General features: G+C 43.2%; 119 protein-coding genes, 1 other RNA gene, 8 pseudogenes and 2 riboswitches (2 of these 130 running past the window's edge). Of the genes and pseudogenes, 116 read left to right on the top strand and 12 right to left on the bottom strand.

Annotated elements, in window-relative coordinates; genetic code table 11:
* From AU387_RS19510 to aroD, 15 genes and pseudogenes are all read left to right on the top strand, one after another.
* Positions 1 to 618: the 3' portion of a segregation/condensation protein A gene (locus AU387_RS19510; protein ID WP_024121908.1), read on the top strand. The gene continues 138 nt to the left of window position 1, outside the view; only the last 618 of its 756 coding nucleotides appear in the window; the start codon falls outside the window, past its left edge; its stop codon occupies positions 616 to 618.
* Positions 608 to 1,201, top strand: coding sequence for an SMC-Scp complex subunit ScpB (gene scpB, locus AU387_RS19505; protein WP_044154877.1), 594 nt, complete (start codon positions 608 to 610; stop codon positions 1,199 to 1,201). Before AU387_RS19510 ends, scpB begins: the two co-directional genes overlap by 11 nt.
* Positions 1,202 to 1,258: 57 nt before the next feature.
* The gene (locus AU387_RS19500; RefSeq protein WP_059336642.1) at positions 1,259 to 1,798 is read left to right on the top strand and encodes a YpuI family protein; all 540 of its coding nucleotides are present in this window, start codon (positions 1,259 to 1,261) and stop codon (positions 1,796 to 1,798) included.
* Between the two features lie 120 nt (positions 1,799 to 1,918).
* A pseudogene (locus AU387_RS19495) lies at positions 1,919 to 3,066 on the top strand (D-alanyl-D-alanine carboxypeptidase family protein).
* Complete coding sequence (spmA, locus tag AU387_RS19490) at positions 3,054 to 3,644, top strand: spore maturation protein SpmA (protein ID WP_059336641.1); 591 nt, start codon at positions 3,054 to 3,056, stop codon at positions 3,642 to 3,644. The pseudogene AU387_RS19495 and the gene spmA overlap by 13 nt, the downstream one beginning before the upstream one ends.
* Before the next feature lie 4 nt (positions 3,645 to 3,648).
* Positions 3,649 to 4,185 (top strand): spore maturation protein SpmB, encoded by a 537-nt coding sequence (gene spmB / locus AU387_RS19485; RefSeq protein WP_044154903.1) that lies wholly within the window; start codon positions 3,649 to 3,651, stop codon positions 4,183 to 4,185.
* A 91-nt stretch (positions 4,186 to 4,276) separates the two neighbouring features.
* Positions 4,277 to 5,011 carry a 23S rRNA pseudouridine(2605) synthase RluB gene (gene rluB / locus AU387_RS19480; RefSeq protein ID WP_044154911.1) on the top strand — a complete coding sequence of 245 codons (735 nt, stop codon included), beginning with the start codon at positions 4,277 to 4,279 and terminating at the stop codon, positions 5,009 to 5,011.
* 93 nt (positions 5,012 to 5,104) lie between these two features.
* Positions 5,105 to 5,644, top strand: a complete 540-nt coding sequence (resA, locus tag AU387_RS19475; protein WP_044154915.1) for a thiol-disulfide oxidoreductase ResA — start codon at positions 5,105 to 5,107, stop codon at positions 5,642 to 5,644.
* Positions 5,641 to 7,269: a cytochrome c biogenesis protein ResB gene (gene resB, locus AU387_RS19470; protein ID WP_059336640.1), complete on the top strand. Its 1,629-nt coding sequence runs from the start codon at positions 5,641 to 5,643 to the stop codon at positions 7,267 to 7,269. Before resA ends, resB begins: the two co-directional genes overlap by 4 nt.
* Before the next feature lie 19 nt (positions 7,270 to 7,288).
* Positions 7,289 to 8,464 carry a c-type cytochrome biogenesis protein CcsB gene (ccsB, locus tag AU387_RS19465; RefSeq protein WP_059336639.1) on the top strand — a complete coding sequence of 392 codons (1,176 nt, stop codon included), beginning with the start codon at positions 7,289 to 7,291 and terminating at the stop codon, positions 8,462 to 8,464.
* 82 nt (positions 8,465 to 8,546) lie between these two features.
* A complete protein-coding gene (gene resD, locus AU387_RS19460) occupies positions 8,547 to 9,269 on the top strand; it encodes a DNA-binding response regulator ResD (RefSeq protein WP_010334777.1) in 723 nt (240 codons plus the stop codon).
* Positions 9,266 to 11,032, top strand: a complete 1,767-nt coding sequence (gene resE / locus AU387_RS19455; RefSeq protein WP_059293678.1) for a sensor histidine kinase ResE — start codon at positions 9,266 to 9,268, stop codon at positions 11,030 to 11,032. Before resD ends, resE begins: the two co-directional genes overlap by 4 nt.
* Positions 11,033 to 11,235: 203 nt before the next feature.
* A complete protein-coding gene (gene sigX / locus AU387_RS19450; protein WP_059336638.1) occupies positions 11,236 to 11,820 on the top strand; it encodes an RNA polymerase sigma factor SigX in 585 nt (194 codons plus the stop codon).
* Positions 11,756 to 12,865 carry a hypothetical protein gene (locus tag AU387_RS19445; protein ID WP_059336637.1) on the top strand — a complete coding sequence of 370 codons (1,110 nt, stop codon included), beginning with the start codon at positions 11,756 to 11,758 and terminating at the stop codon, positions 12,863 to 12,865. Before sigX ends, AU387_RS19445 begins: the two co-directional genes overlap by 65 nt.
* 112 nt (positions 12,866 to 12,977) lie before the next feature.
* Entirely contained in the window at positions 12,978 to 13,739 is a 762-nt protein-coding gene (gene aroD, locus AU387_RS19440) for a type I 3-dehydroquinate dehydratase (protein WP_059336636.1), read from the top strand.
* Between the two features lie 58 nt (positions 13,740 to 13,797).
* Here the strand turns inward: aroD and serA are convergent, their stop codons facing one another.
* Entirely contained in the window at positions 13,798 to 15,375 is a 1,578-nt protein-coding gene (gene serA, locus AU387_RS19435; protein ID WP_059336635.1) for a phosphoglycerate dehydrogenase, read from the bottom strand.
* Positions 15,376 to 15,581: 206 nt separating this feature from the next.
* Positions 15,582 to 15,716: riboswitch (FMN riboswitch) on the top strand.
* A gap of 156 nt (positions 15,717 to 15,872) precedes the next feature.
* Here serA and fmnP point away from each other — a divergent pair.
* Positions 15,873 to 16,445, top strand: coding sequence for a riboflavin transporter FmnP (fmnP, locus tag AU387_RS19430; protein WP_024121894.1), 573 nt, complete (start codon positions 15,873 to 15,875; stop codon positions 16,443 to 16,445).
* Positions 16,446 to 16,484: 39 nt separating this feature from the next.
* Here the strand turns inward: fmnP and AU387_RS19425 are convergent, their stop codons facing one another.
* The gene (locus AU387_RS19425) at positions 16,485 to 16,733 is read right to left on the bottom strand and encodes a ferredoxin (protein WP_003225461.1); all 249 of its coding nucleotides are present in this window, start codon (positions 16,731 to 16,733) and stop codon (positions 16,485 to 16,487) included.
* 265 nt (positions 16,734 to 16,998) lie between these two features.
* Between AU387_RS19425 and AU387_RS19420 the strand changes: the two genes are divergently transcribed.
* The 17 genes and pseudogenes from AU387_RS19420 (at position 16,999) to fni (ending at position 32,875) form a co-directional block, all read left to right on the top strand.
* Positions 16,999 to 18,057, top strand: a complete 1,059-nt coding sequence (locus AU387_RS19420) for a YpbB family protein (RefSeq protein ID WP_059336634.1) — start codon at positions 16,999 to 17,001, stop codon at positions 18,055 to 18,057.
* Positions 18,050 to 19,540, top strand: a complete 1,491-nt coding sequence (locus AU387_RS19415) for a RecQ family ATP-dependent DNA helicase (RefSeq protein ID WP_044154973.1) — start codon at positions 18,050 to 18,052, stop codon at positions 19,538 to 19,540. Before AU387_RS19420 ends, AU387_RS19415 begins: the two co-directional genes overlap by 8 nt.
* A gap of 14 nt (positions 19,541 to 19,554) precedes the next feature.
* Positions 19,555 to 20,137 (top strand): annotated as a pseudogene (locus AU387_RS19410) (CPBP family intramembrane glutamic endopeptidase).
* Positions 20,121 to 20,860: pseudogene (locus AU387_RS19405) on the top strand (LysM peptidoglycan-binding domain-containing protein). The pseudogenes AU387_RS19410 and AU387_RS19405 overlap by 17 nt, the downstream one beginning before the upstream one ends.
* 64 nt (positions 20,861 to 20,924) lie before the next feature.
* Positions 20,925 to 21,368 carry a YpbF family protein gene (locus tag AU387_RS19400; RefSeq protein ID WP_044154976.1) on the top strand — a complete coding sequence of 148 codons (444 nt, stop codon included), beginning with the start codon at positions 20,925 to 20,927 and terminating at the stop codon, positions 21,366 to 21,368.
* Positions 21,369 to 21,453: 85 nt separating this feature from the next.
* Positions 21,454 to 22,233 (top strand): metallophosphoesterase, encoded by a 780-nt coding sequence (locus AU387_RS19395; RefSeq protein ID WP_059336633.1) that lies wholly within the window; start codon positions 21,454 to 21,456, stop codon positions 22,231 to 22,233.
* 151 nt (positions 22,234 to 22,384) lie between these two features.
* A complete protein-coding gene (locus AU387_RS19390; protein WP_010334765.1) occupies positions 22,385 to 22,969 on the top strand; it encodes a genetic competence negative regulator in 585 nt (194 codons plus the stop codon).
* A gap of 155 nt (positions 22,970 to 23,124) precedes the next feature.
* A pseudogene (gene gudB / locus AU387_RS19385) lies at positions 23,125 to 24,399 on the top strand (NAD-specific glutamate dehydrogenase).
* 108 nt (positions 24,400 to 24,507) lie between these two features.
* Positions 24,508 to 25,482 carry a YpdA family putative bacillithiol disulfide reductase gene (locus AU387_RS19380; RefSeq protein ID WP_044154980.1) on the top strand — a complete coding sequence of 325 codons (975 nt, stop codon included), beginning with the start codon at positions 24,508 to 24,510 and terminating at the stop codon, positions 25,480 to 25,482.
* A 120-nt stretch (positions 25,483 to 25,602) separates the two neighbouring features.
* A pseudogene (gene prsW, locus AU387_RS19375) lies at positions 25,603 to 26,258 on the top strand (glutamic-type intramembrane protease PrsW).
* 143 nt (positions 26,259 to 26,401) lie between these two features.
* Positions 26,402 to 27,316 carry a spore cortex-lytic enzyme gene (sleB, locus tag AU387_RS19370; protein WP_044154987.1) on the top strand — a complete coding sequence of 305 codons (915 nt, stop codon included), beginning with the start codon at positions 26,402 to 26,404 and terminating at the stop codon, positions 27,314 to 27,316.
* Positions 27,317 to 27,352: 36 nt separating this feature from the next.
* On the top strand, positions 27,353 to 28,705 hold the full coding sequence (ypeB, locus tag AU387_RS19365; RefSeq protein WP_024121883.1) for a germination protein YpeB: 1,353 nt from the start codon (positions 27,353 to 27,355) through the stop codon (positions 28,703 to 28,705).
* A 92-nt stretch (positions 28,706 to 28,797) separates the two neighbouring features.
* Positions 28,798 to 29,454, top strand: coding sequence for a cyclic di-GMP receptor DgrA (gene dgrA, locus AU387_RS19360; RefSeq protein WP_059336632.1), 657 nt, complete (start codon positions 28,798 to 28,800; stop codon positions 29,452 to 29,454).
* A gap of 44 nt (positions 29,455 to 29,498) precedes the next feature.
* The gene (locus AU387_RS20885; RefSeq protein WP_063623048.1) at positions 29,499 to 29,675 is read left to right on the top strand and encodes a YpfB family protein; all 177 of its coding nucleotides are present in this window, start codon (positions 29,499 to 29,501) and stop codon (positions 29,673 to 29,675) included.
* Between the two features lie 78 nt (positions 29,676 to 29,753).
* A complete protein-coding gene (gene cmk, locus AU387_RS19355; protein ID WP_044155003.1) occupies positions 29,754 to 30,428 on the top strand; it encodes a (d)CMP kinase in 675 nt (224 codons plus the stop codon).
* A gap of 236 nt (positions 30,429 to 30,664) precedes the next feature.
* Positions 30,665 to 31,813, top strand: coding sequence for a 30S ribosomal protein S1 (gene rpsA, locus AU387_RS19350; RefSeq protein WP_024121879.1), 1,149 nt, complete (start codon positions 30,665 to 30,667; stop codon positions 31,811 to 31,813).
* Positions 31,814 to 31,825: 12 nt separating this feature from the next.
* Positions 31,826 to 32,875, top strand: coding sequence for a type 2 isopentenyl-diphosphate Delta-isomerase (fni, locus tag AU387_RS19345; protein ID WP_059293687.1), 1,050 nt, complete (start codon positions 31,826 to 31,828; stop codon positions 32,873 to 32,875).
* A gap of 49 nt (positions 32,876 to 32,924) precedes the next feature.
* On the opposite strand, the gene AU387_RS20880 is transcribed toward fni, so the two are convergent.
* On the bottom strand, positions 32,925 to 33,056 hold the full coding sequence (locus AU387_RS20880; RefSeq protein WP_010334754.1) for a YpzI family protein: 132 nt from the start codon (positions 33,054 to 33,056) through the stop codon (positions 32,925 to 32,927).
* 77 nt (positions 33,057 to 33,133) lie between these two features.
* Between AU387_RS20880 and AU387_RS19340 the strand changes: the two genes are divergently transcribed.
* The 36 genes and pseudogenes from AU387_RS19340 (at position 33,134) to ypjB (ending at position 64,948) form a co-directional block, all read left to right on the top strand.
* Positions 33,134 to 33,736, top strand: coding sequence for a YphA family membrane protein (locus AU387_RS19340; protein ID WP_059336631.1), 603 nt, complete (start codon positions 33,134 to 33,136; stop codon positions 33,734 to 33,736).
* Positions 33,733 to 34,626: a YIEGIA family protein gene (locus tag AU387_RS19335; protein ID WP_044155014.1), complete on the top strand. Its 894-nt coding sequence runs from the start codon at positions 33,733 to 33,735 to the stop codon at positions 34,624 to 34,626. The genes AU387_RS19340 and AU387_RS19335 overlap by 4 nt, the downstream gene beginning before the upstream one ends.
* A complete protein-coding gene (locus tag AU387_RS19330; RefSeq protein WP_024121875.1) occupies positions 34,623 to 34,817 on the top strand; it encodes a capping complex subunit for YIEGIA in 195 nt (64 codons plus the stop codon). The genes AU387_RS19335 and AU387_RS19330 overlap by 4 nt, the downstream gene beginning before the upstream one ends.
* Positions 34,818 to 34,970: 153 nt before the next feature.
* Entirely contained in the window at positions 34,971 to 36,281 is a 1,311-nt protein-coding gene (gene der / locus AU387_RS19325) for a ribosome biogenesis GTPase Der (RefSeq protein WP_010334750.1), read from the top strand.
* A 16-nt stretch (positions 36,282 to 36,297) separates the two neighbouring features.
* Positions 36,298 to 37,335: an NAD(P)H-dependent glycerol-3-phosphate dehydrogenase gene (locus AU387_RS19320; protein ID WP_044155027.1), complete on the top strand. Its 1,038-nt coding sequence runs from the start codon at positions 36,298 to 36,300 to the stop codon at positions 37,333 to 37,335.
* Positions 37,336 to 37,671: 336 nt separating this feature from the next.
* Entirely contained in the window at positions 37,672 to 37,875 is a 204-nt protein-coding gene (locus tag AU387_RS19315; protein ID WP_024121873.1) for a DUF2768 domain-containing protein, read from the top strand.
* A gap of 21 nt (positions 37,876 to 37,896) precedes the next feature.
* The gene (locus AU387_RS19310; protein WP_059293690.1) at positions 37,897 to 38,631 is read left to right on the top strand and encodes a hypothetical protein; all 735 of its coding nucleotides are present in this window, start codon (positions 37,897 to 37,899) and stop codon (positions 38,629 to 38,631) included.
* A 182-nt stretch (positions 38,632 to 38,813) separates the two neighbouring features.
* Positions 38,814 to 40,292, top strand: a complete 1,479-nt coding sequence (gene spoIVA / locus AU387_RS19305) for a stage IV sporulation protein A (protein WP_010334746.1) — start codon at positions 38,814 to 38,816, stop codon at positions 40,290 to 40,292.
* Positions 40,293 to 40,664: 372 nt separating this feature from the next.
* Positions 40,665 to 40,943 carry a non-specific DNA-binding protein Hbs gene (gene hbs / locus AU387_RS19300; RefSeq protein ID WP_003153447.1) on the top strand — a complete coding sequence of 93 codons (279 nt, stop codon included), beginning with the start codon at positions 40,665 to 40,667 and terminating at the stop codon, positions 40,941 to 40,943.
* A 175-nt stretch (positions 40,944 to 41,118) separates the two neighbouring features.
* Positions 41,119 to 41,691, top strand: a complete 573-nt coding sequence (folE, locus tag AU387_RS19295) for a GTP cyclohydrolase I FolE (RefSeq protein WP_010334745.1) — start codon at positions 41,119 to 41,121, stop codon at positions 41,689 to 41,691.
* A gap of 21 nt (positions 41,692 to 41,712) precedes the next feature.
* Positions 41,713 to 41,940: a trp RNA-binding attenuation protein MtrB gene (gene mtrB, locus AU387_RS19290; protein ID WP_024121871.1), complete on the top strand. Its 228-nt coding sequence runs from the start codon at positions 41,713 to 41,715 to the stop codon at positions 41,938 to 41,940.
* Between the two features lie 164 nt (positions 41,941 to 42,104).
* Positions 42,105 to 42,860, top strand: coding sequence for a heptaprenyl diphosphate synthase component 1 (hepS, locus tag AU387_RS19285; RefSeq protein ID WP_024121870.1), 756 nt, complete (start codon positions 42,105 to 42,107; stop codon positions 42,858 to 42,860).
* A 5-nt stretch (positions 42,861 to 42,865) separates the two neighbouring features.
* Positions 42,866 to 43,567 carry a demethylmenaquinone methyltransferase gene (gene menG / locus AU387_RS19280; RefSeq protein WP_044155066.1) on the top strand — a complete coding sequence of 234 codons (702 nt, stop codon included), beginning with the start codon at positions 42,866 to 42,868 and terminating at the stop codon, positions 43,565 to 43,567.
* A 25-nt stretch (positions 43,568 to 43,592) separates the two neighbouring features.
* Positions 43,593 to 44,555 carry a heptaprenyl diphosphate synthase component II gene (gene hepT / locus AU387_RS19275; RefSeq protein ID WP_059336687.1) on the top strand — a complete coding sequence of 321 codons (963 nt, stop codon included), beginning with the start codon at positions 43,593 to 43,595 and terminating at the stop codon, positions 44,553 to 44,555.
* A 115-nt stretch (positions 44,556 to 44,670) separates the two neighbouring features.
* Positions 44,671 to 45,120 carry a nucleoside-diphosphate kinase gene (ndk, locus tag AU387_RS19270; protein WP_082687965.1) on the top strand — a complete coding sequence of 150 codons (450 nt, stop codon included), beginning with the start codon at positions 44,671 to 44,673 and terminating at the stop codon, positions 45,118 to 45,120.
* Positions 45,121 to 45,352: 232 nt separating this feature from the next.
* Entirely contained in the window at positions 45,353 to 46,123 is a 771-nt protein-coding gene (cheR, locus tag AU387_RS19265) for a protein-glutamate O-methyltransferase CheR (protein ID WP_059293691.1), read from the top strand.
* Positions 46,124 to 46,197: 74 nt separating this feature from the next.
* Complete coding sequence (gene aroC, locus AU387_RS19260) at positions 46,198 to 47,370, top strand: chorismate synthase (RefSeq protein ID WP_024121865.1); 1,173 nt, start codon at positions 46,198 to 46,200, stop codon at positions 47,368 to 47,370.
* Complete coding sequence (gene aroB, locus AU387_RS19255) at positions 47,370 to 48,458, top strand: 3-dehydroquinate synthase (RefSeq protein WP_059336629.1); 1,089 nt, start codon at positions 47,370 to 47,372, stop codon at positions 48,456 to 48,458. Before aroC ends, aroB begins: the two co-directional genes overlap by 1 nt.
* On the top strand, positions 48,455 to 48,838 hold the full coding sequence (gene aroH / locus AU387_RS19250; RefSeq protein ID WP_044155077.1) for a chorismate mutase: 384 nt from the start codon (positions 48,455 to 48,457) through the stop codon (positions 48,836 to 48,838). Before aroB ends, aroH begins: the two co-directional genes overlap by 4 nt.
* Before the next feature lie 217 nt (positions 48,839 to 49,055).
* Positions 49,056 to 50,603, top strand: coding sequence for an anthranilate synthase component I (trpE, locus tag AU387_RS19245; protein ID WP_059336628.1), 1,548 nt, complete (start codon positions 49,056 to 49,058; stop codon positions 50,601 to 50,603).
* Positions 50,575 to 51,591, top strand: coding sequence for an anthranilate phosphoribosyltransferase (gene trpD / locus AU387_RS19240; RefSeq protein ID WP_059336627.1), 1,017 nt, complete (start codon positions 50,575 to 50,577; stop codon positions 51,589 to 51,591). The genes trpE and trpD overlap by 29 nt, the downstream gene beginning before the upstream one ends.
* The gene (gene trpC / locus AU387_RS19235) at positions 51,584 to 52,336 is read left to right on the top strand and encodes an indole-3-glycerol phosphate synthase TrpC (RefSeq protein ID WP_059336626.1); all 753 of its coding nucleotides are present in this window, start codon (positions 51,584 to 51,586) and stop codon (positions 52,334 to 52,336) included. The genes trpD and trpC overlap by 8 nt, the downstream gene beginning before the upstream one ends.
* A 4-nt stretch (positions 52,337 to 52,340) precedes the next feature.
* Complete coding sequence (locus AU387_RS19230) at positions 52,341 to 52,994, top strand: phosphoribosylanthranilate isomerase (protein ID WP_059336625.1); 654 nt, start codon at positions 52,341 to 52,343, stop codon at positions 52,992 to 52,994.
* On the top strand, positions 52,975 to 54,177 hold the full coding sequence (trpB, locus tag AU387_RS19225) for a tryptophan synthase subunit beta (protein WP_059336624.1): 1,203 nt from the start codon (positions 52,975 to 52,977) through the stop codon (positions 54,175 to 54,177). The genes AU387_RS19230 and trpB overlap by 20 nt, the downstream gene beginning before the upstream one ends.
* Positions 54,170 to 54,972 (top strand): annotated as a pseudogene (gene trpA, locus AU387_RS19220) (tryptophan synthase subunit alpha). Before trpB ends, trpA begins: the two are co-directional and overlap by 8 nt.
* An 11-nt stretch (positions 54,973 to 54,983) precedes the next feature.
* Positions 54,984 to 56,066: a histidinol-phosphate transaminase gene (hisC, locus tag AU387_RS19215; RefSeq protein ID WP_059336623.1), complete on the top strand. Its 1,083-nt coding sequence runs from the start codon at positions 54,984 to 54,986 to the stop codon at positions 56,064 to 56,066.
* Between the two features lie 48 nt (positions 56,067 to 56,114).
* Positions 56,115 to 57,229 (top strand): annotated as a pseudogene (locus AU387_RS19210) (prephenate dehydrogenase).
* A gap of 10 nt (positions 57,230 to 57,239) precedes the next feature.
* The gene (gene aroA / locus AU387_RS19205) at positions 57,240 to 58,526 is read left to right on the top strand and encodes a 3-phosphoshikimate 1-carboxyvinyltransferase (protein WP_059336622.1); all 1,287 of its coding nucleotides are present in this window, start codon (positions 57,240 to 57,242) and stop codon (positions 58,524 to 58,526) included.
* Between the two features lie 348 nt (positions 58,527 to 58,874).
* Entirely contained in the window at positions 58,875 to 60,146 is a 1,272-nt protein-coding gene (locus AU387_RS19200; RefSeq protein ID WP_059336621.1) for a tetratricopeptide repeat protein, read from the top strand.
* A gap of 69 nt (positions 60,147 to 60,215) precedes the next feature.
* Positions 60,216 to 60,755, top strand: a complete 540-nt coding sequence (locus tag AU387_RS19195; protein WP_003225551.1) for a ReoY family proteolytic degradation factor — start codon at positions 60,216 to 60,218, stop codon at positions 60,753 to 60,755.
* Positions 60,756 to 60,813: 58 nt separating this feature from the next.
* On the top strand, positions 60,814 to 61,257 hold the full coding sequence (locus AU387_RS19190; protein ID WP_044155117.1) for a YpiF family protein: 444 nt from the start codon (positions 60,814 to 60,816) through the stop codon (positions 61,255 to 61,257).
* Between the two features lie 144 nt (positions 61,258 to 61,401).
* Entirely contained in the window at positions 61,402 to 61,905 is a 504-nt protein-coding gene (locus AU387_RS19185) for a Rieske (2Fe-2S) protein (protein WP_010334725.1), read from the top strand.
* Between the two features lies 1 nt (position 61,906).
* The gene (gene qcrB, locus AU387_RS19180) at positions 61,907 to 62,581 is read left to right on the top strand and encodes a menaquinol-cytochrome c reductase cytochrome b subunit (RefSeq protein WP_003225560.1); all 675 of its coding nucleotides are present in this window, start codon (positions 61,907 to 61,909) and stop codon (positions 62,579 to 62,581) included.
* A gap of 32 nt (positions 62,582 to 62,613) precedes the next feature.
* Positions 62,614 to 63,381, top strand: a complete 768-nt coding sequence (locus AU387_RS19175; protein WP_010334724.1) for a menaquinol-cytochrome c reductase cytochrome b/c subunit — start codon at positions 62,614 to 62,616, stop codon at positions 63,379 to 63,381.
* 110 nt (positions 63,382 to 63,491) lie between these two features.
* Positions 63,492 to 64,085, top strand: coding sequence for a lipoprotein heptaprenylglyceryl N-acetyltransferase LhaT (gene lhaT / locus AU387_RS19170; RefSeq protein WP_044155135.1), 594 nt, complete (start codon positions 63,492 to 63,494; stop codon positions 64,083 to 64,085).
* 68 nt (positions 64,086 to 64,153) lie between these two features.
* Positions 64,154 to 64,948, top strand: coding sequence for a sporulation protein YpjB (ypjB, locus tag AU387_RS19165; RefSeq protein WP_044155141.1), 795 nt, complete (start codon positions 64,154 to 64,156; stop codon positions 64,946 to 64,948).
* Between the two features lie 43 nt (positions 64,949 to 64,991).
* Here ypjB and AU387_RS19160 read toward each other — a convergent pair whose 3' ends face one another.
* Entirely contained in the window at positions 64,992 to 65,864 is an 873-nt protein-coding gene (locus AU387_RS19160; protein ID WP_044155146.1) for a YitT family protein, read from the bottom strand.
* A 139-nt stretch (positions 65,865 to 66,003) separates the two neighbouring features.
* On the opposite strand from AU387_RS19160, the gene AU387_RS19155 reads away from it, so the two are divergent.
* The 18 genes and pseudogenes from AU387_RS19155 (at position 66,004) to AU387_RS19075 (ending at position 82,232) form a co-directional block, all read left to right on the top strand.
* Positions 66,004 to 66,339: a nucleotide pyrophosphohydrolase gene (locus AU387_RS19155; RefSeq protein ID WP_004398044.1), complete on the top strand. Its 336-nt coding sequence runs from the start codon at positions 66,004 to 66,006 to the stop codon at positions 66,337 to 66,339.
* A gap of 11 nt (positions 66,340 to 66,350) precedes the next feature.
* Positions 66,351 to 67,154, top strand: a complete 804-nt coding sequence (gene dapB, locus AU387_RS19150; protein WP_059336620.1) for a 4-hydroxy-tetrahydrodipicolinate reductase — start codon at positions 66,351 to 66,353, stop codon at positions 67,152 to 67,154.
* A 15-nt stretch (positions 67,155 to 67,169) separates the two neighbouring features.
* Entirely contained in the window at positions 67,170 to 67,583 is a 414-nt protein-coding gene (gene mgsA / locus AU387_RS19145; protein WP_044155160.1) for a methylglyoxal synthase, read from the top strand.
* Positions 67,576 to 68,285 (top strand): annotated as a pseudogene (gene bshB1 / locus AU387_RS19140) (bacillithiol biosynthesis deacetylase BshB1). Before mgsA ends, bshB1 begins: the two are co-directional and overlap by 8 nt.
* The gene (bshA, locus tag AU387_RS19135) at positions 68,282 to 69,415 is read left to right on the top strand and encodes an N-acetyl-alpha-D-glucosaminyl L-malate synthase BshA (protein WP_024121846.1); all 1,134 of its coding nucleotides are present in this window, start codon (positions 68,282 to 68,284) and stop codon (positions 69,413 to 69,415) included. Before bshB1 ends, bshA begins: the two are co-directional and overlap by 4 nt.
* 4 nt (positions 69,416 to 69,419) lie before the next feature.
* Entirely contained in the window at positions 69,420 to 70,613 is a 1,194-nt protein-coding gene (locus tag AU387_RS19130) for a CCA tRNA nucleotidyltransferase (protein WP_059336619.1), read from the top strand.
* Complete coding sequence (locus tag AU387_RS19125; RefSeq protein WP_059293705.1) at positions 70,598 to 71,581, top strand: biotin--[acetyl-CoA-carboxylase] ligase; 984 nt, start codon at positions 70,598 to 70,600, stop codon at positions 71,579 to 71,581. Before AU387_RS19130 ends, AU387_RS19125 begins: the two co-directional genes overlap by 16 nt.
* A gap of 241 nt (positions 71,582 to 71,822) precedes the next feature.
* Positions 71,823 to 72,656 (top strand): 3-methyl-2-oxobutanoate hydroxymethyltransferase, encoded by an 834-nt coding sequence (gene panB / locus AU387_RS19120; protein WP_059293706.1) that lies wholly within the window; start codon positions 71,823 to 71,825, stop codon positions 72,654 to 72,656.
* A 1-nt stretch (position 72,657) separates the two neighbouring features.
* The gene (gene panC, locus AU387_RS19115) at positions 72,658 to 73,518 is read left to right on the top strand and encodes a pantoate--beta-alanine ligase (RefSeq protein WP_059336618.1); all 861 of its coding nucleotides are present in this window, start codon (positions 72,658 to 72,660) and stop codon (positions 73,516 to 73,518) included.
* Positions 73,519 to 73,520: 2 nt separating this feature from the next.
* Positions 73,521 to 73,904: an aspartate 1-decarboxylase gene (gene panD, locus AU387_RS19110; protein WP_044156733.1), complete on the top strand. Its 384-nt coding sequence runs from the start codon at positions 73,521 to 73,523 to the stop codon at positions 73,902 to 73,904.
* Between the two features lie 125 nt (positions 73,905 to 74,029).
* The gene (dinG, locus tag AU387_RS19105; RefSeq protein ID WP_059336617.1) at positions 74,030 to 76,825 is read left to right on the top strand and encodes an ATP-dependent DNA helicase DinG; all 2,796 of its coding nucleotides are present in this window, start codon (positions 74,030 to 74,032) and stop codon (positions 76,823 to 76,825) included.
* 142 nt (positions 76,826 to 76,967) lie between these two features.
* Entirely contained in the window at positions 76,968 to 77,138 is a 171-nt protein-coding gene (locus AU387_RS20875; protein ID WP_003225588.1) for a YpmA family protein, read from the top strand.
* A gap of 8 nt (positions 77,139 to 77,146) precedes the next feature.
* A complete protein-coding gene (gene tseB / locus AU387_RS19100) occupies positions 77,147 to 77,632 on the top strand; it encodes a cell wall elongation/penicillin-binding protein regulator TseB (RefSeq protein ID WP_044155205.1) in 486 nt (161 codons plus the stop codon).
* A 22-nt stretch (positions 77,633 to 77,654) separates the two neighbouring features.
* The gene (aspB, locus tag AU387_RS19095; protein ID WP_044155214.1) at positions 77,655 to 78,836 is read left to right on the top strand and encodes an aspartate transaminase AspB; all 1,182 of its coding nucleotides are present in this window, start codon (positions 77,655 to 77,657) and stop codon (positions 78,834 to 78,836) included.
* 140 nt (positions 78,837 to 78,976) lie between these two features.
* On the top strand, positions 78,977 to 80,269 hold the full coding sequence (gene asnS, locus AU387_RS19090) for an asparagine--tRNA ligase (protein ID WP_044155223.1): 1,293 nt from the start codon (positions 78,977 to 78,979) through the stop codon (positions 80,267 to 80,269).
* 95 nt (positions 80,270 to 80,364) lie between these two features.
* Positions 80,365 to 81,063: a DNA replication protein DnaD gene (dnaD, locus tag AU387_RS19085; RefSeq protein WP_044155229.1), complete on the top strand. Its 699-nt coding sequence runs from the start codon at positions 80,365 to 80,367 to the stop codon at positions 81,061 to 81,063.
* An 18-nt stretch (positions 81,064 to 81,081) separates the two neighbouring features.
* Positions 81,082 to 81,741 carry an endonuclease III gene (gene nth, locus AU387_RS19080; RefSeq protein ID WP_059336616.1) on the top strand — a complete coding sequence of 220 codons (660 nt, stop codon included), beginning with the start codon at positions 81,082 to 81,084 and terminating at the stop codon, positions 81,739 to 81,741.
* Entirely contained in the window at positions 81,738 to 82,232 is a 495-nt protein-coding gene (locus AU387_RS19075) for a YpoC family protein (protein ID WP_059336615.1), read from the top strand. The genes nth and AU387_RS19075 overlap by 4 nt, the downstream gene beginning before the upstream one ends.
* A 73-nt stretch (positions 82,233 to 82,305) precedes the next feature.
* On the opposite strand, the gene AU387_RS19070 is transcribed toward AU387_RS19075, so the two are convergent.
* Positions 82,306 to 85,053 (bottom strand): PBP1A family penicillin-binding protein, encoded by a 2,748-nt coding sequence (locus AU387_RS19070; RefSeq protein ID WP_059336614.1) that lies wholly within the window; start codon positions 85,051 to 85,053, stop codon positions 82,306 to 82,308.
* A gap of 21 nt (positions 85,054 to 85,074) precedes the next feature.
* Positions 85,075 to 85,695 (bottom strand): Holliday junction resolvase RecU, encoded by a 621-nt coding sequence (recU, locus tag AU387_RS19065; RefSeq protein WP_044155259.1) that lies wholly within the window; start codon positions 85,693 to 85,695, stop codon positions 85,075 to 85,077.
* 40 nt (positions 85,696 to 85,735) lie between these two features.
* On the opposite strand from recU, the gene AU387_RS19060 reads away from it, so the two are divergent.
* Positions 85,736 to 86,698: a DUF2515 domain-containing protein gene (locus AU387_RS19060; protein WP_059336613.1), complete on the top strand. Its 963-nt coding sequence runs from the start codon at positions 85,736 to 85,738 to the stop codon at positions 86,696 to 86,698.
* A gap of 25 nt (positions 86,699 to 86,723) precedes the next feature.
* Here the strand turns inward: AU387_RS19060 and sspM are convergent, their stop codons facing one another.
* Positions 86,724 to 86,828: an acid-soluble spore protein SspM gene (sspM, locus tag AU387_RS19055; protein WP_010334703.1), complete on the bottom strand. Its 105-nt coding sequence runs from the start codon at positions 86,826 to 86,828 to the stop codon at positions 86,724 to 86,726.
* A gap of 197 nt (positions 86,829 to 87,025) precedes the next feature.
* Here sspM and AU387_RS19050 point away from each other — a divergent pair, with 197 nt between their 5' ends.
* Both AU387_RS19050 and AU387_RS19045 read left to right on the top strand, forming a co-directional pair.
* Entirely contained in the window at positions 87,026 to 87,271 is a 246-nt protein-coding gene (locus AU387_RS19050) for a DUF5446 family protein (protein WP_044155280.1), read from the top strand.
* Between the two features lie 45 nt (positions 87,272 to 87,316).
* Positions 87,317 to 87,688 (top strand): YppE family protein, encoded by a 372-nt coding sequence (locus tag AU387_RS19045; RefSeq protein WP_059336612.1) that lies wholly within the window; start codon positions 87,317 to 87,319, stop codon positions 87,686 to 87,688.
* Between the two features lie 34 nt (positions 87,689 to 87,722).
* Here the strand turns inward: AU387_RS19045 and AU387_RS19040 are convergent, their stop codons facing one another.
* On the bottom strand, positions 87,723 to 87,911 hold the full coding sequence (locus AU387_RS19040; protein WP_044155293.1) for a YppF family protein: 189 nt from the start codon (positions 87,909 to 87,911) through the stop codon (positions 87,723 to 87,725).
* Positions 87,912 to 88,098: 187 nt separating this feature from the next.
* Between AU387_RS19040 and AU387_RS19035 the strand changes: the two genes are divergently transcribed.
* Complete coding sequence (locus AU387_RS19035) at positions 88,099 to 88,473, top strand: YppG family protein (protein ID WP_044155301.1); 375 nt, start codon at positions 88,099 to 88,101, stop codon at positions 88,471 to 88,473.
* Between the two features lie 21 nt (positions 88,474 to 88,494).
* On the opposite strand, the gene AU387_RS19030 is transcribed toward AU387_RS19035, so the two are convergent.
* Positions 88,495 to 88,914, bottom strand: a complete 420-nt coding sequence (locus tag AU387_RS19030; RefSeq protein ID WP_044155307.1) for an Hsp20/alpha crystallin family protein — start codon at positions 88,912 to 88,914, stop codon at positions 88,495 to 88,497.
* A 136-nt stretch (positions 88,915 to 89,050) separates the two neighbouring features.
* Here AU387_RS19030 and AU387_RS19025 point away from each other — a divergent pair, with 136 nt between their 5' ends.
* The 9 genes from AU387_RS19025 to AU387_RS18995 all read left to right on the top strand — a co-directional run bounded on the left by AU387_RS19025 (position 89,051) and on the right by AU387_RS18995 (position 96,424).
* Entirely contained in the window at positions 89,051 to 89,557 is a 507-nt protein-coding gene (locus tag AU387_RS19025; protein ID WP_044155315.1) for a PTS sugar transporter subunit IIA, read from the top strand.
* 104 nt (positions 89,558 to 89,661) lie between these two features.
* On the top strand, positions 89,662 to 91,911 hold the full coding sequence (gene mrfA, locus AU387_RS19020) for an ATP-dependent helicase MrfA (RefSeq protein ID WP_059336611.1): 2,250 nt from the start codon (positions 89,662 to 89,664) through the stop codon (positions 91,909 to 91,911).
* Positions 91,912 to 91,927: 16 nt separating this feature from the next.
* Positions 91,928 to 93,169: a ribonuclease H-like domain-containing protein gene (locus AU387_RS19015; protein WP_059336610.1), complete on the top strand. Its 1,242-nt coding sequence runs from the start codon at positions 91,928 to 91,930 to the stop codon at positions 93,167 to 93,169.
* A gap of 100 nt (positions 93,170 to 93,269) precedes the next feature.
* Positions 93,270 to 93,398 carry a hypothetical protein gene (locus AU387_RS21680; protein ID WP_003230707.1) on the top strand — a complete coding sequence of 43 codons (129 nt, stop codon included), beginning with the start codon at positions 93,270 to 93,272 and terminating at the stop codon, positions 93,396 to 93,398.
* Between the two features lie 84 nt (positions 93,399 to 93,482).
* Entirely contained in the window at positions 93,483 to 93,710 is a 228-nt protein-coding gene (cotD, locus tag AU387_RS21425) for a spore coat protein CotD (protein ID WP_081638329.1), read from the top strand.
* A gap of 89 nt (positions 93,711 to 93,799) precedes the next feature.
* Positions 93,800 to 94,345: an SLOG family protein gene (locus tag AU387_RS19010; protein WP_024121823.1), complete on the top strand. Its 546-nt coding sequence runs from the start codon at positions 93,800 to 93,802 to the stop codon at positions 94,343 to 94,345.
* Between the two features lie 78 nt (positions 94,346 to 94,423).
* On the top strand, positions 94,424 to 94,720 hold the full coding sequence (gene gpsB, locus AU387_RS19005; RefSeq protein ID WP_010334692.1) for a cell division regulator GpsB: 297 nt from the start codon (positions 94,424 to 94,426) through the stop codon (positions 94,718 to 94,720).
* Between the two features lie 66 nt (positions 94,721 to 94,786).
* Positions 94,787 to 95,168: RNase P RNA component class B (rnpB, locus tag AU387_RS19000), an RNA gene on the top strand.
* Positions 95,169 to 95,266: 98 nt separating this feature from the next.
* On the top strand, positions 95,267 to 96,424 hold the full coding sequence (locus AU387_RS18995) for a THUMP domain-containing class I SAM-dependent RNA methyltransferase (protein WP_059336609.1): 1,158 nt from the start codon (positions 95,267 to 95,269) through the stop codon (positions 96,422 to 96,424).
* 52 nt (positions 96,425 to 96,476) lie between these two features.
* Here AU387_RS18995 and AU387_RS21420 read toward each other — a convergent pair whose 3' ends face one another.
* Complete coding sequence (locus AU387_RS21420) at positions 96,477 to 96,629, bottom strand: YpzG family protein (RefSeq protein ID WP_003153548.1); 153 nt, start codon at positions 96,627 to 96,629, stop codon at positions 96,477 to 96,479.
* A gap of 161 nt (positions 96,630 to 96,790) precedes the next feature.
* Here AU387_RS21420 and AU387_RS18990 point away from each other — a divergent pair, with 161 nt between their 5' ends.
* Positions 96,791 to 96,982, top strand: coding sequence for a hypothetical protein (locus AU387_RS18990; protein ID WP_059293836.1), 192 nt, complete (start codon positions 96,791 to 96,793; stop codon positions 96,980 to 96,982).
* Between the two features lie 102 nt (positions 96,983 to 97,084).
* Positions 97,085 to 99,010 (top strand): ATP-dependent DNA helicase, encoded by a 1,926-nt coding sequence (locus AU387_RS18985; RefSeq protein WP_059336608.1) that lies wholly within the window; start codon positions 97,085 to 97,087, stop codon positions 99,008 to 99,010.
* Between the two features lie 45 nt (positions 99,011 to 99,055).
* On the opposite strand, the gene kduD is transcribed toward AU387_RS18985, so the two are convergent.
* Positions 99,056 to 99,820 (bottom strand): 2-dehydro-3-deoxy-D-gluconate 5-dehydrogenase KduD, encoded by a 765-nt coding sequence (gene kduD, locus AU387_RS18980; protein ID WP_059336607.1) that lies wholly within the window; start codon positions 99,818 to 99,820, stop codon positions 99,056 to 99,058.
* Between the two features lies 1 nt (position 99,821).
* On the bottom strand, positions 99,822 to 100,649 hold the full coding sequence (kduI, locus tag AU387_RS18975) for a 5-dehydro-4-deoxy-D-glucuronate isomerase (protein ID WP_024121818.1): 828 nt from the start codon (positions 100,647 to 100,649) through the stop codon (positions 99,822 to 99,824).
* A gap of 223 nt (positions 100,650 to 100,872) precedes the next feature.
* On the opposite strand from kduI, the gene AU387_RS18970 reads away from it, so the two are divergent.
* The 14 genes from AU387_RS18970 to AU387_RS18915 all read left to right on the top strand — a co-directional run.
* On the top strand, positions 100,873 to 101,892 hold the full coding sequence (locus AU387_RS18970) for a LacI family DNA-binding transcriptional regulator (protein ID WP_044155381.1): 1,020 nt from the start codon (positions 100,873 to 100,875) through the stop codon (positions 101,890 to 101,892).
* 34 nt (positions 101,893 to 101,926) lie between these two features.
* The gene (gene kdgK, locus AU387_RS18965) at positions 101,927 to 102,901 is read left to right on the top strand and encodes a 2-dehydro-3-deoxygluconokinase (RefSeq protein WP_059336606.1); all 975 of its coding nucleotides are present in this window, start codon (positions 101,927 to 101,929) and stop codon (positions 102,899 to 102,901) included.
* Between the two features lies 1 nt (position 102,902).
* Positions 102,903 to 103,493: a bifunctional 4-hydroxy-2-oxoglutarate aldolase/2-dehydro-3-deoxy-phosphogluconate aldolase gene (gene eda / locus AU387_RS18960; protein ID WP_059336605.1), complete on the top strand. Its 591-nt coding sequence runs from the start codon at positions 102,903 to 102,905 to the stop codon at positions 103,491 to 103,493.
* Between the two features lie 49 nt (positions 103,494 to 103,542).
* Positions 103,543 to 104,535: a 2-keto-3-deoxygluconate transporter gene (gene kdgT / locus AU387_RS18955; RefSeq protein ID WP_044155406.1), complete on the top strand. Its 993-nt coding sequence runs from the start codon at positions 103,543 to 103,545 to the stop codon at positions 104,533 to 104,535.
* A gap of 112 nt (positions 104,536 to 104,647) precedes the next feature.
* Positions 104,648 to 106,153, top strand: coding sequence for a carboxypeptidase M32 (locus AU387_RS18950; protein ID WP_059336604.1), 1,506 nt, complete (start codon positions 104,648 to 104,650; stop codon positions 106,151 to 106,153).
* A gap of 144 nt (positions 106,154 to 106,297) precedes the next feature.
* Positions 106,298 to 106,397: riboswitch (purine riboswitch) on the top strand.
* A gap of 91 nt (positions 106,398 to 106,488) precedes the next feature.
* Positions 106,489 to 107,073 (top strand): xanthine phosphoribosyltransferase, encoded by a 585-nt coding sequence (xpt, locus tag AU387_RS18945; RefSeq protein WP_059336603.1) that lies wholly within the window; start codon positions 106,489 to 106,491, stop codon positions 107,071 to 107,073.
* Positions 107,070 to 108,386 (top strand): xanthine permease PbuX, encoded by a 1,317-nt coding sequence (gene pbuX, locus AU387_RS18940; protein WP_059336602.1) that lies wholly within the window; start codon positions 107,070 to 107,072, stop codon positions 108,384 to 108,386. Before xpt ends, pbuX begins: the two co-directional genes overlap by 4 nt.
* A 72-nt stretch (positions 108,387 to 108,458) precedes the next feature.
* Positions 108,459 to 109,556 (top strand): type III polyketide synthase, encoded by a 1,098-nt coding sequence (locus AU387_RS18935; protein WP_059336601.1) that lies wholly within the window; start codon positions 108,459 to 108,461, stop codon positions 109,554 to 109,556.
* A 3-nt stretch (positions 109,557 to 109,559) separates the two neighbouring features.
* On the top strand, positions 109,560 to 110,066 hold the full coding sequence (locus AU387_RS18930; protein ID WP_059336600.1) for an isoprenylcysteine carboxyl methyltransferase family protein: 507 nt from the start codon (positions 109,560 to 109,562) through the stop codon (positions 110,064 to 110,066).
* Positions 110,067 to 110,136: 70 nt separating this feature from the next.
* Positions 110,137 to 110,226: a Fur-regulated basic protein FbpC gene (gene fbpC, locus AU387_RS21415; RefSeq protein ID WP_100069434.1), complete on the top strand. Its 90-nt coding sequence runs from the start codon at positions 110,137 to 110,139 to the stop codon at positions 110,224 to 110,226.
* A 178-nt stretch (positions 110,227 to 110,404) separates the two neighbouring features.
* The gene (dynA, locus tag AU387_RS18925) at positions 110,405 to 113,986 is read left to right on the top strand and encodes a dynamin GTPase (protein ID WP_059336599.1); all 3,582 of its coding nucleotides are present in this window, start codon (positions 110,405 to 110,407) and stop codon (positions 113,984 to 113,986) included.
* A 64-nt stretch (positions 113,987 to 114,050) separates the two neighbouring features.
* The gene (locus AU387_RS18920) at positions 114,051 to 114,308 is read left to right on the top strand and encodes a YpbS family protein (RefSeq protein ID WP_044155446.1); all 258 of its coding nucleotides are present in this window, start codon (positions 114,051 to 114,053) and stop codon (positions 114,306 to 114,308) included.
* Positions 114,309 to 114,382: 74 nt separating this feature from the next.
* Positions 114,383 to 114,529 carry a hypothetical protein gene (locus AU387_RS20865; RefSeq protein WP_003230761.1) on the top strand — a complete coding sequence of 49 codons (147 nt, stop codon included), beginning with the start codon at positions 114,383 to 114,385 and terminating at the stop codon, positions 114,527 to 114,529.
* Positions 114,530 to 114,627: 98 nt separating this feature from the next.
* Positions 114,628 to 115,343: the 5' portion of a 5'-3' exonuclease gene (locus AU387_RS18915; RefSeq protein ID WP_059336598.1), read on the top strand. It continues 172 nt past the right edge of the window; the window shows 716 of its 888 coding nt (coding positions 1–716); its start codon is at positions 114,628 to 114,630; its stop codon lies off the right edge, out of view.

Below are 115,343 nucleotides of genomic sequence, written 5' to 3'. Positions count from 1 at the left end.
ACGATGCGTGTGCTTGAGCTTGATATCGCCAGCGAGTATTTGGTGATGGCTGCCACACTGCTCAGTATTAAAAGCAGAATGCTGCTCCCGAAGCAAGAGGAAGAGCTGTTTGAGGATGAATTGCTTGAGGAAGAAGACCCGCGGGAGGAACTGATTGAAAAGCTGATTGAGTATAGAAAATATAAAGACGCGGCGAAGGAATTAAAGGAACGGGAAGAAGAAAGACAAAAATCATTCACGAAACCGCCGAGTGACTTGAGCGAATATGCAAAAGAAGTGAAACAGTCGGAGCAAAAGCTGTCAGTCACAGTCTACGATATGATTGGCGCTTTTCAAAAAGTGCTGAAGCGAAAAAAAATAACAAGGCCGATGGAAACAACAATTACAAGACAGGAAATACCAATCGAAGACAGAATGAATGAAATCGTGCACAGCCTGAAATCAAAAGGAAAAAGAATCAATTTTATGGATCTTTTTTCATATGAGCAAAAAGAACATTTGGTTGTCACCTTCCTGGCTGTTCTAGAACTGATGAAAAATCAGCTGATTTTGATTGAGCAGGAGCAAAATTTTTCAGATATTTACATTATGGGGAGTGAATCCATTCATGGGGCTTGATATCGTGAATTGGAAAGCTATAGTGGAAGCCCTTCTATATGCGGCAGGCGATGAAGGACTGACCAAAAAACAGCTGTTAACAGTGCTTGAAATAGAAGAGCCTGAACTGAACACCATTATGGCGGATGTCGCAGACGATTACCGTCATGATACAAGAGGCATTGAACTTATTGAATATGCAGATACGTACATGCTTTCCACCAAAAAGGACTTTGCGCCGTACTTGAAAAAACTGATCGAAGTACCGTCGAAAGGCCTTTCCCAGGCATCTTTGGAGGTGCTGGCGATTGTTTCATATAAACAGCCGATTACGAGAGCGGAAATTGAAGATATCAGAGGCGTGAAATCAGAAAGAATTTTACACAGCCTTGTCGCCAAGGCGCTGCTGTGTGAAGTCGGACGAGCTGACGGTCCGGGACGGGCCATTTTATACGGCACGACGCCGACTTTTCTTGAGCAATTCGGCTTAAAAACACTGGACGAGCTTCCGCCGCTGCCTGAAAATGCGGAAGATGACGTTCTTCAAGAAGAAGCGGATTTATTCTTTGAGAACTTTAACCAAACCTTTGAAGATATAAAATAGAGATTTAATGAATCGCGCTTTTTCATCAACATAAGATATAAGGAAGAAGTAGCTATCATGAAAGAAGCAAAATGTGAGAGACAAAGACATGAGGGGAAGATACCAAACGAAATGGGACATTCGATTGTGCGAGTGCAGACTCAAAAAACAGGCGAATTCTTATCAATGGTTGTCAATACCGTTAATGATTATTTAAATCAAACCACACTGGCGTCTATGCAGGCTGAATTGCCTGTTGAAGAGACATACTGCTGCGATGTGCTGAGCACGCTGAGAAGAATGACAGTATTTTGTGAAGGAGGCGCTGAAGCATGCCGCCGTCTCCTTATGCAAGAGCCATTTCAGGAAACCAGAGCGGAAAAAACACTTTACAATGTGTATCATCAATGCATTGAAGAGTTCTTTATGCCAAAGAAAGACACCTGGTGTGAAAACAGCCGGGCGTCATATACCGGAGTCAGCGCAATTGAGTTCTACCATGCTGTTCCGCAGTCTCTGGAGCAATTATTATTGCCGCTGAGCGCAGCGTTTCTGAAGATGAGGGAAGAACTGGCTCATTACGAAGCGTCCGGATCTAGCATGGCATCAATCAGATAAGACTTACTCTCCCTTTATGGGAGAGTTTTTTTATGTTTGCAGGCCATGACACAATTGTTATTCATAACTGATGGACATGCGCATAAACTTGTACAAACCACCACAAGGACGTGAACAAACATGCGCATTTTTAAAAAAGCTGTATTAATCGTCATCATTTCTTTTCTATTTGCCAATGTAAATGTGAACACAGCACATGCAGCTATAAATGTCAGTGCGAAGAGCGCCATTGTCATTGACGGCACATCAGGAAGAGTGTTATTTGCCAAGGACGAGCATGAAAAAAGGCGGATTGCCAGTATTACAAAGATCATGACCGCTGTTCTCGCCATTGAATCCGGAAAAATGGAAGAAACCGTGACCGTTTCTGCAAATGCGGTCAGAACAGAGGGTTCGGCCATTTATTTAACCGAAGGGCAAAAAGTAAAATTAAAGGATCTTGTGTATGGCCTGATGCTGAGATCCGGGAACGATGCTGCTGTTGCGATTGCTGAGTATGTCGGGGGAAGCCTCGATGGATTTGTCTATATGATGAACCAAAAAGCAGAACAAATCGGTATGGAAAATACCCGTTTTCAAAACCCGCACGGATTGGATGACCATGAAAATCACTACTCAACAGCTTATGACATGGCTGTTTTAACGAAATACGCCATGAAGCTCAAAGACTATCAAACCATCTCCGGCACAAAAATATACAAAGCAGAAACAATGGAAAGCGTATGGAAAAACAAAAATAAATTGCTGACGATGCTGTATCCATACAGCACAGGGGGGAAAACAGGCTATACCAAGCTTGCAAAACGCACACTCGTTTCAACCGCTTCAAAGGACGGCGTTAATCTGATAGCCGTTACCATTAATGACCCCGACGATTGGGATGATCATATGAATATGTTTAACTATGTATTTGATCATTATCAAACATATTTAATCGCAAAAAAAGGAGATATTCCGAAGCTCAAAGGTACATTTTATGAGTCTAAAGCTTTCATCAAACGGGACATCACCTATTTGCTTACCGAAGAAGAAAAAGAAGATGTCAAAATCAACACTACCCTGCTCAAACCGAAAAAAGCCTGGGAAAAGGATGTCTCAAAAATTCCGGATATTGTAGGACATATGAAAGTCATGTTCAACGATGAAACCATCGCAAAAGTGCCGATCTATTACGAAAACGAACGAAATCAAAAACCGAAAAAAAGTTTTTTGAAACGTTTCAATCCATTTTTCTGAATGCGGCTGGCGGGGCAAAATGGTCAATATAATCTGGGTCAGCTTAACTGTGATCGGGCTAGTATTTGCGATGTGCAATGGAACGCTGCAGGATGTAAATGAGGCGGTGTTTAAAGGAGCCAAAGAAGCTGTCACAATCTCATTTGGACTTATGAGCGTGCTTGTTTTTTGGCTTGGTTTAATGAAAATAGCTGAACAGTCAGGACTGCTGGATATTTTCAGCCGTCTGTGCAGGCCTTTTATTTCTAAGCTGTTTCCTGACATACCGCCGGATCATCCAGCAATGGGCTACATTTTATCAAATCTCATGGCGAACTTCTTCGGCCTCGGGAACGCGGCCACACCTCTTGGCATTAAAGCAATGGAGCAAATGAAAAAGCTGAATGGAAACCATTCGGAAGCGAGCCGTTCCATGATCACTTTTTTAGCTGTTAATACTTCGTGCATTACTCTCATCCCGACAACGGTTATTGCCGTGCGAATGGCCTATTCCTCCAAAACACCGACAGATATCGTCGGACCGAGCATTTTGGCGACACTTATTTCTGGAATCGGCGCCATTATTATTGACCGGTATTTTTATTACCGCCGTAAAAAGAAGGGGAGGTAAGCCGATGGAAATTATCAACTGGCTGTCTTTAGCCATGATCCCTATTATTATTGCCGGCATTCTTCTTTATGGAACAATCAAAAAGGTGCCGACATATGAATCCTTTGTTGAAGGCGGAAAAGAAGGAATTGAGATCGCATTTTCGATTATCCCCTACTTAGTCGGGATGCTAGTTGCGATTACTGTTTTCAGATCATCAGGGGCGCTTGACTTTTTTATGGATTTTTTAAAGCCTGTCTTTTCCGCCTTCGGCATACCGGCTGAGGTGGTTCCGCTTGCGCTGATTCGTCCGATCTCCGGTACGGCTGCTCTGGGTATGACCACCGATTTAATTGCAGTGTATGGACCGGACTCCTTTATTGGCAGGCTGGCTTCGGTGATGCAGGGATCAACGGATACAACACTTTATGTGCTGACGGTGTATTTCGGAGCGGTCGGCATTAAAAAAATGGGTGATGCGTTAAAGGTGGGACTTCTTGCTGATTTAATCGGTGTAGTTGCATCTATCATCATCGTTACGTTATTATTTGGGAGCGCCTGAAAATGGCGTTTTTTTAGATAAAGCATGCGAAATCTGAAAAAGCTTGTTTGTTCAGGTTGAAAAAAGTAAGATAATACTTGAGGTGAAAGACATGGAAAGACTGCAAAAAGTAATTGCTCACGCCGGAGTTGCATCGCGCAGAAAGGCAGAAGAGCTGATTAAAGAAGGAAAAGTAAAGGTGAACGGCAAAGTAATAACAGAGCTTGGTGTTAAAGTCACCGGTTCTGATCAGATTGAAGTAAACGGCTTGAAGGTGGAACGTGAAGAGCCTGTTTATTTTCTTCTATATAAACCAAGGGGCGTGATTTCCGCAGCGGAAGATGACAAAGGGCGCAAGGTCGTGACGGACTTTTTAAGAGAAGTGCCGCAGCGCATTTATCCGGTCGGACGTCTGGATTACGATACTAGCGGTCTTTTGCTTTTAACCAATGACGGCGAGTTTGCCAACAAACTGATGCACCCTAAATATGAAATAAACAAAACATATGTAGCAAAGGTAAAAGGCATACCGTCTAAAGAGCTGATCAGAAAGCTGGAGCGCGGCATTATGCTGGAGGAAGGCAAAACAGCGCCTGCCAAAGCGAAGCTGCTTTCATTGGATAAGAAAAAACAAACAAGCATTATACAGCTGACCATCCATGAAGGACGGAACAGGCAAGTGCGCCGCATGTTTGAAGCAATCGGACATGAAGTCATTAAGCTGAAGCGGGAAGAATACGCATTTTTAAACCTGAGAGGCTTAAATACGGGAGACGCAAGAGAGCTTACGCCGCACGAAGTCAAAAGACTCAGAGCGCTAGCGGAACACGGTAAAAACGCTTTCTAAGTTTCACATAACCTTCAAAAAGTTAGAAATATGAAATGATTGTGAAATGATATAATTGAATGGATCTGCAATAGGGGAAGGGGGCAGTGGACAATGAAGAAAAAAAGGCGTTTATTCATTCGGACCGGCATCCTTCTCGTTTTAATCTGCGCGCTGGCCTATACAATATACAATGCTGTATTTGCCGACAAAGAGAGCATATCCGAAGGGTCCGAGGCACCGAATTTTGTCCTTGAAGATACGAATGGGGAACGTATTGAGCTAAGTGACTTAAAAGGAAAAGGTGTTTTTTTGAATTTCTGGGGCACCTGGTGTGAGCCGTGCAAAAAAGAATTTCCTTATATGGCGAACCAATACAAATATTTTAAAGACCAAGGCGTTGAAATTGTCGCGGTAAATGTTGGGGAGTCAAAGATAGCAGTACATAATTTTATGAAATCCTACGGAGTAAATTTTCCGGTTGTTCTGGATACAGATCGTCAGGTGCTTGATGCCTATGGCGTATCTCCGCTTCCGACAACCTTTTTAATCAATCCGGAAGGAAAAGTTGTCAAGGTGGTGACCGGCACTATGACAGAAAGCATGATCCATGACTATATGAATCTGATAAAACCCGGAGCGACTTCGGGATGAAGCAGGTAAAATGTGAATGCGGACATATCAACCCGGTCGGAACTGTTTTATGTGAATCGTGCGGCAGGGCGCTTCAGGAAACGCAGACCCCGCTTGCTGATATGAGATACGATGGAAGTGCGAGACGTTCACAAACCTATAACAAAACGTTCATTGATAAAATATGGAACTTCTTTTCTTCGGTTAAGGTCGGAATATGGCTTATCGTCATAACCCTTGCAGCATCAGCATTCGGGACGATTTTTCCTCAAGAAGCCTATTTGCCCCCCGGCGCTCAGGCTGATACATATTATAAAGAACAATACGGCACGTTCGGCCAGCTTTATTATTTACTCGGGTTCCATCATTTATATGGATCTTGGTGGTATTTGCTGCTGATTGCCTCAATCGGCATTTCTCTTGTCATCTGCAGCCTTGACCGTGTGATTCCATTGTACAGAGCATTGAAAAATCAGGGGGTCAGGAGAAGCCCTGTTTTCTTAAAAAGACAGCGGCTGTTCAGTGAAACGGAGACCGAGCTCAACCTTGAAGAAAAAGAAAAGATTGTGACTCTCTTAAAGAAAAAGCGTTATAGAATACGAGAACAAGAGGGCAGCATTCTGGCGGAAAAAGGGCGTTTTTCCCGTTGGGGTCCGTATGTCAATCACATAGGATTAATCATTTTCCTGATTGGCGCAATGCTGAGATTTGTGCCGGGCATGTACGTCGATGAAACGCTCTGGGTCAGAGAAGGCGAAACTGCGGCAATTCCAGGCACAGACGGAAGATATTATTTGAAAAACAATCAATTCAGCGTAGAGACTTATAACAGCGAGACAGAAAAAAAGGTGTTCGCTGATGCCATTGACAGAGTCGGAAGCGGAAAGGTCGCGAAAAACTTTCAAACAGATGCGGTACTCTATAAACGGGAAGGCAAAATTGTCTATGGAGAGAAGCCGAAGCTGAAAAAAATAAAAGAAGAAGATATTCGTGTCAACCAGCCGCTGCGCTTTGATTCGTTTTCTGTTTATCAGGTGGATTATAAAGAGAATCAGCTCGATCAGATGGTGTTTCAGCTGATTGACAAAAAATCAAAAAAATCCTTTGGGAGCTTAAAGATCAACCTATTGGATCCAGATTCGGTTTATGATCTTGGCAACGGTTACAAAGTTGAGGTTGCCAGCTACCTTCCTGACTTCTATTTTAATCAGGACGGAGAGCCGAGTACAAAAACAAAAATCCCTAACAATCCGGCGTTTGTCTTTAATATCATAACGCCAGATAAGCCAAAAGGCGAAAAAAGCTTTGTTGCCATTCAAGAAACAATTGAAGGGTCGGGCAGCAATAAATACAAGTTAAAATTTGACCATGTCGAAACGAAAAACATAACCGGCCTGACAGTCAGAAAAGATCTGACGCTTTGGGTGCTTGCCATCGGCGGAGCCATTTTTATGATTGGCGTCATTCAAGGAATGTACTGGCAGCACCGCAGAATCTGGCTGCATACACAGGAAGGTGCAGTCATGGTTGCCGGCCATACCAATAAAAACTGGTACGGACTGAAGCGGGATTTAGAATTTGTTTTAGCCGATACGGGGCTGACTGAACCAGCAGACCAAAAAGAATTAATGAAAACACAGAAATAGGCGAAAAGGGAGTGGTGTCATGGCGGAGCTGAGCGGAAATTTTCTTTATGCGGCCTTTCTCGTGTATTTAATCGCGGTCCCGATTTTCGGCGGGGCCATACGAGGAAGGAAAATTAAAAAAGACAGGGCAAACCGGTGGGCGACGATCGGAATTACCCTTTCGATTATCGGTTTTCTCTGCCACCTGGGCTATTTTATTACAAGGTGGGCTGCCAGCGGCCATGCGCCTGTCAGCAACATGTTTGAATTTACAACAGCCTTTGGCATGATGCTTGTGCTTGCGTTTATTATCCTTTATTTTATCTATCAATTGCCTTCATTAGGTCTGTTTACATTATCGATCGCTTTATTGCTGATTGCATACGCCAGCATGTTTCCGACGGACATTTCGCCTTTAATTCCGTCATTGCAGAGCAATTGGCTGTATATCCACGTAACCACGGCCGCGCTGGGGCAAGCTATACTCGCCATCAGTTTTGTCGCAGGTGTCATTTTTCTTTTGAAGCATGTTGACCAGACAAAACCAAGTAAAAAAACCTTTTGGCTTGAAGCTATCATGTTTATTATGGTGACGGCAGTTGCCTTTATTGTGATAACATCTGTGTTTCGTTTTGCCGGCTATGAAGCTGAGTTTAACTGGGTGGATAAGAATAAGGAAAAAAGCGTGATGGTCTATGAAATGCCCGCACTTGTAGGTCCGCATGAGGGTAAGCTTATCACCGAGGGGAAAATGCAGCCCATTGCAGAGCTTCCGGCCCTTTTCTCAGGCAGAAAGGTAAACACAGTGATTTGGTCGTTTGGAGCTGGACTCCTATTGTACGGAGCGCTTCGGCTGATCGTCAGAAAAAGAATCAGTGCCTGTTTCCATCCTCTGGTGAAAAACGTGAATCTTGATCTGGTAGATGAGGTTGGCTACAGAGCCGTTTCCATCGGTTTTCCGATTTTTACACTCGGCGCGCTGATCTTTGCAATGATTTGGGCTCAGCTCGCTTGGACGAGATTTTGGGGCTGGGACCCGAAGGAAGTATGGGCGCTGATCACGTTTTTGTTTTACGCCGCTTATTTGCATTTAAGGCTGTCAAGAGGGTGGCACGGTGAGAAATCAGCATGGCTGGCCGTAATCGGTTTTGCTATCATTATGTTCAATTTAATATTCGTAAATCTTGTGCTTGCCGGACTTCATTCTTATGCATAGTCCAGAACAAAGCGATACAGTTCTCAAACTTTCTCATGATTTGATAAAATGAAAGTAACAGAAGGAAAGCAGGGGGAAAACGATGGACCAAACCAATGAAACCAAAATATTAGTAGTTGATGACGAAGCCAGAATTCGCCGCCTTTTAAAAATGTATCTTGAACGTGAAAATTATGTGATTGAAGAAGCGGAAAATGGTGATGAGGCCATTGCCAAAGGCCTCGAAACCAATTATGACTTAATTTTGCTTGACCTAATGATGCCTGGCACAGACGGAATTGAGGTCTGCCGCCAAATTCGCGAAAAAAAAGCTACACCAATCATCATGCTGACCGCAAAAGGAGAAGAAGCAAACCGGGTGCAGGGGTTTGAATCGGGAACAGATGATTACATTGTCAAACCGTTTAGTCCGAGAGAAGTTGTGCTGCGGGTAAAAGCGCTTCTGAGAAGGGCATCTCAAAACTCTTATTTCAATGCGAATACGCCGACGAAAAACGTATTGGTGTTTTCTCATCTGTCAATCGATCATGATGCCCATCGGGTAACTGCTGACGGAACTGAAGTGAGCTTAACACCGAAAGAGTATGAGCTCCTTTACTTCTTAGCGAAAACGCCTGACAAAGTGTATGATCGGGAAAAGCTTCTCAAGGAAGTGTGGCAGTATGAATTTTTTGGCGATCTGCGTACAGTAGACACACACGTCAAACGTCTCCGGGAAAAGCTCAATAAAGTATCACCGGGAGCTGCCAAAAAAATCGTCACCGTATGGGGCGTCGGTTATAAATTCGAGGTAGGCGCTGAATGAAATTTTGGAAAAGCGTAGTAGGCAAGCTGTGGGCTACGATCCTTTCTCTTGTCCTGATCGTATTATTTATTTTAACGGTGCTTTTACTCGAGTTTATCGAAAATTATCATGTGGAAGAAGCCGAAAATGATTTAACCCAGCTTGCAAATAAAGTCGCAGTCATCTTAGAAAAACACGAGGATCAGGCGCTGGCAAGGTCGATCACCTGGGAGCTCGCTGATAACTTAACAAGCATTGCGATCATACAGGATGAGAAAAAATACTGGTATTCGCCGAACGATAAAAATCGGCTCTCATCTATCACGCTAGAGCAAATACAGCGGGACAAGGATTTACATCAGGCTCTGGACAACCATAAAAAAGTCAGTAAACGCACGGGCCTGAGTGGCAGAGACACGGATAATGAACGCCTGATTGTGGGTGTTCCGTATGAAAAAGACGGAAAAAAAGGCATGGTCTTTTTATCTCAGTCTCTGCTTGCTGTCAAAGACACAACAAAACACACGACCCGTTATATATTCCTTGCCGCAGGCATTGCGATTGTGCTGACCACATTTTTTGCTTTCTTTTTATCAAGCAGGGTCACGTATCCGCTTCGAAAAATGAGAGAGGGCGCACAGGATTTGGCAAAGGGCAAGTTTGACACGAAAATCCCGATTTTAACCCAGGATGAAATCGGTGAGCTGGCAACCGCCTTTAATCAAATGGGACGGCAGCTTAATTTTCATATCAATGCCCTCAACCAAGAAAAAGAACAGCTTTCAAACATATTAAGCAGTATGGCTGACGGAGTGATTACCATCAATATCGACGGCACGATTCTCGTGACAAACCCGCCGGCCGAACGTTTTCTGCAGGCTTGGTATTATGAGCAGAATATGAATATTAAAGAAGGCGACAATCTTCCGCCAGAAGCAAAAGAACTGTTCCAAAATGCTGTCAGCACAGAAAAAGAACAAATGATTGAAATGACGCTGCAGGGCAGATCATGGGTGCTGCTGATGTCGCCGCTGTATGCGGAATCGCATGTCAGAGGCGCGGTTGCCGTTCTTCGAGATATGACCGAAGAACGCCGCCTTGATAAATTGCGCGAAGACTTTATCGCAAATGTCAGCCATGAATTAAGAACGCCGATCTCCATGCTTCAAGGGTACAGTGAAGCCATTGTCGATGACATTGCGAGCTCCGAAGAAGACCGAAAAGAGATTGCTCAAATTATATATGACGAGTCGCTGCGAATGGGCCGCCTTGTCAACGATTTGCTTGATTTAGCGCGAATGGAATCAGGGCATACTGGATTGCATTATGAACAAATCAATCTTAATGAATTTATAGAAAAGATCATGCGCAAATTTTCCGGTGTTGCCAAAGAAAAAAATATTTCTTTGCATCAGGACATTTCTCTCACTGAAGAGGAATTTATGTTTGATGAAGATAAGATGGAGCAGGTGTTTACCAATTTAATTGATAACGCGCTGCGTCATACTCAATCAGGCGGCAGTGTCTCCATCTCCGTTCATACGGTTAAGGATGGAATAAAAATAGACGTCAAAGATTCCGGCTCCGGCATACCGGAAGAGGATCTGCCATTTATTTTTGAGCGGTTCTATAAAGCGGATAAAGCACGGACAAGAGGCAGAGCAGGAACCGGACTGGGACTTGCTATTGTTAAAAATATTGTGGAAGCTCACAACGGTACCATTACGGTGCACAGCCGGATGGACAAAGGAACGACGTTTACGTTTTATATTCCGACAAAATGATCAAGTCGAGTCTGAATTTGCCGAAGAATCTTGTTCCATAAGAAACACCCGCTGATCCAAGCGGGTGTTTTTTAAAAGGTTTTTCTTAATAAAATTTAAGGATATGTTAATATAAATTCCCTTCCAAATTCCAGTTTCTCGTAATATAGTTGTAATGTAACTTTTAAGCTATTATTACGACTAAAGAAACGGAGGGGTTTCCTATGGAAGAAACCTTTCAAGCGTTATATAAAACTTACCATCAAGATTTATATCAATTTTTATTTTATATGGTAAAGGATAAAAGCCAGGCTGAAGACCTTCTTCAGGAGGTTTATATTCGTGTATTAAATTCATATCATACGTTTGAAGGAAGAAGCAGTGAAAAAACATGGCTTTTGTCGATTGCACGCCATGTGGCGATAGACTGGTTCCGTAAGCAGCAGACGATCAGACAGCGTGTACTCGGGACATTTGATTGGGATACACAGGATGTCAGAGATCAGCAATTGCTTCCGGACGAACTCGCGGTTCAACATGAAAATGTCCGGGAAATTTATGCTGCGCTCGATCAATGTACGATCGATCAAAGAGCTGTGATTATCTTACGGTTTATTCAGGGATATTCAATACAGGAAACAGCCAATGCTCTGCGCTTCTCGGAAAGCAAAGTGAAAACGACCCAACACAGAGGGCTCAAAGTACTTCGGAAACATATGGAGCTTTTGAGGGAGGAGCTAGTGGATGATGAAGCCAGATTGGAACGAAGAACAGATAAAGGAGTTGTTAAGTCAACTGCCGGCAGTTAAAGACCATCGTTCTCCGCAAGACATATATAAGCGGCTTTCGATGGCAAAAAGCAAAAAAAAGTCCGCTGTTAGGTGGATTGGCCCCGCATGTGCCACTGCGGTTGCGGTTTATATCGCCTTCATTATTTCTCCTCATTTCTTTGATCAGGCACAGCCTCAACAAAAAGAAGCGTCCCAAGAAAACGCTATAACGAAAACTGAGACAGCAGACAGCAAAAAAGCTGCATTATCCCTGGATCAGTCATCGTTAGTTGTTCCTGAAAAGGAGCAGAACAACTATACGACTGTAGCAATTGCCGATGCCGAAACATCCACAATTATACCCGTCAGCATTAAAAAAACGAAATCAAACCAAACCATACAGGAGGTGCTGTTTGAAAGTGATCAATTGGATATCCTTGATCACGCCATCACAATTCCCTCCTTCATGGATGAAGTGGAAGTAAAGGAAAACCAAAATCATAAGGAATTACATATACAAGTCGATCAGCCCATTGAGGCTTTTTCTGTAAAAGACGACGCAATACTAAAAAATTTGCTGAAAGAATCTTTAAAATGGAGTCCCTATGAAAAAATCAAAATTTTTTCATCGGAGCAGAAAAAGGACGGCGCCAGTATTGGCTCAAATGGTACTTTTACTGAAATTCCTATTCCTAAACAGTCGAACAGAGCCTACTCCTTGTACCAAAATGAACAAGGACAAGACTTTCTCGTTCCAACAGAAAGAACATTTAATACTGTAAAAGAAGCTATTAAGGAAATGGAATCGAGCAATCAAACAAATACTGCACCTCTTATTCAAGCAGGTGCCGTCAAATCTGTAACGGAGAAACAGAATCACTTATATATCCATTTCTCAAAACACTCGAGGGTTGAGGATTCTATTGCCGGCATCTTAATGCTGGAGGGACTTCTTTTAACAGCAAAGGAGTTTGGCTTTACAGAAGTGACCTTTGCGGAAACGGGAACAAAAAAAATCGGCAGATACGATGTATCAGAAGCTATTCCGGTTCCAGCTGCTCCAAATCCGATTTCCTTAAATTAAAAGAGCCTTTTTTCAGGCTCTTTTTTCGTTGCTTTTCATATAATAGAAATTTTCAAAAAAAACTTGTCCGTGTATAATAAAACAAGGTAAAGATTGAAAGGATTTGAGACGAGTGAACGTGTTAACAATCAAAGGAGTTTCCATCGGTGAAGGGATGCCGAAAATCATCGTTCCGCTGATGGGGAAAACAGAAAAGCAAATTTTAAAAGAAGCAGAAGCTGTGAAATTACTGGATCCGGATATTGTCGAGTGGCGAGTCGATGTATTTGAAAAAGCAGACGACAGCGAAGCAGTCATAAAGATGATCTCAAAACTGCGAGAGTCTTTGAGAGACAAGCTGTTTCTATTTACATTCAGATCGCATAAAGAAGGCGGGAGCAAAGAAATGGATGTACGTTCCTACATCGCTTTGCTGGAAACGGCTATCCGCACAAAAGATATAGACTTTATCGATATTGAATTATTTTCAGGAGAGGCCAACGTTGAAGCGTTAGTATCTTTAGCAGAAGAAAATGGTGTCTACGTGATTATGTCTAATCATGACTTTCAGAAAACACCTGCAAAGGACGAGATCATTTCCCGGCTTCGTAAAATGCAGGAGTTAGGAGCGCATATTCCGAAAATAGCCGTAATGCCGAAGGATGCAGGAGATCTTTTAACCTTGCTTGATGCGACGTATACGATGAAGACAAAATATGCGGACCGACCGATGATCACAATGTCAATGGCGGGAACGGGATTAGTCAGCAGGCTGAGCGGTGAGGTATTTGGATCAGCTTGCACATTCGGCGCAGGAGAAGAGGCTTCAGCACCTGGGCAAATACCTGTATCCGAGCTGAGAAACGTGTTAGAAGTACTGCACAAACATACATAAACAGGAAATGGTTAAAAAGCAGAAAAAAACTCAAGCTGCAGAGCTTGAGTTTTTTTCATTATGGAAGATCAATAAGTTTCACAGACACGATATCAGGAACATCTGTTAGTTCTTTCACAATTTTATCTTCTAAATGTCTGTCAAAAGAAAGCATCATGATGGCTTCTCCGCCTTTTTCTTTACGGCCGACCTGCATGGTTGCAATGTTAATATCGTTATCTCCGAGAATACGTCCCACTCGGCCGATGACCCCCGTCGTATCCTGATGCTGGATGTAAACCAGGTGGCCTGTTGGATAAAAGTCGATATTAAACCCGTTGATTTCGACAATGCGTTCTCCGAAATGAGGGATATAGGTAGCTGTAACGGTAAAGGTGCTGCGGTCTCCTGTCACTTTTACGCTAATGCAATTATCGTATCCAGATTCAGAAGTGGAAATCTTTTCACTAAAGCTAATGCCGCGTTCTTTTGCGACACCGCCCGCATTTACTTCGTTAACTGTTGAGTCAACGCGTGGTTTTAAGAAGCCTGAAAGAAGGCTTTTTGTAATAAACGATGTTTCAAGTTTAGCAATTGTGCCTTCATATTGAATCGCGACATCCTGTACCGGCTCTTTCATGCATTGTGATACGAGGCTGCCGATTTTTCCTGCGATTTGGTGGTACGGCTTAATCTTAGCGAATTCATCTTTTGTCATGGCAGGCAGGTTAATGGCTGACATAACAGGAAGACCTTTTGCGAACTGCAGAACTTCTTCTGATACTTGCGCTGCAACATTCAGCTGCGCTTCTTTTGTCGATGCCCCTAGGTGAGGAGTGGCAATCACTAACAGGTGGTCAACGAGTTTATTATCAACTGGCGGTTCAACTTCAAAAACGTCAAGCGCCGCACCGGCAACATGGCCGCTTTCTAAAGCTTCAAGAAGAGCTGCCTCATCGATAATGCCGCCTCGTGCACAGTTAATTAAGCGAACACCTTTTTTCGTTTTTGCAATTGTTTCTTTGTTTAATAAGCCTTTTGTTTCTTTTGTTAATGGTGTATGCACAGTGATGATATCTGCGCTTTCCAAGACTTCTTCGAACGTACGGCTGTTTACACCGATTTTTTTCGCTCTTTCTTCTGTTAAGAAAGGATCAAAAACGTGCACGGTCATACCGAAGGCTCTCGCACGCTGTGCAATTTCGCTTCCGATTCTGCCTAATCCTACAATTCCAAGTGTTTTGCCGTAAAGTTCCGAACCGACATATGCTGTGCGGTTCCATTCTCTGGATTTTACAGAAATATTGGCCTGAGGGATGTGTCTCATTAAAGATGAGATCATCGCGAATGTGTGCTCAGCTGTGGAAATTGTGTTTCCGTTTGGCGCATTAATAACAATTACCCCGTGTTTCGTCGCTTCGTCAATGTCGATATTATCCACACCGACACCGGCTCTTCCGACGATTTTTAAAGAAGTCATTTTTTGAAAAAGGTCTTCTGTTACTTTTGTCGCGCTTCGCACCAATAGAGCATCAAAGGTATGTAATTCATCCTCTGCATCTGCTACGTTTTTTTGGACGATTTCAATAAAGTCTGATTCAATAAGTGGTTGTAAGCCGTCGTTGCTCATTTTGTCTGAGACCAATACTCGAAACATCGTAAGATTTCCTCCTAAATTGACAAACTAAATATCTGATAATTTAACATATTCTCAATAGAGTGTCAATGTGTATTGACGCAGTAAAGGATAAAAGGAAAGCGAGGAATTGACCAGTTTTAGAGACTTTTGGCGTTATATTTAATTTGAAGCAATTATCTATACAACCAACCCTTTATCGTTTATAATGGAACCAAATTCATATGATCAATCTTCGGGGCAGGGTGAAATTCCCTACCGGCGGTGATGAGCAATGGCTCTAAGCCCGCGAGCTGTTTTTGACAGCAGGATTCGGTGTGATTCCGAAGCCGACAGTATAGTCTGGATGGGAGAAGATGGAGGTTCAGCAGCGTTTTGAAAGAATGGTTTTCAAACGTTTCTTTACCAAGCCAAATTTTTAAAACCCCGCTTTTATATCATAGAGCGGTTTTTTTATTGGCTGGAAAAAGAACCTTTCCGCTTTTCGAGTAAGATGTGATCGAAAAGGAGAGAGCAAATTGAAAGTGAAAAAATTAGTCGTGATCAGCATGCTGAGCAGCATCGCATTTGTTTTGATGCTGTTAAATTTTCCGTTTCCGGGGCTTCCTGATTATTTAAAAATTGATTTCAGTGATGTCCCTGCCATTATTGCGATTCTTATATACGGACCTTTAGCGGGTATTGCCGTTGAAGCGATAAAAAACGTTCTTCAATATATCATTCAGGGGAGCATGGCTGGAGTGCCTGTAGGACAAATTGCAAATTTCATTGCCGGAACACTCTTTATTTTGCCGACTGCTTTCTTATTTAAAAAGCTGAACTCAGCAAAAGGCCTGGCAGTAAGTCTTCTGCTTGGAACTGCAGCTATGACGGTGCTGATGAGCATTCTGAATTATGTTCTGATTCTTCCGGCCTACACATGGTTTTTACACTCCCCGGCATTATCCGACAGTGCGCTGAAAACAGCGGTAGTCGCTGGTATCCTGCCATTTAACGTCATAAAAGGCATTGTCATTACGATTGTGTTCACACTAATCTTTATCAAGCTTAAACCGTGGATTGAACAGCAAAGAAGCGCGCATATTCATTAAATAAAAAAAGCTCCCGCAGGGGAGCTTTTTCGATTACTTCTATTCAAATTTAAGCGGGTCGCCCTCAAACGGCTCATCCGCCACTTTGATGGAATCAGTAGGGCATCCTTCAAATGCGTCAATCATATCTTCTTCCAGTACTTCAGGAACTTCGACAACGCCTTTGTTTTCGTCAAGCGTTACGAACGCGATGCCTTCATCATCGTAATCGTAAATGTCTGGTGCAGCCGCTCCGCAAGCGCCGCATGCAATGCATGTATCTTTGTCTACGATTGTGTACTTTGCCATGAATAAAACCTCCCAGATTGTTCTTGGTGGAACAAATGGATCAATCTTTATATTTAATCAATTTAACACCTATTCCTCTTACTTATTGTAATGATGTTGATGCCACATTTCAACAGAAAAATGATTGAGAATGCTTATCACATAAGGGGTTATCTACATAACATCCCCCCTAATAATGACTTTAAACGTCGATTTCTGTTTAAAATCTGTTAAAATAAAAAGAACAAACCAGCGATTTTTGTCAGGAAGAATGTGGGTGGATAGGTTGTCATTAAATTACTTTGATATCATGGTTCTCGATTGCCTTTCTAAAATAAACGGGGAACGGACAGGAAGTGCCGTTTTTCACTTATTCAAAGGAAAAAGATCGTCACAAACCATTCAAGATGCCGGCTTATTTCAGACTGCAAGATATTTTGGGATGGCTCCGCAATGTTCAAGAAGCGACATTTCAGCCTCACTCCGCAAGCTTGAACAGCAGTCATTTCTGGATCCGATGTCAGAAACAGATACATACAGAGTGACTATTAGAGGCGAAAGCATGTTGAGGCAGGCGCTGAGTGAACGGCCTTGGCCAGCCCATTGCCATGGCGCTTATTTTCAGCAGGCCGCAAGCGTGCTCTGGAAAAGACTTTCCCTTCTCGTACAGGTATTGTCAAATAAGCAGCACAGCAGCAGACACTATATTCCCGTCACAAAAGATTATAAGACGCTTCACTGGGTCAAGCGATACATGCACAAGCAAAAGGACCATGAAAAACTGGCAAGGGGCTTGCAGGATATGCTGGAGAATCATTTGCAAAAGCTTGACGAGAAAGCAGCTCTTATCTTTGTCTACTCATTAACTTCATATAATAGGATCGGTTATACGAGCAGGCAGCTTGCTGACAATCTGAAAGAAGACGAGTGGTACGTTTATGTCTTGTTTTGGGCTGCGGTACATTATTTTATTCATTCCTTGCCGCAATGTGAAGATTCTATATTAAAGGATCTTCTTTCTGATGTGCACCTGGAGAACGCACTGACTGAGTCTACGAGAAAAACATGGCAGATGGTCAGACAAGGAATTCCGATTCAGCGAATTGCTGAAATCAGAAAGCTGAAAACCGCCACAATTGAAGACCATATCGTCGAAATTTCTCTTCATGAGCCGGCTTTTGTAATTGATGGATATATTTCGGCTGAAGATCAGCTCCAAATTGCTGAGTTCGCCAAACGCATGCGGACAAACAAGATCAAACAAATTCGAGAAGGCCTAGAGCAGCGGTTCAGCTACTTTCAAATCAGGCTGGCATTGGCAAAGCAGGTGAAACAGTATGACTAAATTACAGCAAGCGTTATATCAGTTTTTTGGTTTTCATTCCTTCAAAAAAGGGCAAGAGGACATCATCAGAAGCGTACTCAGCGGAAAGGATACCATTGCAATGCTTCCGACAGGGGGAGGAAAGTCTCTTTGCTACCAGTTGCCCGGTTATATGCTTGACGGTATGATATTAATCGTTTCTCCTTTGCTTTCTTTAATGGAGGATCAGGTGCAGCAGCTGAAAGCGCGGGGAGAAAAACGAGCTGCCGCTTTGAATAGCATGCTCGGCAGGCAGGAAAGACATTTCGTTTTGGAGCATATTCACCGCTACAAATTTTTGTATCTGTCGCCTGAAGCTTTGCAGTCGTCATATGTCCTGGAAAAATTAAAGAGCGTTCCGATCAGTCTTTTTGTTATTGATGAAGCGCATTGTATATCGGAGTGGGGACATGATTTTAGGCCTGATTATTCAAAGCTTGGACAGCTGAGAAAAAAACTAGGACATCCGCCGGTGCTTGCTCTGACGGCTACGGCGACGAAGGATACGCTGCATGATGTTATGAATTTGCTTGATCTGCAGCATGCCGAACAGCATCTTAACTCAGTTAACCGGCCGAATATTGCACTCAAAGTTGAAAATACCGCGGATACTGCCGAAAAAATAGATAGGGTCATTCAGCTGGTTGAAAACCTGCAAGGACCGGGAATTGTCTATTGTCCGACAAGGAAATGGGCAGAGGAATTAGCGGAGGAAATTAAAAATAAAACAAGCAGCAGGGTTGATTATTACCATGGCGGCATGGATTCTGGTGACAGAATGTTAATTCAGCAGCAATTTATCAATAACCAGCTTGATGTCATTTGCTGTACAAATGCGTTCGGAATGGGTGTTGATAAATCTGATATCAAATATGTCATCCATTTTTATCTCCCGCAGACGGCTGAAGCTTTTATGCAGGAAATCGGCAGAGCAGGGCGTAACGGAAAACCGAGTGTCAGCATTTTGCTCAGAGCGCCTGGAGATTTCGAATTGCAAGAGCAGATTATCCAAATGGAGAGCCTTGCGGATGGGGAAATCGCCAATGTTATTCGCGTGCTGGAAGAAACGGAAGAACGGGACGAAAGAAAGCTGCGCGAATTATTAATGCAATATGGTATCACAGAGACGCAGTCGCGAATGATCATCCATCTCTTTATGCAGGGGAAAACATCAATTGAACTGATCAAGCGGGAAATCACGTATCGCATGGAGCTGAAACTTGATAAAATGCGTCACGTAACAGCTTTGCTTCATCGCGATGGCTGTTTAAGACAATCGCTGTTAGCCTATTTTGATGAAACCTACGATCCCGATAAGGGAAGCATGCCATGCTGTTCACATTGCGGTTTTGATCTTTCGCTGTATGAACAAAAAGAGGAGCGCGTCAAAATAGAGCCAATAGACGGCTGGAGATCGGAATTGCACCGTATATTCAGTCTGCAGACTGTAGGTGAGCCGAACTGAAACAGCAAAAGGATTTGATCCAGCATTTGTCTGACCGTGATATACTGAAGCAGCTATACATGACACAGCTTCTGATCATCATGGTGTCCGCTGCTGCCGTTTTGTTCTTTTTTTCAGGATGCAAGTGATTTTTTCAGGCTCTGGCATATTAGGGATATAAGAATCATTTGGTATGGTGTTTCTTTGGCGGTTATTGTCATTTTAGCCGACATGGCAATCATGAAATGGTGTCCGCCTCATTTATATGATGACGGCGGAATCAATAAAAAGTTATTCAGTAAAAGGCCAATCCCTCATATTATATTTTTAACGCTTCTGATTTCTTTTGCTGAAGAAATGTTATTCAGGGGAGTGCTGCAGACCCATATTGGTTTATGGGCGGCCAGTCTTGTATTTGCTGTTCTTCATTTTCGGTATTTGACAAAATGGCTGCTATTTATCATGGTGACGGCAATCAGCTTTTTGCTTGGACTGATTTATGAATGGACCGGCAATCTATTTGTTCCGGTAACGGCGCATTTTATTATTGATGCCGTGTTTGCCTGTCAGATTCGTTTTGAACATGTTAGGAGGGATACACATGACGAACATGTCTAGAGTAGAGAGAAGAAAAGCCCAGAATCTTTATGAAGACCATAAAACCGCATTGGCGGACGACCTTTTCGAAGATGATGAAGAAAGCCTTCCGACAAGACAATCTGTAAAAAATCAAAGAGAGAAGAAAAAAAGCAAGGCAAAACAAGAACGCCGTTATTTACCACTCTCGCAGTACTGTTTGTATTTGTGCCGGTTATCGTCTTTGTCACCTTATTTTATCTAATGAAAAGCCATCCGGGAAATCCCGATGATTATGAAGATGTTTTTATAAACAGCAGCCAGAGTAAATACGAGGTGGTCCAAAAACCAGAGGCCAAAAAAGAAATGGAAGAGACAGTTCTGCGCGAAGAGTCAAAAAAAAAATCTGAAGGCAAAAAGACAGAGAAACAAACAGAAGCAACAATTGATAAGAAGCAGCCAGCTGTAGCGGAAAAAGAGGACACAGCAAACAAACAGGAAGCAAAAAGCGCGGCTGCTTCCCCCTCCCCGGAAAAAACATTCCAAAAAGAGCAGGAACAGGTACAGCAGCAGTCTGAACCAGTTCAAGATACGGAGGCAAAACGTATCGTTCAGCACACCGTTCAAAAGAAAGAAACGCTGTACCGCATTTCCATGAAATATTATAAAAGCAGATCAGGAGAAGAAAAGATCCGTGCCTATAACCATTTGAACGGAAATGACGTTTATACCGGGCAAATTTTGGACATCCCTTTGACTTATTAGCGGGCATCTTTTTGATCGCAGGTTCATATATTGTAGCAATGAAAAGGGACAAGGTGTGAAGCGTATGGAATCCTTATGGAACCAGCTGGACCGATTTACGGACGCGCCGACCAAACAGATGCTACAGGCGTTGGTGAAACGAAAACAAAAATACGAAAACTATGCTGCGCAATGCCGCAGGTGGCGGTGGACCTCACTCATTTGCCTGGGCTTATTATGTCTTTTAATGATGACCAAAAGTCCGGCGCCTCAGCTCATTCTTCAAGAAATGCTCAGCCATACCTTTTATTTATTCTGGATGATGGCAACTGCTTTTGCATACTGCACTTCATATTATTTTAAGAAAAAAGAAGAAAAAGCCGAGGGTGATTTCCATAAACTGAGGTGTGAAATTATTCAGAAAAGCACTGATCTTTGGCCGCAGCCTGATAAATGGAAGGCGAGAGAATCTGTTTTTCGATTGATGAAGCACCAATATGATATTAATCTATATTTTGAAAGTAAATAAAATGGGGCGTTTTCTCAAACGATAGAAACGTCTTTTTTTTATTGTCCGTCTTATTGATAAGTTCTAAAAGAATGGAGAGTTTTTAATGAAGCGATCAATGAAAATTGCCGGTGCATTGGCTATTGCAGCAGCGGCAATGACGGCAAAAATGTATTCAGTGGCAAAAGGCAATCACCTAAAAATTCATACATTTACGTTATCCAAAATGAAGGGGAAGCCGCCTCTTACGATCTTTTTTATATCTGACATTCATAAACGTATGGTTGATCACGGTCTTTTAGAGGAAGCGCAGGGCCATCAGCCGGATCTGATTATAATCGGGGGTGATTTAGCTGAGGGCGGAGTGCCCTGCTCGAGAATTGAGGAAAACGTCAGAAGGCTTGCGGGTTTGGGAGTCCCTGTCATGTTTGTCTGGGGAAACAATGATTATGAAATCAGTCAGCGGGAACTGTATGCTATATTTAAAACGCACCGCATTATTACGCTGCGAAATGAATCGGTTCCTTTTACGTATAACGGACATAACATCACCATAGCCGGAGTGGATGACATCAGGATGGAGATGGATGATTATGAAGAAGCGATTAAAGAAATTGACGGGAACCAGGTGAACGTTCTGGTTTGCCATAACCCTGAGATCCATCAACAAATCAATGAAACTGACGGTATTGATGTCATATTCAGCGGGCATACCCATGGCGGGCAGATTCGATTTGGGAAATTTGGCCCTTATGAGCTTGGGACAACCGGTTTTGTTAAAAATGCTGTGTACCTCATCAGCAATGGGTACGGCACAACAAAAGTGCCTCTTCGTTTAGGGGCGGAGCCTGAGGCACACATCGTGACACTTGCAGCACCTGAATGACTTCCCTAAAGAGTGTGTCAATAAAAAACTGCATTGTGCTTGTCTTACTAGTGAACTCAGTGTAAACTGATAACAATTAAGAACCTATGACTCATCATCTCATATAATGTGTTATATGATTTGTGTGCAAGTAGAGGCAGGAGGGAACGTTATGCGGCTTGAGCGTCTGAATTATAATAAGATCAAAATCTTCTTGACCCTCGATGATTTAACTGATCGTGGATTAACAAAAGAAGACCTCTGGAAGGACTCATTTAAAGTCCACCAGTTATTTAAAGATATGATGAATGAAGCAAATACAGAGCTCGGCTTTGAAGCGAATGGACCGATTGCAGTGGAAGTGTATTCTCTCCAAGCACAAGGGATGGTTGTGATCGTAACAAAGAACCAAGAAGCGGATTCAGAAGAAGATGAGTATGATGATGATTACATCGAAATGCAAGTCAAGCTTGACGAAAGCGCGGACATCATATATCAATTCCATTCCTTTGAAGATATCATTCAGCTTTCTGAAAGCTTACAGCGGATCGGTATCACAGGAGGAACTGTCTACCACTATGAAGGACAGTACTTCCTGAGCCTTGAAGACTTGGGATCACAGACTGCCGAGGGTGTTGTGGCGGTCCTGGCTGAATACGGCAATCCGACAACATTAACGATTTATCGCTTACAAGAGTATGGTAAGCTCATTATGGACGGAAATGCTGTAGAGACAATCCAAACTCATTTTTCATAAGAATGGAAGAAAAACTGCTGTTTTTTACAGCGGTTTTTTTGTTAAAAAACATGGAAAAACATAACGTTTATCCTATGCATAGATCATATGAAGGTGTATACTATTCTCTGAAAGGGAGCATGTGAGAAACAGAAGATTCTAGGAGGTTAACTCAAATGGCAGCCGATCGAAACACCGGTCATACAGAAGAGGACAAACTTGATGTATTAAAATCAACCCAAACCGTAATACATAAGGCTCTGGAAAAATTGGGATATCCTGAAGAAGTATACGAACTGTTAAAAGAGCCGATGAGATTATTAACGGTAAAAATACCAGTTCGTATGGACGACGGTTCAGTCAAGATTTTTACGGGTTATCGTGCCCAGCACAATGACTCTGTCGGTCCGACAAAAGGCGGGATACGTTTTCACCCGAACGTAACTGAAAAAGAGGTGAAGGCACTTTCCATTTGGATGAGTTTAAAATGCGGTATCATTGATCTTCCATATGGCGGTGGTAAAGGCGGAATTGTTTGTGATCCAAGGGATATGTCGTTTAGAGAGTTGGAGCGTCTTAGCAGGGGTTATGTCAGAGCTATCAGCTAAATTGTCGGTCCGACGAAAGACGTGCCGGCACCGGATGTATTTACAAACTCACAAATCATGGCTTGGATGATGGATGAGTATTCAAGAATTGATGAATTTAATTCGCCTGGGTTCATTACAGGAAAACCGCTTGTGCTTGGCGGATCTCACGGGAGAGAATCAGCGACAGCAAAAGGTGTAACCATCTGCATAAAAGAAGCTGCGAAGAAAAAAGGCATCGATATTAAAGGTGCACGAGTTGTCGTTCAAGGCTTCGGAAATGCCGGAAGCTATTTGGCAAAATTTATGCATGATGCAGGGGCAAAGGTTGTCGGCATATCCGATGCATACGGCGGACTGTATGATCCTGAAGGCCTGGATATTGATTATTTACTCGACCGCCGCGACAGTTTTGGCACAGTGACAAAGCTTTTCAACGATACCATTACGAACCAAGAGCTGCTGGAACTGGATTGTGATATTTTAGTTCCTGCCGCGATTGAAAACCAAATTACAGAAGAAAATGCCCATAACATTCAGGCGAAAATCGTTGTTGAAGCAGCAAACGGCCCAACTACGCTTGAGGGAACAAAAATTCTTTCAGACCGTGACATTCTGCTTGTTCCGGATGTACTGGCAAGCGCGGGAGGCGTAACGGTTTCTTATTTTGAATGGGTTCAGAATAACCAAGGCTTCTACTGGGGCGAGGAAGAAGTAGAAGAGAAATTAGAAAAAATGATGGTAAAATCATTCAACAATATTTATGAAATGGCCAACAACCGAAGAATCGACATGAGACTTGCCGCATATATGGTAGGCGTGCGTAAAATGGCGGAGGCTTCGCGCTTTAGAGGCTGGATATAAGTTGATGATTTGCATAAAAAATAAAAATCTCCTATGATAAAATAGGAGATTTTTTTATTTGGAAATAGAAAAATGTGAATCGAATGCCAATCGCAGGAGTTGACGGAAATGATTGAAGAAAAAGCAATAATTATTGGCGGAGGTCCTTGCGGGTTATCTGCGGCCATTCACCTAAAACAAATTGGCATTGATGCCCTCGTCATTGAAAAAGGCAATGTCGTTAACAGTATTTACAATTATCCGACGCATCAAACCTTTTTCAGCTCAAGTGAAAAGCTTGAAATCGGTGACGTGGCATTTATTACCGAAAACAGAAAGCCTGTCAGAATTCAGGCTTTGTCGTACTACAGAGAAGTCGTGAAGCGGAAAAAGATCCGTGTGAATGCATTTGAAATGGTGCAAAAAGTGACAAAAGCAGAAAACAATTCATTTGTTATCGAAACGTCAAAAGAGACGTATTCAACACCATACTGCATTATTGCCACAGGCTATTATGATCATCCAAACTATATGAACGTACCTGGTGAGGATTTGCCGAAGGTATTCCATTATTTTAAGGAAGGACATCCGTATTTCGATAAAGACGTCGTCGTTATCGGCGGAAAAAATTCAAGTGTAGATGCTGCGCTTGAACTCGTCAAATCAGGAGCGCGTGTCACCGTTTTATATAGGGGCAATGAATATTCTACAAGCATTAAGCCATGGATTCTGCCAGAATTCGAATCTTTAGTAAGAAACGGTACAATCCGAATGGAATTTGGCGCTTGTGTAGAAAAAATCACTGAAGATGAAGTCGTTTTCCGCTCCGGCCAGCAGGAACTGATTACCATTAAAAACGACTTTGTATTTGCCATGACGGGTTATCATCCTGATCATCAATTTTTGAAAAAAATCGGTGTGAAAATCGATGAGGAATCAGGGCGTCCGTTTTTTAATGAAGAAACGATGGAAACCAATGTGGAGGGCGTTTTTATTGCCGGGGTCATCGCTGCCGGAAACAATGCAAATGAAATATTTATTGAAAACGGAAGATTTCACGGCGGCCACATCGCAAATGAAATCGCAAAAAGAGAAGATAAGTGAAAAGAGGAGAGCATATGAAGGATTCGTATGCTCTTTTTGTTTTTTTAAGGGCAGACAGATGTAAATTCATACACAACATGATAGGATAGACATAGGAATATAAAGGAAAGAGGTTGCCTGATGTTTGCAATCATCTCTGCAGGAATTGCTCCCGGCATCGCGCTGTTAAGTTATTTTTATTTAAAAGATCAGTATGATAATGAACCTGTACATATGGTGCTTCGGTCATTTTTTCTTGGGGTTGTTCTTGTATTTCCCACCATGTTTATCCAGTATGTGCTTGAAAAAGAGAATGTGGGAGGCGGAAGCTTTTTTGTTTCTTTTTTGTCTTCTGGCTTTTTGGAGGAATCATTAAAATGGTTTATTTTAATGATCAGTGTTTACCCGCACGCCCACTTTGATGAACATTATGACGGAATTGTATACGGCGCAAGTGTATCGCTCGGTTTTGCGACACTCGAAAATATTCTTTATTTAATCGGACATGGCGTGGAGCATGCGTTTGTCAGAGCGCTGCTGCCCGTTTCATGCCATGCCTTAATTGGCGTGATTATGGGGTTTTATCTAGGGAAAGCGCGTTTTTCCGCTGAAAAAGCACGTGCAAAATGGCTTTTCCTTTCGTTGGCCGTACCTTCACTTTTACATGGGTCGTATGACTTTATCCTGACAGCCCTCAGTAATTGGATCTATTACATGCTTCCATTTATGTTATTTTTATGGTGGTTTGGTTTGCGAAAAGCAAAAAAGCCCGTTCCGTCAATATGATGCAGATATAGAAGAGCCGCACAGCGATAGTGCGGCTTTTTGATTTGCTGAAATTTTTAAGCTGTGAGGGATAAGAAGGAAAGAGTGTATAAAAATAACCTTGTTACAGAAAATACGATTACACTCAAAAATTTGCTGTAGGAGGCTTGAAAAAATGAAGTCCAAAGGATCGATTATGGCATGTCTCATCTTATTTTCCTTTATCATTACGACGTTTATCAATACTGAAACCATTTCAGCCTTTTCTAATCAAGTCATTCAAAGAGGGGCAACAGGGGACGATGTGATCGAACTGCAGGCGCGTCTTCAATATAACGGATATTATAATGGGAAAATTGACGGGGTTTATGGATGGGGGACATACTGGGCAGTACGGAACTTTCAGGATCAATTCGGCTTAAAAGAGGTAGACGGTCTGGTCGGAGCCCAAACCAAAAAGACCTTGATATGTAAGTCTAAATATTACCGTGAATATGTCATGGAGCAGCTTCAAAAAGGAAATAAATTCACGCATTACGGAAAAATACCGCTGAAATACCAAACAAAACCGTCAAAAACAGCGACTCAAAAAGCAAGGCAGCAAGCAGAGACGCGGCAGAAACAGCCTGCTGAAAAAATAACACAGCAGCCGCAAGCGAATAAACAGCAAAACAATAACACGCCTGCAAAAACCAAAAAACAGGATGCGGTTGCAGCTAACATGCCGGGCGGTTTTTCCAATAATGATATTCGGCTGCTTTCTCAAGCGGTTTACGGGGAAGCGCGTGGGGAGCCGTACGAGGGACAGGTTGCTATTGCAGCAGTTATCTTGAACCGTTTAAACAGTCCGTTATTTCCAAATTCAATAGCAGGTGTTATTTTTGAACCGCTTGCCTTTACAGCGGTGGCTGACGGACAAATTTATATGCAGCCGAACGAAACAGCAAAAGAAGCAGTATTAGACGCCATTAATGGCTGGGACCCTTCCGAGGAAGCGCTATATTACTTTAATCCGGATACAGCTACCAGCGCGTGGATTTGGGGGCGCCCGCAGATTAAGAGAATCGGTAAACACATTTTCTGTGAGTAGCAGGACATAAGAAAGCATAAAAATGAGGTGTGATAAATGATCAGAGCTATTTTAATCGCAGTGCTCGGTATTGCAATTGTCGGTACTAGTTACTGGGGATACAAAGAGCACCAGGAAAAAGACGCTGTCCTTCTTCATGCTGAAAATAACTATCAGCGGGCGTTTCATGAGCTGACCTATCAGGTAGACCAGCTGCATGATAAAATTGGTGCAACGCTTGCCATGAACAGCAAAAAATCACTGTCCCCCGCATTGATAGATGTTTGGAGAATTACATCAGAAGCCCATAACAGTGTCAGTCAGCTGCCGCTTACATTAATGCCGTTTAACAAAACGGAAGAGCTGTTATCTAAGATCGGTGATTTCAGCTATAAAACGTCAATCAGAGATTTGGATCAAAAACCGCTCGATGAAAAAGAGTATACTTCGTTAAATAAGCTTTATCAGCAATCAGAAGATATACAAAATGAACTGCGCCACGTTCAGCACCTTGTTATGAGCAAGAACTTGCGCTGGATGGATGTAGAGATGGCGCTGGCCTCTGATGAAAAACAGAGTGATAACACGATCATCAATAGCTTTAAAACGGTTGAAAAAAATGTCGGATCCTTTGCCTCAGGAACAGATCTTGGGCCAAGTTTCACCAGCACCAAAAAAGAAGAGAAGGGTTTTGCACATCTGAAGGGAAAAGAAATTTCTGCACAGGAAGCCAAACAAATTGCCCAACGCTTTGCACCTGATGACAATTATGCAATCAAAGTGATAAAGAGCGGAAAAAAAACAAACCGTGACGTCTACAGTATCAGTATGAAAGATCCTGATCATAAAGCAGCGATATATATGGATATTACAAAAAAAGGCGGACACCCGGTTTATTTAATCCAAAACAGAGAAGTGAAAGATCAGAAAATCAGCTTGAATGACGGATCGAATCGAGCCCTTGCTTTTCTAAAGAAAAACGGATATGAAACAAAAGATCTGGAAATCGATGAAAGTGCGCAATACGATAAAATCGGTGTATTCTCATATGTTCCAATAGAAAATAATGTCCGGATGTATCCAGAAGCCATCCGTATGAAAGTTGCCTTGGATGACGGCGAGGTTGTCGGCTTTTCAGCGCGAGATTTCTTAACATCCCACAGAAAAAGAGACATACCAAAGCCGGCTATCTCTGAACAAGATGCGAAAGCAAAATTAAACAAAAGTGTAGAAGTGAGAGAAACAAGGCTTGCTGTGATCACAAATGAATTAGGACAGGAAGTATTATGCTATGAAATGCTGGGTACGATTGAAAATGATACATTCAGAATGTATATAAATGCTAATGACGGAACGGAAGAGAAAGTTGAAAAACTAAAAAATGCTGAACCTATATATAAAGACCTATAAAAACTAGGAGGAAAGGACTAAAAGTCTTTTCCTTTTTTTCATTACATGCTTTAATAAAAAGTGAGTATATTGAATGCGAAAGAGTGAAGTCAATGATAGAGATTGGGGAAACTGTACACTTAGAATACATAGAAGAAAATGATTTAAAAATAGCAAAGAGCAAAGCCGTGAGTATAGAAAACGGAGAGCTCCTGATCGCATATCCGGTTGATGTAAACACAGGAAGAACCGTGATTTTACTTCAAAATATTGAAGTAACGGTAGAGTTTTTCGGTAAAGACGAAGTGCCTTACCGCTTCTCAAGCCGCATTAAGGGAAAAGTGAAGGACAAGCTTCAAATGATCTGCCTTGAAGTGCCTCCCCGTGAAAAAATGAAGCGAATTCAGCGCCGCCAATATGTAAGAACTGACGCGGTATTGGATGTGCTGGTCGAGCCGGCAGATGAAAAAGACGGGTTTCATACACTCTCGTACAATATCAGCGCCGGCGGTATTGCTTTGATTGTGACAGATGGCTATTCTTTTCAGCACGGGGATACGCTGCGCCTGTTCATCAGCCTTCAGGATGGGGAGAAAACGAATCAAATAGAGGCTGACGCGGTTGTCAGGCGTGTTTATAATGATTCAAAATCAGGCAAACGTAAAATGACCTTGGAGTATTCGGAGATTTCAGCCAGTGATCAGCAGCTCCTTCTTCAGTATTGCATACGCCGCCAGGTAAACAAGAGAAGAAAGGGACGATTGGAATAAACATCGGCAAACACTTCCATACTATTTGTGATGGAGGTGGGCTGATGAAGACCTTTGAACGGCTGCTGCTCAAATTATTGTTCATTCAGGCAGTGATTTTACTTGGTATCCAGTTTCTTTTTCACTATCAGCATATTGAACCTTATGTCTCAAAAGTGATTCAATATGAAGGGGTGGATAAAATGGAAGTTAATGATTGGGTAGAAACCTTCAAACATTAATTATTCATGAATTTTTCACCCTTTTTCATAAAGTTCATGATACAATCCATAGAGGAGAAAAGAGCAAGGAGAGGAATTATGGAAAAGAAATTATCGATTGCGATCGACGGCCCGGCTGCTGCGGGGAAAAGCACCGTTGCCAAAATTGTGGCTGAGAAAAAATCGTACATATATATTGATACAGGAGCGATGTATCGGGCCATTACATATGTGGCTTTACAAGAAAAAGTTGATTTGACAGATGAAGCAAAATTAGCTGAGCTGTTAAAGCAAACCGATATTGAGCTGATTACAACAAAAGAAGGACAAAAGGTGCTTGTCAACGGCACAGATGTGACTGAGGACATCAGAAAAGACGAGGTCAGCAATCAAGTCTCAATTGCTGCCAAGCACAGAAGCGTCAGGGAAGAAATGGTGAAACGCCAGCAGCAGCTCGGGGAAAAAGGCGGTGTTGTCATGGACGGACGTGATATCGGAACTCATGTGCTTCCAAACGCCGAAGTGAAGATCTTTCTTTTGGCATCTGTTGAAGAGAGAGCGAAACGCCGTTATGAAGAAAACGTAAAAAAAGGCTACGATGCCAACTACGAAACATTAATTGAGGAAATTGCAAGAAGAGATAAGCTCGATTCAGAGCGCGAAGTTTCTCCGCTTCGAAAAGCAGATGACGCGCTTGAAATCGACACGACTTCTCTCTCCATTCAGGAAGTTGCTGAAAAAATCCTTGATGTAGTGGAGCAAAAGTCCCGCTGATACCGGCGGAGGCCACTTTTTTTGAATTTTTCAACAAAGAAAGAATGTTATTGCTTGACAAACCTGTCCTTTTATTAGAAGTTAATACTAATAAAACTTTTTATTGATCATTCAAAATCTTTTTTGGATGATTCTTTAATACATATTCGGCTAAAAGCGGACATGCATGATACGTGTTCAGCTTTCAAACCGTTTTTAATTAAGCTGTGTAGGTTTGGACCAAGGAGGTTATTCAAATGACAGAGGAAATGAATCAAATTGATGTTCAAGTACCAGAGGTTGGAGATGTAGTAAAAGGGATTGTGACAAAGGTAGAGGACAAGCATGTGGATGTTGAAATTATCAATGTCAAACAGTCCGGTATTATTCCAATCAGTGAATTATCAAGTCTTCATGTAGAGAAAGCATCGGATGTCGTAAAAGTAGACGACGAGCTTGACCTGAAAGTAACAAAAGTGGAAGACGATGCTTTGATTTTATCTAAACGTGCTGTTGATGCAGACCGCGCTTGGGAAGACCTTGAGAAAAAATTTGAAACAAAAGAAGTGTTTGAAGCTGAAGTGAAAGATGTCGTAAAAGGCGGTCTAGTGGTTGATATCGGCGTTCGAGGCTTTATTCCGGCATCACTTGTAGAAGCGCATTTTGTAGAAGATTTTACCGACTATAAAGGAAAAACACTGTCTCTGCTCGTAGTAGAGCTTGACCGTGATAAAAACCGCGTCATCCTTTCACACCGTGCGGTTGTTGAAAGTGAGCAGGCGAATAAAAAACAAGACCTTCTTCAGTCTCTAGAAGTCGGAAGTGTGCTCGATGGTAAAGTGCAGCGCCTGACTGACTTTGGTGCGTTTGTTGATATCGGCGGTATCGACGGGCTTGTGCACATATCACAGCTTTCCCACTCCCACGTTGAAAAGCCGTCTGATGTTGTGGAAGAGGGACAGGAAGTGAAAGTGAAAGTATTATCGGTTGACCGGGATAATGAGCGTATTTCTTTATCTATTAAAGAAACGCTGCCTGGGCCTTGGAGCCAAATTGGCGAGAAAGTCAAGCCGGGTGATGTGCTTGAAGGAAAGGTTCAGCGCCTCGTGAGCTTCGGTGCGTTTGTTGAAATTCTTCCTGGCGTAGAAGGTCTCGTTCATATTTCTCAAATTTCTAATAAACACATCGGCACGCCGCATGAAGTCCTTGAAGAAGGACAGACTGTAAAAGTGAAGGTTCTTGATGTGAATGAAAATGAAGAGCGCATTTCATTAAGCATGCGTGAGCTTGAAGAAGCTCCTAAAGCCGATCAAGAGGATTACCGCCAATATCAGGCGAAGGAAGAAACAAGCACTGGCTTCCAGCTTGGAGATCTGATCGGAGATAAGCTTAATAAACTAAAATAATTGGTGATAAACGTGACTCGAGCAGAACGGAAAAGAGAACACATCAATCATGCCCTGTCTACCGGCCAAAAGCGGGAGACGGGTCTTGATGATATTACGTTTGTTCATGTCAGTCTGCCCGATCTTGCATTAGAACAAGTAGATATTTCCACAAAAATCGGCGAACTTTCAAGCAGTTCGCCGATTTTTATCAATGCAATGACTGGCGGCGGCGGACAACTTACATATGAAATTAATAAGGCGCTTGCTAGAGCAGCTCGTATAGCTGATATTCCTCTCGCTGTCGGCTCACAAATGTCGGCGTTAAAAGACCCGTCTGAACGCTATTCGTATGAAATCGTCCGAAAGGAAAATCCGAATGGGCTGATTTTTGCCAACTTGGGCAGTGAGGCGACAGCTCGTCAGGCGAAGGAAGCTGTCGAAATGATTGAGGCGGATGCGCTGCAGATTCACCTGAATGTGATTCAGGAAATTGTCATGCCTGAAGGCGACAGAAGCTTTAGCGGCGCTCTTTCCCGTATTGAACAGATCTGCAGCGAAATCAAAGTGCCTGTCATAATAAAAGAAGTAGGCTTCGGAATGAGCAAAGAATCAGCAAGAAAGCTGTATGAAGCTGGTGCGGCAGCTGTTGATATCGGCGGTTACGGAGGAACAAATTTCTCGAAAATAGAAAATCTCCGAAGACAGCGGAAGATCACTTTTTTCAACTCATGGGGGATTTCAACAGCAGCGAGCTTGGCGGAAATCCGCTCTGAGTTTCCCGGTAAAACTACGATTGCGTCCGGCGGCCTTCAAAATGCGCTTGATGTCGCGAAGGCGATAGCTCTTGGGGCTTCCTGTACCGGAATGGCAGGGCACTTCTTAAAAGCGCTGACTGAAAAAGGCGAAGAAGGGCTGCTTGAAGAGATTCAGCTGATCCTAGAGGAATTAAAAATGATTATGACTGTGCTTGGCACCAGTACGATTTCTGATTTGCAAAAGGCTCCTCTTGTCATAAAAGGTGAGACTCATCACTGGCTGACAGAGAGAGGCATTCATACTTCCAATTACAATGTGCGTTGACAGCTGTATAAGAAAAGCCCAAAACGGTGTGAGTTTTGGGCTTTTTGTATTATGATTTACGCTTTTTAAATTTGCCGTTTTGTTCAAGGCTGGTGGCTCCGTCATAGTGAATCGATTGGTCCCGGTCTGATTCCACTCTGCCCGAAGCCTTGAGTTTTTTCTCCTGTCTGTCTTTTCCCATGATCATTCTCCTTTACGTGAAGCGGTTTGTTTAAAAAAAGTGTTTAGACTCCATACTGGGAGTATGGAGGAAGCGATATGGAACAATTTTATTATTATTGGTCAATGTGGTTTTTGTGGGTGCTGACAACCTTTATTCTTGGAAAGACGAAAAGGCGCTTTGCCGTCTCAGTATTTATTTTGACTAATATCATCTTAAGCATACATCACTTTACTTTATATTTTTCTCTGAATGCGGCGTACGTGATGTTTCTCGTTTGCGGGTGCGTCTATGCCGGATATTTAGGGATGTATAAACGATTTCGCTATATCATGGTGCACCTGACGCTTGTTTCCGGGTATGCGTTTGTTTATCTTTTTGCATTATATGATCCGGTTTGGTTCATCATAAAACCTGAGTGGACCGCTGTTGTATTATGTGTGCTTTTGACTGCTTCTGTTGAAAGGGATTTTCAGATGCAGCTTGCCTTATATGTTCTAGGAATGTGCCAAGGCGAACTGGTGTATTCTTTTGTCATTCAACAATTGGCAGGGCATACGGCTGTCGGAGGTTTTCAATGGCTTAACGCGTGCTCTGCGGGAACGATATTGCTGTTTGGCATATCAAAATATGAACAGCTCGCCAGTCAAATTGGCCAGAGAGGCAAAAGATCAAACAAAGGAGCTACTAAAATGTCATGAGTGATTACATCTATCCGATTATTGCGGGGGTCGTAGCAGGAGTCGCCACAAGGCTGTATATGCTGAAAACAGATTACCGTCAGTATCCGACCTATATTCACGGAAAAGTCATTCATATTGCACTTGGGCTTATTGCGGCAGGGTTAGGGGCAATTATTATGCCTGCGCTATTACAGGAGGAGTTTACGGCCATCACGTTTTTGACACTTGCAGCCACTCAATTCAGAGATGTCAGAAATATGGAGCGGAATACGTTGACACAAATGGATTCGTACGAACTTGTCTCAAGAGGAAGCACTTACATTGAAGGAATCGCCATTGCGTTTGAAAGCAGAAATTATATCGTAATTTTTACTGCTCTTTTGACAACATCGGCGTACGTGTTTTTCTCAATCTGGGCTGCTGTCATCACCGCTGTTGTTTGTTTTTTGTTAGCGATGAAATTTATGTCCGGCAGTGTATTGAAAGATATTGTCGATATTGAGTACATAGAGCCTCACTTCGAAGGGCCGGGTCTGTTTGTAGATAATATTTATATGATGAACATCGGACTTCCGGAGAAACAGGAGCTGATTTTAAAGCATGGCATGGGGTTTATTTTAACGCCTAAAAATTTTAATTCAGCTGCAACCATTGCCAACCTGGGTCAGCGCCAGGCCATTTTATTTGATGTCTCCAATGTGCTGGGGGTGTATCGGGACTCAGGGGAGCCGTCCCTGACGCCAATCGCGAAACGGGATCTTAATGACGGAAGAGTGGGCGTTTTTGTCCTGCCCCAAATTCATCACCCGGAAACAGCTGTTCAGATTATCAGCAATGTTCCGACTTTGGAAAACGCGATCAGAATGCCTACGGAATTTATCAAAAAACAGGATAAGGTGATAGGATGAGTGAATCGCTGACGAAAGTGATTTTGTCTGTTATCACGACAAACCGGAACCGTGCTTCAGGAGGAACGCCCATCTTTTTTTGTAATGACCAAAAAGAGATGGAGCTTTTCGCTAAAAACCTTGAGGCAATCCTTGACGGAATTGCTCATAGAATTGGGGAAGATGTTTATTTGATCGTGAAACATTTTTAAGAATAGTTGTGATCCCAGTAAAAACTGATATAATAAATGAGTTAAGCCCTTCCTCTGAAGGGTTTCTTTTCATAAAAGTGAATGAGATGATTTAAATAACCGGTTGAGAATTTATGTAAAAATGAAAGCGGCTGGATCGAAAGGAAGGGTACTATGGGTAAACCTGTCGTAGCCATTGTCGGGAGACCGAATGTAGGAAAATCCACAATCTTTAATCGGATTGCGGGTGAAAGAATTTCAATAGTAGAAGATACCCCTGGTGTGACAAGGGATCGGATATACAGCTCGGCTGAATGGCTGAATTATGATTTTAATTTGATTGATACGGGCGGTATTGATATCGGTGATGAGCCGTTTCTAACACAGATACGCGAGCAGGCCGAAATCGCCATGGATGAAGCGGATGTCATTATTTTTATGGTGAATGGCCGTGAAGGTGTGACTGCTGCTGATGAAGAAGTAGCGAAAATTTTGTACCGCACGAAAAAGCCTGTTGTTTTAGCGGTAAATAAACTGGATAACACAGAAATGAGAGCGAATATTTATGATTTTTATTCGCTGGGCTTTGGTGAACCGTATCCGGTTTCAGGAACACACGGGCTGGGACTCGGAGATTTACTGGATGCCGCAGCGGAGCATTTCAAAAATATCCCTGAAACAAAATACGATGATGAAGTCGTTCAATTTTGCCTGATCGGACGCCCGAATGTAGGAAAGTCTTCTCTGGTAAACGCGATACTTGGCGAAGATCGTGTCATTGTGAGTAATGTGGCAGGAACAACAAGAGATGCCGTTGATACAACATTTACTTATAACCAGCAGGATTTTGTCATTGTAGACACTGCCGGCATGAGAAAAAAAGGTAAAGTGTATGAAACGACTGAAAAGTACAGCGTGCTGCGGGCGCTGAAAGCCATCGACCGCTCTGAAGTTGTTGCGGTGGTGCTTGACGGCGAGGAAGGCATTATCGAACAGGACAAGCGAATCGCGGGTTATGCACATGAAGCAGGCAAGGCTGTCGTGATCGTAGTGAATAAATGGGATGCTGTTGACAAAGATGAAAGCACGATGAAAGAATTTGAACAAAATATCCGCGACCATTTTCAATTTCTTGACTATGCACCGATTCTGTTCATGTCAGCATTAACGACAAAACGGATTCATACGCTCATGCCTGCAATCATTAAAGCAAGTGAAAATCACTCACTTCGTGTCCAGACGAATGTCTTAAATGACATCATTATGGATGCGGTGGCAATGAACCCGACACCGACTCATAACGGGTCACGCTTGAAAATTTATTATGCGACTCAAGTTGCGGTGAAGCCGCCGAGTTTTGTTGTGTTTGTAAACGATCCCGAACTGATGCATTTTTCATACGAACGATTTTTAGAAAACCGAATCAGAGACGCGTTCGGTTTTGAGGGGACACCAATCAAAATATTTGCAAGAGCTAGAAAATAAAAAGGTGTGAATCAAAGTGAAAAAAGTAACAATGCTTGGAGCAGGGAGCTGGGGAACCGCGCTGGCTTTGGTTTTAACTGATAACGGAAATGAAGTATGCGTTTGGGCTCACCGTGCAGAGTTAATACATCAAATCAATGAACTGCATGAGAATAAAGACTATTTGCCAAATGTTAAGCTGCCTACAACTATGAAAGGGACAACAGATATGAAAGAAGCTGTGTCAGACGCAGATTTCATCATAGTTGCTGTTCCGACCAAAGCAATTCGGGAAGTGTTGAGACAGGCAGTGCCTTTTATGACGAAAAAAGCAGTTTTTGTTCATGTGAGTAAGGGGATAGAGCCGGATTCGCTCCTGCGTATTTCTGAAATTATGGAATTTGAGCTCCCGAGTGATGTCAGAAAGGACATTGTCGTGCTCTCCGGGCCGAGCCATGCTGAAGAAGTAGGACTCCGGCATCCGACAACCGTCACTTCCTCTTCAAAGAGCATGCAGGCTGCAGAAGAGGTGCAGGATCTGTTTATAAACCACAATTTTCGGGTGTACACAAATCCTGACATTATCGGTGTAGAAATCGGAGGCGCTTTGAAAAATATTATCGCCCTTGCTGCTGGCATCACAGACGGCTTAGGATACGGCGATAATGCCAAAGCTGCTTTGATTACGCGGGGTCTTGCTGAAATTGCGAGACTCGGCACAAAAATGGGCGGGAATCCGCTAACGTTTTCCGGATTGACAGGTGTCGGAGACCTGATTGTTACGTGCACAAGTGTTCACTCCAGAAACTGGCGTGCCGGCAATTTACTCGGAAAAGGGTACAAGCTTGAGGACGTTCTCGAAGAAATGGGAATGGTCGTTGAGGGAGTGCGCACGACAAAAGCGGCTTACCAGCTTTCAGAAAAATATCAGGTGCAAATGCCGATTACAGAAGCCCTTCATCAAGTTCTGTTTAATGGACAAAAGGTAGAAACCGCTGTTGAATCCTTAATGGCGAGAGGGAAAACCCACGAGATGGAGGACTTGGTGAATACATTTGATAACCAAGTTAAATAAAGGTGTCAACGGAATAGAAATCCGCATATTCTAATTGCACGAAAGCCCGAAACACAGAAGAATACCCATGCCTTGGGATCTCCTGAAACATTTTGCCGATTTAGGCAAGAGAGGATGCATCTGTATGCAAAGTCGCATACTATAGCATCGAAGTCCAAGAGAGTGTTTCTTAAACGTAGGTGAATATAGTCAATTTGACTGAAGCAAAGTCCCCCTCTTTGCTTCAGTTTTTTTATTTTATCAAAGGATGGAAAATCTGGTTGATCTTTTCAAGCGCTGTATATTAAAATGAAATGTAACGCTTACAAAACAAATGTCGGAGGGGGCGCGGGTCATTTGAGTCTGGCATTGATCAAAATGTGGTTTGCCCTTGGTTCCATGGGGCTGATGTTTCTGGCCGTAGCATGTATCTATTTAAGCCGTTTTAAATGCAGAAACCGTTTTCTGAAGATTGCGGTTTCATCGTTTGCTTACATGTGTGTATTGATTTCAGGAATTATTGTATTTGTGGTGGTATTCAGCGGCCCTGTTAATGAATAAAGCTGTAAAAGGAAGTGCTGTATGGGTAAACTGAAGTGCGCTATGATTTTTGTAGCAGTGATTTTCTTATCTGGATGTTTATATCCGCATGAGCGGAAAAGCAGTGTACAAGCCACTCCTTATCAGGACCAATTAAAGCTGGTTCAATCAGCCGTTGATGAATTTCAAAAGGCAAACGGAGGACTGCTTCCGATTCAAACAAAAGATATGTCAACACCGCTTTATCAAAAATATCCGATAGATTTTAACCGTTTAGCGCCGAGATATATGGCTGAACCTCCAAGCACGGCATATGAAAGCGGCGGAGACTATCAATACGTGCTTGTCGATGTAGAGAACAATCCGACTGTTAAACTGATTGATGTAAAGATGGCGGAAAAAATACGTGATATCAAATTACGCGTTCAAATGTACCGCCAAGAACATAAATATCCGCCATATCAGGATGTATTAGCGCGTGACTTGTTTACGCTTGATGGGAAAAAACTAGGGGAGGCTGATTCTCTTTCTGTCACAAGCCCAATCTCAGGAAACTCCCTGCCGCTTATGATTGACGGAGACGGAGACATTTATGCCGACTATCGGACAGAGCTCGTTTCCTGTCTCAAAAAAAGCAAAAAAACTTTTAAACCCGGCACGGAAATACAGGACATAATATGGGAAGAGACGCCTTTCGTCCCCGCATTTTCAGTGAAATATACCGTTAATGACAAACAAGAACCTGTTTTTTTAGAAAATGATATAAAAAAGGAATGAACCTTTCTCCCTTGCATACAAATAGGGAGAAAGGTTTTTTTATACTTTAATAGATTAAGGATGGAAAATTTTCTGAAGATGTCATATTGAAATAGGACAACGTCATACACATATAGTGTCCTGTGTTTGATTGAAAAAGGTTAATAAAATTGATAAGGATAGGAAGTCCGGGAGGGGATCACTTGGAAAAGGTCGATATTTTCAAGGATATCGCTGAACGAACAGGAGGCGATATATACTTAGGAGTCGTTGGTGCTGTCCGTACAGGGAAATCTACGTTTATTAAGAAATTTATGGAGCTTGTGGTGCTCCCGAATATCAGTAATGAAGCAGACCGGGCACGTGCGCAGGATGAACTGCCTCAAAGCGCAGCCGGAAAAACGATTATGACTACAGAGCCTAAATTTGTTCCGAATCAGGCGATGTCTGTTCATGTATCAGACGGACTCGATGTCAATATAAGATTAGTAGATTGTGTAGGCTACACAGTGCCGGGTGCAAAAGGATACGAGGATGAAAACGGCCCGCGGATGATTAATACACCTTGGTACGAAGAACCGATCCCGTTTCATGAGGCTGCTGAAATCGGAACGCGGAAGGTGATTCAAGAACATTCGACCATCGGAGTGGTTATTACGACAGACGGCACGATTGGTGATATCGCCAGAAGTGACTATATAGAGGCAGAAGAAAGAGTCATTGAAGAGCTGAAAGAAGTCGGAAAACCCTTTATTATGGTCATTAACTCAGTAAAACCGTATCACCCGGAGACAGAGGCGATGCGCCAGGATTTAAGCGAGAAATACGATATCCCTGTTTTGGCAATGAGCGTAGAAAGTATGCGGGAAAACGATGTACTGAATGTTCTCAGAGAGGCTCTTTATGAGTTTCCTGTGCTTGAAGTAAATGTAAATCTTCCAAGCTGGGTCATGGTGCTGAAAGAAAACCATTGGCTGCGCGAGAGCTATCAGGAATCAGTGAAGGAAACTGTTAAGGATATTAAACGGCTCCGTGATGTCGACAGGGTTGTCGGTCAATTCAGCGAGTTTGAGTTTATTGAAAGTGCCGGATTAGCCGGGATTGAGCTCGGCCAAGGGGTTGCAGAAATTGATTTGTATGCGCCCGACCATTTATATGATCAAATCCTAAAAGAAGTGGTTGGCGTTGAAATCAGGGGCAGAGACCACCTGCTTGAGCTGATGCAGGATTTTGCCCATGCGAAAACGGAATATGACCAGGTGTCCGACGCCTTAAAAATGGTCAAACAGACGGGATACGGCATTGCAGCGCCTGCTTTAACTGACATGAGTCTGGATGAGCCGGAAATTATACGGCAAGGCTCCAGATTCGGCGTAAGATTGAAAGCTGTCGCACCGTCAATCCATATGATCAAAGTGGATGTCGAAAGCGAATTTGCGCCGATTATCGGAACTGAAAAACAAAGCGAGGAACTGGTGCGTTACTTAATGCAGGACTTTGAGGATGATCCGCTTTCAATTTGGAACTCTGACATTTTTGGAAGATCGCTCAGCTCTATCGTGAGAGAAGGGATTCAGGCAAAGCTCTCACTGATGCCTGAAAACGCACGATATAAATTAAAAGAAACATTAGAAAGAATCATAAACGAAGGATCAGGCGGCTTAATCGCCATTATCCTGTAATGCGGGAAGACCTCTTTATAGAATAGGAGGTCTTTTTTCTTTGCTCTTAATATTGGAAAAGGATCAAGGAATAGGATGAAAAAAGGAAAAAAAGGAATATTTGTTCGATAAATCACGTTAAATCCTTGACGAGCAAGGGATTGACGCTTTAAAATGCTTGATATGGCTTTTTATATGTGTTACTCTACATACAGAAATTCTTCACTCTGATGGACAAACATTCCTTGGAGTGCAGTTTTTCTTAAAAGCCGTTTAATTGTCTTTCTCTTGCTTGTCTGATTTTTTTCTCAGGCAGGTTTAGAATCAGACTGAACTGTGAAGAAATGATAATAAACGAACTGAGCTTATTCCTTTTGGGAGGAGGTGAAAGGCATGAACAAAACAGAACTTATTAATGCGGTTGCGGAAGCAAGCGAATTGTCTAAAAAAGACGCTACAAAAGCAGTTGACTCTGTTTTTGATACGATCTTAGATGCACTTAAAAACGGTGATAAAATCCAACTGATCGGTTTTGGTAACTTCGAGGTGCGTGAACGTTCTGCACGTAAAGGACGCAACCCTCAAACAGGTGAAGAAATCGAAATTCCAGCAAGCAAAGTACCTGCTTTCAAACCAGGTAAAGCGCTTAAAGACGCAGTTGCCGGAAAATAATTGTGAATATAGATCGTGTATGCATCTAGATTACATACACTTTATTTCTTCACAGAAAAGCCCCTTCTTAAGGGGCTTTTCATTTTTTTAGGAGCGTGTGCATTCACTTTGCTTTTAGCGGGGCATGTGTGCTAGAATCGAAATTAAATGTATTCATTGGTGGAGGACACAGAACATGAAAGAAGTTAATAAAGAACAAATCGAACAAGCTGTTCGTCAAATTTTAGAAGCGATCGGAGAGGACCCAAACAGAGAAGGGCTTCTTGATACTCCGAAACGAGTCGCAAAGATGTATGCCGAAGTATTCTCCGGCTTGAATGAAGATCCAAAAGAACATTTCCAGACTATCTTCGGTGAAGACCATGAGGAGCTTGTTCTAGTAAAAGATATCGCGTTTCATTCTATGTGTGAGCATCACCTTGTTCCTTTTTACGGAAAAGCACATGTTGCATATATACCGCGGGGCGGAAAAGTCACAGGGCTCAGCAAATTGGCGCGTGCCGTTGAGGCAGTTGCAAAGCGTCCGCAGCTTCAGGAGCGCATCACTTCTACAATTGCAGAAAGCATCGTAGAAACGCTTGATCCGCATGGCGTAATGGTTGTTGTTGAAGCGGAGCATATGTGCATGACAATGCGGGGCGTAAGAAAGCCGGGCGCCAAAACAGTCACTTCAGCTGTCAGAGGCATTTTCAAAGATGATGCTGCTGCACGTTCAGAAGTATTGGAACATATTAAACGCCAGGACTAATAAAGATAGAGGGTGCTATAAATGAACGAAAAGCATTCAAGCGATTTTGTCGTCATTAAAGCAATTGAGGATGGAGTGAATGTGATCGGCCTGACAAGGGGAACGGACACAAAGTTTCACCATTCCGAAAAACTCGACAAGGGAGAAGTGATCATTGCTCAGTTTACAGAGCATACTTCTGCCATTAAAGTCAGAGGAGAGGCGCTCATTCAAACCGCATACGGAGAAATGAAAAGCGAAAAAAAATAAGCTGGCTGTCCCCGCTGTTTTAAAGCAAATGCTCGCAAACAGCGGGAGGATACAGCCAATTTGTTTTTTTATGCTATAATGATACCTGCGTAATCTTATGACAAAATAAAACTGATACATATGATTTAGAAATAAATGTGAATTTGGGGACAAGGGTGATATTTTTGCAAGACATCTACGGAACTTTAGCCAATCTGAACACGAAAATAAAACAAAAGCTGTCTCATCCTTATTTAGCGAAGCATATTTCTGCGCCTAAGATCGATGAGGATAAGCTTCTTCTTTTTCATGCATTATTTGAGGAAGCCGACATAAAAAACAATGACAGAGAAAATTATATTGTAACAGCGATGCTTGTACAAAGCGCCCTTGATACCCATGATGAAGTAACGACAGCCAGAGTCATAAAACGAGACGAAAACAAGAACCGCCAATTGACTGTTCTTGCAGGCGATTATTTCAGCGGACTGTACTATTCATTACTATCTGAAATGAAGGATATCTACATGATTAGAACGCTCGCTACAGCAATTAAAGAAATCAATGAACATAAAATTCGTCTGTATGACCGATCTGTAAAGGACGAACACCATTTTTTCGAAAGTGTCGGCATCGTTGAATCAGCTTTATTCCATCGGGTGTCTGAACATTTCAATCTCCCGCGCTGGAAGAAGCTATCGAGTGATTTTTTTGTATATAAGCGGCTTATGACCGGAAATGATACATTTTTAGATGTGATCGGCAGTGTTATACAGCTGGGGAAAACAAAAGAAGAGATGCTGGAAGAGTGTTTTAAGAAAGCAAAGAACAGCATTGAGTCACTTCTGCCTCTAAGCTCACCTATTCAGCAAATTTTATTAAACCGCCTGAAGACAATCAGCCAAGACCAAACTTATCATCAGAAAGTGGAAGAAGGGTAACCATTATGCAGGACTCAAAAGAACAGCGCGTACACGGAGTATTTGAAAAAATATATAAAAACTACGACCAAATGAACTCTGTCATCAGTTTTCAGCAGCACAAAAAATGGCGTGATAAAACGATGCGCATCATGGGTGTAAAAGAAGGCGCCAAAGCTCTTGATGTTTGCTGCGGAACAGCTGACTGGACGATTGCTCTTGCAAAAGCAGCCGGTAAAACCGGTGAAATAAAGGGTTTGGATTTCAGCGAAAACATGCTGAGCGTCGGCAAACAGAAAGTAAAAGACGGCGGTTACAGTCAAATCGAACTGCTGCACGGAAATGCAATGGAGCTCCCTTTTGATGATAATACATTTGATTTTGTAACAATTGGTTTCGGTCTGCGTAATGTGCCGGATTATTTGACCGTACTGAAAGAAATGAGACGTGTGGTGAAGCCTGGCGGACAAGTAGTATGCCTGGAAACCTCACAGCCTGAAATGTTTGGGTTTAGACAGGCTTATTTTATGTACTTTAAGTATATTATGCCGTTTTTCGGGAAGCTGTTTGCGAAAAGCTATAAAGAATACTCGTGGCTCCAAGAGTCAGCCAGAGAATTTCCTGGTATGAAGGAATTGGCAGGCCTGTTTGAAGAGGCGGGTCTGAAAAATGTCAAATATCATTCGTTTACTGGCGGAGTCGCAGCCACGCATATCGGATGGAAATGAAAACACAGATGTTTGGGTGAATGATATGAAATTTAAAATGGCCTACTCTTTTTTAAATGACGATATTGATGTAATTGAAAGGGAGCTTGAACAAACTGTACGCTCCGATTATCCGCTTTTGAGCGAGGCGGGTCTTCATCTATTGCAGGCAGGAGGCAAACGGATTCGGCCTGTCTTCGTTCTGCTTTCCGGCATGTTTGGCGATTACGATATCAATAAGATTAAATATGTCGCTGTCACTCTGGAAATGATTCATATGGCATCATTGGTTCATGATGATGTCATTGATGATGCGGAGCTTCGCCGGGGAAAGCCGACGATCAAAGCCAAATGGGATAACCGAATTGCGATGTATACAGGCGATTATATGCTTGCCGGATCTCTTGAAATGATGACGAGAATTAATGAACCGAAAGCGCATCGGATTTTGTCACAGACCATTGTTGAAGTGTGTCTTGGAGAGATTGAACAAATCAAAGACAAATACAACATGGAACAGAATCTCAGAACGTACCTGCGGCGCATAAAGAGAAAAACGGCGCTTCTTATCGCTGTCAGCTGTCAGCTGGGGGCTATTGCGTCCGGAGCTGAAGAGAAGATTCATAAGGCGCTCTACTGGTTTGGATATTATGTCGGCATGTCTTATCAAATCATTGATGATATTCTTGATTTTACTTCAACTGAAGAAGAACTGGGGAAACCGGTTGGAGGCGACTTGCTTCAAGGAAATGTTACATTGCCTGTCCTATATGCATTAAAAAAACCAGCTTTAAAGAATCAGCTTAAATTAATTAACAGCGAGACGACACAAGAACAGCTTGCGCCCATTATTGAAGAAATCAAAAAGACAGATGCAATTGAAGCATCGATGGCAGTGAGCGAGATGTATCTGCAAAAAGCTTTCCAAAAACTTAACACGCTTCCGAGAGGGCGTGCGCGTTCTTCTCTTGCAGCCATCGCAAAATATATCGGCAAAAGAAAATTTTAATTTTTTGTAGATATTAAGAAATTTCTCCGCCCCGGATTGATTAATTATCTGAAAGATGTTACGATTTCGGTGTGCAATGTGAAAGCCTATACATACATATGATGGGGTGGAGAATGTGATGGAAAAGACTTTTATCATGGTGAAACCGGACGGTGTCCAACGGCAGCTGGTCGGGGAAATTTTATCTAGATTCGAACGTAAGGGCTTACAATTGGCTGGCGCAAAGCTGATGAGAGTAACTGAACAAATGGCTGAGAAACACTATGCCGAACATCAAGGGAAGCCTTTCTTTGGAGAACTTGTTGAGTTTATTACTTCCGGACCAGTTTTTGCGATGGTGTGGGAAGGCGAAAATGTCGTTGAAGTGACCAGGCAGCTGATTGGAAAAACAAACCCTAAAGAAGCATTGCCAGGCACCATTCGCGGGGATTTCGGCATGTTTGTCGGAAAAAATATTATCCACGGCTCTGATTCTCTGGAAAGCGCTGAGCGTGAGATTAATATTTTCTTTAAGGATGAAGAGTTAGTATCATATCAACAACTCATGACAGGCTGGATCTATTAATCATTGCTGAAAAAGCCGAGAGAAGAGCCGGTATCTGCACTACGCCGGTTCCGGCTTTTTTGTAAAGGTTTACATTGACTTGAATATATGGCTAAACGGCAGGGGATCCACCCCTGTCTTTACCAATCATCTGAAATCAGCTGAAAAGCTGATTTTTTTATTTGAAACAATACAATTTCCTGATAAAACAAGCTATACTAGGACAAAAGACAGCGAGACTGGGAGAGAAGAGATGGATACATACAGCGTATTTACAACCAAATGGAAGCAATTAACCGGAGTTGATTTAACTTTATACAAAGAAGCGCAAATGAAGAGAAGGCTGACATCTCTTTATGAGAAAAAAGGTTTTCAAAGCTTTAAGGATTTTGCAGTCGCATTAGAAAAGGATCAGGCGCTTTTAAATGAAACATTGGACAGAATGACGATTAATGTTTCAGAATTTTATCGAAATTATAAAAGATGGGAAGTTCTTGAAACAGCTATTTTGCCTTTAATCAAACATTCAAAGCCTTTAAAAATATGGAGCGCGGCATGCTCTACAGGGGAGGAGCCTTATACGCTCGCAATGATTTTAGATCAGCAGAAAGGGCTCCCAGGCTATCAGATTTTGGCGACTGATATAGATGATAAGGCATTGGAAAAAGCCAAAAAAGGCGTGTATCAGGAGCGGTCTTTGCAAGAAGTGCCGTCTTCTGTGAAGGATCGTTATTTTACTCAAAACGCTGATAAGAGCTATGAAGTGAAACATGACATAAAGAAGAACATTAGGTTTCAAAAACATAATCTGCTTGCGGATCGCTACGAGCAAGACTTTGATTTGATCGTGTGCCGCAATGTTTTTATTTATTTTACAGAAAACGCAAAGGAAGAGCTGTACTTAAAAATGGCGCATAGCCTAAAAAAGAATGGGGTTCTCTTTGTCGGCAGCACAGAGCAGATCTTCAATCCGGAGAAATTCGGCCTTTCTCCCGCGGATACATTCTTTTATCAAAAAAGATAGACTGACTTTTTGCCGAAAAATATGTTATAGTAGTTTTACTTAAAAGCGTTAATGCGATGAAGGGAGAAGAAGTCATGAGATATTTAACAGCCGGTGAATCACACGGCCCCCAATTGACAACCATTATTGAAGGTGTGCCTGCGGGGCTTTACATAACTGAGGAAGATATCAACTTTGAGCTTGGCAGACGGCAGAAAGGCCATGGCCGCGGGCGCCGCATGCAGATCGAAAAGGACCAGGCGAAAATTATGAGCGGGGTGCGCCATGCCCGCACTCTCGGTTCACCAATCGCTCTTGTCGTAGAAAATAACGATTGGAAACACTGGACTAAAATTATGGGTGCGGCTCCGATTACTGAAGAAGAAGAAAAGGAAATGAAACGCCAAATTTCCAGACCAAGACCGGGACACGCAGATTTAAACGGTGCGATTAAATATAACCACCGCGATATGAGAAATGTGCTTGAGCGCTCTTCAGCACGTGAAACGACCGTAAGAGTGGCGGCAGGCGCTGTCGCTAAAAAGATCCTTTCTGAGCTTGGCATTAAGGTAGCGGGCCACGTATTACAGATCGGGGCAGTTAAGGCGGAAAAAACGGATTATACTTCAATTGATGACTTAAAGCGTGTGACTGAAGAGTCTCCGGTCAGATGCTACGATGAAGAAGCAGGCAAAAAAATGATGGATGCCATTGACGAAGCGAAGGCAAACGGAGATTCCATCGGCGGAATTGTGGAAGTGATTGTTGAAGGAATGCCGGTGGGCGTGGGCAGCTACGTTCATTATGACCGTAAACTGGACAGCAAGCTTGCTGCGGCAGTACTGTCTATTAATGCATTTAAAGGTGTGGAATTCGGCATCGGCTTTGAAGCGGCCGGAAGAAACGGAAGCGAGGTTCATGACGAAATCATTTGGGACGAAGAAAAAGGATATACGCGTGCTACGAACAGACTTGGCGGATTGGAAGGCGGCATGACGACAGGAATGCCAATCGTTGTCCGCGGAGTCATGAAGCCGATTCCGACATTATATAAACCGCTGAAAAGTGTGGATATTGAAACGAAAGAACCGTTTTCAGCCAGTATTGAACGTTCAGACAGCTGCGCAGTGCCAGCGGCAAGTGTAGTGGCGGAAGCTGCTGTTGCATGGGAAATTGCGAACGCTGTTGTTGAACAATTCGGCTTAGACCAAATTGACCGCATTAGAGAAAACGTGGAGAATATGAGAAAACTGTCGAGGGAATTTTAATGAGAACACTGCATGTTCAAACCGCTTCCTCTTCGTATCCTGTATTTATCGGACAAGGAATCAGAAAAAAGGCTTGTGAACTATTAACCTCGCTAAACAGGCCATTAACACGCATTATGCTTGTTACCGATGAAGAAGTGGATCGCCTGTACGGTGATGAAATGCTTCACCTGCTGGAAGAAAAATGGCCTGTGAAAAAAGTGACGGTGCCGAGCGGAGAGCAGGCGAAATCAATGGATATGTACACGAAACTGCAGAGTGAAGCGATTCGATTTCATATGGATCGCTCCTCATGCATCATCGCTTTTGGAGGCGGTGTTGTAGGAGATCTTGCTGGATTTGTGGCTGCCACTTTTATGCGCGGCATTGATTTCATTCAAATGCCTACAACGCTTTTGGCGCATGACAGCGCGGTCGGAGGAAAAGTAGCGGTGAATCATCCGCTTGGAAAAAATCTGATCGGCGCATTTTATCAGCCCAAAGCCGTGCTTTACGATACGGACTTTATCCGTTCCCTACCGGAAAAAGAGCTTCGGTCCGGGATGGCAGAAGTGATTAAGCATGCTTTTATTTATGACAGAGAATTCCTGAAAGACCTGCTGGGCATTCACTCACTGAACGATATCACCAGCGAGCAGCTGAATGACATGATTTTTAAAGGTATTTCGATTAAAGCGTCTGTCGTTCATCAGGATGAAAAGGAAGAAGGAATCAGAGCCTATCTTAACTTTGGGCATACACTCGGCCACGCAGTTGAGGCGGAGTATGGCTACGGACAGATCACCCACGGTGATGCGGTAGCACTCGGTATGCAGTTTGCTTTATATATAAGTGAACATGAAGCCGGCTGTAAAATGGACAGAAATCGATTAGTCAGCTGGCTTAAGAACCTGGGCTATCCAAGCCGCATTAAAAAAGAAACGGCAACTTCCGTACTTTTAGACCGTATGATGAATGATAAAAAAACCCGCGGCGGTATGATTCAATTCATCGTTCTCAAAGAATTAGGAAAAGTCGCCGACCATACGTTTTCAAGAGATGAACTTGAGAGCTGGCTGAACAAATGGCGAATGGAGGAGACATCATGATGATTCGTGGAATTCGCGGAGCAACTACAGTCGAAAAGGACACTGAAGAAGAAATTTTGCAAAAAACCAAACAGCTGTTAGAAAAAATGATAGAAGAAAACAAAACAAAGCCGGAAGATGTTGTTCAAATGCTTCTATCGGCGACGCCTGACCTGCACTCTGTTTTCCCGGCAAAAGCTGTCCGCGAGCTTTCTGGCTGGCAGTATGTGCCGGTGACATGTATGCAGGAAATGGATGTTACAGGCGGGCTGAAAAAATGTATAAGGGTCATGATGACTGTTCAGACTGATGTTCCTCAGAATCAAATCAGACATGTCTATTTAGAAAAAGCAGTTGTATTAAGACCCGATTTATCATTGACAAAAAATAATGAATTGTAATACGATTAGAACAGCTTAGAAATACACAAGAGTGTGTATAAAGCTTAGTGAATGAGTTGAGTTAGAGAATAGGGTAGCAGAGAATGAGTGTAGTTGAGCTGAGACATGTATGTTTATTCTACCCAAAAGAAGCCTTTCTTTTGGGTTTATTTTGTTATATCTTGATTTTCCCTCTCATGCCTTCTTCTCATTCTCCTTGCCAAAAGGAGTGAGAGCAATGAATTTCCAATCAAACATTTCTGCATTTTTAGAGGACAGTATGTCCTACCGCACCATACCGATTGTGGAGACATTCACAGTTGACACACTGACACCTATCCAAATGATCGAGCAGCTGGACAGGAAGATCACTTACCTTCTTGAAAGCAAGGATGACACATCAAATTGGTCCAGATATTCGTTCATCGGCCTTCAGCCATTTCTCACGATCAAAGAACAGCAAAATGATTTTACTGCTCAAGATGAGAATGACCGATCCCTTTACACTGGAAAAGAATTAAAAGAGGTTCTGGATTGGATGAATGCAGCATACAAAATCAAAACACCAGAGCTTGCCATTCCCTTTGTAGGCGGAGCTGTCGGGTATTTAAGCTATGATATGATCCCGATGATTGAACCTTCTGTTCCTCGCCACAGGAAGGAAACGGAATTTGAAAAGTGTATGCTGTTTGTTTGCAGCACATTAATTGCTTATGATCATGAAACAAAAAACGTCCACTTTATTCAGTATGCTAGATTGAATGGACAAGAAACTGAAGCTGAAAAAATTGCTGTGTTCAATAAAAATCACCGAGAGCTCCAAGGCCTCATTGATAAGATGATGGATCAAAAAAACATAAAAGAACTGTTTCTTTCATCTGAGTCATATAAGACACCAGGTTTCGATTCAGTATCTTCAAATTACGAAAAATCAGCGTTTATGGCAGATGTAGAAAAGATCAAAGAATATATAAAAGCAGGCGACATCTTTCAAGGTGTCCTGTCACAAAAATTTGAGATTCCGATAACAGCAGATTCCTTTGAATTGTACAGAGTGCTGCGAATCGTCAATCCTTCGCCGTATATGTATTATATAAAACTCCTGGACAGAGAGATTGTCGGCAGCTCTCCGGAACGGTTAATCCACGTTCAAGACGGGCATTTGGAAATCCATCCGATTGCCGGAACAAGAAAAAGAGGCGCAGACAAAGAGGAAGATGAAAAACTCAAAATTGAGCTGATGAAAGATGAAAAAGAAAAAGCGGAGCATTATATGCTCGTTGATCTAGCTCGAAACGATATCGGCAGAGTGGCAGAGTATGGATCGGTTGCTGTGCCGGAGTTCACAAAGATCGTCTCATTTTCACATGTTATGCACATCATTTCAGTCGTCACAGGGAGGTTGAAAGAGGGAGTTCACCCTGTCGATGCGCTAATGTCGGCTTTTCCTGCGGGAACTTTAACCGGGGCCCCAAAAATCCGCGCCATGCAGCTTTTAAATGAATTGGAGCCGACACCGAGAGAGACATACGGCGGCTGCATCGCCTACATCGGATTTGACGGGAATATCGACTCCTGTATTACGATCCGGACCATGAGCGTAAAAAACGGTGTTGCATCGATACAGGCTGGAGCAGGTATTGTTGCTGATTCTGTGCCGGAAGCCGAATATGAAGAAAGCTGCAACAAAGCGGGCGCACTGCTGAAAACCATTCATATTGCTGAAGACATGTTTCGTAGCAAGGGGGATGAAGCTGATGAACCAATTTCTGCAAACATGCGTTGACGGAAAGACACTTACTGCCGTTGAAGCGGAAGCGCTTATGAATATGATGATGACAGCAGAAATGACTCCTTCTGAAATGGGCGGTATATTGTCAATCCTGGCTCATCGGGGCGAAACTGCAGAAGAGCTGGCGGGCTTTGTGAAAGCCATGCGGACACATGCCCTTACGGTAGACGGACTTCATGATGTGGTTGACACATGCGGTACAGGCGGTGACGGCATCTCTACCTTTAATATTTCAACGGCATCGGCAATCGTTGCTTCAGCAGCAGGAGCTAAAATTGCTAAGCACGGCAATCGCTCCGTATCTTCTAAAAGCGGAAGCGCCGATGTTCTTGAAGAGCTTGGAATACCAATTCAAACCACACCTGAAGAAGTCAGAGTCAGCATTGAAACAAATAACATGGGATTTCTCTTTGCACCGCTTTATCATTCGTCCATGAAACATGTAGCGGGCACAAGAAAAGAGCTCGGATTTAGAACGATTTTTAATCTGCTCGGACCGCTCAGCAATCCTTTGCAGGCGAAGCGTCAGGTGATCGGTGTCTATTCTGCTGAAAAAGCGGGATTGATGGCAAGCGCACTGGAAATGTTCCAGCCGAAGCATGTACTATTCGCAGCAAGCCGTGACGGTTTAGATGAGCTTTCGGTTACATCACCGACCGATGTGATTGAAATAAAGGATGGAGAGCGCCGGGAATATACTGTTTCACCCGAAGACTTCGGCTTCCAAAATGGCAGACTTGAAGATATACAGGTGCAGTCACCGACAGAAAGCGCTCATCTGATTCAGAATATTTTTGAAAATAAAAGCAGCCGATCAGCTTTATATATTACAGCCTTGAATGCCGGCGCTGCGATATACACGGCGGGTATTGCCGAAACACTGAAAGAAGGAACGGAGCTTGCGTTAGAAACGATTGCAAGCGGAGGTGCCGCAGCGCAGCTCAATAGACTGAAACAGAAAGAGGGAGAGATCTATGCTTGAAAACATAATCAATCAAAAAAAAGAAGAAGTCAAAACTCTCATCCTGCCAGAAGAGCAGCCTTTTGAAAAACGGTCTTTTAAAGAGGCGCTGGATAACCCGAACCGTTTTATCGGATTGATTGCCGAAGTCAAAAAAGCGTCGCCGTCAAAAGGACTCATTAAAGAAGATTTTGTTCCGGAGCGGATTGCAAAAGACTATGAAGCTGCGCAGGCAGACGCGCTTTCTGTTTTAACTGACTTTCCGTTTTTCCAAGGGAAAAACAATTATTTATCAGACGTAAAGCGTGCTGTTTCGATTCCGGTGCTGAGAAAAGATTTTATTATTGATTCGATTCAAGTGGAGGAATCAAAGAGAATCGGAGCAGATGCCATATTGTTAATCGGAGAGGTGCTTGACCCCGTACAGCTTCACGAGTTGTATCTCGAAGCAGGGGAAAAGGAAATGGACGTGTTAGTGGAGGTTCATGATCAAACGACGCTTGAACAAATAGTGAAGGTATTCACCCCTGATATTCTCGGTATTAATAATCGAAACTTAAAAACGTTTGAAACTTCGCTCGAACAGACGAAACAGATTGCATCCCTAGTTCCGAAAGAATGCTTGCTTGTCAGTGAAAGCGGCATTGGTTCTTTAGAACATTTAACATTTGTCAAAGAACATGGAGCACGAGCTGTTCTCATCGGAGAGTCATTGATGAGACAGCATTCACAGAAAAAAGCAATCCATGCTTTGTATGGGGAGTGAGGATGTGAAAAAACCGGCATTAAAGTATTGCGGTATACGGTCTCTGCAGGATCTGCAACTTGCAGCGGATTCACAGGCAGATTATCTGGGTTTTATTTTTGCTGTCAGTAAACGAAAAGTATCTCCGGCAGATGTGAAAAAGTGGCTGAGCCAAGTTCGCACCGAAAAACAGATTGCAGGCGTTTTTGTGAATGAATCGCTGGGAACGATTGCCCGTATAGCAGGCGATTTGCAGCTTGACGTCATCCAGCTTCATGGTGATGAGACGCCAAAGGATGCTGAAGCCCTCCGTCTGCTGACAAATTGTGAAATATGGAAGGCGCTCCATCATAACAGCACAGCAATTCAGGACTTGGACCGCTTTAACGATTCTGTAGACGGTTTTGTGATTGACTCATCTGTAAAAGGGGCAAGAGGCGGGACTGGAGTGGCTTTTGCTTGGGATTGTGTGCCTGAATATCAGCAGAAAGCTGAACAAACGGGGAAACGGTGTTTCATCGCAGGCGGCGTGAATCCCGACACAATCGCAGACTTATTAAAATGGAGACCGGGCGGAGTCGATCTTGCCAGCGGAATAGAAAAAAACGGACAAAAAGATGACAAACTGATTAGGCTCTTAGAAGAAAGGATGAACCGATATGTATCCATATCCGAATGAAATAGGCAGATACGGCGATTTTGGCGGGAAATTTGTTCCGGAAACTCTTATGCAGCCGTTAGAAGAAATTGAAACAGCATTTAAGGAAATAAAGGATGATCCTGTTTTTAGGGGAGAATATCATAAGCTGTTAGCTGAATATTCCGGCAGGCCGACCGCATTAACATATGCCGATCGAGTCACAGAATATTTAGGCGGCGCCAAAATTTATTTGAAAAGAGAAGATTTAAACCATACAGGTTCTCATAAAATCAACAATGCTTTAGGCCAGGCATTGCTTGCAAAAAAAATGGGCAAAACGAAAATCATTGCAGAAACAGGTGCCGGACAGCATGGAGTAGCCGCCGCCACAGTTGCTGCTAAGTTTGGTTTTTCCTGCATTGTATTTATGGGTGAAGAGGATGTCGCCCGCCAGTCTCTGAACGTATTCCGAATGAAGCTTCTTGGAGCAGAGGTTGTGCCGGTCACAAGCGGAAACGGGACACTGAAGGATGCGACAAATGAGGCTATCCGTTATTGGGTTCAGCATTGTGAGGATCATTTTTATATGATTGGATCGGTTGTCGGACCGCACCCTTACCCGCAAATTGTCCGGGAATTTCAAAAAATGATCGGAGAGGAAGCGAAGGATCAGCTGAAAGACATTGAGGGAACACTGCCGGATAAAGTCGTTGCCTGCGTAGGCGGCGGAAGTAATGCGATAGGCATGTTTCAGGCATTTTTAGACGAAGATGTTGAACTGATCGGTGCTGAAGCGGCAGGAAAAGGAATTGACACCCCTCTTCATGCCGCTACCATTACGAAAGGAACTGTCGGTGTGATTCACGGTTCGCTCACTTACCTCATTCAAGACGAGTACGGTCAAATTATTGAGCCTTATTCAATTTCAGCAGGACTTGACTATCCGGGAATTGGTCCGGAGCACGCCTATTTGCATAAAAGCGGCCGTGTCACATACGATAGCATAACTGATGAAGAAGCAGTAAACGCGTTAAAACTATTGTCAGAAAAAGAAGGGATTTTACCAGCGATCGAATCTGCTCATGCATTAGCGAAGGCATTTAAAATCGCAAAAGAGATGGGGCGGGATCAAACTATCCTCGTCTGTTTATCAGGAAGAGGAGACAAGGATGTCAACACATTAATGAACGTATTGGAAGATGAGGTGAAAGCGCATGTTTAAAGTAGACCTGCAGCAGTCGGGAAAGTTGTTTATCCCGTTTATTACAGCGGGTGATCCGTTGCCGGAAGTATCAATCGAACTGGCTAAGTCTCTCCAAAAAGCGGGTGCCACGGCACTTGAGATTGGTGTAGCATACTCTGATCCGCTGGCAGACGGTCCGGTGATTCAGCGGGCTTCAAAACGGGCGCTTGAGAACGGGATGAATATTGTAAAAGCGATTGAATTAGGCGGAGAAATGAAAAAAATGGCGTCAATATTCCCATTATCCTCTTTACGTATTATAATCCTGTGTTACAATTGAACAAAGAATACTTTTTCGCTTTACTGCGGGAAAATCATATAGACGGCCTGCTTGTTCCGGATCTGCCTTTAGAAGAGAGCGCCAGCCTTCAAGCGGAATGCAAAACCCATGAGGTAACGTATATTTCTTTAGTTGCACCGACAAGCGAAAGCCGTTTGAAAACGATTATTGAACAAGCCGAGGGCTTCGTCTACTGTGTATCTTCGTTAGGTGTGACCGGTGTCCGAAATGAGTTCAATTCATCAGCTTATCCATTTATCCGGACAGTGAAGAACCTCAGCGCTGTGCCGGTTGCTGTTGGGTTTGGTATTTCCAGCCGCGAGCAGGTGGTCAAGATGAATGAAATCTGTGACGGTGTCGTAGTGGGAAGTGCGCTCGTCAAAAAGATAGAAGAATTAAAGGATCGGCTCATCAGCACTGAGATGAGAGATCGTGCAGTGCAGGAGTTTGAAGATTACGCGGAGACGTTTGGCGGTTTGTACAGTTTAAAATGAGGTGACTGGATTTGCGTATCAAAGAACATTTAAAACAACTGAAGCCTTATCAGCCGGGTAAACCGATTGAAGCAGTAAAAGCAGAATATGGCTTGGATAAAGTCGTGAAGCTTGCATCAAACGAAAATCCGTACGGCTGTTCGGAAGCTGCAAAAGAGGCGCTTCATCATGAAATTCAACAGCTTGCGCTTTATCCCGATGGATATAGCGCAGCTTTGCGGACAAGGCTCAGTGAGCACCTCAATGTGAGCGAAACATCACTTATTTTCGGTAATGGTTCAGATGAAATCATCCAAATTATATGCCGGGCTTTTTTAAACGACAAAACAAACACGATTGCAGCAGCACCGACTTTTCCGCAATATAAGCATAATGCGGTGATTGAAGGAGCTGAAGTTCGTGAAATTGCCCTTCGTTCTGACGGCTCTCATGATTTAGACGCGATGCTTGAAGCGATTGACGAACAGACTCAAGTCGTTTGGATTTGCAGCCCGAACAACCCGACTGGAACTTATACAACTGAAGGAGAATTGACTTCCTTTCTGGAACGTGTTCCTTCTCGTGTCCTCGTTGTTCTTGATGAAGCATATTATGAATATGTAACAGCTGAGGATTACCCGGAAAGCATACCGCTTTTGAATACGTATTCCAATCTGATGATATTGCGCACGTTTTCAAAGGCATACGGTCTGGCGGCGCTTAGAGTCGGATACGGTATTGCTGACGAAAAATTGATCCGCCAAATAGAGCCGGCAAGAGAGCCGTTTAACACCAGCCGTCTTGGCCAGGCTGCCGCGATTGCAGCCCTTGACGATCAAGAATTTATCGCTTCTTGTATCGAGAAAAATCAAGCAGGCCTTCAGCAGTATTATGATTTTGCGGAAACACACGGATTAAAGTGCTACCCTTCACAGACAAACTTTGTTTTAATAGACTTTAACCGCCCGTCTGATGAGTTGTTTCAGGCATTGCTGCAAAAAGGTTATATTGTCCGATCAGGAAATGCATTAGGGTTCCCGACTTCACTCCGGATTACGATCGGCACGAAAGAGCAAAACGAGGAAATTCTCGCAACTTTAGCTGAAATTTTATAAGAGGTGGTCAAGAATCACCTCTTTAGTCTATGAACCAGGTGATGATGAATGAATCAAATCAAAGATACAATATTGCTCGCCGGTCTCGGATTGATAGGCGGTTCTATTGCGTTAGCCATCAAAAAAAACATCCGGAAAAACGCATTATTGGGGTCGATATCTCAGATGAGCAGGTAGTGGCTGCCTTAAAATTAGGTGTGATAGACGAGAGTGCTGAATCGTTTATTGACGGCGCGAAAAAAGCTGCAACCGTTATTATTGCAACACCTGTTGCGCAAACGCTGCTTATGCTTGAAGAGTTGGCCCATTCAGAAATTAAGCATCCGCTATTGATTACTGACGTAGGAAGCACAAAGCAAAAAGTGGTTCATTACGCCGATCAAGTGCTGCCTGCCGGCTACCAATTTGTCGGAGGGCATCCGATGGCGGGCTCGCATAAATCAGGAGTTGCCGCTGCAAAGGAATTTCTGTTTGAAAATGCGTTTTATATTTTAACCCCGGGCCGTAAAACGGACAGACAAGCGGTCAATCAGTTAAAACATTTGCTGCAAGGGACGAATGCCCAATTTGTAGAAATGTCGCCTGAAGAGCATGATGGCGTAACAAGCGTGATCAGTCATTTTCCGCATATTGTTGCAGCCAGTCTTGTGCATCAGACCCATCACTCGGAAGAGCTTTATCCGCTTGTGAAGCGGTTTGCTGCCGGCGGTTTTCGGGATATTACCCGAATTGCATCAAGCAGTCCTGCAATGTGGCGTGATATTCTGTTACATAATAAAGATAAGATTTTAGATCGTTTTGATGAGTGGACTCGTGAGATTGAAACGATCCGGACATATGTAGAGCATGGAGATGCGGAAAAACTATTCAATTATTTTAAAACGGCAAAGGACTACCGTGATGGACTGCCTCTCCGCCAGAAGGGCGCAATACCGGCATTTTATGATTTATACGTAGACGTGCCAGATCATCCTGGGGTGATTTCCGAGATAACGGCTATACTTGCTGCGGAACGCATCAGTATAACGAATATCCGCATTATTGAAACGAGAGAAGATATTAACGGGATTTTAAGGATCAGTTTTCAATCCGATGATGACCGCAAACGGGCCGAACAGTGCATAGAAGCCCGCGCGGAATACGAAACTTTTTATGCTGATTGAGGTGGAAACAATGAAAAGAGAAAAGGTGCAGGCGTTAAACGGCGAAATACATGTTCCCGGTGATAAATCTATTTCTCACCGCTCTGTTATGTTTGGCGCGCTTGCGAAAGGCACAACAACTGTTAAAAATTTTCTGCCGGGAGCAGACTGTCTGAGCACCATCGATTGCTTTAGTAAGATGGGTGTTCAAATTGAGCGAAACGGCAGTGATGTAGTCATTCACGGGAAAGGGATGGATTCCCTGCGAGAACCAGAAAGTCTGTTAGACGTCGGTAATTCAGGCACAACGATTCGTCTGATGCTCGGAATCCTTGCGGGCCGTCCTTTTTACAGCGCGGTAGCTGGGGATGAAAGCATTGCGAAACGCCCAATGAAACGTGTAACAGAGCCTCTGAAACAAATGGGCGCTAAAATTGACGGCAGAGCCGGCGGAGAATTTACACCGCTGTCAGTAAGCGGCGGTACATTAAAAGGCATTGACTATGTATCACCTGTGGCCAGCGCTCAAATTAAATCGGCTGTTCTGCTTGCCGGGTTGCAGGCTGAGGGAACTACCACTGTCACCGAGCCTCATAAATCCAGAGATCATACTGAACGGATGCTGTCTGCTTTCGGAGTGAAACTGGCAGAGGACAAGACAAGTGTCTCCATAAAAGGCGGCCAGCAGCTTACGGCTGCAGATATTTTTGTTCCCGGAGATATTTCTTCAGCCGCGTTTTTCCTTGCAGCTGGCGCAATGATTCCAAACAGCAGAATTGTACTGAAAAACGTGGGGTTAAATCCGACTCGGACAGGTGTCATCGATGTGCTTCAAAACATGGGGGCAAAGCTTGAAATCAAACCATCTGTTGACGAAAGCGCAGAGCCTTATGGAGATTTGATCATTGAAACGTCATCTCTTAAAGCGGTTGAAATTAGCGGAGATATGATTCCGCGTTTGATTGATGAGATTCCTATTATTGCGCTACTTGCGACTCAGGCGGAAGGAACAACAGTCATTAAGGATGCCGCAGAGCTTAAAGTGAAAGAAACGAACCGTATCGATACAGTTGTTTCAGAGCTTCGAAAGCTCGGTGCTGAGATTGAACCGACTGAAGACGGAATGAAGGTATACGGCAAACAAACTCTCAAAGGCGGCGCGAAAGTATCAAGTCATGGAGATCATCGGATCGGGATGATGCTAGGCATAGCTTCCTGTTTAACAGAGGAGCCGATTGAGATCGGACAGACAGACGCCATTCATGTGTCATATCCAAACTTTTTTGATCATTTAAATAAGCTTTCAAACAAATCCTGAAGTTTATGCTTCAGGATTTGTTGTGTGAGCGTTTATCAGTCATAAACTGAAGGAAAAAAACATAGCCTGTCTTATAGAGGAATATAAAAACACAAAAGAGGGAGGGGGGCTTTACTTACAAGTCGGCAGGTCAAGGGCTGCTTTACTGTAATAGAGGGCTATCTTCCTTTTTTTATTTGCTATCGCAGGATCTTTTGATAAACTAATAAGACTCAGAAATTCCTTGACGTACAGTGTAAGCATCTTATTTGCCGAGGGCTATCCTCTGGATTATGATAGGATTAACCCGAACAAATAAGACTTTTATGTATGATTGATGTTGTTAGGAAAAGAAAGGATCGGTCCGATTTGAATACATTAATTCAAGAAGCCATAAAATTAGTTGAAGCAGGAGAAACAGAAAAGGGACTCAACACCCTCTCGAAGGCCGAAAAACAGCTTCATGATGAAGATAAAGCCATCGCAGCACAGCTTTATTACGAGTGGGGAAATGTAGAGAAAGCGATCTCACTGATTAGTGATTTGCATGATTTATATCCGAATGAAACAGAACTGACGAATTTTTATGCTGAACTTTTAATAGATATTGACGAAGAAGAAAAAGCATTGGCTGTGCTGGAAACGATCCCGGAATCAGACCCATCATATCCGGAAAGCCTGCTGCTCATGGCTGATCTTTATCAGATGCAGGGGCTGTTCGAAGTAAGTGAGCAAAAGCTTTTACAGGCAAAGTCTATTCTTGAAAATGAACCAATCATTGATTTTGCGTTAGGCGAGCTATACTTTACTCAAGGAGCCTATGCAAAAGCTGTTCAATATTTTAAAAGAACGGCTGGGGAGCAGAGTGAGATCGGAGGCGTTAATGTCCACCAAAGATTGGCGGAATCGCTAAGTGCATCAGGAGATTTTGAGGAGGCCATTCCATGGTATGAAAAAGCTGTAGATGAGAATCCTGACCCTAATACAATTTTCGGCTATGGATTTACAGCCTCGCAGGCGGGACTAATCAAAACGGCTATTAAACAGCTGTCCGATTTAAAGGAGCTTGATCCATCCTATTCATCACTTTATATGCCGCTTTCAAAAAGCTATGAGGCTGAAGGGATGTATGAAGAGGCATTAAAAACGGCAAAAGAGGGTATCAGGTATGATGAATATAACAAAGAGCTTTTCCTCTATGCCGCAAAGATGGCGTTAAAAATCGGGAAGTCAGAAGAAGGGAAAAAACTTCTTCAGGAAGCGCTTGCTCTTGATCCTGGCTTCGTCGAAGCACTCCATACTTTACTTGCTGTGTATCATAAGGAAGAGGATTATGAGCAAATTATTGATCTGATTCAAGAGGTGCGGGGCTACGGGGAAGAAGATCCGAAATACAATTGGTATCTGGCCAGCGCTTACACCGAATTAGAGCAGTACGAAGAAGCAAAACAATCCTTTGAAGCTGCTTTTCTTCACTATCGTGAGGACAGAGATTTCTTATACGAATACGCAACCTTTTTATTAGAAGAAGGCCTCCAACAAGAAGCGCTGCCGCTATTGAAAAAGGTACTCGAAATAGATGGAGCCAATGAAGAGCTGGAAGAAATAATCTTGCGGATCGAGGATGAATTTTCGAGATAAGCAGGAATTTTAACCGCTTATGTGGAACATATAAGTATAGATTATACGAACGATAGAGGAGGGAATTACATGCAGACCCCTGTTTCTGTCAATGAGAAAAAGGATTTTATCCGTTGGTTTTTAAACCATTATCAGCTAAAGCGCAGAGAGTGCGTATGGATCTTGAACTACTTAATGAGCCACGATTCTTTAATGGAAAAGGTTCATTTTGTAGAGCAGGCAGAATTTTGCCCGAGAGGCATTATAATGTCAACACATTGTGTTGAAGAAGTTCCGTTTCGGTTTTATAAAGAGAATGTCATGACAACCGACGCGGAAAAATCTTTTCATGATATTAGATTAAATAAACAGCAGGATTTGTTTATCCAGCTTAATTTCCGTTCAGCCTACAGTTCTCCTGAGTATGCGGCGGTGCTGGAGTCCAACCCTCACATCCCGAAAGATCTGTTTGAAAACAAAAAAGATCAGGGGCTGGCTGAACAAATCCTGGAGCACGCCATTTCTACATTCCAAAGAGAAAAATTATTAAAAGACATTGACGATGCGCTCGATCGTCACGATAAAGAAGCATTTGAACAATTATCGCGCCAATTGAATCAGCTCACATAACATGACCAGCCTTGCAGTGTAATGCAAGGCTCGTTGTCGTAAAAAGGGGAGAACGATGATGAGGTGGAAAATGCCTGATGCCAAGGACTATTTACAATCTAAAGATTACATTGATACCGCTGTCATACCATTAATTAACATAAAGATGGGGAGCCAATTAAAAATAGCAGCAGAAAGAGGCGAATTTACGCAGCTTCTAGCTGATGAATTGGAAAGGCAGTTAAAAGGACGGGTATATTTATTGCCTGCTTATACATATGTTGATAGAAATGAAAATACCGTTCAAGGGCTGAAAGATTTACAGGAGGAGGTCAAATCAGATTTTCAGCATGTTGTACTGCTGACAGCTGATGATCATTGGAGTAGCGAAGAGTCATTGGGGAAGATGATTGTTGCGCCTTCTGTTCCGTTAGAGCACTTAAATGACTCCATAAAAAGAAAAATATTAGATGAACGCACAGCTGAAATTTTGAACGTTTTGTTACAGTTATGGAACGCTTAGTAAAAACACTTACATTTCCTTATAAACAATATTTTGGCTATATTGACCTTGCTGAGAGATTCATATATTATGAGGGTGTCTAGAGTTATGAAATATTTTCTATTTTAGTCAGTTTGCAGGGTTGACCTTGAGGGGGGAGAAGAGATGGGCGGAAGACATGATATATCGAGACGTCAATTTTTAAATTATACGCTTACAGGCGTAGGGGGGTTTATGGCGGCTAGTATGCTCATGCCTATGGTTCGCTTTGCACTCGACCCGGTATTAAAATCGACAGGAAAGCAGGACATGGTTCAGGTTGTCAGCGTAGATGAGCTGACAAAAGAGCCGCAGCGCTTTGATTTCAAAATTAATCAAGTCGATGCCTGGTATGAGTCGGAAGAATCGAGATCAGCTTGGGTTTTCAAAAATGGGGATGAGATTGTAGCACTTTCACCAATTTGTAAGCATTTGGGGTGTACGGTGAACTGGAACAGCGATCCTAAAAATCCGAATAAATTTTTCTGTCCTTGCCACTACGGACTCTATGAAAAAGACGGCACCAATGTCCCGGGCACGCCGCCGCTTGCGCCTCTTGATCATTACGAGCAAGAAGTTAAAGACGGCTTCCTGTATCTTGGAAAAGCAAAGCCTAAGGGGGAAGGGTGACATGCTGAACAAAATTTATGACTGGGTAGATGAACGGCTTGATATTACACCGATGTGGAGGGATATTGCCGATCACGAAGTGCCGGAACATGTGAATCCCGCCCATCATTTCTCTGCGTTTGTGTACTGTTTTGGGGGACTGACGTTTTTTGTAACCGTTATCCAAGTGTTGTCTGGGATGTTTTTAACGATGTACTATGTACCTGATATTAAAAATGCCTGGGAATCGGTATATTATTTGCAAAATGAAGTTGCATTCGGCCAGATTGTCAGGGGAATGCACCATTGGGGCGCCAGCTTGGTCATTGTGATGATGTTTTTACATACGCTGAGGGTCTTTTTCCAAGGGGCGTATAAAAAGCCGCGGGAACTGAACTGGATAGTCGGTGTGTTAATCTTTTTTGTCATGCTTGGGCTTGGGTTTACAGGCTACTTGCTTCCTTGGGATATGAAGGCTCTGTTTGCCACAAAAGTCGGGCTGCAGATCGCTGAGGCCACTCCTTTGATCGGGACGCAAGTCAAAACACTCCTGGCAGGGCATCCGGATATTGTAGGCGCCCAAACGCTGACTAGGTTTTTTGCGATCCATGTATTCTTTCTTCCTGCCGCCTTGTTTGGATTGATGGCCGCACACTTTATTATGATCCGTAAGCAGGGGATTTCAGGACCGCTTTAAACTTGATCTGCGAATAAAAGGGAGGGGATGACATGCACCGGGGCAAAGGGATGAAATTTGTAGGAGACTCAAGGATACCGGCTGAGAAAAAGCCGAATATACCGAAGGATTACTCAGAGTATCCCGGTAAAACAGAAGCCTTCTGGCCAAATTTCCTATTGAAGGAATGGATGGTCGGAGCTGTCTTTCTGATCGGTTTTCTTGTTTTGACGATTGTACACCAGCCGCCTTTGGAGCGGATGGCGGACCCGACGGATACAGGTTATATTCCGCTGCCGGACTGGTATTTTCTTTTCTTATATCAGCTTTTGAAATACGAATACGCCGCTGGGAGCTTTACGGTGGTCGGCGCTATGATTATGCCGGGGATCGCCTTTGGCGCTCTGCTTTTGGCACCATTTCTCGACAGGGGAACGGAAAGAAGGCCTTGGAAGCGTCCCGTGGCTGTCGGGATGATGCTCTTGGCTATTTCCGCGGCTGTATTTTTGACCTGGCAGTCCGTAGCTACTCACGACTGGGCAAAGGCGGAGGAGCAGGGGAAAATCACAAAAGAAGCGGATATCGATACCAGTGCCGAAGGATATAAAATTTTTCAGGAGCAGGGCTGTATTTCATGTCACGGGGATAATCTTCAAGGCGGAGCGGCCGGGCCTTCATTGGTAGACACCGGACTGAAGCCGGAAGAAATCAAAAAGATCGCTGTTGAAGGAAAAGGCCAAATGCCGGCAGGCGTGTTCAAAGGAAATGATAAGCAGCTTGAAGAACTTGCGAAATTCATTTCCGAAACAACGGCAAAATAACGTATTGTGAATTGCGAAACGGAAGGATATACTTTTATTATCAAAAGCTGACCAGGCGTCAGCTTTTTTATATGGACACATTATTTTTACAGACTGAGAGTTGATTTGATGTGAAATGGTTTCAATATGTATTAGGACAGCGAACGATGCTTATTCTTGTCTTAGCGATCAATTTTCTGGGAACGGTTTACGGATACTATTGGTACTTGCCTCAGCTTTTGGAGACGCCGGCCCGTTTCCTCATCTTTGTCCCGGACAGCCCGACAGCAACGTTTTTCTTTTTGTTTGTGCTGCTGGCCTTTCTCATGAAGCGGAATGCTCCGCTTTTTGAAGCGCTTGCGTTAGTGACGCTCGTGAAATATGGCTTGTGGGCGGTCGGAATGAATCTTCTCGTATTAGCTGTAACGGGTGATTTGCCATGGGAAGGCTATATGCTGATTGCCTCGCATTTTGCAATGGCTGTCCAGGGGGTGCTGTACAGCCCGTATTTTCGATTTTCATTATGGCATCTTGTTATCGCTGCGGTCTGGACGCTTCATAATGATGTCATTGATTACCTGTTTGGAATGATGCCGCAATACTCCATGCTTTCTGAATATATGACTGACATAGGATACGGAACGTTTTGGCTGAGCATCTTTTCAATCGGACTTGCCTTCTATCTCGTCACTTCGAAAAAGCAAACAAAGCTTCAACTGACGTAAAGACAATCTTGGTCTATCCTTGTCCCTTCCTTCATATCCTGTAAGGAGAGAGAGTGGGAGGGACCTGCATGAAACGAAAGCTGACGATCTGTTTGTTGATTGCTCTTATTTTTTATAATGGGAATGCCAAGGCTGAAGAGCGGGGAAGCCTCAAGGAATTGAATGATTTATCCGATACGGTTTTTCAAATGACCCGCCAGTCGAAATATGAAGAGGCGCTGCAAGTCTTATCTTATTTTGAAAAAACATTAAAATCCGCTGAAAAACAGAAGCAAGACAGCATGTTAACTGGAGCCCAAATTCGCCAGATTACTTTGGGCTATAACGATATGGTACGGAGTTTAAAACAGTCTGATGCATCAGACACACAAAAGCTCAGAGCAGCCGCGCAGTTCAGAATGCTGATGGATGCTGTTGACAATCAGTCTGATCCCCTTTGGGGGTCACTGGAGAAGCCGATTATGGAGGTCTTTGCCGCACTCAAGCAGGATGTCCAAAAAAATGAAAGTACGAGCTTTCATGAAAAGTGGAACGAATTTATCAGCTTGTATGATTTGATTTATCCAAGTCTTACAATCGATATATCAGAAGATCAGCTTGATACAGTCGGAAAACATATTGAAGTGATTGAGCAAGAGGGGTTTCAGCAAATGACCGAGAGTACAAAGCTTGAACGGCTTTCCCTACTCCAGAACGATCTGAAGAGTGTATTTGACAGGGTGGAAGAGGATGATGCAGATCCGTCTTTGTTATGGGTGATGATCACTACAGGCGGTATCATCATTACTGCACTTACTTATGTCGGTTACAGAAAATACAGAGCGGAGAAAAAGAAGCTAAAAAAGCGGGATTATCCAAAATGAGTAAGAGGGGCGGCGGCAGCCGCCTTTTGTCATTCAAGAAACATTAGCGCGGGAGCGGATTTTTATTTTCATCGAGTGTAAATCCTTCCCCAAGCACATCGTGGACATCGCTGACCGCGACAAAGGCATGAGGGTCAATGGAGTTGATCACACTTTTCAGCATGACCAGTTCGTTTTTGGGCACTACACAATACAGCACGTCTAGATCCTCTTTCGTGTAGGATCCCTGTCCTTTCAAAATGGTAACGCCCCGTTCCATTTCCTCAAGAATTTTCTTCTGAATCTGGTCGTTTTTCGCAGAGATGATTGTTGCACCTTTAGCTGCGTATCCGCCTTCCTGTATAAAATCAATCAGTCTTGCCGCCACAAAAACGGCAACCAATGTGTACATGGCTTCTTTGTAAGAGAGATAGGTAAGCAATGATAAAATGATCACGCAAGCATCGAAAGCAAACATCGTTCGGCCCATTGGTATCCCAAAATACTTATTGACCAAACGGGCAATGATATCAACCCCGCCCGTTGTACCGCCGAACTTAAAAATAATGCCTAAGCCGGCTCCAATGAATACGCCGGCAAATAAAGCGGCAAGCGCAAGATCATGCTGAAGGGGCATATGTATTTCATATCGCTGAAAAATGCTGAGGAATAAAGACAGTGCTACAGTACCGACTAGGGTGTATACAAACATCGTCTTGCCCAGCAAACGCCAGCCGATAAAAAAGATCGGGATATTCAAAACCAGGTTTGAAATAGAAGGACTAATATGGAAAAGGGCATAAAGCAATAGCGTAATTCCCGTGAATCCACCCTCTGCCAGATTGTTTTGCATATTGAAATGAACCAGGCCAAATGAAAAAATTGCTGCACCGATTAAAATAAAAAATATGTTTTTTAATCTAATTTCTCCAAGCATCACACAAAACCCCTTTTCCTTCCATTAGATAGCGTTTATATTATAGTGGATGCAAAAGAAAACAGCAAACGTGCTTAAACATTTGTCAAACGTATCCGAATTAGCTAACATGTAAGAGGATGATAGGAGGTTTCGTGCAGTGAGTGATAAAACAATGAAAGATATACAGGCTGAGGTGGACCGCTACATCGGCCAATTTAAGGAAGGGTATTTCAGCCCGCTTGCCATGATGGCAAGATTAACCGAAGAACTGGGCGAGCTTGCAAGAGAAGTCAATCATCGTTATGGAGAAAAACCAAAAAAAGCGACTGAAGATGATAAAAGCATGGAAGAGGAAATGGGAGATGTGCTGTTTGTATTGGTTTGTTTAGCCAACTCACTTGATATTTCATTAGAGGAAGCCCACGACCGAGTCATGCATAAATTTAATACTAGAGATAAAGACCGCTGGACAAGAAAAGAAGAAGGAAAGTAGAGGAGATCAAGATGTCAAACGAAACAATTAAAGTAGTCATTGCAGGACCGCGGGGAAGAATGGGGCAAGAAGCTGTGAAATTGGCAGAAAAAACACCTCATTTTGACCTAGTCGGAGCAGTTGACCATACATACGATCAGCACAAATTATCTGATGTGATGTCTGTTGAGTCTGATGCTCTTATTTACACAGATATCCATGCCTGCTTTACAGAAACAAAACCAGATGTATTGATTGATTTAACTACACCCGAAATCGGGAAAGTACATACAAAAGTTGCATTAGAACACGGTGTCCGCCCTGTAGTGGGTACGACCGGTTTCTCTGATACTGATTTGAAAGAACTTACATCTCTGACAGAAGAAAAAGGGATCGGGGCTATCATCGCTCCAAATTTTGCATTGGGTGCGGTACTCATGATGAAATTCTCAAAAATGGCTGCCAATTACTTCGATGATGTTGAGATTATTGAGCTTCACCATGATCAGAAGCTTGACGCGCCAAGCGGAACGGCTCTCAAAACAGCTGAAATGATTTCCGAGGTTCGAAAAGAAAAACAGCAAGGACATCCAGATGAAAAAGAAATTCTCCCAGGAGCAAGAGGTGCGGAGCTAAACGGAATCCGTCTGCACAGTGTTCGTCTTCCAGGGTTGATCGCCCATCAGGAAGTGATGTTCGGCATGGACGGCCAAACGCTGCAGATCCGTCACGATTCTTATAACCGTGCTTCCTTCATGTCCGGTGTAAAACTGTCTGTAGAACAAGTCATGAAGATTGATCAGCTTGTCTACGGATTGGAAAATATCATTGATTAGACAGGGGGATAAATGATGAAAATTGCTTTGATCGCGCATGACAAGAAGAAACAGGATATGATCCAATTTACAACCGCTTATCAAGAGATTTTGAGTCATCATGATCTATATGCAACAGGAACAACGGGATTGAAAATTCAAGAGGCGACGGGCCTTCAAATTCAGCGTTTTCAATCCGGCCCTTTAGGCGGAGACCAGCAAATCGGCGCGTTAATTGCCGCTAACGCACTTGACCTAGTTATCTTTTTGCGCGACCCGCTGACCGCACAGCCGCATGAACCGGATGTCTCGGCATTAATCCGTTTATGTGATGTTTATTCGATTCCACTTGCCACCAATATGGGAACTGCAGAAATTCTGGTTCGCACACTTGATGAAGGCGTTTTTGAATTCCGCAATCTTCTTCGGGGAGAAGAACCTCATGTATAATGCTGACGTTCTTGCTTTTGGCGCCCATAGTGATGATGTCGAGATTGGTATGGGCGGCACAATAGCAAAGCTTGTCAAACAGGGAAAAAAACCGTGATATGCGATTTGACTGAAGCGGAGTTGTCTTCAAACGGAACAGTCAGTTTGCGAAAAGAAGAAGCGGCCGAAGCAGCCCGTATATTAGGTGTGGACAAAAGAATTCAGCTGACGCTCCCTGATCGCGGGCTGATGATGAGTGATGAGGCGATTCGGGCGATTGTCACAGTCATTAGAACCTGCCGGCCGAAAGCGGTGTTTATGCCATATAAAAAGGATCGTCATCCGGATCACGGCAATGCTGCCGCACTTGTAGAAGAAGCGATCTTTTCAGCAGGAATTCATAAATATAAAGATGAAAACAGCCTGCCTGCGCATAAAGTAAGTAAGGTCTACTATTATATGATAAATGGTTTTCATCAGCCTGATTTTGTTATTGATATCTCGGATACAATAGAGGATAAAAAGAAAAGCCTCAATGCCTACAAAAGCCAGTTTGTACCGTCACAGAATTCTGTTTCAACACCATTGACGAACGGTTATATCGAGATCATTGAAGCAAGAGAAAAGCTGTACGGCAAAGAAGCAGGTGTAGGGTACGCTGAGGGCTTCTTTTCCAATCGGATGCTGATGCTGGATCATGATGTGCTTGGGGGCGAACAATGAAAAAGTTAAAAATAGGCATTACATGCTATCCGAGCGTCGGCGGCTCAGGTATCATTGCGACAGAACTCGGGAAACAGCTTGCTGAAAAGGGTCATGAAATCCATTTTATAACATCGAGCATCCCGTTCAGACTAAATACATACCATCCTAATATTCACTTTCATGAAGTTGAAGTTAACCAATATGCCGTTTTTAAGTATCCGCCGTATGATTTAACATTGGCAAGCAAAATCGCTGAGGTTGCAGAACGGGAGAATTTAGACATCATCCACGCTCACTACGCTCTGCCGCATGCGGTTTGCGCTTATCTCGCAAAGCAGATGCTGAAACGGAATATCGGCATCGTAACAACTTTGCATGGAACGGATATTACAGTATTAGGCTACGATCCATCCTTAAAAGATCTTATACGTTTTGCGATAGAGGCTTCAGACAGGGTGACAGCGGTCTCATCAGCACTTGCTGCTGAAACGTACGATTTAATTAAGCCGGAGAAAAAAATAGAAACGATTTATAATTTCATAGATGAACGTGTATACCTTAAGAAAAATACAGCGGCCATTAAAGAGAAACACGGCATACTGCCGGATGAAAAAGTCGTAATCCATGTGTCCAACTTCAGAAAGGTCAAACGTGTGCAGGATGTCATCCAGGTGTTTCGAAATATAGCCGGCAAAACAAAAGCAAAACTGCTCTTAGTCGGAGACGGTCCTGAGAAATCAGTGGCCTGTGAGCTTGTCAGAAAATATGGGCTGGAAAAACAAGTGCTGATGCTTGGAAATCAAGATCGTGTCGAGGAGCTATACTCCATCAGTGATCTGAAGCTGCTGCTGTCTGAAAAAGAAAGTTTCGGCCTTGTCCTGCTTGAAGCGATGGCATGCGGAGTGCCTTGCATCGGAACGAATATTGGCGGTATCCCTGAAGTGATAAAAAACAATGTGAGCGGGTTTTTGGTGGATGTCGGCGATGTCGAAGCCGCTTCAGCTAAAGCGGTTCGCATTTTAGAAGACGAACAGCTGAGCAAGCGGTTTACCGAAGCGGCCATGGAAATGCTCAATAATGAATTTTCGTCACAAAAGATTGTCAGCCAGTATGAACAGATATATGCCGATTTAGCAGAACCGGAGTGATGACATGGAACAAATTTTTATCAAAGCACTTCCCGTGCTCCGCACATTAATTGAAGCAGGCCATCAAGCTTACTTTGTCGGAGGCGCAGTTCGTGACAGCTATATGAAACGAAATATTGGAGATGTCGATATTGCGACAGATGCGGCACCGGACCAAGTAGAACGGCTTTTTAAGCGGACAGTTGATGTCGGCAAAGAGCACGGGACAATTATCGTGCTCTGGGAAGATGATACCTATGAAGTCACTACATTCCGGACTGAATCAGATTATGAAGATTACAGAAGACCGTCAGAAGTACACTTTATCACTTCATTAGAAGAGGATTTGAAACGCAGGGATTTGACGATTAATGCGATGGCCATGACAGCTGACGGTCAAGTTCTTGATTATTTTGGCGGCAAGAAAGACATTGATCAGCAGCTGATTCGAACGGTTGGAAAACCGGAGGACCGCTTTCAGGAAGATGCGCTTCGTATGCTGAGAGCGGTGCGATTTATGAGCCAGCTCGGATTTACGCTTTCGAAAGAAACAGAAGAAGCGATCATAAAAGAGAAAACACTTCTTTCTCATGTATCAGTCGAACGGAAAACAATAGAGTTCGAGAAGCTTTTACTGGGAAAAGCGTCCCAAGAGGCCATTCAAATGCTTGTACATACGGGGCTTTATGAAGAACTGCCGGGTTTTTATCACAAACGGGAGAACCTGCTGACGGCGAGCGAGTTTCCGTTTTCTCTTCTCACTTCTCGTGAGGAGCTTTGGGCAGCGCTTCTACTTGATCTTCAGATAGACTTGAAAGAAGCGATGCTTTTCCTGAAAGCCTGGAAGCTCCCTGGAAAAGTGATGAAGGAAGCCGCTCACATTGCCGATACGTTTGGCCAGAGCCTTGACGCTATGTCCATGTACAAGGCTGGTGAAAAAGCGCTTTTATCTGCCGTCAAAATATCAATGCTCCGGCAAACCAAGCAGCTGAACGGCGAGAGACTGAAGGAAGTTAGAGAAGCTTATCAAAGCCTGCCCATCAAAAGTCTGAAGGATCTTGCCATCACAGGGCGGGATTTACTTGCACTGCGAAACCAGCCCGCTGGAAAATGGGTGTCTGAAGAATTACAGCGGATAGAGCAGGCTGTTGTAATGGGAAAGCTCTCCAATCAGAAGGAACACATAGAGGAGTGGCTGAAGACATGCGATCAACCTTAAGAAACGATCTTATTGAATTATTTTCTCAGGCCGGAAGCGAGTTTATTTCCGGCCAAAAAATCAGTGATGCTCTCGGATGCTCGAGAACAGCTGTATGGAAGCATATTGAGGAGCTTCGCAAAGAAGGCTATGAAGTGGAGGCTGTCAGAAGAAAAGGGTATCGGCTTATCAAAAAGCCTGGAAAACTCAGTGAAAGTGAAATTCGGTTTGGGCTGAAAACAGAAGTGATGGGCCAGCATCTTTTTTATCATGACGTCCTTTCATCCACTCAAAAAAAGGCTCATGAGCTTGCTAATGATAACGCGCCGGAGGGCACTCTCGTTGTCGCAGATAAACAAACAGCCGGCAGAGGGCGTATGTCAAGGGTGTGGCATTCTCAAGAAGGAACAGGCATCTGGATGAGCCTGATTTTGCGTCCAGACATTCCGCTTCAAAAAACACCTCAGCTTACGCTTCTTGCTGCGGTAGCTGTTGTGCAAGGAATAGAGGAGGCAACAGGTCTCCAAACGGATATTAAATGGCCTAATGACATATTAATTCACGGAAAAAAAGCAGTCGGCATTTTAACTGAAATGCAGGCGGAAGAAGACCGCGTCCGTTCAGTCATTATTGGAACAGGCATAAACGTTAATCAAGAGGCCGATGATTTTCCCGAGGAGCTAAAGGAAACCGCAACGAGCCTTAGTCAGGCAGCCGGTGAAAAAATAGATCGGGCCAGCGTCATGCAGCATATTTTGCTTTCTTTTGAAAAACGGTACCGAGATTATTTAGCGCATGGTTTCACGCCGATTAAACTTCTGTGGGAAAGCTATGCGCTTGGAATCGGCAGTGAATTAAGAGCAAGAACGCTAAACGGAACATTTTATGGGAAAGCTTTAGGAATAGACGAAGAGGGTGTTCTTCTTTTAGAAACAAAGGAAGGCATAAAAAAAATCTATTCGGCAGATATCGAAATGGGTTCATTGTAGTTGGTACAAGCCTGTTGATTTTGATATACTTCCATTGGGCAGTATCGCCTGCGAACTGCACCTATTCATAAAAAATAGATAGACATTGCAGCAGTCTGCCTTGATCCAAAAAGGACTGGGACAGAGGGATGAAACTCGCCGAACTTTAGAAAGTGAAGAATCCTTCTCGTGTAGCGGAAGGTTTTTTTGGCTTGGATAAGATACGGCAGCTCATCTCCTCTAAAAATGAGGAGGAGAAAAAGTGAAAACAAAACTTGATTTCTTAAAAATGAAAGAGAAGGAAGAACCGATTGTCATGCTGACGGCTTACGATTATCCGGCAGCCAAGCTTGCTGAACAAGCGGGAGTGGATATGATTTTAGTCGGCGATTCACTAGGAATGGTCGTGCTAGGCCTTGATTCAACTGTCGGCGTGACAGTTGCGGATATGATCCATCACACGAAAGCGGTCAAAAGAGGTGCGCCAAATACATTTATCGTAACCGACATGCCGTTTATGTCCTACCACTTGTCTAAAGAGGATACGCTGAAAAATGCCGCAGCTATCGTTCAGGAAAGCGGAGCCGACGCGCTGAAGCTGGAAGGCGGTGAAGGGGTGTTTGAATCCATCCGCGCCTTGACGCTCGGTGGCATTCCTGTTGTCAGTCATTTAGGGCTGACACCGCAATCAGTCGGTGTATTAGGCGGATATAAAGTACAGGGCAAAGATGAACAAAGCGCCAAGAAATTAATAGAAGACAGTATAAAATGTGAGGAAGCGGGGGCCATGATGCTTGTGCTTGAATGTGTGCCTGCAGAACTCACGGCAAAAATCGCAGAAACATTATCTATTCCTGTCATTGGAATCGGAGCTGGTGTAAAAGCGGACGGACAGGTTCTTGTTTATCACGATGTTATCGGCCATGGTGTTGTTAGAACACCTAAATTTGTGAAACAATATACGCAAATTGACGGCACTATAGAAACAGCAATCAGTGGATATGTCCATGATGTAAGACATCGTGCTTTCCCTGAACAAAAGCATTCCTTTCAGATGAATCAGACAGTCCTGGAAGGCTTGTACGGAGGAAAATAAGATGAAGCAGATTACAGATATCTCACAGCTGAAAGAAATCATTACACAATATCAGTCAGAAGGCAAAACAATCGGATTTGTTCCGACGATGGGATTTCTTCATGAAGGGCATTTAACCTTGGCAGACAAAGCCAGACAAGAAAATGACGCCGTCGTTATGAGTATTTTTGTAAATCCGACGCAATTCGGTCCCGGGGAGGATTTTGAAGCGTATCCGCGCGATCTCGAACGTGATGCCGCTCTTGCGGAAAATGCCGGCGTTGATATTCTTTTCACTCCTGATGCCAGTGACATGTATCCCGGTGAAAAAAATGTAACGATACATGTTGAGAGACGTACTGAGGTTTTATGCGGGCGTTCAAGGGAAGGACACTTTGACGGAGTTGCCATCGTGCTGACGAAGCTGTTCAATCTTGTTAAACCGACACGCGCTTATTTTGGTTTAAAGGATGCGCAGCAGGTGGCAGTTGTTGATGGTTTAATCAGTGATTTCTTCATGGATATTGAACTGGTTGCTGTAGATACGGTCAGAGAGGAAGACGGGTTAGCCAAAAGCTCCCGGAATGTGTATTTAACGGCTGAGGAAAGAAGAGAAGCACCTAAGCTTTACCAAGCCCTTCAGACGAGTGCCGAGCTGATCAGAGCAGGTGAGAGAAATCCTGAAGCGGTCATCAATGCTGCAAAAGACATCATTGAAACGACAAGCGGCAGAATTGATTATGTTGAGCTATATTCTTATCCGGAACTTGAGCCTGTGAACAAGCTCGAAGGAAAGATTATTCTGGCTGTAGCAGTTGCATTTTCAAAAGCGCGTTTAATAGACAATATCATTATTGATATTCAAGAAATGGAGAGAATATAATGATGTATCGCACGATGATGAGCGGAAAGCTTCATAGGGCAACGGTTACAGAAGCAAATCTTAACTATGTGGGCAGCATTACAATTGATGAAGATCTGATTGATGCGGTAGGAATGCTTCCTAATGAAAAAGTGCAAATTGTGAATAATAACAATGGAGCACGCCTGGAAACGTACATTATTCCCGGTCAGCGCGGAAGCGGAGTCATCTGTTTAAACGGAGCTGCCGCACGCCTTGTACAGGAAGGCGATAAGGTTATTATTATTTCCTACAAAATGATGTCTGATCAAGAAGCGGCAAACCATCAGCCGAAAGTTGCCGTTTTGAATGACCAAAACAAAATTGAACAAATGCTTGGACAAGAACCTGCCAGCACTATTTTATAGATATACCGCCCCCTTTATCGGGGGTTTTCGTTTAAGATTTTCAGCGTAAAACGGTTTTGCCGCTCCATTTCCGTACAAAACGTGTTACACTTTTGTCGTATGCAAGAATTGAGGTGTCCATTTTAATGAAAAAGCAACGGTTCGTTGTTATAGATGTAGAAACAACAGGGAATTCGCCAAAAAAGGGCGATAAAATCATTCAAATTGCAGCGGTTGTAATTGAAAATGGACAAATTACTGAGCGGTTTTCAAAATATATTAATCCAAATAAATCCATTCCGGTTTTTATTGAACAGCTTACGGGAATCACGAATCAAATGGTAGAAAATCAGCCGCCGTTTAAAGCAGTGGCTGAAGAAGTGTTTCATTTGCTTGACGGCGCTTACTTTGTCGCCCACAATATCCATTTTGACCTCGGGTTTGTGAAGCATGAGTTACATAAAGCGGGTTTCCAGCTCCCAGATTGTGAAGTGCTGGATACTGTTGAGCTCTCCCGTATCGCATTTCCGGGATTTGAGGGATATAAGCTGACTGAATTAAGCGAAGAGCTTCAGCTGCGGCATGATCAGCCGCATCGAGCTGACAGCGACGCTGAAGTCACAGGACTTATTTTTTTGGAAATTCTTGAAAAGCTAAGGCGGCTTCCTTATCCGACATTAAAGCAGTTAAGAAGGCTGTCACAGCATTTTATCAGTGATCTGACGCATTTGTTAGATATGTTCATTTATGAAAACAGACATACAGATATGCCAGGCTATACGCGTTTTTCATCTTTTTCTGTCAGAGAACCAGAACCTGTGATTGAACGTCTCAAAGAAGATGAAGAATTTCTATTTGAGATGGAAAATTGGGCAGCAGGAAATGAAAAAGCGCTCTCTGAGTTCATGCCCCAGTACGAAAAAAGAGAAGGCCAAATGCTGATGATGAAAGAAGTGGCTGATGCCTTTGCCAATCGTGAACACGCGCTGATTGAAGCTGCTCCGGGAATCGGAAAAACGATCGGCTACCTGATTCCGGCTGCGCTTTTTGCTAAAAAGTCAAAAAAGCCGGTCGTCATCAGCACGTATTCAACCCTTCTTCAGCAACAGATTTTGACGAAGGATTTGCCGATCATCAAAGATATGTTCCCTTTTTCGGTGACTGCGGCTATTTTAAAAGGGCAATCGCATTATCTGTGTCTTTATAAGTTTGAGCAGGTGCTTCATGAGGAAGATGATAACTATGATGCCGTTTTGACAAAAGCCCAGCTTCTTGTTTGGCTGACAGAGACAAACACGGGAGATGTAGCAGAACTGAATTTGCCGTCAGGCGGAAAACTGCTGTGGGACAGATTGGCATATGATGATCATTCTTATAAACGACATCAGAGGGATCAAGTGATTGGTTTTTATGAACGGGCCAAACAAAGTGCCATGCGGTCTGATCTGGTGATTACGAATCATTCTCTTCTGCTAACCGATGAGGCGAGCCGGAAAAAAAGACTTCCGGATAGCGGGACTTTTGTAATTGATGAAGCACACCATTTTGAACGTGCTGCAAGCGAACATTTAGGAAAAAGAGCAACTTACATAGAACTGCATACAAAATTGAGCAGAATCGGAACGCTTAAAGAGCAGGGGCTTCTGAAAAAAATGAGACAGCTTTTTCAGCGTCACAGCCTGCCGGTGGATTCATTTTTCGAAGTGGAGGAGTGGATTCAGCATATTCAGGCGGAAAGTGATGCGTTTTTCAGCTCTGTGCATTCTTTTGTCAAACGAAGAAAACCTAAAGAAGACTTAAACCGTCTTGTCTTTAACGTGAACAAAAAAAGTCACGATAAAGGATGGCCTATTTTAACAGATGGAGCGGAAAGGCTCTGTTCTATGCTGGCGCATTTGCAGCAGCTTTTTGAGACCCAGACGGCTCTGATGGAAGAACATCTGACGGCTATGAAAAGCAAAAATGCTTTTTTGGCCGATGAATATAATAGAAGCATGAATGATTTGGGGGAGTACTGCCAGACTCTAAATCAGCTGTTCTTTGGCTCAGATGACAATGAAGCGGTTTGGATTGAGATAGATGCTAAAGGTGCGAAGAATGCAGTAGCTATATATGCGCAGCCGCTGGAACCGGGCGAGCTTCTTGCTGATCAGTTTTTCGCCCGGAAAAACAGTGTCGTTCTTACATCTGCAACCCTAACGATAGAAAATTCGTTTCATTTTATCATTGAGCGTTTGGGGTTAAGTGACTTTTTCCCCCGCACAATGAGGATCGCGTCGCCTTTTTCTTATGATGAGCGGATGCAGGTAATGATACCAAAAGAAATAAAATCGATCCAAGATACGGGGCAGACTGAATTTATACAGGATACCGCACGTTATATCGAACTGATGGCAAAAGAAAAACAGCCGAAAATCCTTGTGCTGTTTACGTCTCATGACATGCTGAAAAAAGTGCATCAGGAACTCAAGCTCGCCATGAGTGTTTCAGGCATACAGCTTTTGGCTCAGGGCATAACCGGCGGCAGTCCCGGAAAACTGATGAAAACGTTCAAAACAGCCAATCAGGCCATTTTGCTTGGAACGAATCATTTTTGGGAAGGCGTTGATTTCCCTGGCGATGAACTGACGACAGTGATCATCGTGAGACTTCCTTTCCGGGCTCCGGATCATCCGCTGCACGCTGCAAAATGTGAGCTGGCGAGGAAGAAAGGGCGCAATCCGTTTCAAACGGTCTCACTGCCGGAAGCGGTGCTGACGTTCAGACAAGGAATTGGGCGCTTGCTCCGGACAGCCGGAGACAAAGGAACGATTGTCATATTAGACAGACGGGTCAAAACCGCTGGTTACGGGCGCCTGTTCCTTGATGCTCTGCCGACAACAGCAATATCTGAAGTGACTGACAGTGAGATTGAAGCTTATGTTGCCGGAAAAAGTGAATAAAGCCGCATAAAGCGGCTTTCCGGTGTGGGAGTAGGACGTGTTTTATTTGTAAAAGCGGGTTTTTCCGCTTTGTGGTACTAGTATGGCGCGTCCTGAAAAGGAGTATGACTAACAATATTTGTTCAATTTGGAGGATGAAAAAATGGAAAGCAAAATCGAAATTCTTTCAACTATTAATGTAGAGCATTCGGATGACCTTTATAAAATTGTAGACACGCTGAATCGGACACTGAAAAGAGATAATCTGATGTTCGGTCTTGCGCTTGATGAAGAAAACAAAAACCAAGCCGTTTTTACCATTTATCGTACGTAGGTGAGAAGATGAGAAAAAAAGCATTAATATTTACCGCCATATTTGGTATTATTTTTTTAGCAGTACTTCTTGTCTCGGCAAACATTTATAAATCAGCCATGGCACAAAAGGAAAAGGGGCACGAAGCAGCAGCTGCTGAAGCGAAAAAAGAAACCGACCTCACCAGCGTTGATCAAGTCGAAACATTTGTCGGAAAAGAAAAGTATTATATCGTAAAGGGAACCGACAAAAAAGGCATCAAATTATATGTATGGGTTCCTGAAGATAAAAAAGCAAAAATTCTCTCAAAAGAAGCAAAAGAGGGAATCACCGAGGACAAAGCGGCGAAAATCATACAAGATGAAGGGCTGGTTTCAAAGCAAAAAGAGATTCACCTGGCAAGAGAAGGGAACGTCCTGCTTTGGGAAGTAACGTACTTAGACAAAGAAGGACAATACAGTTTAAGTTATGTGGACTTTACAACTGGAAAGATTCTCAAAAATATCACGCCTTAAGACGAATTAGGGGGAGTTCAAGTTGAAACTGGCAAAAAGAGTATCCGCATTAACACCGTCTACCACACTGGCCATTACAGCGAAAGCGAAAGAACTGAAAGCGGCAGGCCATGATGTCATCGGCCTTGGAGCGGGCGAACCCGACTTCAATACACCGCAGCACATTATTGATGCAGCTGTACGCTCAATGAACGAAGGACATACGAAATACACGCCTTCAGGCGGTTTGGCTGAATTAAAAAACAGCATTGCAGAGAAATTTAAACGTGACCAGAATATTGAATACAAACCGTCTCAATTGATTGTCTGTACTGGTGCCAAACATGCACTGTATACCCTTTTCCAAGTGATTTTGGATGAAGGAGACGAAGTGATTATCCCAACGCCTTACTGGGTAAGCTATCCGGAACAGGTGAAACTCGCTGGAGGTCAGCCTGTTTATGTGGAAGGGCTTGAGGAAAATCACTTTAAAATTTCTCCTGAGCAGCTGAAAAAAGCGATTACAGAAAAAACAAAAGCAATCGTTATTAATTCACCAAGCAATCCGACTGGCGTTATGTATACAGAAGAAGAGCTGGCCGCGCTTGGCGAAGTGTGCCTTGATCATGACATCCTGATAGTATCTGACGAAATTTATGAAAAACTTACATACGGCGGAAAAAAACACGTTTCCATCGCACAGCTGTCTGACCGTTTGAAAGAGCAAACGATCGTCATCAACGGCGTATCAAAATCACACAGCATGACAGGCTGGAGAATCGGTTATGCGGCTGGAGCAGAAGAGATCATCAAAGCGATGACAAACCTTGCAAGCCACAGCACGTCAAATCCGACATCCATCGCGCAATACGGAGCGATTGCCGCATACAACGGACCTTCTGAGCCAATGGAGGAGATGAGAAAAGCATTTGAGCATAGATTAAACACGATTTATGATCAGCTCGTTGAAATCCCGGGCTTCAGCTGCGTGAAGCCGGAAGGTGCTTTTTACTTATTTCCGAATGCAAAAAAAGCAGCTCAAACTTGCGGTTTCAAAGATGTAGATGAATTTGTCAAGGCGCTTCTTGAAGAAGAAAAAGTCGCGATAGTTCCAGGTTCCGGATTCGGCTCTCCTGATAATGTCCGGTTGTCCTACGCGACATCATTAGACCTTCTGGAAAAAGCGGTGCAACGAATCAAACGATTTGTAGAAAAACATAGCTAACGGATCAGAAAGCGGCTGACAAAAAGCCGCTTTTTATCTGCATTGACCCGGTCAGTTAAGACCGGGTATAATAAAGTGATGATAAAAGAGTTCGCGGGGCAAAAGCTTCCGAATGTCTTCTTGTTTTGGAGGGAAATATTTTGAAAACAACAATCAACCAAGTGTACAAGCACGTAGGTGAGGAAGTAACGATCGGAGCTTGGATCGCTAATAAGCGTTCAAGCGGGAAAATCGCGTTTTTACAGCTGAGAGACGGTACAGGTTTTATTCAAGGTGTCGTTGTAAAAGCGGAGGTTGAAGAGAGCATTTTCCAAACGGCTAAATCTGTGACGCAGGAAACGTCACTCTATATAAAAGGAATTGTCAAAGAGGACGAGCGTTCTCCGCTTGGTTATGAATTAGCTGTCACAGATATTGAAGTCATTCACGAAGCGACTGATTATCCAATTACGCCAAAGGAACACGGTACGGAATTTTTGATGGATCACAGACACTTATGGCTTCGTTCAAAGCGCCAGCATGCGATCATGAAAATCCGCAATGAAATCATTCGCGCGACTTACGAATTCTTTAATAACGAAGGCTTCGTAAAAGTAGATCCGCCGATTTTGACTGGAAGCGCGCCTGAAGGAACAACTGAGCTCTTTGCGACAAAATACTTCGATGAAGATGCTTACCTTTCTCAAAGCGGACAGCTGTACATGGAAGCTGCGGCGATGGCATTAGGAAAAGTATTCTCCTTCGGACCGACGTTCAGAGCAGAAAAGTCTAAAACAAAACGCCACTTAATCGAATTCTGGATGATCGAACCGGAAATGGCGTTTGTTGAATTTGAAGAAAACCTTCAGGTACAGGAAAATTACGTTTCATTCATCGTGCAATCGGTTCTTAAGAATTGCAAAATTGAATTAAACACACTAGGAAGAGACACGTCAAAACTTGAGCAAATCAAAGCGCCGTTCCCAAGAATTACGTATGACGAAGCGGTTGATTTTCTGAAAGAAAAAGGCTTTGACGATATCGAGTGGGGAGACGATTTTGGAGCGCCTCATGAAACAGCGATTGCCGAGCACTATGACAAACCGGTTTTCATCACTCGCTATCCGACGTCTTTAAAACCGTTCTATATGCAGCCGGCATCTGACCGCGAAGATGTAGTGCTTTGCGCAGATCTGATCGCGCCTGAAGGCTACGGAGAAATCATCGGCGGTTCTGAACGGATTCACGATATGGAACTATTGGAAGCGCGCCTTAAAGAACATGGACTGGATTCTGACGCATATAAATGGTATGCTGAACTTAGAAAATATGGATCAGTTCCACATTCCGGATTCGGCCTTGGATTAGAGCGTACAGTAGCTTGGATCAGCGGAGCGCCTCACGTACGTGAAACAATTCCGTTCCCAAGACTGTTGAACCGTCTGTATCCGTAATACATTTAAATGAAACAAGTAAAAAGAGTCTCCTGCAAGGGAGACTTTTTACAGTAAAGGGGAAAACACTATCCTTTACAGTAAGAGGTGTAACGATGAAAAAACAGCAATTTATTGATATGCAGGAGATGGGGATGTCAACGATCCCCAATCTTTTGCTGACCCACTATAAACAGCTTGGACTTAACGAAACAGAACTGATTCTGCTGTTGAAAATCAAAATGCATTTAGAAAAGGGATCTTATTTTCCTACACCGCATGAACTGCAGGAAGGCATGACGATTTCTGTTGAAGAATGCACAAACAGATTGCGTATGTTTATCCAAAAGGGTTTTCTGTTTATTGAGGAAGGCGAAGACCAAAACGGCATCAAGTTTGAGAAATATTCACTCCAGCCTTTATGGGGCAAGCTCTATGAGTATATAGAGCTTGCCCAGAATCAAACACAAGAAAGAAAAGCAGAAGGGGAACAAAAAAGCCTTTATACGATTTTTGAAGAAGAGTTTGCAAGACCGTTATCTCCTTTAGAGTGTGAAACGCTGGCCATTTGGCAGGATCAGGATCAGCATGATGCACAGCTGATTAAACACGCTTTAAAAGAGGCTGTATTATCAGGAAAACTCAGCTTCCGCTACATTGACCGGATTTTGTTTGAATGGAAGAAAAACGGGCTGAAAACAGTGGAGCAGGCCAAAATCCACAGTCAAAAATTCCGGCGTGTTCAAACTAAACAGAATGAACCGCAAAAAGAGTATAAGAGGCAGGTTCCTTTTTACAATTGGCTTGAACAATAAAGTGAAAAGGTGACAATCGTGTTAAATCTAAAACAAATTGAATTCTGTTTAGAGAAGATAGGCGACATGTTTCCCCGCGCGGAGTGTGAACTTGTTCATTCCAATCCCTTTGAATTAGTGGTGGCAGTCGCTTTATCTGCGCAATGTACAGACGCACTTGTAAACAGGGTGACCAAAACATTATTTCAAAAATATAAACGGCCGGAAGACTATTTATCTGTTTCTCTGGAAGAGCTTCAGCAGGATATCAAATCAATCGGTCTGTACCGTAATAAAGCAAAAAATATTCAAAAACTGAGTAAAATGATTATTGAAGATTATGGCGGAGAAGTACCGAAGGACCGTGATGAGCTTGTGAAACTCCCAGGAGTTGGCCGGAAGACCGCCAATGTTGTCGTATCTGTTGCCTTTGGCGTACCGGCCATTGCAGTGGATACACACGTCGAGAGGGTCAGTAAGCGTCTGGGAATCTGCCGGTGGAAGGATTCGGTGCTGGAAGTCGAAAAGACACTGATGCGCAAGGTTCCTAAAGAAGATTGGTCCGTTACCCATCATCGTCTCATATTCTTCGGAAGATACCACTGTAAGGCACAATCGCCGCGCTGTGCGGAATGTCCATTGCTTTCTCTGTGCAGAGAAGGGCAGAAGAGAGATAAAAAAGGGCTGGTGAAACGATGACGGCAGCGAATGAATTGTTAGCTTCTTATGAGCAATATTTGCGCAGTCTAGGACACATTGACTTCACTGATATCAAGGAACCATTAAGGATTAATCCTTTGTATTTTGACTTCTGCGAGACCACGCAGGACATATTGCCGTGGGAAAACAGCGCCAAGTACGTTCCGTATCTATTTCAAGTGTGGGAAGAAACAAAAGAATCACTTCTCCCCGTATTTCAAACAAGAAAGTCCAGATGCGATCAAAACGACATGCTTAAAGGGATTGTATGTTTACTTGTTTCGTTTCATTGGACAGCGGGTGAGCGGGTGATGTCGCTGAATTGGTCAGAACTGACAAAAAAATCATTTCCGGCTAAGCCGATTAATTGGGCTGAACGAGTGGAGTTTATTCTGCTGAAGCCGACCCAATATCATTGCTTTATCCAGCTAGATGAACTTTTTACAGAAATGAAAAAGCATTTTTATAAGCATCACGCGATGAAACGATAAAACCTCCCCTAAAGAGGGAGGTTTTATTGTGCAGAAAAAAGCCATCACCTTTTAAAGGGTGATGGCTTTGTCTTTAATTCGTTTTTTCAGTTGATGATGAATTCGTTTGTGTATTACCAGAAGTATTTGTTTTGTTTTTATCTGTATTAGACCCTGATGAATCATCCGTTGAGTCACCATCTGACGCGTCCTCTTCTTTGCGGCCGTTGTTATTGTTGCTGTTATCGTTAGATTGGTCTTGGTTGCTGTTGTCGGACGGATTGGTGTTCGTGTTGTCTTGTTTTTTGTCTTGATCGTTTGTTGAATCATCTGTCTGATCTTGATCTGTCTGACTGTCATCTGTTTGAGAATCATCAGTTTGTGTGTCATCCTGAGTCTTCTCATCATCTTTATTTTCATCATCCGTTTGCTGCTGGTCTTCCTTATCTTCATCCTCTTCGGCTTTTGGCACTTCATAGGATGTCGACGCTGAACTTTCGCCATCATCACTGACGGCTGTCACTTCGAATTTGTATACAGAGCCTGGCTGCACGCCCGAAATGACTGCTTCTTTTGCAGAGCTGTTTTGAACTTCAGAGTAGCTGCCGCCATCAACAGATTGCTTAACAGCAAAGGTCGCATCTCCGTCGTACTTCCAGCTTAATGTCAATGATTGATTATCTTTATCATATTTCACACTTAAACCAGACAGTTTTGCTGTTTCTTCTTTCTCTTCTTTCTCATATGTTTTAGAAACAGTAGAAGGAGATGTACCTTTTACAAAGTACTCTGTGACCTTTTTATCGCTTGGTGTATTCGGCCCTGCCAGTTTTGCCGGATTAGAGCCTTTTTCCACAGTCGCTTCCACTACGCTGTCAGGTTTCTCAAATGATCCGCTTCCGTCATCGACTTGGGCGATAAGCTTTGCAAATAGACGTTTTGCGACTTGCTGTTCCGTTTTATTTAAAGATTTTTTCCCTAACTTGTTTTGTGAATCTACACCTGTCCATACAGCAACAGTGTACTGAGGTGTATACCCGACAAACCAGGAATCAGGCACACCGCCAGGAGCGATATTGTACTTTTGTATTGTATCTTCATTAAAGTTTGTTGTTCCTGTTTTACCGGCTACCTCGACTCCAGGTACTTGTGCAAGCTGTCCGGTACCTGTCTTAACAGCTGTTTTCAGCATATCTGTAATCATAAAGGCTGTATAATCGCTCATTGCTGACTTAGATTTCGGTGTTAAGTCAAGCTTTGTTCCATCGTTAAATTCAATAGACTTCACAAAATGCGGTTCATTATACGTTCCGTTATTTCCAAATGCGCTGTATGCTCCTGCCATTGTCAGAGAAGAGACACCCGGGTTGTCATCTCCGAATCCTCCGATAGAATACGATTCATACACTTTTTCCTTATTTAAACCGAGTCCCAATCCGTTAGCAAAATCCACTGCAGTGTCTTTTCCGACTGCTTGGAATGCTTTCAAAGCCGGGATATTACGAGATTGTGCCAGTGCTTCACGCATAGACATTGGTCCTTTATATGAGCGGTCAAAGTCTCGGATAGGTGTTCCATCTGAATATGTGTAAGCTGAGTCATCAATTTGCTCGTAGGTGGACCATTTTTTATTTTCAATAACTGGTCCGTAGTCTAGGATTGGTTTTATCGTAGAACCAGGCTGAGTTTTTGCTTGAGTGGCATAGTTGAAGCCCCCAACTGTTGAGTTTCTTCCGGAACCGATTGCCCGGACTTCACCAGTTTTTGTGTCAAGAAGCGAAACGCCGCCTTGCATTCCTTCAGTAAATCCGACAGTCTCCCCATCCATTAATTCATCTAAAGTGTCTTGTGCTTTTGTATCCAGTGTTGTATAGATCTTTAATCCGTCAGCAGATGGATCGACATCAGATTTTTCATCTATTTCTTTCATGACTTCATCAACAAAGGCGCTGTATTTGTTTGAATTTGTTTTTTCATATTCCTTCTGTGAAACAACGCCTTCATCTTTCATCGCAACTTTTTTAGCTTTAGTATATTGAGAATCAGAAATAAATCCTTGCTTTTTCATCAGGCTGAGTACAATGTTCCGTCTTTTTTCCGCTTTATCAGGGTTTTTAACCGGATTGTACGCAGTCGGGCTTTGCGGCATACCCGCAAGTGTCGCAGCCTGTTCCACTGTCAATTTGCTTAAATCAGTGACGCCGAAAAATTCTTCCGCCGCTTTTCCGATTCCGTAAGCTCTAGGAGAAAAATAAATTCGGTTTAAATACATTTCTAAAATTTCATCTTTAGAGTAATTGCGCTCCAGCTGAATTGAAAGCCACACTTCCTGTACCTTCCGTTTCAGCGTCTTTTGATGGGACAGAAGGGAGTTCTTAACGACCTGCTGGGTTATCGTACTCCCGCCTTCAGCTCCGAAGCCGTCTTTAAAGTTGGCGACAAGGGCACCTCCGATACGGACAGGGTCAATCCCGTGGTGTTCGTAAAAACGTGCGTCCTCTGTCGCGATAAAGGCTTCTTTTACGACATCAGGTATTTCATCTATCGAGACGTAGGTACGCTTTTCGGCACCGACTTCTGCGACTTCTTTTCCATTTTTATCATAAATCGTTGAAGAATAAGGCGTCTTCAATTTGTTTTCGTCCAGTGATGGCGCATCTGAAACCATGACGGCAAATGTTACGGCGCCGCCGACTACACCCAGGATAAATAGAATGAGTAAAGTGAATAGCGTCTTTTTAAACAAACCGCCTTTTTTTCGTTTCTTGCCTTTTTTCGGTGAAGGGCTCGACTTGCTGTTCGCTTTACGTCGAGCTTCACGGCTGTTAAATTGATCTGACATAACATCTCAACCTTTCGTTAATCAACCTTTCGCACTAGATGATGGCGAAAAATAAAGCTGCTCAATAATACTAATATAATCAATTCTTGGCGCGTATCCAAGAGAAATCGGATAAGCTGCTTCCTCTAACTCATCTTTTCGAATTGATTTTCTGCCGTTTTTTTCTTTTCTTTCCCAGAAATAAAACAGCCTATCGGCTTCTAAAAAATAAACCTGGCCGAAAGCGGATATAATAACAAAACAAATACCGTCTTGAGCCGTTACCTGCTTCATATGCTCAATTTGATGGTCATGGAAATTCTGCAGGGGGAAAGAGGTTTTGTTTTTTGTCTCTTTCGCCTCAAAGTCAATGTACCGCCCTTTATAAATACCGTTATAATCTGTTGTCGATGATTGTTTAAAATAGGCTTCTTTTATGACTGCAGCGCTTCTTTTTGGATAATGGACATTTACAATTTGAACAGGTGTCGGCTTTTTGTGTATCACGGCAATTTGGTTTGTCAGATAATACTTATTCGTTTCGTTTAAGTCATCTTCGAGGGTCATTCCGCGATTACTGTAAGATGGCGCTCTTTTATGACTGTTTTGGGATGAAACCGGATGTTTCGGCTGAAACGTTTTTCCGTTAGGATACCGAATCACTTTCTCATCCTCCTTATTAAACTATTATTGACGGAAGTGAATGAACGTGCAAGAACAACAGGCTATGAGAAAGCTTCTTCGCCGGATTGAGCGGCAGACGGCAGTCAAAAACGCCGATAATATTTCAAGAACGAATGCTTATAAAACATTCTATGACCGTCATCCGGAAATTAAATGGTCGCTCTTAGCTTCCTTCGTTTCACGCAATGCCGGCTGGTCGATGACTGATTTAAAGGGCAGTCTGTTTCAGCTTGGTCTGCGTGAGTCACAGCAAAGGTGGTTCTTTTTGGCCTACGAGAGAGCGAATTGGCTCATCTTTTCAGATGCCTATCCGCAGCTTCTTTTGTACCACTGGTCTGTAAAAATCGGGAAGCCCCTGTTCAACTATCTGCAATTGTTTGGCGTATCACAATTTATGACAGAAGAGTGGACCCGTTTTTGGCATGAACGAAACACGGAGCGGCTCATGTATGCTCTCATTATAAATGAACAAAACACTATCCAAACACCTATTATACAAAATCCTTCGTTCAAAAAGAACGTTTTTGGCACGATTCCTTTTTATTTAAGTGACTGGTTTCATTTCAACACCGTTATTTTTCCTTCTTCAGACGGCATTCTTTACGGTATTTCGGCCAAGCGTTTTTCTAAAACTGAAGAAAGGATAAGGCTTGGAAAACAGCTGTCACAATTGCTGTTCAGTCCGGAACTGTTTTCTTCTTTTTATGACTTTTTGCACACAGTGCCGCATACAGGCTCCCGTTTTGATATGGAAAAAATGATCGGAATCACAAAAAGGACATCTCCTATGCTAAGGACATGCTACCCTGAATTAACTCACTCATTAGACGGAAAGAAAACAGATTGGTTTCATGGAAAGATAAAGAAAGGCCTCTTTGAGCGGGAAGCATTGCCGCGGCAGATAGAATTGACTGACTGGTATGTAAACAAAAAACGTCAGCTGCATGCGCTCTTTGCGGTGGAGCATTGGCTGAAGAAATAAAAGAAGCAAGGAATTTCCTTGCTTCTTACGTAGAAGGACGGTTCGGGCCGCCTAGTTTTTTATCTAAAGAATCAACTGCTTTTGATTCTGTCTTTTTTTGCTGGCCGGCTTTTTTCGGTCTAGATTTCATACGGCACCTCCTCACAAGTATCGTGTGCATTAAGCGTGAGGATCATACAATTTTTGCGTGTCTTTTTGTCGAAAACTTCAGCTTTTCGTGGAATACCTGTTTGTTTGGCGATTTGCTTCTAGTTTTGTCATGCGGAAGGATTGCGCCGTACGAGCAAAGAATTTAACCGGGAGAGAAGAGTAAAGGGAGGAACACAAATGTCCGGTTATGTAAGCAAGACAGATATTCTCCGAATGCTTTCTGATATAGAAACTGAAATAAACTGTGCTGAACAGAGCCTTGGCCGTTCTATAGATGTATTCGAGGCTGAAATGCGTGAAACGGAGGACGAGCGTTTGAGTGTTCTGGAAGAAGAAATCATGGATCTTCATATATGTATAAACGAACTGTACCGATCCCCTCAAGAGAGGTATGCTGTAGATAAGGTATACCGTATCGGCTGAATTTATGAGCAAAATTTGGTACGATAAGCTTTGAGGTGAAGGAAGTTGCAACCACAAACATTGCTGAAAGTTACCGAGCAAATGATTGAAGCCGCTGAAACAGGTGCTGCACGATATCAGGAAGGGAAAGAAAATGACTATTCGTACGATTTTTTTGAGACGATAAAGCCTGCTGTGGAGGAGAATGATGCCCTGGCAGCTCACTGGGCGGAAGGGGCGCTTGAATTTATAAAGTCTCACCGCCCGAAATACGTGCATGCTGAGCAAATAGAGACCGCAAAAGATAATTTCCTGGAATTGATTCTTCAATCATATGTTCATCATATTCATAAAAAGCGATTCAAAGACATCACTGAATCAGTCATTTACACATTGCAGACAGTGAGGGATGAAATTGCAAGTGAAGACAGCCAATAAGGCTGTCTTCATTTTTATTATAGGGGACCGGACATTAATTCAGCTCATATGCCGGGCTTTCTGCTCCATTTGCTTCCAGAACCTTCATACTGTTACGAAATTCAGTTGCGTTGAGGTGTCCTTGAATATAGAGGAACTTGGCAAAGTCCATCAGTTTATTCACACAGTCTGTTTCATATTTCTTCATTTCTGCAAAACGTTTGCTTAAGTATGGTACGTTCATTATGGTGCATCCCCTCTCATCTGTATTGAAAATATGGTATCATAATGATTCGACTTTTTTCTGTTTTTAAAAAATTTAAACTTTCGACACAATTTGACAAACACGCTTGATAGCATCAGACACAAACAAAAGAAATGATTCATACATATATAGGAGAGAAACTGTTGAGTCTAGGGGGGAAATCGCAATGAAAAGGAGACCTCAAAACGATCCTCGGCAATTGGGTTATTATTATCCTCAGCAAGTGCAGGGATATTATCAGCAGAATGCGCCTGTTCATTCTGAACAGTACGTTCCGCAGCATTACGGACAACAGGAGTTTTATCAGCCGTATAATCCGCCTCAGTCTATGCCTATGCAGCCGCCGGTATTTCCTAATCCTTATCCTATTCCGAGACCGAATCAGCAGCAGCCTTCACAGGTTCAAAGTATTATGTCGCAATTCAAAAAAGCGAACGGGCAGTTTGACTTTAATAAAATGATGGATACGACAGGCCAAGTCATGAGTGCCATGAATCAAGTCGGCTCATTAATAAAGGGGTTTACCAGCTTTTTCAAATAACAAAAGCATGAATGAATCAATTCATTCATGCTTATTTGTTGGGAAGAAAAGCGTCATTGTCTGCTCACTCCATGACGTTACCATTTCTTCCTGATGTACCTCATAAGGCAGCTGTACGGTTCTTGTCATGCTTGTTAATGTGGAGGCGTTTTGCTCCTTCTGTTTTTCCTGAAGCGTTACATGGAGGTACCGGGACTTAATGTCGATGAGAATCTCGCCGTCTCGAAACGTTGCTGGAATTGTGATATCGACATACAGCCCGTCATCACTTTCTCTGACGTCTATCGTTGTCTGTACATCTTTAAAACTAGAGTCGATCAAGTTTTGAAAACCCTGTAAAAGATTTCCTAATGCAGAAGACTGAAACAGATGGTCCATTGCTTGATTGATGATCTCTTCTTTCTTAGACAATTCATTCTTTTTGTCATCTTTACATTCCAAATGAGCCACCGCCTTTTTTTATCAGACTATGCGTTTGTGCCGGATGTAGTTATAAATTGAAGCGAAATTGAAAGTGTGGTTAAATAGGTGGTGAATGAAGGGATAACGGTTGATGAATTGGAAGGGAGATAACACATTGCTGAAAAAATTATTCGGAATGGGAAAATCAGAGGAAAAAATTACGGAAGAGGTCATCTATTCTCCGGCAGACGGGACGGTAATGGATCTGACAGATGTGCCGGATCCTGTTTTTTCACAAAAAATGATGGGCGAAGGAATTGCAGTTGAACCCTCTAATGGTGAAATTGTTTCACCTGCTGAAGGTGAAGTGATTCAGCTGTTTCATACAAAACACGCCGTGGGCATCCGGACACGTTCGGGAATCGAGCTGTTAATTCACGTAGGATTAGAAACCGTAAATATGAATGGAGAAGGATTTACCGCTCATATTAAAGAAGGTGACAAAGTAAAGGTCGGCGACCCGCTCATCACGTGTGATTTGGAGTTAATAAAAGAAAAAGCGAGCAGCACAGTCATCCCAATCGTCATTATGAATGGGGAAGCTGTGGAAACAATAGAGCCTGCAGGCGAAAAGGCTGCACACAAAGGCGAAACAAAGCTGCTCACAATAAGAGCGAAATAAGCAGGGCGGATGCCTTGCTTTTTTGTTGTCCGATTGTATAAAATTTGCACCTAGCCATGCAAACAAATATTCGGTAAACTGTACTTGATAAAGAGGTGTAAAGAATGAAAAAGAAATCACTGACTGAACTCATTTCTGAATTGAAAGGAAATGAAAACGTTGTGAACTGGCATGAAATTGAGCCTCGTGAAGCAAGGACAAGGCCGATGCCTGAATGTATAGATGAGAGACTCAAAACAGCCCTTTCCAAAAGGGGAATTGATGCCTTATATACCCACCAATATGCCGCTTTTCAATATGTGCAAAAAGGTGAAAGCATTGTAACTGTAACGCCTACGGCATCCGGGAAAACATTATGCTACAACCTGCCTGTCCTGCAATCTATCGCTGAGGAGGATACAAACCGGGCGTTATATTTATTTCCTACTAAAGCGCTGGCCCAGGATCAAAAAAGTGAGCTTAATGAAATCATTGATGAGATGGGCATTGATATTAAAAGTTTTACATATGACGGAGATACATCTCCAGCGATCAGACAAAAAGTCAGAAAAGCAGGGCACATTGTGATTACAAACCCTGATATGCTCCACTCGGCAATTCTTCCGCATCATACAAAATGGGTGAGTCTGTTTGAAAACCTTAAATATATTGTGATAGACGAGCTGCACACGTATCGCGGTGTATTCGGAAGCCATGTGGCAAATGTAATCCGCCGGCTGAAACGGATCTGCCGATTTTATGGAAGTGACCCGATCTTTATTTGTACCTCGGCAACGATCGCGAATCCGAAGGAATTGGGAGAGCAGCTGACCGGAAACTCAATGAGGCTGGTTGATGACAACGGTGCGCCAAGCGGACGGAAGCACTTTGTATTTTATAATCCGCCAATTGTTAATCAGCCGCTTAACATCAGAAAAAGCGCAACAGTAGAAGTAAACGAGCTGGCGAAAGAGTTCCTGAAGAACAAAGTGCAGACCATTGTATTTGCCAGAAGCAGAGTCCGTGTGGAAATTATTTTAAGCCATATTCAGGAACTGGTGAAAAAAGAGATCGGGGCAAAGTCTATCAGAGGTTATCGGGGAGGATATCTTCCAAAAGAACGAAGAGAAATCGAAAGAGGACTGCGAGATGGCGAAATTCTTGGGGTTGTCAGCACAAATGCGCTGGAGCTCGGGGTTGATATCGGTCAGCTGCAGGTCTGTATCATGACCGGTTATCCCGGAAGTGTGGCAAGTGCGTGGCAGCAGGCGGGAAGAGCCGGCAGAAGACACGGTGAGTCCTTGATTGTCATGGTGGCTAATTCAACGCCGATTGACCAGTATATTGTGCGCCATCCTGAATACTTTTTTGACCGTTCGCCGGAATCGGCAAGAATCAACCCAGAGAATCTAATTATTTTAGTTGATCACTTAAAATGCGCTTCTTATGAACTTCCTTTCAAAGCCGATGAAGAGTTTGGGCCGCTGGACGTCAGTGATATCCTCGAGTACCTTCAGGAAGAGGGTGTCCTGCACCGCAATGGAGAACGTTATCATTGGGCAAACGAATCGTTTCCTGCTTCCAATATCAGTCTGCGTTCGGCTTCACAAGAAAATGTGGTCATTGTCGATCAAACGGATGTTGCGAATGTGAGAATCATCGGTGAAATGGATCGGTTTAGTGCGATGACGCTTCTTCATGATGAAGCGATTTATTTGCATGAAGGCGTGCAATTCCAAGTGGAAAAGCTTGATTGGGATCATAAAAAGGCTTATGTCAGAAAAGTTGATGTGGAATATTACACGGATGCCAATCTGGCAGTCCAGCTGAAGGTGCTGGAAATTGACAAAACAAAAGAGAGGAGCCGTACATCCCTACATTACGGCGATGTTACGGTAAATGCATTGCCCACTATTTTTAAAAAGATTAAGATGACTACTTTTGAAAATATCGGATCAGGCTCTATCCATTTACCGGAAGAAGAACTCCACACGAGTGCGGCTTGGCTTGAAATCAAAACAATTGATGAAGACATTGGAGAAAAGACACTCGAACAGCTGCTTCTGGGCATATCGAATGTTTTGCAGCATATTGTCCCTGTGTATATTATGTGTGACCGAAATGATGTCCATGTCGTTTCGCAAATCAAAGCTGCCCATACCGGTTTGCCAACGGTATTTTTATATGACCATTATCCGGGCGGAATCGGCTTGGCAGAGGAAGTCTTTACACGGTTTGTTGACATTAATGATGCGGCTAAGCGGCTGATAAAACAATGTCCTTGTCATGATGGCTGTCCGTCTTGTATAGGTACTGAAATAGAAGGAATAAAAGCCAAGGAACGAATTTTGCAGCTGTTGGACCAAATGTCATAAGGAAAGGAGGTTAGGCATGTCGTTAAAAGGAAAACTCCAGCGTATGAAAAAGCATATGGTGCTGGAGGAAGCAGAACACAAGATAGAAGAGAATGGGACTTCAGACATTCGCTCTGATATACCATTTCTTAAAGAGTGGGAGGCTTATGGCGTGAAGCCTTTCTTCTTTGAGGATGAATACTGTCTGATCAGGGAAGTAGAATATCCGCTCTCCCATCGGCACGGGCATTACTGTTTTTCCGAGCTGGATGAAGTCATCGGGTTATGGAACAAAAGCAGCCTCTCGCATACATTATCTGCAAAAGGATATGAAAACAACAGCCTGTTTTTCTTTGATACAGAAACAACAGGTCTTGGCGGCGGAGCCGGCAATACGATTTTTTTGCTCGGCCATGCAAGGGTATATAAAGATCGAGTGGTAATCAAACAGCATCTTCTGCCCAAACCGGGGAATGAAGTCGCCTTGTATCAGAGCTTTTTAAGCGAGGTTGATATTACATCACTTGTTACCTACAACGGAAAAGCTTTTGATTGGCCGCAGGTAAAAACAAGGCATACACTGATTCGTGACAGAGTTCCGAAGCTCCCGGAATTCGGGCATTTTGACCTCTTGCATGGAGCAAGGCGTTTGTGGAAGCACAAAATGGAACGCGTGTCGCTTGGCTCAGTTGAAAAAGAAGAGCTCGGCGTACGCAGAAAAGAAGACACCCCGGGCTATTTGGCGCCGATGCTGTACTTTCATTTTATTAAGGCACAGGAACCGGATCTTTTAAAGGGTGTGCTGCACCATAATGAGATGGATGTGCTGTCGTTAATTTCACTGTACATTCATATGTCAAAGAAAATTCTTTCCGCTTCTGATATGCCAAAAGAGCATGATGAAGCTTACGCAATGGCGAAATGGTTTATTGCCCATAAGGAAACGGGCCAAGCAGTCAATCAGCTTGAAAGACTTAAAGAAAAGTCATTTGAAAATAAAGACAGAGCCCTTTTAGATTTATCAATGCTGTACAAAAAACAAAACCGCCTAGAAGATGCAGTCCTGCTTTGGGAGAAACTATCTCATTCTCAGCACCAAAAATGCAGGTACACGTCAGCGATAGAGCTTGCTAAATATTTTGAGCATAAGAAAAAGGAATTCGGGAAAGCTTTACATACAGCTGAACAATTACTTGCTGATGAGGCGTCCTTATCAGAAAAAGAAACGGAAAATCTGCACGTGAGAATTGCCCGTTTGAAGAGGAAATATTCCTCTTAAATATTCCCCGGGAAAGCGCAAAAGACGACTTCTTTCGCCATGAAATTTTTTTGCTGGATTCACATCGATTTTGTTGTAGAAAACCGGCGAATCCTGTAAAATGACGTTAGTTATTTTTAAAGGGAGAGTTGGTATGTATAAGGGTGTTTTTTATTTGTTCTTCGTCGTTGTGTTTTTGATTGCTTTCGTATTTTCAAACTTTAAAGACAGCTTAATTGCACACTTTTAAAATAGGTCTTTGCATCAGAACATGTACCCCCTATTTTTCATAGCTTAGTATTGTAATAAAGTTTATGGAAAGGGGATTTAAATCATGCATCACTGCAGACCGCACATGATGGCGCCGATTGTCCATCCTACTCATTGCTGTGAACACCATACGTTTTCAAAAACAATCGTGCCGCACATTCACCCACAGCACACAACAAACGTAAATCACCAGCATTTCCAGCACGTTCACTACTTTCCACACACTTTCTCAAATGTTGATCCGGCTACGCATCAGCATTTTCAAGCAGGAAGACCTTGTTGCGATTACTAGTATGGAAACGTGCAGCTTGATGGTGTAAACCAACGCAGCACATCAAATGGGGCCCAATGGGAGCCCCATTTTTTAAAGCAGGTGAAAAGATGAAAGTATTGGCAATAACAGGATATAAACCGTTTGAACTCGGGATATTTAAACAGGATGACAAGGCGCTGTATTACATAAAAAAAGCCATTAAGAACCGGCTGATTGCTTTTTTGGATGAAGGATTAGAATGGATTTTAATTTCAGGGCAGCTTGGAACAGAACTCTGGTCGGCCGAAGTTGCATATGATTTGCAGGAAGAATACCCTGACTTAAAGGTTGCTGTCATCACACCATTTTACGAGCAGGAAAAGAACTGGAAAGAGCCGAATAAGGAACTGTATGAAGCTGTTCTGGCCCAGGCGGACTACGAGGAAAGCCTGACTCATCGTCCGTATGAAAGCCCGCTTCAGTTCAAACAAAAAAATCAGTTCTTCATTGATAAGTCTGACGCGCTTATGCTTTTATATGACTCTGAAATGGCTGGTTCCCCAAAGTATATGCTTGAGACAGCTGAAAAAAGACGCGAACAGGATGGCTATCCGATCTACTTTATCACAATGGATGATCTGAGAGTGACAGTAGAGGAAGACAGCTTCTCATAACAAAGAAAGAGAAATTTGACAATCGTACAGATTTCTGAAAAAATATAAGATGATGATTCACGATACGAGGTGAAAAAGATGCTTGCTGATAAAGTAAAGCTTTCTGCGAAAGACATTTTGGAAAAAGAATTTAAAACAGGCGTTAGAGGTTACAAACAAGAAGACGTTGACAAATTTTTAGATATGATCATTAAGGATTATGAAACCTTTCATCAAGAAATTGAAGAACTGCAGCAGGAAAATTTGCAGCTGAAAAAACAGCTTGAAGAAGCCAGCAAAAAACAGCCAGTGCAATCAAACACAACGAACTTTGATATCTTAAAACGGCTGTCTAACTTAGAAAAGCATGTTTTTGGCAGCAAGCTTTATGATTGATCTGCGCTTGTAAAAAATGGCGCTTGTAAATGACAATCAGTTGTTATATAATAATTCATGTTCTTAACGTTCGGGTAATCGCTGCAGATCTTGAATCTGTAGAGGAAAGTCCATGCTCGCACGGTGCTGAGATGCCCGTAGTGTTCGTGCCTAGCGAAGTCATAAGCTAGGGCAGCCTTGATAGGCTGACGGCAGGAAAAAAGCCTACGTCCTTTGGATATGGCTGAGTATCCTTGAAAGTGCCACAGTGACGAAGTCTCACTAGAAATGGTGAGAGTGGAACGCGGTAAACCCCTCGAGCGAGAAACCCAAATTTTGGTAGGGGAACCTTCTTGACGGAATTCAACGGAGAGAAGGACAGAATGCTTTCTGTAGATAGATGATTGCCGCCTGAGTACGAGGTGATGAGCCGATTGCAGTACGATGGAACAAAACATGGCTTACAGAACGTTAGACCACTTAAATTAAATGATGAAATCAAGCTCTCCCGTATAAGGAGAGCTTTTATCTTGATGAGAGAAAAGTTTTAAAAGACAGGGTGATACGATGAAGAAGTATACACTAATTGCAACAGCGCCGATGGGCATTGAAGCTGTAGTTGCAAAAGAAGTTCGTGACTTAGGATATGAATGCAAGGTTGATAACGGAAAAGTTATCTTTGAAGGAGATGCGCTTGCGATTTGCCGTGCGAATCTTTGGCTGAGAACGGCGGACCGCGTAAAAGTTCAAGTTGCTACATTTCAAGCAAAAACATTTGATGAGCTGTTTGAAAAAACGAAAGCGGTTAACTGGCGTTCATTTATACCGGAGAACGGGAAATTCCCTGTCATCGGTAAATCCGTTAAATCAACACTTGCAAGCGTTCCCGACTGTCAGCGGATCGTCAAAAAAGCGATTGTTGAAAAGCTGAAGCTGCAGTCCGGCAAAGCCAATGACTGGATCGAAGAAACAGGCGCCGAATATAAGGTGGAAATTTCTTTATTGAAAGATCAAGCGGTTATTACACTTGATACGTCAGGGACAGGCCTCCACAAACGGGGATACCGCGTGGATCAGGGAGGCGCGCCCATTAAAGAAACGCTTGCTGCCGCTTTGGTGCAATTAACTAATTGGACTCCGGACCGTCCATTTGTCGATCCTTTTTGCGGTTCCGGAACGATCGCGATTGAAGCCGCATTAATCGGCCAAAATATTGCCCCGGGATTTAACCGCGATTTTGTCTCAGAGGATTGGGAGTGGATCGGTAAAGATCTGTGGGACAAAGCACGTCTTGAAGTCGAAGAAAAGGCAAACTATGATCAGCCGCTTACGATTTTCGCCAGTGACGTAGATCACCGCATGGTGCAAATCGCAAAAGAAAATGCAGAGGAAGCGGGACTGAGCGAATTAATCGAATTTAAACAAATGCAGGTAAAGGACTTCACTACAAAACTTGAGTTTGGCGTGATTGTCGGAAACCCGCCGTACGGAGAACGTCTCGGAGATAAAAAAGCTGTGGAACAAATGTACAAAGAAATGGGACAGGCGTTCGAGCCGCTTGATACGTGGTCTGTGTATATGCTGACTTCAAATGAAAATTTTGAGGAAGCATATGGAAGAAAAGCAACGAAGAAACGAAAGCTCTTTAATGGATTTATTAAAACGGATTATTATCAGTACTGGTCTAAAGTAAGACCTCAGCGTAATAAAACGGAACACGCATAAAAAGAAGACGCTCTGGACGCGTCTTCTTTCATCTTTCAGCCATATTCTATCGTTACCAACGGTGCGCTTTCGCGTTACTTCTTAATATAATGTTGGTTTGGGACATTTCGGTGTGACCGTTTACTTGAGACTTAGAACGTTTAGGCCGCGTCCAATTGTGATGAAACAGTTCAGAATGCTGATCTAATCGGTCTTTATAACTCATGTCAACATCACTCCCTGATAGAATATTGTTGATAAGACGGATAGTCCATGACGGAGTATCGGATGTAGTTTGTGCACATTTCAGTGATAACATGCGGAAAGCATGTATATAAAAAGAAAAGTTCGCATACAATGATGATTATTTCAATTAGAGGTGATCTCATGCTGAACAGCGAACATTTTAATCTTATTCAAAGGGCGCTTGACGCAACCGCAAACGAGCTGAAGGAGCTCAGAGCTGATGCGTCTCCGTCTGTGATTTCACATGCGCAAAATAATTTAGAAAAAGCGGTGGAACATATTCATTCAACAGACCATCCTTTTTTATCCTCGCATGTGATCAACCGAAAGTAAGTCACAAAAAGCTTGGCACTGCCAAGTTTTTTTATTGTATTCAGCGGCGGGAAATGATAATATTGATGGTCTGAATGCCGAATAGTTGGGGGTTGGAACTGGGTGACAACATCACGTTTGCCTTTTTCTTTAACGAAAACAAAGAATTTTTATGAAGAATTGAACAATTGGATTGGTGACGTGTTTTACGATATTCTTCCCGGAAAAGGGTTTGATCTTCGAGATGAGCAAGTGTTCATGGCTTTTCAGCTGGAACGGGCGTTTAAAGAGAAAAAAGTCATGTTTGCCGAAGCCGGAGTAGGAACGGGGAAAACACTTGTTTACCTTCTTTTTGCGATCAGCTATGCAAGATATGTCGGAAAACCCGCCATTATCGCTTGTGCTGATGAAACGTTAATCGAACAGCTCGTAAAAAAAGAGGGAGACATTTCGAAACTGGCTGAACATTTGGATCTTAAGATTGACACAAGGTTATCGAAATCACATGAGCAGTATCTATGCTTGAAAAAGCTTGAAAAAACAATGCAGCGATCTGATGATGAAAAGTGGCTTGATCTTTATGAAGCTTTACCGTCATTTGTCCATGAGTCACAGGCCATGCAGCGGTTTTATCCATATGGTGACCGAAAGCAGTACGCTAACCTTTCGAATGAAGAATGGTCGCAAGTAAGCTACGACTCGTTTCAAGATTGCCTGACATGTGATATGAGACATAGATGCGGCTTGACGCTATCAAGAGATTATTATCGCAAGTCAACAGACTTGATCATTTGTTCTCATGATTTCTATATGGAACATGTATGGACGGAAGAATCGCGCAAACGGGAGGGACAGCTGCCGCTCTTGCCTGATCATAGTGCGGTTGTATTTGATGAAGGGCATCTGTTAGAGTTTGCTGCGCAAAAAGCATTAACCTACAGAGTCAAGCAATCAACTCTCGAATTATTTTTAGAACGTTTGCTTCAAAATGACATTAGAGAAGAATTTGCTGAATTGATAGAAGACGCACTTGCTGCAAACGACGAATTTTTCTATGTTCTTTCTGAAGAATCAAGAGAAGTTGCCGGGTCGCACCGTTTGGAAATAAAGAATGATCAGCGTGTCAAAAAGGCGGCGGACGAGCTGTGCCGTTTGCTTGATAAAATTGGTGAAGCACTCGTATTTGAGTCAGAAATGTACACCATTGATCAATACGAGCTGTCAGTCGTAGAGGAATATGTTGAGCAAATGGCGTATTCACTATCTTTATATCAAAAAGATGCGATCAGCTGGCTGGAGCAAAAGGAAGCGGAATCCACTTTTGTCGTGATGCCGAGAACAGTAGCAGAAGTGCTTGGCGAGAAAGTGTTTTCAAAGAAAATTCCGTATATCTTTTCTTCTGCAACGCTGTCAGAAGGCGGTTCGTTTGACTATATTGCGGACAGTCTGGGGATTCACGATTACTTATCGTTAACGGTTGATTCTCCTTATGATTATGACGAACAAATGACCGTTACCCTTTATGGGAAAACAGAAATGAGCGCAGAACAAAAAACAGCTCAAACAATAGAGACAATTAAGCACTATAAAGGCAGAACGCTGGTGCTCTTCCCGTCTTTTGAGGAATTAAACGAGTTTAAGGAGCTCGCAGCTGCTTGGGAGCTGCCGTATCCGATTTACTTTGAAGGCGACGAGGAAATCAGCAGCTTAGTAGAAAAATTCCAAGGGGAAGAGGAAACGGTTTTATGTTCAGTTCACCTATGGGAAGGGCTTGATATTCCTGGTGACGCATTGAAGAATGTCACGATCTGGTCATTGCCGTTTCCGCCTCATGACCCTGTATTTACGGCAAAACGCAACAGTGCGAGAAAAGACCCGTTTGAAGAGGTTGACCTTCCGTATATGCTGTTGAGAGTGCGGCAGGGGATTGGCCGTCTGATTCGCTCAAATCAAGACAGCGGCTCGATTCATATTTATGCGGGCGGAGAAAATGAACGCATCATTGATGAAGTGAAAAAGGTCTTACCTGTTGAACCGCATATGATGTAATCACGAAAAAGCTGATGATCCATGATCATCAGCTTTTTCATTTTGTCAGCGGGCAAGCCAGCCGCCGTCTACTGCTAAAATATGTCCATTGACATAATCCGAAGCGCGAGATGCCAGAAAAACAGCCGTCCCGCCGATATCATCAGCTTTGCCCCAGCGGCCGGCAGGAATCCTTTTTAAAATGTCTTCATTTCGCTTCTCATCATCCCGGATAGGCTGTGTATTGGCAGTTGATATATAGCCAGGCGCTATCGCGTTAACTTGTACGCCGGAAGCGGCCCACTCATTTGCAAACGATTTTGTTAAACCAGCAACGGCATGTTTGCTTGCTGTATAGGCTGGAACAAGAATACCGCCTTGAAAAGAGAGGAGAGAGGCAATATTGATAACCTTCCCGTGACCTCTTTTCAGCATGTGTCTGCCCGCTAGCTGTGTCAGGATAAACAAGCTGTTTAGGTTCACATTCAGCACGTTATGCCAGTTCTCTTCAGCGAAAGTGTCCGCTTTTTCCCGGTGAATAATCCCGGCGTTATTGACTAGGATGTCGATTTGCTGTGTTTCAAACAGTTCAGCCGCTGTATCCTTTATTGCATCAGGCTTACTCATATCCAATGTAAAGGAAGTGAATGTGCGGCCTTTTTGTTCCACAAGCTTCTGTGTTTCAGAGAGGCTGCTTTTATGTGATGTGCCGATAATATCAGCACCGGCGCCTGCCAGCGCTTTGGCGATTCCTTGGCCGATTCCCGTACCCGGCCCTGTCACCAGTGCCGTTTTTCCTTCTAATGAAAATGCCTCTTGCAGATAACTCATCTTATTTCAGCCCATCCATCGGCACAAGATCCATGTCCGTAAATGTGTAGTTTTCACCAGCCATCGCCCATACAAAACTGTAGTTAGATGTTCCTGCGCCAGAATGAATGGACCAGGCAGGAGAAAGGACAGCCTGCTCGTTTCCGACGACAAGGTGGCGTGTTTCATCCGGCTGACCCATGAAGTGAAAAACCTTCGAATCCTTCTCAAGATCAAGGTAGAGATAAGCCTCCATCCGGCGATCATGAACGTGTGCCGGCATGGTGTTCCAGTTATTGTTTTCGTCCAGCATCGTGATCCCCATCATCAGCTGACAGCTTTGAATGCCATCTTGATGAATGACTTTGTACAGGCTTCTTACATTTGATGCTGCTGCGTCACCGAGCCGGTCCGGTGTCAGTTCAGAAAGAGCGGCTTTTTGCGTCGGATAGCTTTGATGCGCGCCCGAGGAGACGAAGTAAAACTTTGCTGTTTCTCCGTTCAGGCTTTTAAATGCTACATCCCGATTGCCCATCCCGATATATAGAAAATCCTTTGTTTGAAGCACATATTCATCATCACCGACTTTAACCGCACCAGGCTGGCCGACGTTAATAATACCGATTTCACGCCGTTCCAGAAAAAAGTCCGTTTTAAGAAAGTCTCCGGCATCAAGCTTCAGTTCGCTCTGTCCGGGTGCTGCACCGCCGATCACAACACGGTCTTCATGGGAGTAATACATGGTCAGCTTATTTTCCGTAAATAACGTATCCATTAAAAAATGACTGCGAAGCTCCTCGGTTGTAAAGCGTTTTACTTGTTCAGGGTGTACAGAGTAACGATTTTCCATTGGATTTCCCCCTTGGTTAGGATTTCAGCATCACTTGAATGAAAATATTTTGGTAACGGTTTCAAAGAAAATTTTAGGATAAATAGAGAAAAGAGTCAACGGAAAGTTTGTGAATAATCCCATTATTAAAAAAATACTTTTCAATTTTAAAAAATATGGTATTCTTGTGTTGTAACGGTTTTGAAATCGGTTTCAAATTATAAGACGATACAGGAGCACTTGAATGAAAAAGAAAACAACAGGCCATATCACCATCAAAGACGTAGCTGAATTTGCAGGAGTATCAAAATCAACCGTTTCTCGTTATATTAACGGGAAAATTGACGCGATTTCTCCTGAAAAGGTAAAAAACATAAAAAAGGCAATCGCTGAATTGAATTATCGGCCGAGTAAAATGGCACAAGGCTTGAAAATAAAAAAAAGCAAATTAATCGGATTTGTTGTAGCCGACATTACAAATCCCTTTTCAGTCGCAGCATTTAGGGGAGTTGAAGAGGTTTGTGATCAATATGGCTACAGCATAATGGTGTGCAACACTGATAACAGTCCTGAAAAAGAACGGGAAATGCTGTTAAAGCTCGAAGCACACTCTGTAGAAGGGCTGATTTTGAATGCAACCGGGGAAAACAAGGATATTTTATATTCCTTTGCCGAACAGCAGGTGCCGACAGTATTAATTGACCGCAAATTGCCGGATCTGAAACTGGATACCGTAACGACTGACAACAGAAGAATCACTGAAGAGATCCTTCAGCAGATTTACAGCAAAGGGTACACAGATGTCGCGCTGTTTACCGAACCGATTGCATCCATCAGCCCCCGGGCGGAAAGAGCGGCTGTTTATCAGGAGATTGCTGCGGTGCGAAATGTGAATGGACTCAGGCGAATGTATGAAATTGACGTCAAAGACAAAGAGCAGCTTGAGAAGGCGCTGCGTTCTTTTATGAATGAGATGCCTGAGCAAAAAAAAGCGATTCTTGCTTTAAATGGTTTGATTATGCTGAAAATTATTAGCTGTATGGAAGAAATAGGGCTGCGCATTCCCGAAGATACGGGGATTGCCGGATTCGATGATACGGAATGGTATAAACTCATCGGCCCGGGCATTACAACAATCGCCCAGCCGTCACATGATATGGGCAAGACGGCGATGGAACGCGTTTTAAAAAGGATTGAAGGTGACGAGGGAGCGCCTCAAACCATTGAATTAGAGGCAAAAGTCATCATGAGAAAGTCACTTTAATCCAAAGTGCCCTCAACTAAGGGGAGGTTGGGAAATGAAGCTTGATGCGGTTACTTTCGGCGAATCGATGGCCATGTTTTACGCAAATGAGTACGGAGGCCTTCATGAAGCTTCCACATTCTCAAAAGGACTGGCCGGGGCAGAAAGCAATGTGGCTTGCGGCCTGGCCAGACTTGGCTTTCAAATGGGCTGGATGAGCAAAGTCGGCAATGATCAGCTCGGAACATTTATTCTTCAGGAGCTGAAAAAAGAGGGAGTGGATGTGTCTCGCGTGATCCGGTCTCAGGATGGCAATCCAACGGGGCTGCTGCTAAAGTCCAAAGTGAAAGAAGGCGATCCTGAGGTAACCTATTACAGGAAGAATTCGGCTGCAAGCACTTTAACAGCTGCTGAATACCCAAAAGACTATTTTCAAAGCGCAGACCATCTGCATGTGACAGGTATTCCCCCGGCTTTGTCCGCCGATATGAAAGAATTCGCCTATTATGTGATGAAAGACATGAAACAGGCTGGAAAAACCATCTCATTAGATCCTAACCTAAGACCCGCACTTTGGCCTGATCAAGCAACAATGGCACATACGATTAATGATTTGGCGGGACTTGCGGATTGGTTCTTCCCTGGAATCGCAGAGGGAGAGCTACTGACTGGCGAAAAAACGCCTGAAGGCATTGCAGATTTTTATCTGAAAAAAGGGGCCAGCTTTGTCGCTATTAAACTTGGGAAAGAAGGCGCTTACTTTAAATCAAAGGAAAGTGAAGGATATACAGAAGGCTTCCGGATTGATCAGGTTGTTGACACAGTCGGCGCCGGAGACGGGTTTGCTGTTGGCGTCATCAGCGGAATCCTTGATGGCTTGCCGTACAAGGATGCAGTGCAAAGGGGGAATGCGATCGGCGCATTGCAAGTTCAGGCACCGGGGGACATGGACGGTTTGCCGACAAGGGAAAAACTAGCCGCATTTTTATCTGCTCAAAGAACAGTTCACCACAAGAAAGGGGATTGTTAATATGGAGTCCAATGTAGTAGAAAACCGTCTGAAAGAAGCCAGATTGATTGCAGTCATTCGTTCAAAGGATAAACAGCAGGCCTGTCAGCAGATTGAGAGTTTGATAGATAAAGGGATTGGGGCAATTGAAGTCACTTATACGACACCTGGAGCTTCTGCTATTATTGACTCCTACAGAAATCAGGAAGATGTCTTAATCGGTGCGGGCACGGTCATTACTGCGCAGCAGGCGGGAGAAGCTGCGGAAGCAGGAGCACAATTTATTGTCAGTCCGGGTTTTTCAACAGATCTTGCTGAGCACCTATCGTTTATGAAGACGCATTATATCCCTGGCGTACTGACACCGAGCGAAATTATGAAAGCGTTGACATGCGGATTTACTACATTAAAGCTGTTTCCAAGCGGTGTATTCGGCATCCCTTTTATGAAAAATTTAGCGGGCCCTTTTCCGCAAGTTACTTTTATACCGACTGGCGGGATCCATCCGTCTGAGGTTCCGGAATGGCTCAAGGCAGGGGCAGGTGCCGTCGGAGTTGGAAGCCAGCTGGAAAGCTGTTCAAAAGAGGATTTACAGGCTGTTTTCCAAGTGTAGCCACATAAGGGGTATTGTTTTTCCATAACCGGAGGATGGGAGAATATATATGAAAATCAAAGCGACAATTGAACGGGTACCTGGCGGAATGATGATTATTCCGCTGTTTCTGGGAGCAGCGCTTAATACGTTTGCGCCTGGAACAGCAGAGTTTTTTGGAGGGTTTACGGGTGCGCTTATTACAGGAACCCTTCCCATACTAGGCGTTTTTATCTTTTGCGTTGGAGCGACGATTGATTTCCGTTCTTCAGGCTATATTGCGAGAAAAGGGATTACCTTATTATTGGGAAAGATCGGGTTTGCGGCACTGCTTGGTGTGATTGCGGCTCAATTTATACCCGATGAAGGCATCCAATCCGGATTCTTTGCAGGTCTCTCTGTTCTAGCCATTGTTGCAGTGATGAATGAAACGAACGGCGGCCTCTATTTGGCGCTCATGAATCATATGGGCAGAAAAGAAGATGCCGGCGCATTCGCGTTTATCAGTACAGAATCTGGACCTTTTATGACCATGGTTACATTCGGTGTTACCGGACTGGCTGCTTTTCCGTGGGAAACGCTGGCGGCAACAGTCATCCCGTTTTTGCTCGGCTGCATCCTTGGAAATCTTGATCATGATCTGAGAGACTTATTCAGCAAGGTAGTGCCGGCAATCATTCCGTTTTTTGCATTTTCACTTGGGAATACTTTGAATTTCGGAATGCTGATTCAGTCAGGGTTATTAGGCATTTTGGTCGGTGTCTCTGTTGTCATCTTATCCGGCGGCTCCTTGTATTTGCTTGATCGTTTCATTGCCCGGGGAGATGGTGTCGCGGGGGTGGCAGCTTCATCAACAGCGGGAGCGGCCGTCGCCGTGCCATACGCCTTAGCGGAAGCGAATTCTGCGTTTGCACCCGTTGCTGAATCTGCAACTGCAATCATTGCGACAAGCGTTATTGTCACCTCTTTGTTAACACCTCTGGCAACAGTGTGGGCGGATAAAAAAATCAATGCAAAAAAACGAAAAACACCGCCGCCAAACAATCAAATGCCGATAAACTGAGTGATGAAGGCTGCCGATGACTAGGCCGGCAGCCTTTTATACAAACAATTTGACTTTCAAACACCCTTCCAGTAGCCTGTAATGGAACGGCTAGAATAGGGAGGGAATGGATATGGAGATACATACATACGAAAAGGAATTTTTTGATCTTTTAACAAGAATCTCACATTATAGTGAAGCGGTTGCATTGATGCATTGGGACTCCAGAACAGGCGCGCCGAAAAACGGCTCAGAGGACCGCGCTGAAAGCATCGGTCAGCTTTCGACAGATATATTCAATATCCAGACATCAGATCGGATGAAGGAGCTTATTGACGCGCTTTATGAACGGTTTGATGATTTGGCTGAAGATACGAAAAAGGCTGTAGAGCTGGCAAAAAAAGAGTATGAAGAAAACAAAAAAATTCCTGAAGCAGAATACAGGGAATATGTTATTCTTTGCTCAAAGGCTGAAACAGCTTGGGAGGAAGCGAAAGGAAAATCTGATTTCAGCTTGTTTGCCCCTTATTTGGAGGAGCTGGTCGAATACAATAAACGATTTATTGAATATTGGGGTTATGAAGAGCATCCTTATAATGCATTGCTTGATTTGTTTGAACCAGGTGTGACGGTCAAGGTGCTTGATCAGCTGTTTTCTGAGCTGAAAGAAGCGATCATTCCTCTTATCAAACAAGTGTCAGCCTCAGAGAATAAACCGAATACAAGCTTTATCAGTGAAGTGTTCCCTAAGGAAAAACAAAAAGAACTCAGCCTTTATTTCCTGCAAGAGCTCGGCTACGATTTTGACGGCGGAAGGCTTGATGAAACCGTTCATCCATTTGCGACAACAATGAACCGCGGGGATGTTCGGGTGACGACGAGATATGATGAAAAAGATTTCCGGACAGCTATTTTCGGCACAATTCATGAATGCGGTCACGCGATCTACGAGCAAAATATCGACGAAGCGCTGAGCGGGACGAATTTATCAGACGGTGCTTCAATGGGAATTCATGAATCTCAATCATTGTTTTACGAGAATTTTATTGGACGCAACAAGCATTTCTGGACACCATACTATCAGAAAATACAAGAAGCGTCTCCTGAACAGTTCGGCAACATATCGCTTGATGATTTTGTTAGGGCTGTCAATGAATCAAAACCTTCATTAATCAGAGTTGAAGCGGATGAATTGACGTATCCTTTGCATATTATTATTCGTTATGAAATTGAAAAAGCGATTTTCAGCAATGAAGTATCTGTGGAAGAACTGCCTTCACTTTGGAATCAAAAATATCAGGATTATTTAGGTATTACTCCTTCTGAGGATGCAGAGGGAATCCTGCAGGATGTTCACTGGGCGGGTGGAGATTTTGGCTACTTCCCATCGTATGCACTTGGTTATATGTATGCAGCGCAGCTGAAACATAAAATGCTCGATGATCTGCCTGAATTTGATACTCTCTTGGAAAGAGGAGAGTTTCATCCGATTAAACAATGGCTGACGGAAAAAGTGCATATTCACGGAAAACGGAAAAAGCCATTAGACATTATTAAAGAAGCAACAGGTGAAGAGCTGAATGTGCGCTACCTGATTGATTATTTGCAAAATAAATATTCAAATCTGTATTTATCTTAATGAAAAAGCCTGGCGTCTCAAACGTCAGGCTCAATTTATTATCGAAATATTCATAAAAAACGAATGATTTTTCCAAAAAAAGAATTAAAGTTCGGAAATTTTTATTTTTGTCTATGCAAGACCTTAGAATCTTGATATAATTTGTAACAATATAATAGGAACACTCATATAATCGCGTGGATATGGCACGCAAGTTTCTACCGGGCACCGTAAATGTCCGACTATGAGTGAGCAATGAGACCGGACGTATACGGTTTTTTGTTATTTCAGCATTGCTTGCTCTTTGTTTTGAGCGGGTAATGCTTTTTTTATTATCTAAACGGAGGTATGACAGGATGGAAGCACTGAAACGAAAAATAGAGGAAGAGGGCGTCGTTTTATCAGATCAGGTATTGAAAGTGGATGCTTTTTTAAATCATCAAATTGATCCGCTGCTCATGAAGAAAATCGGTGACGAGTTTGCCGCCAGATTTGAAAAAGACGGAGTAACAAAAATTGTTACAATCGAATCATCCGGAATTGCTCCGGCCGTAATGGCTGGTTTACAAATGGGTGTGCCAGTCGTATTCGCGAGAAAACATAAGTCTTTAACGCTCACTGACAATTTGCTGACATCGTCTGTTTATTCCTTTACGAAGCAAACAGAAAGCCAAATCGCAGTATCAGGAAATCATCTGTCAGATCAGGACCGCGTTTTGATTATTGATGACTTTTTGGCAAATGGACAAGCCGCACTGGGGCTGGTATCGATCGTACAGCAAGCTGGAGCTTCTGTCGCGGGACTTGGCATTGTCATTGAAAAATCGTTTCAGCCGGGAAGAGAAGAACTTGTGAAGCTTGGCTATCGGGTGGAATCTTTGGCAAGAATTGAATCTTTAGAAAAAGGAAAAGTATCCTTTGTACAGGAGGTTCGTTCATGAAAAACGGATTCGGCAAAACGCTGTCACTGGGGATTCAGCATGTACTCGCCATGTACGCCGGCGCCATTGTCGTTCCCCTGATTGTGGGGAAGGCGATGGGGCTGACGGCGGAGCAGCTGACCTACTTGGTGTCGATTGATATTTTTATGTGCGGTGTTGCTACACTTCTCCAAGTTTGGAGCAATCGGTTTTTCGGCATCGGGCTTCCAGTTGTGCTTGGCTGCACATTTACCGCTGTGTCACCAATGATTGCGATAGGCTCCGAATATGGGGGTTCCGCTGTTTATGGAAGTATTATCGCTTCAGGTATTCTTGTGATTCTCATTTCTTTTTTCTTTGGAAAACTCGTTTCGTTTTTTCCGCCTGTTGTTACAGGTTCTGTCGTTACCATCATTGGCATTACGCTTATGCCGGTGGCCATGAATAATATAGCCGGCGGGGAAGGCAGTCCAGACTTCGGTGATCTTTCTAATCTCGCTCTCGCTTTTATCGTTTTGAGCATCATCGTGCTTCTCTACCGCTTTACAACAGGATTTATCAAGTCCATCTCCATTTTGATCGGTATTTTGATCGGAACAATTATTGCGTATTTTATGGGGAAAGTTCAGTTTGATCATGTTTCAGACGCTGCCATTGTGCAGATGATTCAGCCGTTTTATTTCGGCACACCGTCTTTTCATGCGGCCCCTATCATTACAATGTCCATCGTTGCCATCGTCAGCCTTGTGGAGTCAACGGGCGTTTACTTTGCTTTAGGCGATCTGACCAACCGCCGTCTGTCAGAAAAGGACTTATCCAGAGGATATCGTGCAGAAGGACTGGCTGTTTTGCTGGGCGGTATATTTAATGCATTTCCTTACACTGCATTTTCTCAAAACGTCGGTCTTGTCCAGCTGACAGGAATCAAGAAAAAAACAGTGATTGTGGCGACAGGCGTGCTTCTAATGGCTTTTGGCCTGTTTCCCAAAATTGCTGCTTTTACGACAATCATTCCATCTGCCGTGTTAGGCGGAGCGATGGTGGCCATGTTTGGAATGGTCATTGCTTATGGCATCAAAATGCTCAGCCGAATTGATTTTGCAAAGCAGGAAAATCTGCTGATCGTTGCCTGCTCAGTGGGGCTTGGGCTCGGTGTGACAGTTGTGCCGGACATATTTAAACAGCTTCCAAGTGCCTTAACGCTTCTTACAACAAATGGCATTGTTGCCGGCAGCTTTACAGCTGTTGTCTTGAATGTGATATATAATATGTTTTCGAAAACTGAAAAAACTGAACAGAAAGCTGATATCAATCAGCAAAAAACAGCAGTGTAAACTCCGCTTCGGCGGAGTTTTTTGCATATAAAAAAGAAAGTTGCGGCACAATGTATGCTAAGAGGTGATCATATGGCGTTTGTTTTGTCGATCGGGACAAGTCTTCCTGAGAATGATGTGGATCAAGAAAAGGCGGAGGAGTTTGCCAGATATATGTTTCAGCATTCCTTTAAAGATATAGAACGGCTGTTAACCTCCTTTAAAAACGGGCAAATTGAATCGAGACAATTTGTGAGACCGATTGAATGGTATAAAGAAGGGCACAGCTTCGAAGAAAAAAATCAAATTTATATAGAGGAAACACTCAGGCATAGCGTCAGTGCTGTTCAAACGTGTCTCGCAAATGCAGCTTATCTTCAAGAACCCATTCCTTATGAAAAAGTGGATGCTGTTTTTTTCGTCTCCAGCACGGGCCTTTCCACACCAAGCATTGAGGCGCGGCTGATGAATGAACTCCCGTTTTCTCCTTATACGAAGCGAATTCCGCTTTGGGGACTTGGCTGTGCAGGAGGGGCGAGCGGACTTGCGCGCGCTGCTGAGTACTGTAAAGCGTATCCGGAGGCTTTTGTTCTTGTCATTGCTGCTGAGCTGTGCAGTCTGACATTTCAGCCTGAAGATAAAACGAAAAGCAATTTGATCGGCACCTCACTTTTTGGCGACGGCATTGCAGCGGCATTATTATGCGGGGAGAAGGCTGACCGCCGGCTGACAAAGCTGCAGCTTTTGCCGAATATATCGGATTCGCAATCTGTATTGATGAAACAATCTGAAGATGTTATGGGCTGGGACTTTACCGATCATGGTTTCAAAGTCATTTTTTCAAGGGATATTCCGACTTTAGTTGAAAAATGGCTGAAGACAAATGTCCAGGCTTTTTTGAATGGACATCAGCTTTCATTCAGTGATATTACGGTCTTTCTGGCTCATCCAGGCGGAAAAAAAGTCATTGATGCATACATTAAATGTCTTGAACTGTCACCTGAGCAGCTTGCGTCTTCGCAAACTATCCTTAAAAAACACGGAAATATGTCATCAGCCACAATTCTGTATGTAATCGACCACCATCTGCAGAGCGGAAGCAAAAATGAAGCAGAACGGGGGCTGATCGGTGCATTGGGGCCGGGATTTTCATCAGAATTGTTGCTGTTCAGCTGGGAAAAGGGGGCGTAACTCATGTTTTGGATGCTAATCACCGTGCTCACTGCTCAAAGAGCAGCGGAAATGGCTGTGGCGAGACGAAACGAACAAAAGGTGAAAAAACAAGGGGCGATAGAATGCGGAGAGGGACATTATCCGTATATCATCACCATGCACATTCTTTTTTTTCTGTCTTTAATTGCCGAAGTACTGCTGCTGCACAAACAGCCTTCAAACTGGTGGTCAGGCATAGCAGCGGCTATATTGGCAGTACAGGCGATTCGATATTGGGCGCTTTGTTCCTTGGGGGCATACTGGAATACAAAAATTCTTGTTGTTCCGGGCGTTGAACTTGTCAAAAAAGGGCCTTACAAATGGCTGAAGCACCCAAACTATACGGTTGTTGTATTAGAAATCATCCTGATTCCGCTCTTGTATCAAGCGTACTTTACCATGTGTCTGTTTTCACTTTTAAATGCCGTTATGCTGTCTGTCAGAATACGTGCAGAGGAGCAAGCATTACGAGAATATACAGCGAAATAGAGATTGAATATCATTCTCATCTATGTTAGAATGAACTTGAAAAAGATTCTCAATCAGGATGGTGAAGCAAATGACAATGCTGTTTTTGCTTGGGGCAGTTTGTACATATAGTGTATTAATTGGTTTTGTATTGAAAGGAATCTCTAATAAATCTGTTTGAAGAATCTGGAACTTATAAAAAAGTTGCAGATTTTCTTTTATAGAAGCTGCCGTCTTCGGCAGCTTTTTTCTATTCTCTTAAAGAAATTTGGGTCATTCTTGTGTAAAATGGAAGTGGGATTTATTCAGATCTTTCAAAAAAGATTCATAATTGAAACGGCACAAAGGGGTTCAGACTTATGACAGAACGCAGCAGACAAGAACTTTTGTACAAAACTGGGGCACTTTATGAACAATTGATTGAGAACCAGGATGAAAAAAGGGCGGCTAAACTGGCTTCAGTTGTTAAAAAAGCCGCAGATGAAGAAATTTATATCGCGTTTACAGGGCATTATTCAGCGGGGAAATCGTCATTGCTGAACTGCCTGTTAATGGAGAATATTCTGCCGACAAGTCCAATTCCGACCAGCGCTAACCTTGTTGTGATCAGAAACGGAGAAACGCGAGTTCGTCTTCATACAACAGACGGAGCGTGTGCGGAGCTGGAGGGTGCCTATCATAAGGACAAGGTGCAGCAATATTGCAAGGATGGGGAGCAGATTGAAACCGTAGAAATTTTTGACCGGTATACTGAAATCGAACCAGGAGTTGCGTATATTGATACCCCCGGGATTGACTCAACAGATGAAGCTCATTTTTTATCGGCGGCATCTATTCTTCACCAGGCAGATGCGCTGTTTTACGTCGTTCATTATAACCATGTCCACTCTGAGGAAAATGTACTGTTTCTTAGGTCAATCAAAGACAGCATTCCGAATGTCTATTTTATCGTTAATCAAATTGACAGACATGATGAGACCGAGACACGCTTTGAAGATTACAAAGCGCAAGTGGAGGAGATGCTTTGCCAAGAAGGCATTCCAAAGGATGCACTCTTTTTCACGTCGGTGACGGATCCGAATCACCCATTCAATCAAATCGGTATCCTGCGAAAAGAGTTAAAAAGAATCGAACAGCAGTCAAAAAGAAATTTGCATTCCATTACTGAACAAAAAGTACAGAATTTACTGAGAGAGCACACAGAGATGCTCATGAAAGAGGATACGGACAGTCCAAGTTCCGGAGAACAGCTTGAAAAGCAAGCACGGCTGGTGGATTCCCTGCAGCTTCAATCAACCGAAGCAGCAAATAAACCGATTAAGGCAGAAAGCACGATGCAGGAGGAAGTCAATCGAATTTTAAGAAACGCTAATTTGACGCCTTTTGAAATGCGTGAACTGGCAGCGGCTTACTTAGAATCACGTGAGCCCTCTTTTAAGACCGGTTTTTTCTTTTCTAAAGCAAAGACTGCACAGGAAAGAGAAAAAAGGAGAAATGAGTTTTTCTCTGATGTGAAAAAAAGAACGGAAGCTGAAGCGGATTGGCATATCATAGATATTTTGCATAAACTCGCCAAGGGATTTGGTATTCAATCAGCTGAAAGTGAAAAGCTGATCCAGGCTTATCGCACGCCGCTTAATATTGATATCATTGAACGCGCAGTCAAGCAAGGTGCAGCATTTTCTTCTGAATATGTCTTGCAATATACAAAAGATTTGGCAGAGCTGATCCGTAAAGAGGCGAAAGCTGAAGCGTCAGACATCATCAAAACACTTACCGCCACGGTAAAAGAGAGTACTTCTAAAGTACAGGAATCGATCAATGGCCGGCTCGCGCAGGAATCGGAAAAGCTGGCTTATCTTCAGGAACAGGCCAGTCATGAACAACATGCCCGTGAGAAAGCTGACCGGATGTGGGCGATCTGGGAAGAGAAGCCTGCAAGTCCAATAAACATAGATCCGGACTGGTTTAGAACGAAGAAAAAAAAGGTCGAGGCTCCAGAACAGAAACAAAGCCAAGCACAGCATATAAAGCAGCAGACGCTAAAAACGAAAGTGAAAAGCGGGAAAGAGCTCCCGCTTCAAGATCAGATAAAACGCTTTTACACACTGTCTGATCTATTGGGCGGATATCGTATGCTGTCCAAACAAACCTCAGCTTTTCGTGAAAGGATTAAAAGGCTGGAAGACCGAAAATTTACACTTGCTCTATTTGGCGGATTCAGTTCAGGAAAATCCTCATTTGCCAATGCGCTGGTTGGTGAAAGAGTGCTGCCGTCATCACCGACACCGACAACAGCAACGATTAACAAAATAACGAAACCGGTAAATGGCAAATCCCACAAAACAGCGGATGTCATGTTTAAGACGGAGGATGACATAACGGCTGAAATCATGCAGCTCACAGGAATGCAAGAGGAACCACAAGGACGGTCATTTGCGGAAAAATGGAAAAAGGCAATCAAAAAAGAGCGTCTGCAAGAAGAACAAATCAACATGATCAGTCATTTCCTGCTTGCATATGAAAAATATCAGCAATATATTCAGGCCCAAAAGATATTAACCATTCCGCTCTCCGAATTAAAACCGTATGTAGCTGAGGAGACAACGGCTTGTGCTGTAAAGGAAGTGACCGTTTATTATAAAAGCCCGCTGACTGAAAAAGGGATTACGATCGTTGATACACCTGGAGCCAGCAGTCTGAATAAACGGCATACAGAACTTGCGTTTCAATATATCAAGGATGCCGATGCGTTTTTTTACATGACCTACTATCAGCATTCTTTCTCGAAAGGAGACCGCTCTTTTTTACGGAAGCTGGGACTCGTGAAAGAATCGCTCAGCATGGATAAAATGTTTTTTGTCATTAATGCCGCTGATCTTGCGAAAGATAAAGCAGAGCTCGAAACGGTCACGGATTATGTCAGATCAGAGCTTTTAAAAGAAGGAATACATGGTCCGCAGCTCTTTTACGTGTCAAGTAAAGAAGAGCTCTTAGGAAAACCGGAAACGTATCATAATCAGTTCTCAAAAGTAAGAGCACATTTAGACCAGTTTATTGAGGTCGATGTAAAGAAAGCGGCTGCGGCACAGCTTAGCTCAGAAGCAGACAAACTATGTGAGACGGTCGTACAGCTTCATCAATCTCAGCATCAGTCCAAAGAAGAAAAGGAAGCGCAAAAACAGCGCCTTCTGTTATCGTTTGAGCGGGCAGCTGCTGATATCAAGGAACGCCGCAATTCAGAAACCATTATTGAGAAAGTAAAAAAGGATACAAGGGAGCAGCTTTATCACATTACACAGCGTTTGTCCTTTTTTGCGAATGATTTGTTAAAATCAGCGTTTCATCCGGGTCTTCAAAATGGAGATTGGAAAAAGAATATCAGTGCGGCGATGAAAAGCGCATTACATGATTATCAATTTGAATATATTCAGGAGATCAAAACGCTCGACATTCGAATGAGCGGTTTCATCGAACGGCATATCACTGAAGAGTGGCTGGAAAGCTATCAAAAAACATTGGAAGAAGACGGATATTTCTCCATTTATGCGGATGATCAGCTTTCTAACAGCATACAGCTCAAAGAAGTTGAACCTGAAATCGATGAACGTGCCTTTGAACAGGAGCAAAAACAAATCAAATCTCCGAAGCAGTTTTTTGAACAGAAAGGAAAAGCAGGCTTCATTGAAGCAGTGCGGACGAAGCTTATGAAAATAACGGAGGCCTGGATTAAAAGCGAAGAAGAAAGCCTTATATCTCATTATGCTGAATATGTCAGACACCAGCAGTATGGAATGGCGGAAAAAGCATTGGCGCAAATAGAGGGCCAAAGAGATACGTATGTAAAAGGATACGCAGAAGGGGAACATGTGAAAGAGATAGAAAATGCATATCAAGCATGTATTTCTTGGCAGAGAACAGGCGATACAATCAAAATGTAAAAATTCAGTTGGCTTGCATTTCAAGTCATGATAGACTAAATAGAAAAAGCGAGATGAACGATTGATGTCAGAGGTACATAAAGCAATTTCTGCACATTCTGCAAAACAGCACGAGCATATTAAAACATTTATGCAGCTTGAACACCTTCGTGAAATGGCGATTGAAGAAGCTGTTGCTAAATGCAAAAACGATGAGCCATTTTCAACAGATGCCATTAATGAAATTACAGAAAAGATGAATCAGCTGGCCAAGAAAGGTATCGTACCGACTAGACGTCTGGTATCAAAAGAAATGGTCAAAGAATACGTCAGCCGCACATAAGCTGGATGATCCTGCCTCGAGTGCAAATCCTCCGTTACGCGCATACTATATGTATCCGACGTAAGGGGGGATTTATGTTGGGCAGAACAAAGCTGGGTAACAGAAATGCACAGGCCAATAACAATGCCAAAAAGAAAAACGGGTTTCAAACCCATTTCGACTCTTACGCAGGACGCGAAGCTGAAAAGCTGATTGCCAGCAATAAAAGACACAACGATTAATGTAACCGCAAAACAGTATCTCTATACAGAGATACTGTTTTTTATTTTTGCGGCACTTATGGTAAAATAGATCGACTGATAGAAAAAGGAGTTATCATATGAAAAATAAATTATTGCTTGTTGACGGCATGGCTTTATTATTCAGGGCATTTTTCGCCACAGCCGTGCATCGCAACTTTATGATAAATGACAGCGGGGTTCCGACAAACGGCGTTAACGGATTTTTGAAGCATTTAATCACAGCCGTGGAAACATTTCAGCCTACACATGTTGTATGCTGCTGGGACATGGGGAGCAAAACGTACCGGAATGATCTGTTTCAGGATTATAAGGCGAACCGAAGCCAGCCGCCGGTTGAGCTGATCCCGCAATTTGATCTGGCAAAGGAAGCGGCCGCTGAACTTGGCATCATGAATATTGGCCTTGCCGGGTACGAAGCGGATGATTGTATTGGAACACTTGCAGCTTTGTTTTCTGGAGAAACGGATATTACGATCGTAACAGGCGACAGGGATTTACTTCAGCTGTTAACGGACGAAGTAAGCGTTGCGCTGCTTCAAAAAGGAATCGGCAATTATAAAATGTATACAAAAGATGTATTTTATGAAGAAACAGGTGTCCTGCCAAAGGCTTTAATTGACATCAAAGCGCTGATGGGCGATTCCAGTGATAACTATCCCGGAGTAAAAGGCATTGGAGAAAAAACCGCGTATAAACTGATCCGTGAATACGAAACAATTGACCGCTTGCTGGAGAATCTGTCTCTTCTTCCAAAGGGACAGCAGGGGAAAATTCAGCAAGGTTTAAGCGACCT

The sequence above is a fragment of the Bacillus halotolerans genome (assembly GCF_001517105.1).
Lineage (GTDB): Bacteria > Bacillota > Bacilli > Bacillales > Bacillaceae > Bacillus > Bacillus halotolerans.
Note: the sequence above shows the minus strand (reverse complement) of the source record. Positions and strands in the feature narration are given on the sequence as shown.

Excerpts from the sequence above, each read along its gene's own strand:
- ypeB (WP_024121883.1), top strand. The coding sequence starts at position 27,353 with ATGATCAGAGCTATTTTAATCGCAGTGCTCGGTATTGCAATTGTCGGT.
- AU387_RS18935 (WP_059336601.1), top strand. The coding sequence starts at position 108,459 with ATGGCGTTTGTTTTGTCGATCGGGACAAGTCTTCCTGAGAATGATGTG.
- resE (WP_059293678.1), top strand. The coding sequence starts at position 9,266 with ATGAAATTTTGGAAAAGCGTAGTAGGCAAGCTGTGGGCTACGATCCTT.
- AU387_RS19175 (WP_010334724.1), top strand. The coding sequence starts at position 62,614 with ATGCACCGGGGCAAAGGGATGAAATTTGTAGGAGACTCAAGGATACCG.
- AU387_RS19125 (WP_059293705.1), top strand. The coding sequence starts at position 70,598 with ATGCGATCAACCTTAAGAAACGATCTTATTGAATTATTTTCTCAGGCC.
- AU387_RS19415 (WP_044154973.1), top strand. The coding sequence starts at position 18,050 with ATGACTAAATTACAGCAAGCGTTATATCAGTTTTTTGGTTTTCATTCC.
- AU387_RS18970 (WP_044155381.1), top strand. The coding sequence starts at position 100,873 with ATGAAAAAGAAAACAACAGGCCATATCACCATCAAAGACGTAGCTGAA.
- dnaD (WP_044155229.1), top strand. The coding sequence starts at position 80,365 with ATGAAAAAACAGCAATTTATTGATATGCAGGAGATGGGGATGTCAACG.
- dynA (WP_059336599.1), top strand. The coding sequence starts at position 110,405 with ATGACAGAACGCAGCAGACAAGAACTTTTGTACAAAACTGGGGCACTT.
- AU387_RS20885 (WP_063623048.1), top strand. The coding sequence starts at position 29,499 with ATGAAGACCTTTGAACGGCTGCTGCTCAAATTATTGTTCATTCAGGCA.
- panD (WP_044156733.1), top strand. The coding sequence starts at position 73,521 with ATGTATCGCACGATGATGAGCGGAAAGCTTCATAGGGCAACGGTTACA.
- scpB (WP_044154877.1), top strand. The coding sequence starts at position 608 with ATGGGGCTTGATATCGTGAATTGGAAAGCTATAGTGGAAGCCCTTCTA.
- dgrA (WP_059336632.1), top strand. The coding sequence starts at position 28,798 with ATGATAGAGATTGGGGAAACTGTACACTTAGAATACATAGAAGAAAAT.
- kdgT (WP_044155406.1), top strand. The coding sequence starts at position 103,543 with ATGAAAATCAAAGCGACAATTGAACGGGTACCTGGCGGAATGATGATT.
- ypjB (WP_044155141.1), top strand. The coding sequence starts at position 64,154 with ATGAAACGAAAGCTGACGATCTGTTTGTTGATTGCTCTTATTTTTTAT.
- aroH (WP_044155077.1), top strand. The coding sequence starts at position 48,455 with ATGATGATTCGTGGAATTCGCGGAGCAACTACAGTCGAAAAGGACACT.
- mrfA (WP_059336611.1), top strand. The coding sequence starts at position 89,662 with ATGAAAAAGAAATCACTGACTGAACTCATTTCTGAATTGAAAGGAAAT.
- bshA (WP_024121846.1), top strand. The coding sequence starts at position 68,282 with ATGAAAAAGTTAAAAATAGGCATTACATGCTATCCGAGCGTCGGCGGC.
- AU387_RS19340 (WP_059336631.1), top strand. The coding sequence starts at position 33,134 with ATGGAACAATTTTATTATTATTGGTCAATGTGGTTTTTGTGGGTGCTG.
- AU387_RS19310 (WP_059293690.1), top strand. The coding sequence starts at position 37,897 with ATGGGTAAACTGAAGTGCGCTATGATTTTTGTAGCAGTGATTTTCTTA.
- hbs (WP_003153447.1), top strand. The coding sequence starts at position 40,665 with ATGAACAAAACAGAACTTATTAATGCGGTTGCGGAAGCAAGCGAATTG.
- serA (WP_059336635.1), bottom strand. The coding sequence starts at position 15,375 with ATGTTTCGAGTATTGGTCTCAGACAAAATGAGCAACGACGGCTTACAA.
- mtrB (WP_024121871.1), top strand. The coding sequence starts at position 41,713 with ATGAACGAAAAGCATTCAAGCGATTTTGTCGTCATTAAAGCAATTGAG.
- dinG (WP_059336617.1), top strand. The coding sequence starts at position 74,030 with ATGAAAAAGCAACGGTTCGTTGTTATAGATGTAGAAACAACAGGGAAT.
- AU387_RS18995 (WP_059336609.1), top strand. The coding sequence starts at position 95,267 with ATGAAGAAGTATACACTAATTGCAACAGCGCCGATGGGCATTGAAGCT.
- sleB (WP_044154987.1), top strand. The coding sequence starts at position 26,402 with ATGAAGTCCAAAGGATCGATTATGGCATGTCTCATCTTATTTTCCTTT.
- trpE (WP_059336628.1), top strand. The coding sequence starts at position 49,056 with ATGAATTTCCAATCAAACATTTCTGCATTTTTAGAGGACAGTATGTCC.
- trpB (WP_059336624.1), top strand. The coding sequence starts at position 52,975 with ATGTATCCATATCCGAATGAAATAGGCAGATACGGCGATTTTGGCGGG.
- AU387_RS18990 (WP_059293836.1), top strand. The coding sequence starts at position 96,791 with ATGCTGAACAGCGAACATTTTAATCTTATTCAAAGGGCGCTTGACGCA.
- resB (WP_059336640.1), top strand. The coding sequence starts at position 5,641 with ATGAAGCAGGTAAAATGTGAATGCGGACATATCAACCCGGTCGGAACT.
- kdgK (WP_059336606.1), top strand. The coding sequence starts at position 101,927 with ATGAAGCTTGATGCGGTTACTTTCGGCGAATCGATGGCCATGTTTTAC.
- gpsB (WP_010334692.1), top strand. The coding sequence starts at position 94,424 with ATGCTTGCTGATAAAGTAAAGCTTTCTGCGAAAGACATTTTGGAAAAA.
- ccsB (WP_059336639.1), top strand. The coding sequence starts at position 7,289 with ATGGCGGAGCTGAGCGGAAATTTTCTTTATGCGGCCTTTCTCGTGTAT.
- resA (WP_044154915.1), top strand. The coding sequence starts at position 5,105 with ATGAAGAAAAAAAGGCGTTTATTCATTCGGACCGGCATCCTTCTCGTT.
- AU387_RS19330 (WP_024121875.1), top strand. The coding sequence starts at position 34,623 with ATGAGTGAATCGCTGACGAAAGTGATTTTGTCTGTTATCACGACAAAC.
- kduI (WP_024121818.1), bottom strand. The coding sequence starts at position 100,649 with ATGGAAAATCGTTACTCTGTACACCCTGAACAAGTAAAACGCTTTACA.
- eda (WP_059336605.1), top strand. The coding sequence starts at position 102,903 with ATGGAGTCCAATGTAGTAGAAAACCGTCTGAAAGAAGCCAGATTGATT.
- spmA (WP_059336641.1), top strand. The coding sequence starts at position 3,054 with ATGGTCAATATAATCTGGGTCAGCTTAACTGTGATCGGGCTAGTATTT.
- aroB (WP_059336629.1), top strand. The coding sequence starts at position 47,370 with ATGAGAACACTGCATGTTCAAACCGCTTCCTCTTCGTATCCTGTATTT.
- AU387_RS19015 (WP_059336610.1), top strand. The coding sequence starts at position 91,928 with ATGTCGTTAAAAGGAAAACTCCAGCGTATGAAAAAGCATATGGTGCTG.
- rpsA (WP_024121879.1), top strand. The coding sequence starts at position 30,665 with ATGACAGAGGAAATGAATCAAATTGATGTTCAAGTACCAGAGGTTGGA.
- AU387_RS19035 (WP_044155301.1), top strand. The coding sequence starts at position 88,099 with ATGAAAAGGAGACCTCAAAACGATCCTCGGCAATTGGGTTATTATTAT.
- der (WP_010334750.1), top strand. The coding sequence starts at position 34,971 with ATGGGTAAACCTGTCGTAGCCATTGTCGGGAGACCGAATGTAGGAAAA.
- sspM (WP_010334703.1), bottom strand. The coding sequence starts at position 86,828 with ATGAAATCTAGACCGAAAAAAGCCGGCCAGCAAAAAAAGACAGAATCA.
- AU387_RS19500 (WP_059336642.1), top strand. The coding sequence starts at position 1,259 with ATGAAAGAAGCAAAATGTGAGAGACAAAGACATGAGGGGAAGATACCA.
- AU387_RS19050 (WP_044155280.1), top strand. The coding sequence starts at position 87,026 with ATGTCCGGTTATGTAAGCAAGACAGATATTCTCCGAATGCTTTCTGAT.
- folE (WP_010334745.1), top strand. The coding sequence starts at position 41,119 with ATGAAAGAAGTTAATAAAGAACAAATCGAACAAGCTGTTCGTCAAATT.
- panC (WP_059336618.1), top strand. The coding sequence starts at position 72,658 with ATGAAGCAGATTACAGATATCTCACAGCTGAAAGAAATCATTACACAA.
- hepT (WP_059336687.1), top strand. The coding sequence starts at position 43,593 with ATGAAATTTAAAATGGCCTACTCTTTTTTAAATGACGATATTGATGTA.
- AU387_RS19010 (WP_024121823.1), top strand. The coding sequence starts at position 93,800 with ATGAAAGTATTGGCAATAACAGGATATAAACCGTTTGAACTCGGGATA.
- menG (WP_044155066.1), top strand. The coding sequence starts at position 42,866 with ATGCAGGACTCAAAAGAACAGCGCGTACACGGAGTATTTGAAAAAATA.
- AU387_RS19400 (WP_044154976.1), top strand. The coding sequence starts at position 20,925 with ATGGAATCCTTATGGAACCAGCTGGACCGATTTACGGACGCGCCGACC.
- dapB (WP_059336620.1), top strand. The coding sequence starts at position 66,351 with ATGTCAAACGAAACAATTAAAGTAGTCATTGCAGGACCGCGGGGAAGA.
- AU387_RS21680 (WP_003230707.1), top strand. The coding sequence starts at position 93,270 with ATGACGTTAGTTATTTTTAAAGGGAGAGTTGGTATGTATAAGGGTGTT.
- spmB (WP_044154903.1), top strand. The coding sequence starts at position 3,649 with ATGGAAATTATCAACTGGCTGTCTTTAGCCATGATCCCTATTATTATT.
- AU387_RS19195 (WP_003225551.1), top strand. The coding sequence starts at position 60,216 with ATGCAGACCCCTGTTTCTGTCAATGAGAAAAAGGATTTTATCCGTTGG.
- AU387_RS20880 (WP_010334754.1), bottom strand. The coding sequence starts at position 33,056 with ATGGGAAAAGACAGACAGGAGAAAAAACTCAAGGCTTCGGGCAGAGTG.
- AU387_RS19380 (WP_044154980.1), top strand. The coding sequence starts at position 24,508 with ATGATTGAAGAAAAAGCAATAATTATTGGCGGAGGTCCTTGCGGGTTA.
- kduD (WP_059336607.1), bottom strand. The coding sequence starts at position 99,820 with ATGAGTTATCTGCAAGAGGCATTTTCATTAGAAGGAAAAACGGCACTG.
- mgsA (WP_044155160.1), top strand. The coding sequence starts at position 67,170 with ATGAAAATTGCTTTGATCGCGCATGACAAGAAGAAACAGGATATGATC.
- tseB (WP_044155205.1), top strand. The coding sequence starts at position 77,147 with ATGAGAAAAAAAGCATTAATATTTACCGCCATATTTGGTATTATTTTT.
- trpD (WP_059336627.1), top strand. The coding sequence starts at position 50,575 with ATGAACCAATTTCTGCAAACATGCGTTGACGGAAAGACACTTACTGCC.
- AU387_RS19185 (WP_010334725.1), top strand. The coding sequence starts at position 61,402 with ATGGGCGGAAGACATGATATATCGAGACGTCAATTTTTAAATTATACG.
- sigX (WP_059336638.1), top strand. The coding sequence starts at position 11,236 with ATGGAAGAAACCTTTCAAGCGTTATATAAAACTTACCATCAAGATTTA.
- AU387_RS19445 (WP_059336637.1), top strand. The coding sequence starts at position 11,756 with ATGATGAAGCCAGATTGGAACGAAGAACAGATAAAGGAGTTGTTAAGT.
- cmk (WP_044155003.1), top strand. The coding sequence starts at position 29,754 with ATGGAAAAGAAATTATCGATTGCGATCGACGGCCCGGCTGCTGCGGGG.
- AU387_RS19040 (WP_044155293.1), bottom strand. The coding sequence starts at position 87,911 with ATGAACGTACCATACTTAAGCAAACGTTTTGCAGAAATGAAGAAATAT.
- AU387_RS21420 (WP_003153548.1), bottom strand. The coding sequence starts at position 96,629 with ATGAGTTATAAAGACCGATTAGATCAGCATTCTGAACTGTTTCATCAC.
- AU387_RS19060 (WP_059336613.1), top strand. The coding sequence starts at position 85,736 with ATGAACGTGCAAGAACAACAGGCTATGAGAAAGCTTCTTCGCCGGATT.
- resD (WP_010334777.1), top strand. The coding sequence starts at position 8,547 with ATGGACCAAACCAATGAAACCAAAATATTAGTAGTTGATGACGAAGCC.
- AU387_RS18920 (WP_044155446.1), top strand. The coding sequence starts at position 114,051 with ATGTCAGAGGTACATAAAGCAATTTCTGCACATTCTGCAAAACAGCAC.
- AU387_RS18950 (WP_059336604.1), top strand. The coding sequence starts at position 104,648 with ATGGAGATACATACATACGAAAAGGAATTTTTTGATCTTTTAACAAGA.
- AU387_RS19070 (WP_059336614.1), bottom strand. The coding sequence starts at position 85,053 with ATGTCAGATCAATTTAACAGCCGTGAAGCTCGACGTAAAGCGAACAGC.
- AU387_RS19395 (WP_059336633.1), top strand. The coding sequence starts at position 21,454 with ATGAAGCGATCAATGAAAATTGCCGGTGCATTGGCTATTGCAGCAGCG.
- AU387_RS19130 (WP_059336619.1), top strand. The coding sequence starts at position 69,420 with ATGGAACAAATTTTTATCAAAGCACTTCCCGTGCTCCGCACATTAATT.
- fbpC (WP_100069434.1), top strand. The coding sequence starts at position 110,137 with ATGACAATGCTGTTTTTGCTTGGGGCAGTTTGTACATATAGTGTATTA.
- qcrB (WP_003225560.1), top strand. The coding sequence starts at position 61,907 with ATGCTGAACAAAATTTATGACTGGGTAGATGAACGGCTTGATATTACA.
- AU387_RS20865 (WP_003230761.1), top strand. The coding sequence starts at position 114,383 with ATGTTGGGCAGAACAAAGCTGGGTAACAGAAATGCACAGGCCAATAAC.
- pbuX (WP_059336602.1), top strand. The coding sequence starts at position 107,070 with ATGAAAAACGGATTCGGCAAAACGCTGTCACTGGGGATTCAGCATGTA.
- AU387_RS19160 (WP_044155146.1), bottom strand. The coding sequence starts at position 65,864 with ATGCTTGGAGAAATTAGATTAAAAAACATATTTTTTATTTTAATCGGT.
- cheR (WP_059293691.1), top strand. The coding sequence starts at position 45,353 with ATGGATACATACAGCGTATTTACAACCAAATGGAAGCAATTAACCGGA.
- aroA (WP_059336622.1), top strand. The coding sequence starts at position 57,240 with ATGAAAAGAGAAAAGGTGCAGGCGTTAAACGGCGAAATACATGTTCCC.
- AU387_RS19335 (WP_044155014.1), top strand. The coding sequence starts at position 33,733 with ATGAGTGATTACATCTATCCGATTATTGCGGGGGTCGTAGCAGGAGTC.
- AU387_RS19390 (WP_010334765.1), top strand. The coding sequence starts at position 22,385 with ATGCGGCTTGAGCGTCTGAATTATAATAAGATCAAAATCTTCTTGACC.
- AU387_RS19425 (WP_003225461.1), bottom strand. The coding sequence starts at position 16,733 with ATGGCAAAGTACACAATCGTAGACAAAGATACATGCATTGCATGCGGC.
- aroC (WP_024121865.1), top strand. The coding sequence starts at position 46,198 with ATGAGATATTTAACAGCCGGTGAATCACACGGCCCCCAATTGACAACC.
- AU387_RS19075 (WP_059336615.1), top strand. The coding sequence starts at position 81,738 with ATGACGGCAGCGAATGAATTGTTAGCTTCTTATGAGCAATATTTGCGC.
- trpC (WP_059336626.1), top strand. The coding sequence starts at position 51,584 with ATGCTTGAAAACATAATCAATCAAAAAAAAGAAGAAGTCAAAACTCTC.
- AU387_RS19190 (WP_044155117.1), top strand. The coding sequence starts at position 60,814 with ATGAGGTGGAAAATGCCTGATGCCAAGGACTATTTACAATCTAAAGAT.
- cotD (WP_081638329.1), top strand. The coding sequence starts at position 93,483 with ATGCATCACTGCAGACCGCACATGATGGCGCCGATTGTCCATCCTACT.
- AU387_RS18930 (WP_059336600.1), top strand. The coding sequence starts at position 109,560 with ATGTTTTGGATGCTAATCACCGTGCTCACTGCTCAAAGAGCAGCGGAA.
- AU387_RS20875 (WP_003225588.1), top strand. The coding sequence starts at position 76,968 with ATGGAAAGCAAAATCGAAATTCTTTCAACTATTAATGTAGAGCATTCG.
- xpt (WP_059336603.1), top strand. The coding sequence starts at position 106,489 with ATGGAAGCACTGAAACGAAAAATAGAGGAAGAGGGCGTCGTTTTATCA.
- rluB (WP_044154911.1), top strand. The coding sequence starts at position 4,277 with ATGGAAAGACTGCAAAAAGTAATTGCTCACGCCGGAGTTGCATCGCGC.